Raw genomic sequence first — 115343 nt, 5'->3', positions numbered from 1 at the left:
CAACGAGTCGCGCGGGGTGAGGAAACCGCGGCCGTACGAACTTGTCACCACGTCGGAGTAGCGGTATTCGGTGCGGTGCGTGACCCGGTAGCGCTTGGTGTCGCGAGAGTCCGTCACACGCCCAAACCTACTGCGAAATCGCGGTCCGTTCCGATCGGGTTGCGCGACACGGAGGAATTGTGAACACTTGTTTACTGAACGCAGGAAGGAGTTCGTCGTGCAGGGACAAGAGATTCGATCGCTGGCCGACCTGGCCGGCGAGGGCACCCGGGTGCTGACCACGCTGGTCCGGGACGTGCATCGCGGAATCGCCAGTCGCATCTTCGGTTCGATCGGTCCAGCGGCCAAACCCGTGCAACTGGTGCACGACACCACCGCCAAGACCATCTACTGCGCGGTCGACGGCGCGGTCCGGCGATCCCTCTACGGCGCCGGCGCACTGGCCGCCGAAACGATCAGCAACGACGAGGACGAAACCGTCGAGTTACGGCCCCGGATCGCCGGCGCGCTGGCGGCGATCAACGGCATCTACGGCGACGAGATGACCAACCGGTCCAACGGCTTCGCCCTCACCATGCAGGTCCGCCGAAAGCGGCTACCGGTCGCGCTGACCGCGGAGTCCCTCGCGGAGGCGTTCCCCAAGGCCACCGGCCGGGTCGTCGTCTTCACCCACGGCTGGTGCATGACCGAACGGTCCTGGTGGCGCCCGCCACGCACTGGCGAACCGCTGCGCCCGTACGGCAAGCGGCTGCGCAAGGACCTCGGCTTCACACCGGTCTTCGTGCGCTACAACAGCGGCCACCACATCTCGCAGAACGGCCGGGACCTGGCCGACCTGCTGGACCGACTGCACGCGCTGTGGCCGGTGCCGGTGCAGGAAGTCGCCCTGGTGGGGCATTCGATGGGCGGCTTGGTGGCCCGCAGCGCCTGCCACTACGGGCTCGAACAGGAACAGGCCTGGACCGCCGGCGTACGGCACGTGGTCTGCCTCGGTTCCCCGCACCTGGGTGCCGACCTGGAGAAGGGTGTCAACGCGGCGTCCTGGGCACTGTCGCATCTGCCCGAAACACGCGGTCTGGCCACGTTTCTCAACACGCGCAGCGCCGGGGTGAAGGACTTGCGGTACGGCGCGCTGCTCGACGAGGACTGGCGGGATTGCGACCCTGACGAGTTCCTGCAGGATCGCTGCCGCGAGGTGCCGTTTCTGCCCGACGCGGTCTACCACTTCGTCTCCACCACGGCCGCGCCGCGGGCGCTCGGTCTGCTGATGGGCGACCACCTGGTGCGTCCGCGCAGCGCTTCGGGACGGGGTCGCGGCAGGCGGGTTCCGTTCGAGGCGGCGCACGGCCTGACGTTGACCGGCCTGAATCACTTCGACCTGCTCAACCATCCGCTGGTCTACGACAAACTGCTGGCGTGGCTCAGCCAGCCGCCGGCGTTGACGTCTGCGGGTTAGTTCGTCGATAACCGTTCCGTAGCGGGGCGGCCGCGCGCACAATCAAAGACGTGGCCACCTGGGACGACGTGGCCCGCATCGTCGGTGAGCTGCCGCTGACCACCGAGCAGGCACCGCACGACTGGCGGGTCGGCAAGAAGCTGATGGCGTGGGAGCGGCCGCTGCGTAAATCCGACGTCGAAGCGCTGACCCGCAGCGGTATCCGGCCGCCGTCCGGCGACCTGCTCGGCGTCCGGGTGCCCGACGAGGGCGTCAAGTTCGCGTTGATCGCCGACGAGCCGGAGGTGTACTTCACCACGCCGCATTTCGACGGCTACGCGGCGGTGCTGGTCCGGCTGGCCGAGATCGGGGTCGAGGAACTCCGCGAAGTGATCACCGAGGCTTGGCTGACGCAGGCGCCGAAGCATCTGGTCAAGGAGTTTCTCGCCCAGTCGCCGTGACGCCGGCCCCGGTCACGGACCGGGGACAGTCGACCACCGCTTGCAGGTCGTCGATGCAGGTTCCGACGATCGCAGCGAGCACCACCTCGGTCCGGGTTTGCGCAGCGGCTTTCAGGTCGTCGGCGTGCACACGGGCCGCGGCGGTGTGTTCGCAGGCCGTCGCGGCGTCGGAATCCGCGGCCGACGCCGCCTGCGCCAGCTCGCCGACCGCGGCGCGCAACGGCTCGGTCAGCCGCGGGTACAGCGGCGCCCGGACGGTCCGGGCCAGTTGCAGCACGGCGCTGGCCAACAACCCCAGCCGGGCCGCCTGCTGGTCGACGACGTCGACGGTCTTGCGCATGGACAGCCGCAGCGGTGCCCGGCGCACGATGAGGCGGGCGGTGCTGCGCGCCTCGGTCAGGGCGCCCATCTGGTTGTGCAGCAGGTCGACGCGGGCCAGCAGCCAGTCCGGCGCGACGTGTTCCGGATCGCTCAGCACCCGGGCGATCTCTTCGAAAGTTTCGTGCAGCGCGCTGAGTACTTCCGAGCGTGCGGTAGCCAGCACGGTGACCGGGTTGGCGGGGAACAGCAGGAAGCTGAACACGATGGCCAGACCGCCCCCGACCAGCGCGTCGAAGATGCGCTCGCCGACCATGCCCGCGGTGTGGGCGAAAGCCAGCACCAGGATGGCCGAGACGGCGGTCTGGTTGACGAACATCAGGCCCTGGGCGATGAACCCGGTGCCGACGAGGACCGCGAAGCACAACGCGATGAAGACCGCCACCCCGAACGCCAGCCCCGCGGTGCCCAACAGTTCCTGCACAACCGCGCCGAGCACGATTCCCAGGCTGACGCCGACGATCATCTGGGCGGCCCGCCGGGCGCGCAGCACGTTGGTCGCCGACATGCACACCGCGGCCGCGATCGGCGCGAAGAACGGCTGCGGATGGTGCAGCACGTCGTGGGTGAGATACCAGGCGAGTCCGGCGGCCACCGAGGTCTGGATGATCGGCCACAGCGCGATCCGCAGGCGCTGGACAGCGGCGGCCCCGACTCCGAAGGTCCGGGCAAGCAGCGATTCGGGCATCACGCTGACTTACCTCATTTGCGCTCGGCTACACCCGCCGCAGCTCGAACAGCGGAATCACCCGGCTGGTCTTGGCTTGATACTCGGCGAAACCGGGGGCCACGGCGGTGATCTGCGGGAAGATCTCGTCGCGCTCCTGCGGCGTCAACTCGCGCGCGGCCACCTCATACGCCTCGGTGCCGACCTCGACGTGGGCCGCCGGGTTGGCGCGCAGATTGTGCACCCAGGCCGGGTTGACGTCGGCACCGGCGAACGATCCGATGATGATGAGCTTGCCGTCGACGCGGAAGTAGGCCAGCGGCGACAGCCGTGGTTGGCCGGACTTGGCGCCGGTCGTGGTGAGCAGCAGGATGTCCGCGTCGGCGAACTGGCCGCCGACTTTGCCTTCGTTGGCGCGGAACTCGTCGGCGATGGCCTGGTTGAACGCCTTGATTGTCTCGGAGTCCGGGAACGTCATGCCCCGTCAACGGGCTTGGGCTTGAAGTCTATTCCCGATTCCTTGCGCTGTTGGGCGGTGATCGGTGCCGGCGCATCGGTCAGCGGGTCGACGCCGCCGCCGGTCTTGGGGAACGCGATGACCTCCCGGATGGACTCCACCCCGGACAGCAGCGCGTTGATCCGGTCCCAGCCGAACGCGATGCCGCCGTGCGGCGGAGCGCCGAAGGTGAACGCCTCCAACAGGAATCCGAACTTCTCCTCGGCTTCGGCCTTGCCCAGACCCATCACCGCGAACACCCGCTCCTGGATGTCGCGGCGGTGGATACGGATCGACCCGCCGCCGATCTCGTTGCCGTTGCAGACGATGTCGTAGGCGTCGGCCAGCACGCTGCCGGGGTCGGTGTCGGAAGTTCCCAAGACGTCCTGGAACTCGGGCTTGGGCGAGGTGAAGGCGTGGTGCACCGCCGTCCACGCTCCCGATCCGACAGCCACGTCACCGGCCTCGACGGCGTCGTCGGCGGGTTCGAACAGCGGCGGGTCGACGACCCAGACGAACGCCCAGGCGTCCGGGTCGATCAGCCCGAGCCGGCTGGCGATCTCGATCCGCGCCGCTCCCAGCAACGCGCGGGACGTCTTGACCGGGCCGGCGGAGAAGAAGATGCAGTCCCCCGGGCCGGCACCGACGTGCGCGGCCAGGCCGTCGCGTTCGGCGTCGGAGAGGTTCTTGGCGACCGGACCGGTCAGCGTGCCGTCGTCACCGACGAGCACGTAGGCCAGGCCGCGGTGCCCGCGCTGCTTGGCCCATTCCTGCCAACCGTCCAGCGTGCGGCGCGGCTGGGACGCCCCGCCCGGCATCACCACGGCGCCGACGTAGGGCGCCTGGAAGACGCGGAAGGTGGTGTCCGCGAAGAACTCTGCGCACTCCACGAGCTCGAGGCCGAACCGCAGGTCGGGCTTGTCGGAACCGAACCGGCGCATCGCGTCGGCGTAGGTCATCCGCGGGATGGGTCTGGGAATCTGGTAGCCGATCAGCGCCCACAGCGCGGTCAGGATCTCTTCGGAGATCGCGATCACGTCCTCGACGTCGACGAAGCTGAGTTCCATGTCGAGCTGAGTGAATTCGGGCTGCCGGTCGGCGCGGAAGTCCTCGTCCCGGTAGCAGCGCGCGATCTGGTAGTAGCGCTCCATCCCGGCCACCATGAGCAGCTGCTTGAACAGCTGCGGGCTCTGCGGCAGCGCGTAGAAGGTCCCGGGGCGCAGCCGGGCCGGCACCAGGAAGTCACGCGCGCCCTCCGGAGTGGACCGGGTGATCGTCGGCGTCTCGATCTCCACGAAATCGTGGCTCGCCAGCACCGAACGTGCCGCCGCATTCACCTTCGAGCGCAACCGAATTGCCGCAGCCGGGCCGTCGCGGCGCAGGTCCAGGTAGCGGTACTTCAGCCGCAGCTCCTCCCCCGCGGGCTCGTCGAGCTGGAACGGCAGCGCGGCGCTCTCGCCCAGCACGGTCAGCGACGTGGCGTTGACCTCGATGTCGCCGGTGGCGATCTCGGGGTTGGCGTTGCCCTCCGGGCGGACCTCGACCACGCCGGAGACCGCCACACAGAACTCCGCACGCAACCGGTGCGCCTGAGTCAGCACCTGCGGATCGCGGAACACCACCTGCGTCACCCCGGACGCGTCGCGCAAATCGATGAAGATGACGCCACCGTGGTCGCGCCGGCGGGCCACCCAGCCGGCCAACGTCACCTGCTGGCCGGCATCGCTTTCCCGAAGCGATCCGGCGGCGTGGCTGCGCAGCACAAAAACTCCTCTATCCAGGGCTGATTGACTGCCCAGTCTAAAGGGCCGGTTCTGTCGCGGTACTTTGCCTGTATCTCAACGAAAACCGCACTCGTGGGTCCCGGTGCCGTCGGTACGACCATCGCGGCGCTGCTGCACGCGGCCGGCCACCCGGTGTCGGTGTGCGGGCGCACACCACGGGACCACCTCGAACTGCGGCCCGACGGCGCGGACGCCATCGTGGTGCCCGGCCCGGTGTGCACCGATCCCGAATCGGTGACCGGCCCGGTGGACCTGTTGGTGCTGGCGGTGAAATCCACCCAGAATCAGGCCGCAGCCGGGTGGCTGGACCGGCTGTGCGGCGAGGACACGGTGGTCGCCGTGCTGCAGAACGGTGTCGAGCAGGTCGAGCAGGTGCAGCCGCTCTGCCCGGACTCGACCGTCGTTCCCGGCAGCGTCTGGTTTTCGGCGGAAACCCAGCCGCAGGGCTGGGTGCGGTTGCGGGGCCAGGCGGCGCTGGTGCTGCCGACCGGGACCGCCGCCGAGAATCTGGCCGAATTGCTGCGCGGAGCCGGCTGCCGGGTGGACTGCGACCCCGACTTCGACACGGTGAACTGGCGCAAGCTGCTGATCAACGCACTGGCCGGATTGATGGTCCTCACCGGGCGGCGCTCGGGCATGTTCCGGCGCGACGACGTCGCCGAACTGTCCCGGCGCTACGTCGCCGAATGCCTGGCCGTGGCCCGCGCCGAGGGCGCCCGGCTCGGGGACGACGTCGTCGAGCAGCTGGTGCGTTCGTTCCGGACGGTCCCCGAGGACATGGGCACCTCGATCCTGGCCGACCGCGAGCAGCGCCGGCCGCTGGAATGGGACCTGCGTAACGGCGTGATCGCGCGAAAGGCCCGCGCGCACGGTCTGGCCACCCCGATCAGCGATGTCATCGTGCCGCTGCTGGCGGCCGCGAGTGAGGGTCCCGGCTAGGGTCTGCAGTCATGCACCCGTGCGAACGCGTCGACCTGAGCTTCATCGACACCGCGCCGTACCGCTTCCGCAACAGCGTGGATCTGGCCATCACGCCCGAGCAGTTGTTCGAGGTTCTTGGTGACGCGCAATCCTGGCCACGCTGGGCGAAGGTGATCACCAAGGTCACCTGGACCAGCCCGGAGCCGCGCGGTGTCGGCACCACACGCGTCGTCGAGATGCGCGGCGGCATCGTCGGGAATGAAGAGTTCATCGCGTGGGAGCCGTTCACCCACATGGCTTTTCGTTTCAACGAGTGCTCGACCAAAGCGGTCGCCGCGTTCGCCGAAGACTACCGGGTGCAGGTCATTCCCGGTGGCTGCCGGCTGACCTGGACCATGGCCCAGCAACCGGCCCGCGGCGCGGGGCTGGGCATGCGGGTGTTCGGCCCGCTGTTGAACCTGAGCCTGCGCCGATTCCTGCGTAACCTGCGCACGTACACCGACACTCGGTTCGCTTCAGCGCAGCAGCGATAGGCTGGTCCGGCGCGGGTAGCCAAACTCAGACTCGGGGAGCGTGCGATGACCTTCAACGAAGGTATGCGGATCGACACCAGCGCCGCGTCGTCCTCGGGCGGCGGCGGTGGGGGGCGGATCGCCATCGGTGGTGGCATCGGCGGACTGCTGATCGTGGTGGTCGCGATGCTGCTCGGCGTCGACCCCGGCGGGGTGGTCAGCCAGCAGCCCGTCGACACCAGTGGCGACGTGGCGCCGGGCTTCGACTTGGCCAAATGCAAGACCGGCGCCGACGCCAACAGGTACGTGCAGTGTCGCGTGGTGGCCACCGGCAACTCACTGGACGCGGTGTGGAAACAGCTGATGCCCAACTACTCCCGGCCGAAGATGCGGTTGTTCAGCGGCACGGTGAGCACCGGATGTGGGGCGGCGAGCAGCGAGGTCGGGCCCTTCTACTGCCCGGTGGACAAGACGGCGTACTTCGACACCGACTTCTTCTCGGTTCTGGTCGACCGGTTCGGTTCCAGCGGTGGACCTTTCGCCGAAGAGTATGTGGTGGCGCACGAGTACGGTCACCACGTGCAGAACCTGCAGGGCACTTTGGGCCGGGCTCAGTCGGGTGCGCAGGGCGCCAAGGGCGGCGGCGTGCGCACCGAGTTGCAGGCCGACTGCTACGCCGGCGTCTGGGCGCATTACGCGTCGACCGTCAAGCAGGACAGCACCGGCCAACCGTATTTGAATCCGCTGAGCGACAAGGACATTCAGGACGCGCTGTCGGCAGCGGCCTCGGTGGGCGACGACCGCATCCAGGAGCAGGTGAACGGACGCGTCAACCCGGAGTCCTGGACGCACGGCTCCTCGGCCCAACGCCAGAAGTGGTTCACCGTCGGATATCAGACCGGTGAGCCGAACAAGTGCGACACCTTCGGCACCAACGACCTGGGCTAACGCGCGGCCAGCAACTCCCGCAACTCGGTGCGGCCCTGCTCGTCCAACGGCAACTGCGGGGCGCGCGGATCCCCGACCGGGAAATCGAGCAGCTCCAGACCGGCCTTGACGGTGGTGGGCAGGCCCCCGGCGACGATGAACTGCAGCAACGGCTTGAGGTCGTCGTAAAGAGCCTGCGCCTTGTCCAAATCGCCGCCGCGCACCGCCTCGTAGAGATCGATGCACGGTTGCGGGCGCAGATTCGGTGCGGCCGTGCACCATCCGGACGCACCCACCTTCAGCGCGTCGAGCACCAGCGGGTTGCTGCCGTTGTAATAGGGCAACCGCCCGCCGCTGAGTTCGGCGATACGGCGCATCCGGGACAGATCGCCGGTGGATTCCTTGACCATCGTGACGTTCTCGATGCTGTCGAACATGCCGACCAGCAGTTCGGGACTCATGTCGACCCCACTGGTGGCCGGGTTGTTGTACGCCATGATCGGGATCCCGATGGACGCGCCGATGCTGCGGTAGTGCTCGGTGACCTCGCGATCGCTGAGCTTCCAGTACGAGACCGGCAGGACCATCACCGCATCCGCGCCGGCCTGCTGCGCATACTCGGCGCGCCGAATCGTCTTGGCGGTGGTGACATCCGAGACGCCCACGATCACCGGCACCCGGCCGTCGACCGCGCTCATCGTGGTGTCGACGACGGTGTCGAACTCCGCCTCGTCGAGGTAGGCCAGTTCTCCGGTGCTGCCGAGCGGGGCGATCGCGTGGACCCCGGCGGACACCAGCCGGTCGACCAGTGCGGTGAGCCGATCGGTGTCAATTCCGTTGTGCGCGAACGGTGTCACCGGATAGGCGATGATGCCGTGGATCGTGGGCACGGACCTGCTCCTCTCAGTTGCTCAGCGCGTCCGGGTGGCGCGCCAGCGCGCGGCGCGCGTAGTAGGCGAAGTTCGCCCGGCTACGCGCTTGCGTCAGGGTCCAGTCGTGGGCTTCGCGGGCCAGATCGTCGGGCAGCGCCTTGACGGTGCCCGCGGCCATGGCGGCCAACTGCAGCTTGGCGGCGCGTTCGATCAGCACCGCCAGTGAACACGCTTCCTCGACGCTGGCGCCGGCCACCAGCTGCCCGTGATGGGCCAGCAGCGCCGCCTTCTTGTCGCCCAGCGCTGCAGTGATGATCTCGCCCTCTTCGTTGCCGACCGGCACACCCGGCCACTCGGCGAGGAAAGCGCAGTCGTCGTACAACGGCGTGGTGTCCATGTGCGAGACGATCAACGGCACTTCCAGCATCGACAACGCGGCCACGTGGAAGGGATGGGTGTGCACGATGCACTGCACGTCGGGGCGTGCACGATAGATCCAGCTGTGAAAACGGTTGGCGGGATTGGCCATTCCGGTGCCCTCGAGGACGTTGAGATCCTCGTCGACCAACAACAGGTTGTCTTCGGTGATCTCGTCGAACCCCAGACCCAACCGCTGGGTGAAATACGTTCCGGGCGTTTCGTCGCGTGCGGTGATCTGACCCGCCAGCCCGGAATCGTGGCCGGCGTCGAACAGAGCCCGGCAGGTAAGGGCGATCTTCTGCCGGGTGGTCAGCCGGGCCTCGAAGGATTCTGCGTCCAGTCGCTGCTGGGCCTGACGCATCAACTCGGATTTCGACTCCGTGAACGTGGACGCCATATGACACAATGTACTCGATAGGAAACTTTGTGTCATTAAGGGGTGACGGGTGACTGCACGACTGCGAGCCGTCCGCAGACAACGCGGCCTCACCCTGGAGCAAATGGCCGAACAGACCGGCCTGACCAAGAGTTACCTGTCCAAGATCGAGCGCGGCCACAGCACACCGTCGATCGCGGTGGCGCTGAGAGTCGCCCGGGCGCTCGAGGTCGACGTGGGCCGGCTCTTCTCCGACGAAGCGGCCGAGGAGAAGATCACCGTCGACCGCGCCGACCCGTACGCCGGCCGCTACCGCGCCCTGGCCCCGACGTTGCTCGGAAAGTCGATGTCGCCGTTCGTGGTTCGACCCGCCGGCACCGTCTCAGCCGATCCGCACCCCGAACACAGCGGTCAGGAGTTCGTCTTCGTGCACGCGGGGACCGTCGAACTGCGCTACGGCGACCAGACCATCACCCTCGAGACCGGCGACAGCGCCTACTTCGACGCCTCGGTCGGGCACAAACTACGGGACGTCGGCACCGCGCCGGCGCAAGTCGTCGTCGTCACCCACAACGACACCGTCTGAGCAGCTACCAGGGGCGTGTCGCGCACGTCACAGCCGTGGTGGCCTGCTGGGTGACCACCACCTGGCCGTCGACGGCGATCTGGCACTTGATCTCGGCGATGGCTCCCGAGCTGCAGTCCGGCCAGCGGCACGAGCCGCTGGCGGCGATGAACGCCCACTGGTTCGGGTTGGCCAACGTCGCGTTGTACACCAGTGCTTCCCCACCGCTGAACGTCGTCGGCACGGTGGTCAGGAACTGCGCCGAGTTGGCGTCGAAAGCCGCCTGGCTGGGCGGATCGCTGCTGATGTAGCGCAGGTTGCCGGTCAGGTTGCCGGTGGTGGTGATGGTGTAAGTCACCTGGTGTCCGGTCGGATCCGCGTGTGACACCGCGGGCGGAGTCGCCGCCACCACAGCCGCGCCGAGGAAGCCCGCTGCGACCGCGCTTGCCAGTTTTCGCACGTTCGTCATATCGGAAACGCTACCGGATTCGTTACCGGCGCTACGCGAGTCGAGCACCGTTAACCTGCGATTCGCTTGGCTTCGGTATGAAGCGGGCGTGAACGACATGAATCCGGGCATCAGCCGGCGCACCTTGCTGACGACGGGTGCGGCCTCGGCCATCGTGGGTGCCGGCGTCGCGGTGGGCGGGGCCGCGTTGCTGTCGGATTCACGCGGGCCCGGTGTCTGGTACCAGCCCGATCGCACCGGCGCGCCGCCGGTGGGCGGTCTGCATCTGCAGTTCGGCCGCAACGCCGGTACCGAGGTCGTGGTGTCGTGGCACACCTCCGACGCCGTGCGCAACCCGCGGGTGATGCTGGGCACACCGACCGGCGGTTTCGGCAGCGTCGTGGCCGCCGAGACGCGGACCTACCGGGATGGCAAATCCGGCACCGAGATTCGCGTCAATCACGCGCGGCTGTCCGGGCTGACGCCGGACACCGACTACGTGTACGCCGCGGTGCACGACGGCACCACGCCGGAGCTGGGCACCGTACGTACCGCGCCGTCCGGGCGAAAGCCGCTGCGTTTCACCAGTTTCGGCGACCAGTCGACCCCGCGACTGGACAAGTTGACCGACGGCAGGTATGTGAACGACCACATCGGGTCACCCGCGGCCGGCGACACCACCGTCGCGATCGAACGCCTGGCTCCGCTGTTCAACCTCGTCAACGGCGACCTGTGCTACGCGAACCTGGCCAGCGATCGCGTCCGCACCTGGTCGGACTGGTTCGAGAACAACACCCGCTCCGCGCGTTACCGACCGTGGATGCCGGCCGCGGGTAATCACGAGAACGAAAAGGGCAACGGCCCAATCGGTTACGGCGCCTTCCAGACGTTCTTCGCGGTGCCGGACTCCGGCGCCAGTGCCGAGCTACGCGGGCTGTGGTACTCGTTCACCGCCGGATCGGTGCGGGTCATCGTCTTGCAGAACGACGACGTGACCTATCAGGACGGCGGCAACTCCTATGTGCGCGGCTACTCCGGCGGTGAGCAAAGGCGTTGGCTGGAAAGCGAACTCGCCGCCGCGCGGCGCGATCCGGACATCGACTGGCTGGTGGTCTGCATGCATCAGACGGCGATATCCACCGCCGAGGCCAACGGTGCCGATCTGGGGATCAGGCAGGACTGGCTGCCGTTGTTCGACCAGCACCAGGTCGATCTGGTGTTGTGCGGCCACGAACACCACTACGAGCGTTCGCATCCGCTGCGCGGCTCGATGGGCACCGACACGCGGACCCCGATCCCCGTCGACCTGCGCACCGACGTCATCGACCCGACCCGGGGGACGGTGCACCTCGTGATCGGCGGGGGCGGCACCTCGAGACCGACCAACGGCAGGTTTTTTCCCGACCTCCGGTGCCGCGTGATCACCGGTGTCGGCGAGATCGACCCGGACAACGGACACAAAAAGCCGATCTACGTGATGGAAGACGCACCCTGGTCGGCGTTCCGGGACCGGCAGAATCCGTACGGCTTCGTGTCATTCGACGTCGATCCCGGGCCACCGGGCGGCAACACCTCGATCAAGGCGACGTACTACGCGGTCAACGGGCCCTACGGTGCGGTGACCGCGGTCGATCAGTTCACCCTGACCAAACCACGCCGCGGCTAACTCAGAACAGCGCCTGCTGCGCGGGTTCGGGCATCACCGCGACTTCGGCTGGTGGGGTCGACGGCCGGCTGTCGGCGCCCAGTTTGTACTTCGCCCGCAGCGGGCGGGCGCGGTCGCGGAGCATGTCCCGGTAGCTCTGGGGTAGATACGCGCTCCGGCGGTACAGCTCTTGGTAGACGCCGACCAGCCCGGGATGCGCGCGGGTCAGCCAGGCCATGAACCAGCCGCGGGTGGAACCCCGCAGGTGCAGGCCGAAGATCGTCACGCTGGTTGCTCCCGCGGCGGCGATCTGCCCGAGCAGGCTGTCGAGGTGCTCGACCGAGTCGGTCAGGTGCGGCAGTACGGGTGCCACCATGACGTGGCAGTCCAGGTTGGCCTCACGGATCGCGGTGATCAGCGCCAGCCGCGCCTGCGGCGTGGGGGTGCCCGGCTCGACGTCGCGGTGCAGCTGCGGGTCGCCGACCGCCAGAGACACTGCCACCGAAAGCGGAACCTGTTGTGCCGCTAGGGAAATGAGTGGAAGATCCCGGCGCAGCAAGGTGCCCTTGGTGAGGATCGACATGGGCGTCCCGGATCCGGCCAGCGCCGCGATGATGCCCGGCATCAGTGCGTAGCGGCCCTCGGCGCGCTGGTACGGGTCGGTGTTGGTGCCCAGCGCGACGGTGTGCCGACGCCACGACGGGCGGCGCAGTTCCCGGCGCAGCACCTCGACGACGTTGGTCTTGACCACGACCTGGGTGTCGAAGTCGGCGCCGGGATCGAAATCGAGGTACTCGTGGGTGGGGCGGGCGAAGCAATAGCGGCATGCGTGGGAGCAGCCGCGGTAGCCGTTGACGGTGTAGCTGAACGGCAGCGCCGCCGCGTTGGGCACCTTGTTCAGCGCCGACTTGCACAGCACCTCATGGAACGTCATGCCCTCGAACTGCGGGACCCGCACACTTCTGACCAGACCGACGCGCTGCAGCCCGGGCAGAGCACCGTCGTCAACCGGCTCCCCGTTGACAGCTACCGCCTGATCGGCCCAACGCATACTCCTATTCGAACAATAGTTCGATACGACGTCAAGTGCGGTGTCAAAGCAACCCGACGAGGGATCCCCCGGAGAAGTAGGGTCCGGCTCCGGGGGTGACGGATGAGTAGCCGGCGTCCACGATCGGCTTCAGCAGTGAGTTGAGGGTGCCGACGATCGGTTGCGGCACACCGAGTTGAGCGAGCGGGAGCAGCATCGGAAGCGTCGGCGCGGGCACCATATAGGTGGTGATCGTGCCGCCCGTCGACGTCGTCACGCTGGACAACTGCACCGCATCCGACAGCGGTACGAGCGAAACCGTGTTGTGTTGGTACGCCGTGCCGAACAGCGCGTTCACCACTGCCAGAAGATTCCACGGCCGGTCGGGCGGATTGCCGAATCCGTCGTACTGACCGAACACCACGCTGACGTCGTACTGGGTATTCGCCAAGCCCTGCACCGTGTAATCGACGAATGGCAGAGTCGCGCCGGTCGGAAGATAGGTGCGAAACAGTCCCAATTCGGGATTGGAGAACATGGTGAACTGCAACGCATGAGCCGGTGGTGCGCTCAAATTAGTTGCAAGATAGGCCAATTCGCGGTTCAGCACGATCGAGCCCAACGACAGCCCGGCAACCTGCACCGGCGAACCATTGGCGGCGGCTAGCGCGTCGAGGATCTGACCGTTGAGTGCCCACTGTCCGATGGCGACGGCCTCGTTGACGCCGGGAGCAAGCAGGTTGCCGCTCAGAATGCCCATGCTGGCGGGGTAATTGACCACCTGGGCGACGCTGCCGGGGAACCAGTTCCCGCCGATGGCGAAGTTCAGCAGGTCGTAGGCCTGCAGGAGGGAGGCCGACAGCGGGCCCGGTACCCCGCCGGCGAGTAGCGGCAGTCCGAGGTAAGGAAGGCGGAGGAGGAATTGCGGATTGTAGAGCGGTCCGGCACCGGGGATCGTCAACCGCACGCTCGCCGCCGCAGCGGCGTTGGCAGCTTCGGTGCCCAGATACGCAGACGCCGTCGCCGCGAGGTTGGCTACGAACCGCTGATGGAACTGAGCCGCGACGGCCTGAACCGCCTGGAATTCCCGGCCGAAGGACCCGAAGAGGGCAGCGATGCCGGTCGACACCTCGTCGGCCGCCGCGGCCGCCAGCGACGAAGTGGGCTGTGCGACTGCGGCGCTCACAGCGCCGAGGCCCGCCTCCATCGCGTCAAGCTCGGCTGCGGCGATCGTCAACAGCTCAGACGCCGCCACGACGTACGCCACCGGAGCCTCCTCGAGCCAACGAGGGGCTCGTACCCTCGAATAGCGGCTGTGAGCCTACCTGTCTGACGCGGTTGAAAATCGCGAAGTCGTGAAAATCGGGTTTCTCTCGCCCATGCGCGAAATGTATTCAAAGTGCTTGAGGCGTGGCGTCATTCGGGTTCGTCGTCGTCGGGTTTGAGTGGTTTTTCGGCGTGGTGCATGCAGTTGACGTAGGAGGCAAAGAACGGCTTGCTATTTCGCCAACCGCGAAATTACCTCGGCGACAACCGAATCGACTGCAATTGAAACCTGCTCGCCGGACTGCAGATCCTTGACGCCGATCGTCCCGGCGTCGATGTCACGGTCTCCGGCGACCAGCGCAAGCCGCGCTCCGGAGCGATCCGCGGCCCGCATCGCGCCCTTGAGTCCTCGGTCACCGTAGGCCAGGTAGACACGGGCACCGGCGGCACGCAACTCGCCGGCCAGGACGGCCAATCGCAGCTTGGCCGCGTCGCTCAACGGCACGCCGAACACGTCGCAGCGCGACGTCTCCCCCACGCTCTTGCCTTCCGCCTTCAACGCCAACAAAGTCCGGTCCACACCCAGCCCGAATCCGATGCCGGACAAGTCTTGTCCACCGAGTTGGCGCATCAGGCCGTCGTAGCGACCGCCGCCGCCGATGCCCGACTGCGCACCCAACCCGTCGTGCACGAACTCGAATGTGGTCTTGGTGTAGTAGTCCAGACCGCGCACCATCCGGGGGTTGATGACGTAGCGGACACCGAGGGCGTCCAGGTGCATCAGGACCGTGTCGAAGTGCTGCTTGGCAGCATCGGAGAGATGGTCGAGCAGCACCGGTGCATCGGCCGTCATCGCCTTGATCTCGGGACGCTTGTCGTCGAGCACGCGCAGTGGATTCACCGCTGCCCGGCGCCGGGTCTCCTCGTCGAGGTCGAGCCCAAAGAGGAACTCCTGCAACAATTCTCGATACTGTGGGCGGCAGCTGTCATCACCCAGGGAGGTGACCTCGAGGCGGAACCCGTCCAGCCCCAACGAGCGGAACCCGGCGTCGGCGACGGCGATCACCTCGGCGTCCAGCGCCGGATCGTCGACGCCGATCGCCTCGACACCGACCTGCTGCAGCTGCCGGTACCGGCCGGCCTGCGGCCGTTCGTAGCGGAAGAACGGGCCCGCATACGACAGCTTCACCGGCAGCGTGCCGCGGTCGAGCCCGTGCTCGATCACCGCGCGCACCACGCCGGCGGTGCCCTCGGGACGCAGCGTCACCGAGCGGTCGCCGCGGTCGGCGAAGGTATACATCTCCTTGGACACCACGTCGGTGGATTCGCCCACGCCGCGTGCGAACAACGCGGTGTCCTCGAAGATCGGCAACTCGATATGGCCGTAACCGGCCCGCCGGGCGGCTCCGAGCAACCCGTCGCGCACCGCCACGAACGCAGCCGAGTCCGGCGGGAAATAGTCGGGAACGCCCTTCGGGGCAGCGAAATCGCTCACGGGCTCAGACCTTCGAGGAACGGGTTGAAGCGACGTTCGGCGCCGATGGTCGTGGTGTTGCCATGCCCCGGAAGTACCACGGTCTGGTCGTCGAGGACCAGCAGTTTGTCGACGATCGAGCGCAGCAGGTCCCGGCCGCTGCCGCCGAACAGGTCGGTGCGGCCCACCGAGCGCTCGAACAACGTGTCTCCGGTGAACACCAGATCCTTGTCGGCAAGAACCCGGAAACACACCGAGCCCCGGGTGTGCCCAGGAGTGTGGTCGACGTTGACCGAGATGCCGCCGAGGTCGATCTTGTCTCCGTCCCGGTCCAGTTCGACGATCTGCTTGGGTTCGCGGAAGAACGCGCCGGCGAACAGCTGCGCGGCCCGCGGCCCGAGGCCGTGAATCGGATCCTTGAGCATGAACCGGTCCTCGGGATGAATGTAGGTGGGGCAACCGAAAGTGTCGGAGACCTTCTGCGCCGACCAGATGTGGTCGATGTGTCCGTGCGTGATCAACACCGCTGCCGGCGTCAGCCGGTTCTTGTCGAGGATGCGCCGCAGCTGGGCCATTGCCCGCTGGCCCGGGTCGACGATGACGGCGTCGGTTCCTGGCCGTTCGGCCAGCACATAGCAATTGCATTGCAGCAACCCGGCGGGAAATCCGGTGATCAACACCGTCCCAGTTTCCCATCCCCGGAGCCATGGAAAGATGGCGGCCGTGCCAACGAACCAACAGCGACGTGCCACAGCCAAGCGCAAACTCGAGCGGCAGATAGAAACCCGCGCCAAACGGGCCAAGCGACGCCGCATCGGGCTGATCTCCGCAGCCGCCGCCGCAGTAGTCGCCGTCGTCGTCGCCGTCGTCGTCGTCGTGTTCATGAAGGACGACCACAAGGGCACGCCGACGGCGTCCAGCACGCCGAGCAGTTCGGCACCCGCCTCACCATCGGCAGCCAATCTGCCGCCCGTGCAGCTCGGCAACGCCGTGCCGCTGCCTCAGTTCAAGGCGCCGCCCAACCTGGGTGCCAACTGCCAGTACCCTGCGACGCCGGAGAAGGCCGCCAAGGAGGTCAAACCGCCCCGCACCGGCAAGGTACCGACCGAACCCGCCCAGATCAGCGTCAGCATGTCGACCAACCAGGGCAATATCGGGCTGATGCTGGCCAACAACCAATCCCCCTGCACGGTAAACAGTTTCATCAGCCTCGCCACGCAGAATTTCTTCAAGGACACCAAGTGCCACCGGATGGTCGCTTCGCCGGCACTGTCGATCTTGCAGTGCGGCGACCCCACCGGTAGCGGTACGGGGGGTCCGGGGTATTCCTTCGCCAACGAGTTCCCCACCAACCAGTTCCCGCCGAACGACAAGAAGCTCCAGGAGCTCGCCATCTATCCGCGGGGCACGCTGGCCATGGCGCACTCTCAACAGCCCAACAGCAACGGAAGTCAGTTCTTCCTGGTCTTCCGCGACTCCGCGCTACCCCCGGATTACACGGTCTTCGGCACCATCCAGCCCGACGGGCTGGCGACCCTGGACAAGATCGCCGCGGGTGGTGTCGAAGGAGCCGGAGACATGACGCGGCCCGCCGTCGACGTCACCATCACCTCGCTGCTGCCGGACTAGCTGTAATGGCCAGGGAGGTTGTGAACGGCGTGGTGCGCGGAAGTAGGTAAGGACCTCCGGTATCGGTGTGGTTACCACACACACGCCGATCACCAGGAGGTCCTCGTGCCCCACGCTAATGCTTCGCTGACCCCGAAGGGGCGATTGAAACTCGCCAAATTGATCGTCGATGACGGTTGGCCGATCCGGCGGGCTGGCGAGCGGTTCCAGTGCTCGCCGGCCACGGCGAAGAAATGGGCCGATCGCTACCGCATCGGTGGCGCTGAGGCGATGTTCGACCGGCCCAGCCGCCCTCACCGCAGCCCCAACCAGCTGCCGGTACGTCGGGAGCGCCGGATCGTCAAGCTGCGCTTCACCCGCCGCTGGGGCGCTGATCGTATCGCCGCACACCTGCACGTGCCGCGTTCAACGGTGCAGGCAGTGCTCAAGCGCTACAAGATGCCTCTGCTGCGGCACCTGGATCAGGCCACTGGTCTGCCGGTACGCCGCCCGAAGCCCAACCGCTACGAGCACGCGGCGCCGGGCGATCTGGTGCATGTGGACATCAAAAAGCTCGGTCGCATCCCTGATGGCGGCGGACACCGCAAGCTCGGCCGGCAAGCCGGGCGCAAAAACTGCAGCGGGATGGGCTACGCCTACCTGCATCACGCGGTCGACGACCATAGCCGCCTGGCCTACTCCGAGGAACTCGGCGATGAACGCAAGGAGACCGCCGCGGCGTTCTGGCGCAACGCCAATACCTTCTTCGCCGAGCATGGCATTACCGTTCGACGCGTCCTGACCGACAACGGATCCTGCTACCGCTCAAAGTGTTTCGCCCAAGCGTTGGGTGACGACGTCGCGCATAAGAGAACCCGGCCGTATCGGCCGCAGACCAATGGCAAGGTGGAACGCTTCAATCGCACCCTGACCGCCGAGTGGGCCTACGCCCAGACCTACGGGTCCAACGCCGCGCGCTCAGCGACCTACCAAGACTGGCTGCATCACTACAATCACCACCGACCCCACACCGGCATCGGAGGCAAGCCCCCCATCGAGCGCCTACGCGTTCACAACCTGGCCGTCAAGAACAGCTAGGCCGCCGCCGCCGGTACCGCCGTTCTTGCCGTCACCACCGGCGCCGCCCTGAGACGTGCCGCTGGCTTCAGCGCCGGTCCCACCGGCAGCGATAGATGCACCACTGCCGTTGCCGCCGTGACCGCCGCCGTCGGCGTTGCCGCCGTTACCACCGGTGGACGTGCCGTGCGCCGTCCCGCCGGGACCGCCGGCGTCGCCGGTGACACCCACGACCTGCGTCGTCTTGCCGCTCTGAATGTCGGATTGGCCGCCTTTACCGCCGACGCTGTTGGCGCCGGTGGCATCGCCGCCGTTTCCGGCGGTGGAATGACCGTACGACAAGCCTTGCGGCCCGGCCTCGAGCTCGCCGAACGAACCGTTGCCGCCGTGACCGCCATTGGTGCCGGCTCCGCCGTTACCACCGGTGGCGAAGGCTTCGAGTCCGGGGCCACCGATCGTGCCGCCGGGACCTGCGGTTCCGGTGCCGTCGACGACGAGGAGGCCGGCGCCGCCGTCGCCGCCGATTCCGTTTGTTCCGGTGCCGCCGTCGCCGCCCAGGGCGCTGGCCCCGATGACACTGCCGCCGTTGACGGTGCCGGTACCCGGGTCGAAGTAGATAGCGCCCGCTCCCGCGGTTCCGCCGGTGCCTCCGGCGATACCCGCGCCACCCAGGCCGCCGGTGGCGCTGCTGCCGGAGACGGTGCCGCCACCGGACGCCGCGACGTACCCTGCGCCGCCGGTCTGGCCGGTGCCGCCGTTGGTGCCGCCGGCTCCGCCTTGTCCACCCTTGGCGACGGTGTTGTCGGACACGCTGCTGCCGGTGCCGTCCGCGAAGATGCTGGCGGTGCCTCCACCGCCCCCGTGTCCGCCGGCCGAGGTGCCCGTGCCGTCGCCGCCTCGGCCACCGAGCCCGCCGATAGCGGAGCTCTCGGTGATGGATCCACCATTTGTGGCGCTGACTTGGGCAGCTCCGCCGTCGCCGCCAGTGCCGCCGCTGATGCCGTTCCCGCCTTTGCCGCCGTCGCCACCGCCACCGCTCCGCACGAGGGTGTCGGAAACGCCTTCGCCGGTGACGTTGACCAGGGCGGAGTTCCCGCCATTACCCCCGGTGCCGCCCACGCCGTCGCCGCCCTCGCCACCGGCTCCGCCGTTACCGCCCTGCACGGTCATGTCGGTGGAGACGGTGCCATTGAGCGGCACGAGCCTGGCGATACCGCCGTTTCCGCCGTGGCCACCCACCGCACCGTTCGTGCCGTTGATGCCGCCGTCACCACCGTTACCCCCGATCGAGGTGCCGTTCACGATTGGAGTGCCTAGGGGGGTGGTGTCGGTGTTGGCCGTCGTCCATGCGTAGCCACCGTCGCCGCCGCTACCGCCGAGTCCCGCACCTCCCTTGCCGCCGGTCGCGTGGCCGTCCGCACTGCCGAACAAGCCGCCGATCTGGGCGTCCCCGCCAGTGCCACCTTGCGCACCACCGGCACTCGCGCCGCCGCCGGCTCCACCGGTGGCCGTGCCGGTGGCCTGACCGTCGGCTCCGCCGGAGAGCAGCACTCCATACCCACCGGTGCCACCGTGGCCGCCGTTGGTGGCGTCGCCGCCGTTGCCGCCGGTCGCGTCGCCGTGGGAGATGCCGCCGACGTTGCTGCCGTAGCCGGCTTGGACTTCACCGCCGCTGAAAGCGGGGTTGTAAGCGTTGCCGCCGACGCTGCCGACGCCGGTGCCGCTGCCGCCGTTGCCGCCGGTGCCGGTTCCGCTGGCGATGCCATAGGTACGGGCGTTGACGTCACCGAGGCCGCCGTAGCCGCCGATGCCTCCGTTTATGCCGTCGCCACCCTTACCGCCGTAACCAAAGCCGCTGGCGTGGGCGTTCACACCGTTGGCAACGATCGCACCCTGCCCACCGTCGCCACCGGTGCCGGTACCGACGGCGGCACCGCCCATGCCGCCCTTGGCCGTACCCCCGGCGGTGCTGCCCGTGCCGTTGGCAGCGATCGTCGCCGCGCCGCCGGTGCCACCGTGACCGCCGGCTGCCGTGGAGCTGCCGTCGCCGCCGTGTCCGCCCTCACCGCCGGTCGCGGTACCGCTGACCGTGCCGGAGTCAGTGGCCTGGACGAGCGCACCACCCCCACCACCACCACCGCCACCGCCGTAGCCGGGCCCGGTAGCAGTGCCGACAGCACCGGCTCCGCCGGCCCCACCGGTCTTCCCGACCGCGCCGGTACCGACGCTGGCGCCGGTCCCGCCGGCACCACCTGCGCCACCGTTGCCGTTTTCGCCGGTGCCGTGGCCATGGCCGCCCATTCCGCCGGTGCCACCGGTGCCGCCGGCCTGCGCCTGACCGATGTTGCTGAAGCTTTGGTTGCTGAACTGGCCCTGCCCGGCGCCCCCGCTACCACCGGCCCCGCCGGTGCCACCGCTGCCATTCGGGCCTCCTTCACCGCCGGTGCCGCCGTTACCACCGTGGCCCGCGGTGACTCCGCTACCACCGTCGGCGCCGGCGCCACCCTTCCCGCCGTCGCCGCCGTCGCCGAGTGCGCCGCCGGTACCACCGGTTCCGCCGTTACCACCGGTGCCGTTGCTCAACGGCGAGGCGAACGTGCCGAGCGCACCGTCGCCGCCCTTCCCACCGTCGCCGCCGCTGGTTGCCGCGGCACCCCCATGACCGGCCGCGCCCGGCGTTCCGGTGCCGGCCAATCCGCCGGTGCCGGCAGCGCCGCCGCTGCCGCCGGTGGCGTGCGGGGTGCCCGGATCGCCGCCGTGGCCACCGTGCCCGCCGTTGCCGTTGCTCAGCGGCGAGGCAAAAGTGCCGGTCGCGCCGGTGCCGCCGGTTCCGCCGAGGCCGGCATTTCCACCGTTACCCCCGTGTCCACCGTTGCCATTGGCGCCCGCAGAGCCGAACGCCCCACCGGCACCGCCGCCACCGCCGTTGCCGCCGTTGCCGGCGGCCCCGCCATTGCCGCCGTTGCCGGCGTCGCCGCCGACACCGGTACCCGTACCGGCGAAGCTGCCGGTTTCACCCGTGCCGCCGGTACCACCCGCGCCACCGTCGCCGCCGGCACCACCGGTCCCACCGGCCCCGCCGGAGGAGAAGAGTCCATGCGCTACACCGCCTGCGCCGCCATTCCCGCCCTGAGCGCCGGCGCCGCCATTACCCCCGATGGCACCGACGTTGTTGGTGGTGCCGATCGCGCCCGCTCCGCCGGCGCCGCCCATCCCGCCGGCTCCGCCGTTGCCCCACAGCCAACCACCGGCCCCACCGGTCCCGCCGCTGCCGCCGGCGGTGCCGTTAGCGCCGTTGGTGCCGGTCCATCCGGCTCCCCCGGTCCCGCCGGTGCCGCCAAATCCGAACAGGCCGGCGGATCCGCCAGCGCCGCCAGCGCCGCCGGGTGTGGTGGCTGTACCCGCCACACCGGAGCCACCATTACCTCCGTTACCCCAGAGCCAGCCGCCGTCGCCGCCGGCCTGTCCGGTCCCTGCCGCGCCGTTGACTCCGTCACCGATGAGCGCCCGCCCGGTAAGGAACTGGCTGGGGGCATTGATCACGCCGAGGATGTCCTGCTCCAGCGTTTGCAGCGGCGACGCCGCGGCGGCGTCGGCCGCCGCGTAGGCGAACCCACCGGAGTTCAAGGTCTGCACGAACTGGTTGTGGAACTGCGCGACCTGTGAGCTCAGCGCCTGGTATTCCTGGCCGAAGGTGCCGAACAGCGCCGAGATCGCCGCCGACACCTCGTCCTGAGCGGCCGCGGCGAGCTGGGTCGTGGAACCAGCAGCTGCCGCGTTCGCCGACGTGATCGCCGCTCCGATCCCGGTCAAGTCCACCGACGCGGCGGCCAATCCCTCAGGTACTGCGATCACATAAGAAGACATCTGCAACTCCCAACAGTTCGTGCTGACCAACTCGCCGCGGCCGGTGAAGACCATTCCGAAGACTACGCGCGATGTCCGTATTCATTGCCATTTTTCAACTGATTTTTTTGGCGCGGAATTCGGCCAGTAAACGCTCATGAATCATGATTTATGGAAGTACATATGTGCATATATACGAGTGTCAGTGTGCCCATAATGATGGCTGGAAATGCTGGCGCAATTATTTCTTGAAGCGGTGCGCTACAGCATTTGCTACAACGCCTCTGAACACGCTTATTCGGGCAGTTCCCAATTAGCTACATGACCGGAGTTCGCTTCGTCGGCCACGCGCGTTAATATGGATGAGCATATTCATCTGCCATAGCAGCCAGTCGGTTAAGGATTTTGTTACTGCGCACCGGGCCGGCGCGCCCGCTCGACCGGTTGAAGTGGTCAAGCGCGGGCCGAGGCAAGCCCGGCGGGAATTCGCTCACCGGCGCAAAATAAGCATTATCAGGGACCCGGCCTGATCGCAGCATCGCGTCGCCCGGGACACCTCGGTCCGGCAGCAGCAGCCGGCCTCGCGGCCGGCGAATTAACCCAGCTCGGTGTAGGTCTGCAAGAGGGCAGCGACTACCAACGCTTGCAGACTCGTCTGCTCATCAGCGGCCAACCGCTTCAGCGCGCGGTGCAGGTCGCGCGGCAAGTCGAGCGTGGTCCGGCTACCACCACTAGCGCCGCGGTGAACCATCGACGCCCGCGCCAAACCCACCGGATCCTGCAGTCCCGATTTGATGGCGACGCGAATCAGTTCACCCATGGTGGTCTCGCAGTCCAGTGCGCGCCGTTTAAGGGCGGTACGCATCGCTGGATGCAGGTGCAGCGTGGTGCGCATTGCCTCGTGCACCAGTGACGGCGTCGACGGCATCGCGCGTGCCGCAGCGTCATAGCCCTGGAACGCACTGGCCGCCCGCGCGGTCGCCGCGGCTCCGGTCGGCCGGCGGATCACCGCGGCGCGCACCACGTCCGCTACCGAAACTTTCTCGTTCATAACGTTGCGGCCTCCCCCTCGATCCATGCCGCCGCCCTCAGTTCGTCGAAGACGTTCTCATAGTCTCGCAGATGCGCCGGAATGGCCCGGCCGAACGCACGCTCGATCGTTATCAGGTGCCGCACACTGCTGCGCAGCACGGGCGCACTTGCCTCGATCAACGCCCGCGGCATCTCCGTCGCCTCGACTTTCCGCTTGTCCACCAGGGTCAGCAGAATCGTCGTGGCACGGTGCTGGGTGATGTCCAGCGTCGGCCACAGTCGGTCGATGTCCGCAGCGCGCACCCCGGTCGGGATGATCACCAGGTCGGCGACATCGATCGCCGCATCAATCGCCGCCGCCACTCCCGGTGGACTATCCACCAAGATCAGCTCGCCGGGCCCGCTGACCAACGCTCGCACGCCGGCCGCCGTCCCCAGGCTGACATCGAACGGCAACGGCGCCCCCAGATGAGCCGCCCGATCGGCCCATGACGACGCCGATCCTTGCGGGTCAGCGTCCACGACACGTACCGCAACCCCCCGTTGCACGGCCGTCGCGGCCAAGAACATCGCCGTCGTCGTCTTCCCGACACCGCCCTTGGTATGTACAAGTGACCAGATCACATCTCTCCGAAAACCTCACGCGTCACCTAGGTACTGCCCGAACACGGCAGATAAGGCCGACGTCTCATCTGAACCCGCCGATTGACTTACCCCGACGCGCAGGAATGCCGAGAGACCCCACGAGGGGGACGCTACGCGGTTGCCTATGAATTTTGTATGTCTTTCCACGATTCTTTTGTGGAAACCTGCAAGGTCTGCTCATGGGCTTCTCGACGCACAGCAGCAAACTCGGCGACAGAAGGACCCGCCGCGGCTCGAGCAGCCTGGCCCAGCGCCCGCGGGAATCGCCCCCGGACCGAGACGATCCCTCACATCCGCGGTAGCCTACCAGCCGCTACCTGCGGTGATGCGGTGCGAGTTGCCGGTCGGATGCGCTGCCCTGCTATTTACTTGCGGCGGTACATCAGCCCGTTCGTATGGGGCGGTGCTTTGCATGGGGCTGAGACGGCTCGCCGTTTTCCGCTAACGTCAATTTCCGGGATGCATTAAGCGAAGCGCTTGAACTGCAGCGTCAAATTGGGGGTGGTCTGGTGCCGGCGCGGGTGACCGTTACACCGGACGCCCGCGGGCCGGGACGCGACTGTGCGGCGTCGGATGTCGTACCCCCGACCTACAGTTGCCGCTGTGTTCTTCGCCGACGGCAACCTCGTCTACAGCGCATCGGATCTCGCGTCCGCCGCGCGGTGCGAGTATGCGCTGTTACGGGATCTCGACGCCCAGCTCGGTCGGTGTCCCGCGCCCGCTGTCGAGGACGACTTGCTGGCCCGCACGGCCGCGCTCGGCGAGCAGCATGAACACCGCCGGCTGGATCGGCTGCGCGCGCAGTTCGGCGACGAAATCGCCGTCATCGGTCGCCCCGCCTACACGTACGCCGGGCTGAGCGCTGCCGCCGAAGCCACCCGACGCGCCATCGCCGAGCGCGCTCCGGTGGTGTATCAGGCTGCCATGTTCGACGGCCGCTTCGTCGGTTTCGCCGACTTCCTGATTCGCGACGGTGAGCAGTACCGCGTCACCGACACCAAACTTGCCCGTTCCCCCAAAGTCACCGCGCTGCTACAACTGGCGGCTTACGCCGACGCACTCAGCGCGGCCGGGGTACCGGTCGCGGCCGAGGCTGAGCTGGAACTCGGCAACGGCACCGCGGTGTCCTACCGCGTCAGCGACCTGATCCCGGTTTATCGCGCCCAGCGCGCCCATCTACAACGTCTGCTCGACGATCACCACGCCGCCGGGCACGCGGTGCGCTGGGACGACGACAGCGTGCAGGGCTGTTTCCGCTGTGCGCTGTGCGTCGAGCAGTTGCGGGCATCCGACGACCTGCTGATGGTCGCCGGCATGCGGGTCAGCCAACGCGAAAAGCTGATCAGCGCCGGCATCACCACCATCGGCAAGCTGGCCAACAACAGTGACCCGGTGCGGGACCTGGCCGCACCGGCACTCGGCAAGCTGACGGCGCAAGCCAAACTGCAACTGCTGCAACGTGATACTGAAACACCGACGTATGAACTCGCCGACCCGCAGCCCCTGGCGCTGTTGCCCGAGCCCAATGCCGGCGACCTGTTCTTCGACTTCGAGGGCGATCCGCTGTGGACCGCCGACGGCCAGCAGTGGGGGCTGGAATATCTATTCGGCGTCCTGGAAGCCACGCCGGCAGGCCAGTTCCGTCCGCTGTGGGCACACAACCCGGTGGAGGAACGCCAGGCGCTCAAGGACTTCTTGGCAATGGTGGCCAAACGCCGCAAGCGCTATCCCGGCATGCACATCTATCACTACGCGGCGTATGAGAGGACCGCGCTACTGCGGCTGGCCGGGCGCTACGGCGTCGGGGAGGACGAGGTCGACGATCTGCTCCGCAATGGTGTGCTTGTTGACCTTTATCCGTTGGTGCGCAAGAGCATTCGGGTGGGCGCGGAGTCTCTCAGCCTCAAGGCGCTGGAGCCGCTGTACATGGGCAGTGAATTGCGGCGCGGCGAGGTCACCACCGCATCCGCCTCGATCACCGCCTACGCGCAGTACTGCGAGAAGTTGGCCGCAGGCCGCGCCGACGAAGCCGCCGCCGTGCTCAAGGAGATCGAGGAATACAACCACTACGACTGCCTGTCGACCCGCAAACTGCGCGACTGGCTGGTCATCCTGGCCTGGGAATCCGGTGTCACACCGATGGGCGTGCAACCGGTGCCCCAACGCGACGCCATCAAAAGCGACGATCAACTCGCAACGACACTGGCCAGGTTCACCGGCGACGCCGCGATCGCCGACCGCACCGCAGCACAGACGGCGGTGGCGCTGCTGTCCGCGGCGCGCGGCTATCACCAGCGCGAGGACAAGCCGTTCTGGTGGTCACACTTCGACCGGCTGAATTATCCGGTCGACGAATGGGCCGACGACACAGACGTTTTCGTGGTAGAAGACACTTCGCTCGTCGCCGACTGGCATACTCCGCCGCGCGCCCGAAAACCGCAGCGGCATCTCCAGTTGATCGGCGAACTGGCCCGCGGCGACCTCAAAGGCGATGTGTTCGCGCTCTACGAGCCACCCGCGCCGACCGGCATGGCCGCCGACCCGGACCGCCGGGGCGCCGCACCCGCCAAGATCGTCGACGTCGACGACCCAAGCCTGCCCACCAAGGTGACCATCCTGGAGCGAACAGGCAAGGACGGCAACACATTCGACCACCGGCCGTTCGCGCTCACGCCCGGCCCGCCGGTACAGACTACTGTGCTGCGCGAGTCCATCGCAGCGACCGCGCAGCTGATCGCCGACGGGCTGCCGCAACTGCCGCGCACCGCGTTGTCCGACGTGCTGCTGCGCAACCCGCCCCACACCCATGGCGGAGTTGCGCTGCCGCGCAGCACCGACGTCATCGCCGACATCACCACGGCGACACGCAACCTGGACTCGTCGTATCTGGCGGTGCACGGCCCGCCCGGAACGGGCAAGACCTACACCGCCGCCCGGGTGATCCAGCAGCTGGTGGTCGAACACGGTTGGCGCATCGGTGTCGTCGCCCAATCGCACGCGGCGGTGGAGAACGTGTTGGGCTGCACGATCGAGGCCGGTCTGGATCCGGCACTGGTCGCCAAGAGAGGTGGCGACCGCGCCGCAGCGCGCTGGCAGGATATCAACGCCAGCGAATACCCGTCCTTCATCGCCGGACACGCCGGCTGCGTGATCGGCGGCACCGCCTGGGATTTCGCCAACGCCAACCGGGTGCCGCCCGGCAGCCTGGATTTGTTGGTCATCGACGAGGCGGGACAGTTCTGCCTGGCCAACACCATTGCCGTAGCACCGGCGGCAACCAACCTGCTGCTGCTCGGCGATCCCCAGCAACTGCCGCAGGTCAGCCAGGGCACCCATCCCGAACCGGTGGACATCTCCGCGCTGGAATGGCTGGTCGACGGCCAGCGCACGCTGCCCGACGAGCGCGGCTACTTCTTGGACCTCTCCTACCGGATGCATCCCGACGTGTGCGCGGCCGTCTCGAAGTTGTCCTACGAGGGCCGTTTGCACTCCCACGCCGAGAGCACCACCGCGCGCCGGCTGGCCGGCTCCGAGCCCGGTTTGCGCGTGCTTCCCGTTGCACACCACGGCAATTCGACCGAGAGCGCCGAAGAGGCGGAAGCGATCGCTGTGGAGATTCAGGGCCTGCTGGACCGTATGTGGACCGACGAGAAAGGCCCCCGCCCGCTCGGCCCACGCGATGTGATGGTGCTGGCCCCGTACAACGCGCAGGTAGCACTGATCCGGCAGCGATTGGCCGGGGCCGGGCTCAACGACGTCCGGGTGGGCACCGTCGACAAATTTCAGGGTGGCCAGGCACCGGTGGTGTTCATCTCGATGACAGCTTCGTCGATCGAGGACGTACCGCGCGGAATCTCGTTTCTGCTCAACCGAAATCGGCTCAACGTGGCCATCAGCAGGGCGCAGTACGCGGCGGTGATCGTCCGCTCGGAGTCGCTGACCCAGTACCTGCCCGCGACACCGGCCGGGTTGCTGGAACTGGGCGCGTTCCTGGCGCTGACGGGGGGTGGTTGAGCGACTACGGCAATTCACGCGGCGACGCCGCAGGCGATTCGAGATGAGAACCGTTGCGGGAGAGTCCGTTCGACCCGTGACCGAAACCCACAACGGCCGCCGCCGGCGGTGTCGAATCGTGCGGATCGCGCGACCAGTCGTCGGGGGTCGGCGGGCGTCGACTCAGGGCGACCACCGGCTTGGTATCGGACTCGTCGGCGCAGAACGGCTCCCGACGGAGGATGTACTCGACGTACTCGTCGTCGTCCTCCTCCTCGTAGGCCTCGTCGTCGTCTCCAAGGGCGTAGCCGGCCAAGCTGTCGTGTTCAGGCGGACGCCCGCCGGGCCGGGCGGCTCCGGCCAGAAAGAGCGCGGCGATGATCCCGAACAATGCGACGAACGCCGGCAACAGCATCGACTGCGCCATCGCGGCCGAGAACGGCTCGCGCAGAAACACCGGCAGTTGCAGGTTGGTGTCGTCGGGTACCGCCCCGGATCCGCCGCCGGGCAATTCCGCGCCGATCCGCGCCGTCATGAACGCGGCCATGCCCGCACTGCCCAGCACCGCGGCCAGCTGCCGGGTGGCGTTGTACACACCCGAGCCGGCACCCGCCTGTTCCGGCGGCAGATTGCGGGTCGCGGTGGCGGCCAGCGGCGACCAGATGAAGGCCATCGAGGCGCCCAAAGTCAGGAACGCCAGCACCAATCGCCAGATCGGCGTGGCCGGGTCCAAGTCGAACGACAGCCACGTCAGAGAGATCGCCAGCACCGAAAACCCGAAACCCAGCATCGGCACCGGATGGGTCCGGTCGATGAACCTGCCGACGATGGGCGCCAGCACCCCGCTGGCGATCGCCATCGGTGCGAGCAGCAGCGCCGACCGCGTCGGCGACAACCCGCACACCGACTGCGCATAGAACGTCACCGGGAGCATCGTCGCGGTGACCGCGAACGAGATGATGGCCACCCCGATGTTGCACACGCTGAAGTCCCGGTCGCGGAAGATGTCCAGCGGCACCAGCGGTGCGCGGTGATAGACCGACTGCCAGTAGACGAACGCCGACATGAACCCGACGCCGGCGACCAGCACCGCCCAGATCCACGGCGCCCAGTGCGCCGATTGCCCCTCCTGCAGGCCGAAGACGAGCAAGAACATCCCGATCCCGGACAGCGCGACGCCGACGAGATCGAACCGGCGCGAATGCACCGGCAGCGCCGGCACCAGCCACGCTGCCAACGCCACGGCGACGATCCCGACGGGGACGTTGACGAAGAAGATCCACTGCCACCCGAGAGTGTCGACCAGCATGCCACCCGCCAACGGGCCGACCAGGCTGGCGACCCCGGCGGTGGCACCCCACATGCTCATCGCCGCCCCGCGACGGTGAGCCGGGAAGATCCGGGTGATCGTGGACAACGTCTGCGGGGTGAGCACCCCGGCCCCTACGCCCTGCACCACCCGAGCTGCGATCAGCATCGAAGCGGTGCCGGCCAGTCCGCACCACACCGACGCCGCGGTGAAGATCACCAGCCCCACCAAATAAAGGTTCTTCGGACCGAACCGGTCGCCGAGTCGCCCCGCGACCAGCAACACCACGGCGTACCCCAGTAGGTAAGCACTGGTCACCCAGATCACCGTGCCGTACCCGATGTGGAGCTGGGCCATGATCGTCGGGTTGGCCACGGCCACGATGGTCGAGTCCACCATGATCATGAAGAAGCCCAGGATCATCGCCCACAGCGCAGCCCACGGGTTTGCGGAGTAGTTGCCCCCGGCCACCCGGCCGGTCGCTGTGCTCATGCGCGCCTCGTCTCGAAGCCTCGGTTCAATCCAGCCCGCATTATTCCTCGCTGCGCAGTCCGTTCGCGACGCCAGGGGAGGTGTGAGGCGGCGGCGGCCGGGAACACGTTCGTCGAGTCAGAGCGTTTCCCAGTGGAGTCTGTGAAGGTTTTGCACCCGGCACGCTTTTGATGCATGGACGCTAGCCTGGGGAGACGCCCTTGGGAGAGAGAGGCACCATGTTCTTTCGACGCAAGAAGTCGACACCGGAGCAGGCCGGCGACAGCCCCGGCCGGCCGAAGCTGTCCTCGCGGGCTTTGGCGCAGGTCATCGAGCGCAGTTCGCACGTCCAGGGACCGGCAGCCGAGGCCTACGTGAGCCGCCTGCGGCACGCCTCCCCGGGCGCCGACCCCGCCGAGATCGTCGGCCGCCTCGAGAAGCGCTACATCTCGGTGGTGACGGCCAGCGGCGCGGCGATCGGCGCGACCGCGACCTTCCCCGGCATCGGCACCATTGCCGCGCTGTCCGCGGCCGCCGGCGAAACGGCGGTGTTTCTGGAGACCACCGCCCTGTTCGTGCTGGCGCTCGCCTCGGTGTACGGCATTCCGCTCGACGAACGCGAACGCCGTCGCGCCCTGATCCTGGCGGTTCTGGCCGGCGACAGCGGCACGGGTGCGGTCTCCGACCTGATCGGCCCGGGCCGGACCAAGGGTGGTTGGGTGTCGGAGAGCATGGCCTCGCTACCGCTGCCCGCGCTGTCGAAGTTCAACACCCGGATGCTCAAGTACGTGATGAAGCGCTTCGCCCTCAAACGCGGCGCGCTGATGTTCGGCAAGCTCATGCCCATCGGGATCGGCGCCATCATCGGTGCCATCGGCAACCGGGTGGTGAGCAAGAAGATCGTCGGTAACGCGCGATCGGCGTTCGGCCCGCCGCCGGGGCGTTGGCCGGTGACGCTGCACCTGCTGCCACCGGTTCGGGACGCCAGCTGATGGGCTGCCCCGGTCTCGCTGGCTAATCGCAGGCAAAGCGCTAGCCTTTATGGGTCACAAGAGGTCGGAAAGCCGGACCCGACCACCCAGGGTGTGAGGCGGCCGGCCAAGCCGGGACGCACAACGTCGCAGGCGTCGCGTTAAACGTCTGCAGGACAAAAGAATTGAGGCGAACAGCGGCCGTGGCCAATATAAGTTCACCATTCGGGCAAAACGAGTGGCTGGTCGAGGAGATGTACCGCAAGTTCCGCGACGACCCCTCCTCGGTCGATCCCAGCTGGCACGAATTCCTCGTCGACTACAACCCCGAGGCCACTCACGAGGACGCCGCTCAGAGCGACGCGGCGCCAGCCAGCCCTGCACCCGCGAAGGACAAACCCGCCGCGGAACCGAAGTCCGCGCCGCAAGCCGCTAAGCCCGCAGTGCAACCGGCCAAAAGCACCGCGGCGTCCGGCAACGGTGCGCCGGCCCCCAAGCCCGCGCCGGAAGCCAAGGCCCCCACCAAGGCCCCCACCAAGGCTGCCGCCCCCACCAAGGCCGCCGCGCCCCCGCCCGGCGAGGGTGACGAGGTGCAGGTGCTGCGCGGAGCCGCTGCTGCCGTCGTCAAGAACATGTCGGCGTCACTGGAGGTGCCGACGGCGACCAGCGTGCGGGCCATCCCGGCCAAGCTGCTCATCGACAACCGGATCGTCATCAACAACCAGCTCAAGCGCACCCGCGGCGGCAAGATCTCGTTCACCCACCTGCTGGGGTACGCGCTGGTGCAGGCGGTCAAGCAATTCCCGAACCTGAACCGTCACTATGCCGAGGTCGACGGCAAACCGAACGCCGTCACCCCAGCCCACACGAATCTGGGTCTGGCCATCGACCTGCAGGGCAAGGACGGCAAGCGCTCGCTGGTCGTGGCCGGCATCAAGGGCTGCGAGGAGTTGCGGTTCGCCGAGTTCGTCTCCGCCTACGAAGACATCGTGCGCCGCGCCCGCGACGGCAAGCTGACCGCCGAAGACTTTGCCGGAGTGACGATTTCGTTGACCAACCCGGGAACGATCGGCACCGTGCACTCGGTGCCGCGGCTGATGGCCGGCCAGGGTGCCATCATCGGTGTGGGTGCGATGGAGTATCCCGCCGAATTCCAGGGCGCCAGTCCCGAGCGCATCGCTGAACTGGGCATCGGCAAGCTGATCACCCTCACCTCGACCTACGACCACCGCATCATCCAGGGCGCGGAATCCGGTGACTTCCTGCGGACCATCCACGAGATGTTGCTCTCGGACGGCTTCTGGGACGAGATCTTCCGCGAACTGAGCATTCCGTACCTGCCGGTGCGGTGGAGCACGGACAACCCGGACTCGATCGTCGACAAGAACGCCCGCGTGATGAACCTGATCGCGGCGTACCGCAACCGCGGTCACCTGATGGCCGACATCGACCCGCTGCGCCTGGACAGCACCCGGTTCCGCAGCCACCCAGACCTGGAAGTGCTCACCCACGGGCTGACGCTGTGGGACCTCGACCGGGTGTTCAAGGTCAGCGGATTCGCCGGGGCCGAATACAAGAAACTGCGCGACGTGCTGGGCCTGTTGCGCGACGCGTACTGCCGCCACATCGGCGTGGAGTACACCCACATCCTCGACCCCGAGCAACTGCGCTGGCTGGAACAACGGGTTGAGACCAAGCACGTCAAACCGACTGTGGCGCAACAGAAATACATTCTGAGCCGGCTGAATGCCGCCGAGGCGTTCGAGACCTTCCTGCAGACCAAGTACGTCGGGCAGAAGCGGTTCTCGCTGGAGGGCGCCGAAAGCGTCATCCCGATGATGGACGCCGCGATCGACCAGTGCGCCGAGCACGGGCTGGACGAAGTGGTGATCGCGATGCCGCACCGCGGCCGGCTCAATGTGCTGGCCAATATCGTCGGCAAGCCGTACTCGCAGATCTTCAGCGAGTTCGAGGGCAACCTGAACCCGTCACAGGCACACGGTTCCGGCGACGTGAAATACCACCTGGGCGCGGCCGGGGTGTATTTCCAGATGTTCGGCGACAACGACATCAAGGTGTCGCTGACCGCCAACCCGTCGCACCTGGAAGCCGTCGACCCGGTGCTGGAAGGTCTGGTGCGGGCCAAGCAGGATCTGCTCGACCACGGCTCGTCGGACACCGACGAGGCGAAGGCGTTCTCGGTGGTGCCGCTGATGCTGCACGGCGACGCGGCGTTCGCCGGCCAGGGCGTGGTCGCCGAGACGCTGAACCTGGCGCACCTGCCCGGTTATCGCGTCGGCGGCACCATCCACATCATCGTCAACAATCAGATCGGCTTCACCACCGCGCCGGAGTACTCACGCTCCAGCGAATACTGCACCGACGTCGCGAAGATGATCGGCGCCCCGATCTTCCACGTCAACGGCGACGATCCCGAGGCGTGCGTGTGGGTGGCTCAGTTGGCCGTGGACTTCCGGCAGCGGTTCAAGAAAGACGTCATCATCGACATGCTGTGCTACCGCCGTCGCGGTCACAACGAGGGTGACGACCCGTCGATGACGAACCCCTACATGTACGACGTCGTGGACAACAAGCGCGGCGTCCGCAAGAGCTACACCGAAGCCCTGATCGGCCGCGGTGACATCTCGCTCAAAGAAGCCGAAGACGCCTTGCGGGACTATCAGGGCCAGCTGGAGCGGGTGTTCAACGAGGTCCGCGAACTGGAGAAACACGGCGCGCTGCCCAGCGAGTCGGTGGAAGCCGACCAGATGATCCCGGCCGGACTGGACACCTCGGTGGACAAATCACTGCTGGCCCGCATCGGCGACGCGTTCCTGGCGCTGCCCGAGGACTTCACCGCACATCCGCGGGTGCAACCGGTGCTGGAGAAGCGCCGGGAGATGGCCTACGAGGGCAAGATCGACTGGGCCTTCGGGGAGTTGCTCGCACTGGGATCGTTGGTGGCCGAGGGCAAGCTGGTCCGGTTCTCCGGGCAGGACACCCGCCGCGGCACCTTCTCACAACGGCATTCGGTGATCATCGACCGCAGTACCGGCGCAGAGTTCACCCCGCTGCAGCTGTTGGCCGTGAACAAGGACGGCGCGCCTACCGGCGGCAAATTCCTGGTCTACGACAGCCCGCTGTCGGAATATGCCGCGGTGGGCTTCGAATACGGCTACACGGTGGGCAATCCGGAGGCCGTGGTGCTGTGGGAAGCGCAGTTCGGCGACTTCGTCAACGGCGCGCAGTCCATCATCGACGAATTCATCAGCTCCGGCGAAGCCAAGTGGGGCCAGCTGTCTACCGTGGTGCTGCTGCTGCCGCACGGACACGAGGGGCAGGGTCCCGACCACACGTCGGGCCGCATCGAGCGCTTCCTGCAGCTGTGGGCCGAGGGTTCGATGACGATCGCGGTGCCGTCGACCCCGGCCAACTACTTCCACCTGCTGCGCCGGCACGCGATGGACGGCGTGATGCGCCCGCTGATCGTGTTCACGCCGAAGTCGATGCTGCGCAACAAGGCCGCGGTCAGCGACATCAGGGACTTCACCGAGATGAAGTTCCGCTCGGTGCTCGAGGAATCCACCTACGAGGACGGCGACGGTGACCGCAGCAAGGTCAGCCGGATCCTGCTGACCAGCGGCAAGCTCTATTACGAGCTGGCGGCCCGCAAAGCCAAGGACAAGCGCGACGACGTCGCGATCGTCCGCGTGGAGCAGCTCGCGCCGCTGCCCCGCCGTCGGCTCGAGGAGACGCTGGACCGCTACGAGAACGCCAAGCAGTACTTCTGGGTCCAGGAGGAACCCGCCAACCAGGGTGCGTGGCCGTCGCTGGGACTGACGCTGCCCGAGGTGCTGCCGGAGAAGCTCGGTGGGATCAAGCGGATCTCGCGGCGTGCCATGTCGGCGCCGTCGTCGGGTTCGTCGAAGGTGCATGCGGTGGAGCAGCAGGAGATCATCGACACCGCTTTTGCCTAGCGCGAACAGACGCAAAGGTCCCCAAAACCGGCCGGTTTTGGGGACCTTTGCGTCTGTTCGGCGGTGACGGGGGTAGCTCCCAAACTGCGAGCGACCGTGTCTGTACGACGACACACCGCGCTGGCTGGCATGTTGCGGACGCTCGTGAGCTAGCCGCTCACGCCGGAATTGCCGGTCGCGCCGTTGCCGCCGACGGCACCCGCGGTTGAACCGGAACCGCCCGCGCCTCCAGTGCCGCCGCCGCCGGCAGTGCCACCACCCCCCGGGCCACCCGGCGTCTTGATGCTGTCCAAGCCGCCGGTCGCGGTCCCGCCCTTCCCGCCATCACCACCGTCGCCGCCGCCGCCGCCAACACCGCCGGCGCCACCCGCGCCCGCGCTGCCGCTGGATCCGGCCTGGCCCAGGAAGCCGCCCTCGCCCGCCGCGCCGGCGGCACCACCGGCACCGCCCGCACCGCCCGTACCGCCGACGCCACCGCTGCCTCCGAGACCTCCGTTGCCGCCGAACGATCTCTCGCCGACCTGCGTCGCGATCGCTGAGCTGGTGCCGCCGTTGCCCGCCGATCCGCCGTCGCCGCCGAGACCGCCGGATCCGCCGAGACCACCCGTGCCCCCGGTGCCGGCGGCACCGCCGGCGCCGAACAGCAGCCCGCCGTGGCCGCCGGCCCCCCCGACACCTCCGTTGCCACCCGTTCCGCCGGTGCCCCCGACGCCGCCCACGCCCCCGATGCCGCCGGTTCCGCCGACGGCGGTGACAGCAATAAAGCTGGCCCTAGAGGTGGAGCTACCTCCGGCACCGCCGGTACCACCGTTCGCCGCTGTGCCGCCCGCGCCGCCGGTGCCGCCGGTGCCGCCGTGTCCGCCGGCCCCGCCGCTACCGAACAGCAGCCCGCCATTGCCCCCGACACCGCCGGCACCGCCAATCCCGCCGCTGCCTGCGGCACCAGCGTCGCTACCGAATCCGCCAACACCGCCGACGCCTCCGGTGCCACCACTGGTGTCCGCGCCGGGAACCGAGCCGGTGTACAGGAAATCTGGGGACCCGCCGGTCCCACCAGTGCCGCCGACCTGACCAAGAGTGCCATCGACGCCGGTGCCTCCGGTAAAGCCAACCTGAGTCGCGACCTGGCCGGTGGCGCCGGTGGCGGCCGTGCCGTTGTCCGGGGTGACGGCGGTGGTGCCGGCCAGACCGGTGCCGCCCTGCCCGCCGGCGCCCCCGCTGCCGAACAAGACGGCGTTCCCGCCGGCACCGCCGGCGCCGGGGTTGCCGTTGTTGACGCCAAGGGCTGCGGCCCCACCGAGGCCGCCGGCGCCGCCATTGCCGTACAGCACGCCGCCGGCACCGCCGTCGCCCCCGTTAGCCCCGGCTCCACCGCCACCACCGGTGCCACCGTTGCCGAAGAGCCCGGCGCTGCCGCCGTTACCCCCAACCACGCCGTCGGCCGTTTGCGTGAAACCGGCGCCGCCGTTGCCGGCCAGGATCCCGCCGGCACCGCCGTTGGGATTCGTCGCCGTTCCGTTGACCCCGTCGCCGATCAGGGGGCGCCCCAGCACCGCTTGGGTGGGCGCGTTGAGCAGGTCGAGCAGGGGTTGCAGCGGACCGGCGTTGGCGGCCTCGGCGCTGGCGTAAGCGCCCGCAGCGGCCTGTGCCGCGGTCACGAACTGGGCATGAAATGCTGCCGCCTGCGCGCTGAGCCGCTGGAAACTCTGGGCGTGCCCGCCGAACACCGCCGCGATCGCCGCCGATATCTCATCGGCAGCCGCCGGCAGCACCCCGGTGGTAGCGGCCGCGGCAACGGTATTCGCCGCCGTGATTCCCGAACCGATGCTCGCCAACTCCGTCGCGGCCGCCTCAAGCGCCGCGGGGACAGCAACGACAAACGACACGTCAACTCCCTAACCTTTGGTCATCGACGGAGGTCGAATCGGTACCAAGGGTACGGCTTGCGCGCCGCGCCAGTGCTGGCTTTGACCCAATAGCCAGGCCGCTGCCAGGCGGGACCGCCGGTACCGGCTAACCTCTATCGAGCCGTATCGAGGGAGGGTGTTCATGCAGGGGTTTGCCGGCAAGGTAGCCGTAGTGACCGGCGCGGGATCGGGCATCGGACAGGCGCTGGCCCTGGAGCTGGGCCGGTCCGGCGCCAGCCTGGCGATCTGCGACGTCAACGCCGAGGGCCTGGCCCAGACCGAGGAACAGCTCAAAGCGATCGGGGTGCAGGTCAAGGCCGACCGGCTCGACGTCACCGAACGGGAACGATTCCTGGAGTACGCCGACGAGGTCGCCGAGCACTTCGGCAAGGTGAATCAGATTTACAACAATGCCGGCATCGGCCACACCGGTGACGTCGAGGTCGAGCACTTCAAGGACATCGAACGCGTGATGGACGTCGACTTCTGGGGGGTGGTCAACGGCACCAAGGCGTTCCTTCCCCACCTGATCGCTTCCGGCGACGGCCACGTCATCAACATCTCGAGCATCTTCGGATTGTTCTCTGTCCCAGGGTATTCCGCGTACAACTCGGCCAAGTTCGCCGTGCGCGGCTACACCGAGGCGTTACGCCAGGAGATGCGTCTGCACGGCCACCCGGTGGGGGTTCTCGCGGTGCACCCGGGCGGGATCAAGACCGCGATCGCCCGTAACGCCACCGTGGGCGAAGGCCACGATCGCGACGACCTGGCCGAACTGTTCGACAAGCGGCTGGCCAACACCAGTCCGAAGCGAGCCGCCAAGATCATCCTCGACGCGGTGCGCAAGAACCGCGCGCGCGTGCTGGTCGGCCCCGACGCCAAGGTCTTGGACCTGATGGTGCGGGTGACCGGTTCGGGGTATCAGCGGATCACCGAGCTGTTCATCAGTAAGGTCATCCCGCCCAGACACTGAGACGACGTTCGAAACGTTGAAATGACTTGGGGGCGCGCCACATTGACGTCCACCAGTCGCTGAATATCCCCGCACAGATCCGGGTACGGTTCACCGGCGTGACCGGCAATCAGATCATGCCGCGGCGTGTTGAACCCATTCCCCGACCAGGACTCAACGCCCCAGCGGGTGCTCGGCCAGCCAGCCGTCGGCTACCACCTGGGGATCGGCGCCGTCGGCCACCTTGCGGCGCATCTCGACCAGCGCGGCGGTGTCCAGTACCCCGGCGGGTTCGTTGATCGCCAACAGCTGTCGGGTGCTCAGGCCGTTGCGGCGGTACAACGGCACCACGTTCTGCGCCTGAATCAAGGACTCCTTGCTGCTGTCGGCCAGCGCGACCAGATCCGACGGCAGGCCGGGGTCAGCCGTCCTGGCCCATGCCGTGATCACCTCGCCCGCCCGAAGCGCCGCGAAAAGCGTTGTGTCGTCGGGGAATTCGCGTGGCGGCGGCATCCGGCAGGAACCCACCGCGGGCGGCGCCTGCCGGCCCCGGACGATGCCCGCGGTCAAGCCGGCGCAATGCCCGGGCAACAGGGTCAGGTCGCTGCCGCCCCAGGCACCCGAGGTCGCCGGCGTGATCACCACCGTCGGTTTGTCTTCGGCGGCGGTGGCGTAGTCGCCCGCGGCCACACCCTCGGGCAGGGCGGAGTTCATCGCTTGGTAGACCTGCTTGTCGGACAGCGCCGAGGAGCCGGGCTGCAACGACTGTAATACCGTGCCGGTGTAGCCGGGAACCACGGTGAAGGCACCCGCATCCAGCTTCGCCATCGGGTTCTCCGCGGTTTCGGCGCGGGTGGGGAAACCGTAGGACCGCAACGCCGCGACGTAGACGGCAGCCAACAGGCGCGAGTCGGCATCGGGCTTGGATCCGACGACGAGTTCTGCCGGGTGCGTCGACGAGCCGGAGCAGCCGGTGACAACCGACATGAAGACCAGGATCAAGACCGGCAACAACGCGGCCGGCCTGCCGCGCCACACCGTCAGTCGGAGAAGTCCGCGGCCAGAGCCACCGCGCGGGCGACCGCCTCGCCGACGCCCCGGTCCAGCGGGCTGGGCACGATCCGGTCGACAGCGAGGTCTTCGCTGGCCACCGAGTAGATCGCCTCGGCCGCGGCCACCATCATCTTCTCGGTGATCCGGCGCGCCCCGACGTCGAGGGCGCCGCGGAATATCCCCGGGAAGGCCAGCACGTTGTTGATCTGGTTCGGGAAGTCGCTGCGGCCGGTCGCGACGATGGCGGCGTACTTGGCCGCGACGTCGGGATGGATCTCGGGGTCGGGGTTGGACAGCGCGAACACGATTCCGTTGGGCGCCATGGTGGCGATCAGAGCCTCGGGGACCACGCCGCCGGACACCCCGAGGAAGACGTCCGCGCCGTCGAGCGCCTCGACCAGCCCGCCGGTGCGGCCGCCGGGGTTGGTGCGGCGCGCCAGATCGGCTTTCACGCTGTTCAGGTCGTCGCGGGAGTGGTGCAGGATGCCGCGCGAGTCGAGCACCGTGATGTCCGAAACCCCCATGGCGAGAAGGAGATTGGTGCACGCGACACCGGCCGCCCCGGCGCCGGAGACCACCACCCGCACCGAGGACATGTCCCGCCCCAGCAGCTTGGTGGCACCCATCAGGGCCGCGAGCGCGACGACCGCCGTGCCGTGCTGGTCGTCGTGCATCACCGGACAATCGAGGGCTTCGATCACCCGTCGCTCGATCTCGAAACAGCGCGGCGCCGAGATGTCCTCGAGGTTGACCGCACCGAACGTCGGCCGCAACCGCACCAGGGTCTCGACGATGGCGTCGGGATCCTTGGTGTCCAGCACGATGGGGATCGCGTCGAGCCCACCGAACTCCTTGAACAGCGCGCACTTGCCTTCCATCACCGGCAACGACGCCGCCGGCCCGATGTCACCGAGGCCCAGCACGGCGCTGCCGTCGCTGACGACGGCGACCAGCCGGTTGGCCCACGTGTAGCGCGCGGCCAAGGTGCGATCCGCGGCGATCGCGCGACTGACCTGGGCGACGCCCGGGGTGTAGGCGAGCGACAGGGCACGCTGGGTGTCCAGCGGGGCCGTCAAACCCACCGACAGCTTGCCGCCTTCGTGTGCCTCGAAGATCTCTTCGTCCGTGACGACGACCTGGGGACTTGGCTCGGGAAGGCTTTTCACCATGTCAAGGGTTTCGGACACGGCTGCCAGGGTACTGCGCAGCCGCTGGCGACCCTAATCCGTGTCAGATCAGGCCGAGGTCTTTGACCGCGTTGCGCTCGTCAGCCAACTCACCGGTGGTCGCGTTGATCTTGCCCCGGGAGAATGCGTCGATCTCGAGACCCTGCACGATCTCCCAGTTGCCGTTCTTGGTGGTGACCGGGAACGACGAGATCAAGCCCTCGGGCACGTCATACGAGCCGTCGGAGTAGACCGCCATCGACACCCAGTCGCCCTCCGGGCTGCCCAGCAGCCAGTCCCGGGCGGCGTCGACGGTCGCCGAGGCCGCCGAGGCGGCCGAGGATGCGCCGCGCGCGTCGATGATGGCCGCACCGCGCTTGGCGACGGTGGGGATGAAGTCGTTCTCGATCCAGTCCTGGTCGTCGACGACCTCGGCCGCGTTCTTGCCGCCGATCTCGGCATGGAAGATGTCGGGGTACTGGGTGGCCGAGTGGTTGCCCCAGATGGTCACCTTCTTGATGTCGGTGACGGCCGCGCCGGTCTTCTTGGCCAGCTGGGAGATCGCCCGGTTGTGGTCCAGCCGGGTCAGCGCGGAGAACCGCTCCTTCGGGATGTCCGGGGCGTTGTTCAGCGCGATCAACGCGTTGGTGTTGGCCGGGTTGCCGGTCACGCCGATGCGGATGTCGTCGGCGGCGACCTCGTTGAGCGCCTTGCCCTGGGCGGTGAAGATGGCGCCGTTGGCCTCCAGCAGGTCACCGCGTTCCATGCCCTTGGAGCGCGGGCGGGCGCCGACCAGCAGGGCCAGGTTCACGCCGTCGAAGATCTTGTTGGCGTCGGCGCCGATTTCGACGCTGCTCAGCAGCGGGAACGCGCAGTCGTCGAGTTCCATGACGACGCCTTCGAGCGCCTTGAGCGCCGGCTCGATCTCCAGCAACCGCAGTTCGATGGGCCGGTCCGGGCCCAGCAGCGAGCCGCTGGCCAGACGGAACAACAGGCTGTAGCCGATCTGGCCGGCGGCACCGGTGACGGCGACCTTGAGAGGACTTGCGCTCACGTCGGTTCTGCTCCTTCTAGACGGGTTCGCGTCGAAACTATCGCACCGGAGCCGTCGCGAATCCGCCGGTCCGTTTTGTCGCGGTGAGACGCGTACGATAGACCACCGCCGGTCAGACCTGCCCAGCGATCGGAGGTTGACGTGTTTCCCGGATTCGACGCATTGCCCGAAGCACTCAGACCGGTCGCGCGCAACAAGCCGCAGCACGTTCATTCGGTCCCCGGTCCGACCGTCCCGACCCTGGTCGACTGCGGCGTCTACGTCGACGGACATCGGCTGCCGGGCAAGTGGGCACCTGCTGACGCGTTGGCCAAGGTGCGGGAGTTGAGACGGGCCGGCGACTCGGCTTACGTGTGGGTGGGGCTGCACGAACCCGACGAATCCCACATGCAGGAAGTGGCCGAGGTCTACGGGCTGCACCCGCTGGCCGTCGAGGATGCCGTGCACGCACATCAGCGGCCGAAGCTGGAACGCTACGACGAGACCCTGTTCCTGGTTCTCAAGACGATCAACTATGTGCCGCACGAGTCGGTGGCGCTGGCCCGCGAAATCGTCGAGACCGGCGAGATCATGATTTTCGTCGGGGAGGATTTCGTGGTCACCGTCCGCCACGGCGAACACGGCGGGCTGCACGAGGTCCGCAAGAAGATGGACGCCGACCCCGAACACCTGCGGCTAGGCCCGTACGCGGTGATGCACGCGATCGCCGACACCGTGGTGGACCACTACCTCGCCGTGACCAGCCTGATGGAAGACGACGTCGACGCCATCGAGGTGGTCGCTTTCGCGCCGGGACGCTCGATCGACGTCGAACCGATCTACCTGCTCAAGCGTGAGGTGGTGGAGATGCGCCGTTGCGTGGCCCCGCTGTCGGGTGCGTTCCAGCGGATGCAGACGGACAACAAGGACCTGATCTCCAAGGAGGTGCGGCGCTACTTGCGCGACGTCGCCGACCACCAGACCGAGGCCGCCGACCAGATAACCAGCTACGACGAGATGCTGAACTCGCTGGTGCAGGCCGCGCTGGCCCGGGCGGGCATGCAGCAGAACATGGACATGCGCAAGATCTCGGCGTGGGCCGGTATCGTCGCCGTGCCCACCATGGTCGCCGGCATCTACGGCATGAATTTCCATTTCATGCCGGAGCTGGATTCCAGGTGGGGTTATCCGTCGGTGGTCAGCGTCATGGTCGTGGTCTGCGTGTTCCTCTACTTCAACTTCCGCCGGCGCGGCTGGCTGTAGGCCAGCCCCGGTCACGCGCGATCGGGGTCCAGCACGTCGACGCCGTCGATGTCCCAGGTTTGTCGCATCGCCTCGGCACCCTTGAGCCGCACCCAGGCGGCCTCGATCGCAGTGATCGGCGTCGCGGAAAGAAATCGCACCGGGTCGCGCGGCGGATCCAGCGGCAGATCGGCAATATCGCTGTGCCCCAGAAGCACTGCGCTGAACGCCGTCCCTTTCCACAGTGACCTACCGAGGTCGATCAGCGCGTCGGCCACCAGAACAATGCCTTCCACTGCGGGTGTGGCCGCCACGACCGCCAGGCTGCGCGCCAGACCGACGGTAGTTCCCGGATCACGCAGGCGCAGCACCACTTCGGCGCGCGGACCGCGCTGCTGATCGGTGACGAATTCGGTCGGATCGGTCATCGGATGCCGCGAGCAGCCCAGTGTGACGAAATGCGTCAGCCCGGCGGTGCGGAACCGCAGCACCTCGATGGGTTCGCTGCCCAGAAAAGTCACGCTCGCGGAATCCGGCTTGGTGTCGGCGAAATGCGCACGCAGATGTGCGCGCACGGCTTCCAGCGTCATTCGGCACGCGGCAACGTGAGGTTGACACCGGAGTCGGCGTCGAACACGACGATCTTGGCGGTGTCGAATGCGAGCTGGACCGGTTGGCCTATCGCTGCCTTCGACTCGGTGGGAACCCTTGCCACGAACTGGTTTTCGTTCACCTCGGACTCGGCGGCCACCTCGTCCAGGCGTGCCGAGTGCACCTCGGGCCCCGCGGTGGTGAAGTACACGTACTTGTCCGAACCCAGCGACTCGACCAGATCGACCCCGACGTCGAAGACCAACGAACTGATCCGCTGGTAGCCGTCGATCAGGGCGGCGTCGACGATATGCTCGGGCCGCACCCCAACGATGACGTTCTCCGGTTTCGGGTGCGACGCGATCACGTCCTGCACGTCCGGGGTCAGCGTCACCTCCCCGAACGGCAGATTCAGCCCCAGGGTCGTCAGGGTGGCCGGGAAGAAGTTCATCGCCGGCGAGCCGATGAAACCGGCGACGAACAGATTCGCCGGTCGTTCGTAAAGCTCTGCGGGCGTGCCGATCTGCTGCGCGACGCCGTTGTGCATCACCACCACCCGGTCGCCGAGCGTCATCGCCTCCGTCTGGTCGTGGGTGACGTAGACAGTGGTGGTACCCAGCCGCTTCTGCAGCCGGGCGATCTCGCCGCGCATCTGCACCCGCAGCTTGGCGTCGAGGTTGGACAGCGGTTCGTCCATCAGAAAAGCCTTGGGCTGGCGCACGATTGCCCTGCCCATCGCAACCCGCTGCCGCTGACCACCCGACAACTGCGCAGGCCTGCGATCCAGCAGAGCGGTCAGGTCGAGGATCCGGGCGGTCTCCTCGACCTTCGCCGCGATGTCAGCCTTCTTCAGCTTGGCCAGCGTCAGCGGGAACGCGATGTTCTGACGCACCGTCATATGCGGATACAGCGCATAGGACTGGAAGACCATCGCGATATCGCGGTCCTTGGGCGCTTTCTCGTTGACCCGTTCACCGCCGATCCGCAGCTCGCCCGACGAGATGTTCTCGAGTCCGGCGATCATGTTCAGTGTCGTGGTCTTGCCACAGCCCGACGGTCCGACCAGGATCAGGAATTCGCCGTCGGCGATGGTGATGCTCAAGTCCTGCACGGCGGTGTGCCCGTCGGGGTAGCTCTTGTGAACGTGTTCCAGCACGATCTCGGCCATCGCGATAACTATCCCTTCACAGCCCCAGAGGTCAACCCGGCGACGATCTTTCGTTGGAAGACGAGCACGAACACGATGATCGGAACGGTGATCACGATAGCCCCTGCCGCGATCGACCCGGTCGGCTCCTCGAATTGCGAACTGCCGGTGAAGTTGGCGATCGCTACCGGAGCGGTGATCGCGGCTTTGGTGGCGGTCAACGACAGTGCCAGCAACAGGTCGTTCCAGGCGAAGATGAACACCAGGATTGCTGCGGTTACCAGGCCCGGCGCCGCCAACGGCGCGATGACCCGGATGAATGCCTGGGCCGGCGTTGCGCCGTCCATCTTGGCTGCTTTCTCCAAATCCCATGGGATTTCCCGGAAGAACGCCGAGAGCGTGTAGATGGCCAGCGGCAACGCGAAAGTGATGTACGGCAGAATCAGCCCCGGCCAGGTGTCGAACAATCCCACCGCGCGCTCGATGTCGAACAACGGCGTCACCAGCGAGATCGCCGGGAACATCGTGATCAGCAACGTCATCCCGATCAACAGCCGCTTGCCCGGAAAGTCCAGTCGTGCAATCGCATACGCCGCCATCGCCCCGAGCAACACCGCGATCGCGGTGGTGATCAACCCGATCCCGATCGAGTTGACCAGTGCCGAGCTGAACAGGTCACCGCGGAAGATCCCGCGGTAGTTGTCCAGCGTCACCGACGCCGGAATCAGCTTGCCGTCCTTGACATTCGACGACGGCTTGAGCGAGAGGCTGAAGATCCACAGTACCGGCAGCAACGCATACAACACCACGAGTGTGTCGACGATCCCCCAGAACGCCGCGCGGCGGGCGTCTACTACCCGTTCACCGGCCATCGGCGTCGCTTCCGGGCGCGGCCGCACCGAACAGCTTGACGAACACCAGCGCGATGATCCCCACGCACACAAAGATCAGCACGCTGATCGCCGAACCCATCCCCAGGTTGAACCCCTTGAACAGGTTGTCGTAACCCAGGATCGACACCGATCCGGTGTTGTTGTCGCCGGCGGTCAGCACGTAGATGTTGTCGAAGATGCGGAACGCGTCCAGCGTCCGGAACAGCAGGGCGACCACCACCGCGGGCTTGATGATCGGCAGGGTGACCTTCGTCAGACGCCGCCAGGCGCCGGCACCGTCGACCTCGGCCGCCCTCAACAGGTCTTCGGGGACCAACGCCAGCCCGGCCAGCAGCAGTAGCGCCATGAACGGCGTCGTCTTCCACACCTCGGCAAGCACCACGATGCCCAGCGACGGGATCTGCTGGGTCAGTGGGGCTTCGAAGGACGAGCCGTCGGGCAGCAGGTTCGCCAGATAGCCGGTGCCGGGAGTCCACGCGTAGTACCAGCTGTACGACGCGACCACGGTGACGATCCCGTACGGGATCAGCACCGCCGTGCGCACCAGCCCTTTGCCGAACACGGTCCGGTGCATCACCAGCGCCAACGACAGTCCGAGCACGAACTCGAAGAACACCGAGACCACCGTGATTCCGAGCGTCACCGTCAGCGCATTCCACCAGTACTGGTCGGTCAGCACGGTCCGGTAGTTGTCCAGCCCGACGAACGCGGTCTCCTCGGGCGAGGCGAGGTTGTTGCGCTGCAGACTCAGCCACATCGCGTAGCCGATCGGGTAGGCCGTGACGGCTAGCATCAGGGTCACCGCGGGGGCCACCAGCAGGTAGGCCAGCCGCCGCTCGCCGCCGAGTGTGGTCATGGCAGCAGGCCCTTGCCGTCGATGGCCTTCTGCACCTGCACGACCAGTTCGTCGGCCATACGGTCGGGATCGATCGCAGTGATGGGGCTCAGCGCCGCCGCCAGCCGGATGGAAACCGCCTGGTAGGCCGGTGTCGCCGGCCGCACCGCGGCATCGGTGAGTTGTTGGCGGATGACGCCGTACATCGGGTACTTGGCCTGGAACCGCGGGTCGGAGTACAGCGACGTCCGCACCGGCGGCAGGCCCCCGTCGATAGCGACGTACTTCTGGCTGGCCAGGTCGCGCAGGCACCGGACCGTTTCGAACGCTTCGGCGCGATGACGGGTGGTGCCGGCCACCGCGAGGTTCAGGCCGCCGATCGTGACCTTTGGCGGCCGTCCGGCCACGCCGGGATATCGCGCGAAATCGAACACCTCGCGGCTGGCCTCGTACGCGATGCGGAACTGTTCGTCGGTGGGGGCGAAGGTTCCGAGATCGGTGATGCTGCCGGCCAGCTCGGGAACGCGGTCGAGCCGCAGGAACGGCACACCGCCCTTGACCGCGTTCTCCAGCATCGAGGCCAGCACGTAGGGCCAGTTGACCTCGAGCGCGGCCTTCCCCTGCTCGACCGCCAACCTGGTGCTGCTCTCGTTGCTGCGGGTGATCGATGGGTCGGCGCCGGGCGCCGTCGCCACCGATTTCATGATCCGTAGCGCGGTCACGGTGGCCGCCCGGTGTTCAGGGGTGTCGGTGAGGGTGACGCGTTTGCCGTCGTCGGAGAGCACCTGACCGCCGGCGCTGACCAGCAGCGTGTTGAACCACACCACCAGTCCTTCGCCCTCGCTGCCCTGGCCCGCGATCCAGCTGGGCTTGCCCTCCGCGTGCAGCCGTGTCGCCTCGGCCACCATCCCCGCCCAGTCACGCGGCGGCTGTCGCACCAAATCCGGTCGGTACCAGAGCAATTGGGTGTTGGTGATCACCGGTGCGGCATAGAGTCGCCGGTTCCAGGTCGCCGTTCTCAGCGGGCCGGGCAGGGTATCGACGGTGGCGTCGGACTCGCTGAGGCCCGCGGGATCATCCGACAGCGGCAGCGCCCACCCCGCTTCGGCGAACTCCGCGGTCCACACCACGTCCAAACCCATCACGTCCAGGGTGTGGTCGTTGCCGGACAGGCGGCGAGCCAGCTGCAGGCGTTGCTCGTCGGGTGACCTGGCCAGGCTCACGTGCGCGATGCGGTACCGGCCGCCGGCTTGGACCGTGCAGCGCTGCGCCACCGCGGCGAACGTCGCCCCGTCGGTGGCCGGCGTGTAGAAGCTGATGACCACACCGGAACTTCGGCAACCGCAGGCCGAGACCACCGATGCCGCGATCAGTGCGGCCAGCGCGGTCGCCCCCCAACGCCGCAACAGCAAGGCTTTCGGACCCGGCGTCAGATCGCCAGACGCGCCAGCAGATCCCGCGCCTTCTCCGCGTTCTGCGGATCGCAGAGGACGTCGTACCGCCCGGCCACCAACTGCATGGTCGAACTGAAGTCCCTGGTTCCGCGCGCCATCGCATACGGCACCGCCGAGGTGATCAACCCGAAGAAGACACCGGCGACCAAACCGGTGAAAATTGCGCCGAGCGGCTGTGGACTGAAGGCGGCTAGCACCAGCCCGATGAACAGGCCCAGCCACGCACCGCTGAGCACGCCGCCGCCCAGCACCTTGCCCCAGGTCAAGCGACCGGTGACGCGTTCCACCTGCATCAGGTCGACGCCGACGATGGTCACCTGCTGGACCGGAAATTCCTGGTCGGACAGGTAATCCACGGCGCGCTGCGCCTCGGCGTAGGTGGGGTACGACCCGACCGGCCAGCCTTTGGGCGGTGTCGGCAAGGCGGGCACAGCGCGCCGACCCGCGGGCCCGCCGCCCGCCGCCGGGTCGGGCTGTCCGGGCTGGAATGGGCTAGTCATCGGTCCTCATACTTCCTCCTGCCCGCCATCTGCCCGACCATCGTTTCACGTCCCCGACCTCAGCACTATGCAGGCAGGTCGCCGGCACCCGTCCGGGACCCCGAAGTTCCTCGCATATCACCTGGCCAGCGCCGCGTTTTTCGGCGCATACCGAGGTAGAGTCGGTCACCATGACAGGTCCCCGTGACGACGGCGCGGCCTACGGGTCGGGTCCATTCGACCAGACCCAATGGGCGGTGCCGGGGTCGTCGCCACCACCGTCACCACCGCCTTCCAGCTACCCACCCCCCTACCCCGGCGGCTACTCTCCGCCGCCCCCGCCGCCCAGCTACGGCAGCGTGCCGTATTCCCCCGCTCCACCGCCACCCCCGCCACCTGCCTATCCGGCTGCGGGCTACCCGCAATATCCGGGTCCGGCCATGGGCGGCGACCCGTACTACGGCACCCCCAGCGGCACGAACGGCTTGGCGATCGCATCGCTCGCCACCTCGGTCGTCGGGCTACCCGCGATGCTGCTGTGTTACATCGGCGTGCTGCTGGATATCACGGGCGTCGTCTTGGGGATCGTCGCGCTCAACCAGATCAAGCAAACTCGCCAGGCGGGGCGCGGGATGGCCATCGCCGGCATCGCGGTCGGCGGCGCGACGTTGGCCCTGACCGCCGTCGGCGTCCTCATCTTCCTGGTCGCATCCAGCCGCTGATCGGACGTCCTCCCCGACCGGGGCGCGGGGCTTAGGACGACCTCGGGCAGCGTGATCACCGGTCGCGCTCCTACGCTCTGTCCTATGGGATCTGTCAACAGGGTGTACGTGGCGCGCCTGCCGCGGATGTTGGTGCTGGGTCCACTCGGGGAATCATTCGGGCGCGTACGCGACGTCGTCATCGGCATCAGCATCGTGCGTGCGCAGCCGCGGGTACTGGGACTGGTCGTCGACCTGGCGACCCGACGCAGCATATTCATCCCGATGCTGCGGGTGGCCGCGATCGAGCCCAACGCGGTGACGCTGAGCACCGGAAACGTGTCGCTGCGCCACTTCGAGCAGCGACCGGGCGAGGTGCTGGCCATGGGTCAGGTGCTCGACACTCAGGTCAGGGTCAACGACCCCGACCTGCCGGAGTTGGCCGGCCTGGACCTCGTGGTGGCCGACCTGGGCATCGAGCAGACCCGAACCCGGGACTGGGTGGTCAGTCGGGTTGCCGTTCGCACCCATCGCCGGCTGCGCCGGCGCGGGCCGGTGCACGTCGTGGACTGGCAGAACGTGCACGGTCTGACGCCGTCGGCCCTGGCGATGCCGGGCCAGGGGGTGGCACAGCTGCTGGACCACTTCGAGGGCCGCAAACCGGTCGACGTCGCCGACGCGATCCGCGGCCTGCCGTCCAAACGCCGCTACGAGGTGTTCAAAGCCCTCGACGACGAACGGTTGGCCGACATCCTGCAGGAACTGCCCGAACTCGACCAGGCCGAGGTGCTGTCCCAGCTGGGCACCGACCGGGCCGCCGACGTGCTGGAAGAGATGGATCCCGACGACGCCGCCGACCTGCTCGGGGTGCTGAATCCGACCGATGCCGAGGTCCTGCTGACCCGGATGGATCCCGACGACTCCGACCCGGTGCGACGGCTGCTCAAGCACTCCCCTGACACCGCCGGCGGGCTGATGACCTCCGATCCGGTGGTGCTCACCGCCGACACCTCGGTCGCCGAGGCGCTGGCCAGGATGCGCGACCCCGACCTGACTCCCGCCCTGGCCTCGATGGCCTTCGTGGCGCGGCCGCCGACGGCGACGCCGACGGGCCACTACGTGGGCTGCGTACACCTGCAGCGGCTGCTGCGTGAGGCACCCGCCGAACTGGTCGGCGGAATCGTCGACACCGACCTGCTCACTCTCACCCCGGAGACGCCGTTGGCCGCGGTAACCCGTTATTTCGCCGCCTACAACCTGGTGTGCGGACCGGTGGTCGACGACCAGAGTCATTTGCTGGGCGCGGTGACCGTCGACGACGTGCTGGACCATCTGCTGCCGCATGACTGGCGGGTGGACGTGCCCCAGCTCGATCCCGCCGGCCGGCCGGCGCGCACCGAGGGATCGTCGCTGTGAGCAAGTCCTCGGCCCCGCGCGGGCTGTACACCCCCCGCACGTCGCGCAGGTTCACGCCGCGGCTGGACCCCGAGGCCGTCGGGCAGATCACCGAGTCGATCGCGCGGTTCTTCGGCACCGGTCGCTACCTGCTGCTGCAGACGGTGTTCGTGCTGATCTGGATAGCGCTGAACTTGGGGGCCGTGCGCTGGCGATGGGACCCCTACCCGTTCATTCTGCTGAACCTGGCGTTCTCCACCCAGGCGGCCTACGCGGCGCCACTGATCCTGTTGGCCCAGAACCGTCAGGAGAACCGCGACCGGGTCGCACTCGAAGAAGATCGTCGCCGCGCGTCCCAAACCAAGGCCGACACCGAATACCTGGCCCGCGAACTGGCCGCGTTGCGCCTGGCCGTCGGTGAGGTGGCCACCCGCGACTACCTGCGCCATGAGCTGGAGAGTCTGCGCACGATGCTGGCGGATTTGCAGGTGCCGCCGGCCAATTCCGGGCCGCTACGCGTACCCGAGGGAACCGAGCGCCGGGCTAAGAAATCCAGCTGAGAAACAACTGAACCATTGCGCAACTCCCGTCACGAGAGTTATGTATGGTGATCTAGTTCACGAAGCTAACAAGCAGGTAACAAAGAGGTCAGTTTTCCCGGCGGCTCACAGAATTTGAGGACGGTCGAGGTGCGCGTAGGGGGACGCTGGGGAGTTGGCCCAGCCGTCGCGAAGGTGCGGCAGGGGGTTGTTCGCGTTACCAGGACGCCGGTGTTCGGCGTGGTGATGATCTCCCCGTTGATTTTCGCCGGCGCGGTCAGCGGCGCCGCGCCCTCCGGCCACGGCAAGATGCCGACCCGCGCGGCAATCGCGCCAGTTGCGGCGGTAGGCCCGGCACCGCACGTCGACCTGTCCGGTCCGACGGTCATCTCGGTGCAACGGGTGCCGACCAGCTTCCACGTCGCCGCCGCCACGATCTCCGCCCCGCCTCCGCCGACGGTCGTCAATTCGCCTGGCACGCTTGGTATTCCGATCATGGCGCTGTCGGCCTACCGCAACGCCGAGCAGAAGATGGCCGGCGCGGTCCCGGGCTGCGGGGTCAGCTGGAACCTGCTCGCGGGCATCGGGCGCATCGAGTCCATGCATGCGAACGGCGGCGCCACCGACGCCCGCGGCACCGCGACGAACCCCATCTACGGGCCGGCGCTGGACGGCACGCTGCCCGGCAACGAGGTCATCGTCCAGAGCAACCAGGGCAACCGGGTGCAGTACGCCCGGGCCATGGGGCCGATGCAGTTCCTGCCCGGCACCTGGGCGCGCTACGCCGTCGACGGCGACGGCGACGGCGTGCCCGACCCGCAGAACCTGTTCGATGCGACGCTGGCCGCCGCCCGCTACCTGTGCAGCGGCGGACTCAACCTACGCGACCCGTCGCAGGTGATGTCCGCGATCCTGCGCTACAACAACTCGATGTCCTACGCCCAGAACGTGCTGGGCTGGGCCGCCGCGTACGCCACCGGTGTGGTCCCGGTCGACCTGCCGCCGATCACCGGACCGCCACCACCGATCGGCGATGCGCACCTCGAGCACCCGGAAGGCCTCGGGCCGAACCTGCCGCTCAACGTCACCGGCCTGGGCGTAAACGACCCGCTGGGCCAGCACATGCCGCTGATCGATTTCGGGCAGCCGCAGGTCATCCCGCAGTACGCCAACCTGTACCAGCAGCCGCAGGCACCGATATGGCCGTGGTTGCCGCCCGCTCAGCAGCCGGCACCCGTACCGGCGGCCACGCCGGGATGCACGCTGATCTGCATCAACTCCCAGACACCCGAGGGTGTCCAGCCCGGCATGGCGCCGATACCCAACGGCGGCATCGTGCTTGCCCCGGCGGCTCCCCCGGCGGCTCCGCCGTTCCAGGACCCGTTCGCCCCGCCGACGGCCGCGCCGGCACTGCCGTTCGCTCCGGCGGCGCCTCCTGCCCCTGCTGCCCCGCCACCGGCCGCTCCTGCCCCCGCCGCACCGGCGCCCGCGGCACCGGCGCCCGCCGCACCCGCGCCCGCAGGCCCGGCTGCCCCGGCTCCGGCCAACGCGGCGCCGAGGCCCGCCAACGGCACCCCGTCACCCAAGCCGGCAGGTCCGCAGCAGCCCAGCCCGCCGGCCCCGGGTGAGCCGGCACTCGCACCGGTCAGCTGACCGTTCGATAGCAGGTGCTGCGCGCCGCCTACACTCGGCGGTGATGTCCGAAACCCGAGATGACACCGCTGATCTGACCGCCGCGATCCGTGCCGCCCTGGGCAAGGTGATCGACCCCGAACTGCGGCGCCCGATCACCGAGCTCGGCATGGTCAAGAGCATCGACGTCGAGCCCGACCGCAGTGTGCACGTCACGATCCTTTTGACCACAGCCAGCTGCCCGAAGAAGTCGGAGATCAGCGAGCGGGTGACCCAGGCCGTCGCCGACGTCCCGGGCACCGGCGCGGTACGGGTCAGCCTGGACGTGATGAACGATGAGCAGCGCACCGAGCTGCGCAAGCAGTTACGCGGCGACGCCGCCGAACCGGTCATCCCGTTCGCCCAGCCCAGCTCGCTGACCCGGGTATACGCCGTCGCGTCCGGCAAGGGCGGCGTCGGCAAATCCACCGTCACGGTCAACCTGGCCGCGGCGATGGCCGCCCGTGGTCTGTCCGTCGGCGTGCTCGACGCCGACATCCACGGCCACTCCATTCCCCGCATGATGGGCACCACGGACCGGCCCACCCAGGTGGAGTCGATGATTCTGCCGCCCATCGCCCACGAGGTGAAGGTCATCTCGATCGCGCAGTTCACCCAGGACAACACGCCGGTGGTGTGGCGCGGGCCGATGCTGCACCGGGCACTGCAGCAATTTCTGGCCGACGTGTACTGGGGTGACCTGGATGTGCTGCTGCTCGACCTGCCGCCGGGTACCGGTGACGTCGCGATCTCGTTGGCCCAGTTGCTGCCGAACGCCGAGATCCTGGTGGTGACCACGCCGCAGGCGGCCGCCGCCGAGGTCGCCGAACGGGCCGGCAGCATCGCGATACAAACCCGTCAGCGGATCGTCGGCGTGGTGGAGAACATGTCCGGACTGACGCTGCCGGACGGCAGCACGCTGCACGTCTTCGGTGAGGGCGGTGGCCGGCAGGTGGCCGAGCGGCTCTCGCGTGCGGTGGGGGCAGACGTGCCGCTGCTGGGTCAGATCCCGCTGGATCCCGCTCTGGTCGCCGCCGGGGATGCCGGTGTGCCCGCGGTGCTCGATGCGCCAGACTCCGCGGTGGGCAAGGAACTGGGCCGCATCGCCGACAGTCTGTCCTCGCGTCGGCGGGGGTTGGCCGGAATGTCGTTGGGACTGGACCCGACTCGTCGCTGACTGTCCCCGCGCGAGCAGACGCAAAAGCGCCCATTTCCTGCGGAAATAGGGCGCTTTTCCGTCTGCTCAGCGGGTTGGCTAGGTGGCGTCGGTGTCGAACGGGGTGTGTTCGGGTTTCGGCGATGCGGGTGCCTCCGGCGCGGGTGCCGGTTCCGGCGTGCTGACCGGCTTGTCGAAGTTGCCGGTGAATATCGAATCGTCGCCGTCGAGCAGGTGCTTGGTCAGCGCGGCCCGCGGCGTCATACCCCGCAACTTCTGCAGCTCCCCGAGTTGCCCACGCAGGTCGTCGAATTCGGGCCCGATGTCCTCGCGCAGCTGATTGGTCATGCCGCTCAGATAGTCGCGGGCCTGCCGCAGGGCGCCAGTGGTCCAGCGGATGGCGCCGGGCAGGCGCTCGGGTCCGAGTACGACCAGCCCGACCACCACGAGGACCAGCATCTCCCCCCAGCCGATGTTGGCGAACATCAGATTAGAAGGTGATGACCCGCAGCGCCCGGCTGCGCCGCGCTTGCGATCATCACGGTGGTCGGATGGTGATGACCCGCAGCGCCCGGCTGCGCCGCGCTTGCGATCATCACGGTCGGATGGTGATGACCCGCAGCGCCCGGCTGCGCCGCGCTTGCGATCATCACGAGCTCGTGTCGGGGTCTGGCTTGACGGTCAGGGTGACCGGACGACCCTCGCGGACCACCTCGATCTGCGCGTCCTGGCCGATGGTCAGCTGCCGCACCGCCACGACGGCCTCGTCGGAGTCGGCGACCTTACGCCCGCCGATCTTGACGATCACGTCGTTCTCCAGGATCCCGCCCTTCTGCGCGGGGCCGCCGGCCTTCACGTTGGCCACCTGTGCACCCGAGGCGATCGCGTTGCTCACCGAACGGGTGCTGATGCCCAACGTCGGGTGCACGATCTTGCCGTCCCGGATCAGCGTCTCGGCCACCAGTTTCATCTCGTTGACCGGGATGGCGAAGCCGAGTCCACTTGCGCTGTCGGACAACGACTTACCCGCGCTGTTGATGCCGATCACCTGGGAGTCCATGTCGATGAGCGGACCGCCGGAGTTGCCGTGGTTGATCGAGGCGTCGGTCTGGATGGCGTCCAGGACGGTGTCGGTGTCGGAACCCTCGCCCGACAGCGGCACCGGGCGGTGCAGCGCGCTGACGATGCCGTGGGTGACGGTACTGCGCAGTCCGAGCGGGGCGCCGGCCGCGATCACCTCGTCGCCGACCCGCACCTTGTTGGAGTCGCCGAGCCGGGCCACGCTCAGGTTGTTGACGTTGTCGACCTTCAGCACGGCCAGGTCGGTCTTGGGGTCGCGGCCAACCAGGCTGGCGGGAACTTCCTTGCCGTCGTTGAAGACCACGGTCATCTTGAACTGGCTGGGGTTGTTGGCGGCCTCAGAGATGACGTGGTTGTTGGTGACGATGTAGCCACGGCCGTCGATGACGACGCCGGAACCCTGCATCCCCTCCTGGTCGCTTTTCGCCTCGATAGTCACCACGGAGTCCGCGACGGCGGCCGCCACCTTGGTGAACCGCCCGGCCGGTTCTTCGGTGTTGCCTGCGGTCGACAACGTCACCTTCGAGGTGGTGAATGCCTCGACCACCTCGGCGGTCTTGCGACCGATCACCCCGCCGAGCGCGCCGATCACCAGCGCGACGAGTAGCAATATCGCCAGCGCCAGATAGGACACCTTGCCACCGAACAGCACGTCGCGAACGCCGAGTTTGCCGCTGTGCCGCAACTCGGCGTGGCTGACGACCGGGGGCAGTGCGGGAGTGCCCAGCGCTGCGGCGGCGCCAGGGTCACGCCACGGATCGTCGGGCTCGTCGGCCTGGTCGCCGTTCTTCTCCGCGGCCATCGCGGCGGCGTCGATGGGATGACGCTGCAGGGTTTCGGTGGCACCGTAGGGCCGACCGAACGCATCAGCCAACACCGGGTCGGCCGGTCGATCGTGCGGCCGAAACTCCGACTGTTCCCGGTACTTCTGCGGACGCACCCGATCGGCGACGAAAGATCCTTGCAGTCCGGTCGGGCGGGCGAACGTTTGACGGGAGGACGGGTCGACCGGTGGCCGGTAAATGGGGCGCGGCGCAAGCCGTTCGGTGTCCTGCCCCTTGCTGTTGCCTTCGTCGGAGGTCACGGTTCCTCTTCCAGATCCATTGCGGCGCCCGACACGGGCATCTCCGCGTCCACCCTAGTATCCACGGACCACGGCCCGTCGGCATGAACCGGCACAGCCAGCAACGAGCCGATACCGGCGCAGGCAAGCAAAGGTCAAGCTAGCGGCGCTTCCGCTGATCACGAACATCGCGGTCGGCGAAGGCTTCAGGGAATTGGGGCGCGTCTTCCCGCGGGCTGTGCGGGATCTCCGACAGCAACCCGAGCAGCGAACTGGGGGTGCGGATCGGGTGGGAGTCACGCAGCGCGGCGCGCGCGCGGCTGTGATCCTCGACTTCGGCCGCACACTCCGGGCACAGCGACAGGTGATGCGCGGCACGCAGGTGCGCGTTCATCCGCAACTCGCCGTCGACGAACGCCGCGATGGCCTCGATGGACAGATGCTCGGTGGACCCGAACCGACGCGGCGCGCCGATCGGGGCGTCACTCTGGGAAGCGAACTGAGCGGGCAGCCAGGAGAACGCGCGCCGAAACACATGCCCCCGGTCGGTCATCAGAAGATCCCTTCGCGCCTTTTCCAGCCATCCGTATCTCGAATGTAGCGCGAGGCGGTGCTCGATAACCATGTTCAGCCCTTAAAACCCCAGTATTTCCCGTCATTCGGCAACCGTGCGACGGCACGGCCTACCGTCGGAAACTCAGCTGGCCTTCGCCGTGCGGTCGTCGGCGTGCAACCCATGTCCGGGGTGGGCGGCCAGGTAGTCGCGCAGAGCCTGACGTCCCCGGTGGATCCGGCTGCGCACCGTGCCGAGCTTGACGCCCAACGTGGCGCCGATCTCCTCGTAGGACAGACCCTCGATGTCGCACAGCACCACTGCGGCACGGAACTCGGGCGGCAGCGAGTCCAGCGCCGCCTGCAGGTCCGGCCCCAGCCGGGAGTCGTGGTAGATCTGCTCGGGGTTCGGCTCGTCGGCGGGCACTCGGTCGTAGTCCTCGGGCAACGCTTCCATCCGGATGCGGGCGCGGCGCCGGACCATGTCCAGGAACAGGTTGGTGGTGATGCGGTGCAGCCAGCCTTCGAACGTGCCGGGTTGATAGTTCTGGACGGACCGGAAGACCCTGATGAACGTCTCCTGAGTCAGGTCCTCGGCGTCGTGCTGATTGCCGGTGAGCCGGTAGGCCAGTCGGTACACCCGGTCGGCGTGCTGGCGCACTAACTCGTCCCACGACGGCATGGCCGCCTTGTCCCCGGTCGCGTCGAAAACCGCTGTGCCGAGCAGCGCGTCGGACGGCTCGGCCCAGTCGTCGTAACTGACCTGCTGGGGGTGAGACATGGTGATCGTGCTCAAGGTGGTGGTGTTCACTTCCTCTTGGTTTTGCCTGGCTTGCAGGATTGGCCATTCTTCACTCGCCGAAACACGAATCTGCGATCCGGTATTCCCGTCGTTCTCACCGCACAGTGCTCCGCGTTGCATACCGATCACCGTCGCCTATCCGAGTGTGGGCGAGGTATGAGCAATCTGAGCTTTGGCTGAGAAACCATACCGTTACCAGCGTTTTCCAGCACTTATGGATGTCGCAGTGATGTTCCTCGCGCGGCGGCTCCCGGGCGTGTCCGCGCCGCACGCGCCGGGCGCGCCTGCCTTACCGCGCCGACGGTTCGGCATACTCTGCGGACATGTCCAGTTCCGACGACGCCGGCGGTGCCGCCACCCCCGGCCGGGCCGAGTTGCTGATGGCGCACGCCGAGAAGTCGATTTCTGAGGATGCGATTCTGGTCGGCGCGCGGGAGCGGGCCGCCGACAGCGGCGCCGGCGCGGTCACTCCCGCGGTAGGTGCGCTGCTCAGCCTGCTGGCCAAACTCAGCGGCGGCAAGGCGGTCGCCGAGGTCGGCACCGGGGTGGGCGTGAGCGGGCTGTGGTTGTTGTCGGGAATGGGCGACGACGGCGTGCTGACCACCATCGACATCGAGCCCGAATATGTGCGGCAGGCCAAGCAGGCGTTCGCCGAGGCTCAGGTCGGGCCGTCGCGCACCAGGCTGATCAGCGGACGGGCCCAGGAAGTGCTGACCCGGCTCGCCGACGACTCCTATGACCTGGTGTTCATTGACGGCGATCCGATCGACCAGCCCGAATACGTAGTGCAAGGTGTGCGGTTGCTGCGGTCGGGCGGGGTGATCGTCGTGCACCGGGCGGCACTCGGCGGTCGCGCCGGTGACCCCGAGGCGCGCGACGCCGAAGTGGTCGCGGTTCGCGAGGCGGCGCGGTTGATCGCCGAGGACGAACGGCTCACCCCGGCCTTGATACCGCTGGGCGACGGACTGCTGGCCGCGGTCCGCGACTGAGCGCCGGAAACGGTAACTGCGTCTGACTCTGATTTCAGACCCGTAGCGGGGTTAATGCGCGGCACGGTAAGGCGTTTTGGTTGTTTCACGACTTCGGTGTGAATCCTTGGCTTTGGTTGTGAAGCGACGGCTTTCGGGGTGAGCCCACGGCGGGAAATTCGGCCGAAATCCCGCCCAGACTTCCCGCGCAAAGCCCAGGCTGCACAGTCAAGGCCCAGACTTCACACTGGCTACACCAGGTGTCGCGCGGAAGCCCAGGTCCATCCGAACGCCTCTGCCGCTAGGCCACCGCCCCGAGCAGGGTCTCGGCGATCGCGAACGGGAAGTGCACGGTGGCCGTGGTTACCTCGCGGACCCCGTCGCGGACCGCGTTGACGATGGTGGCCGGGTCGCCGCTGAACAATGCCGTCCCGATGTCGTAACCCGCGTATTGCGGCGCGGTGATGAAGTTGCGCACGTCGACGAACAGCTGGGTCGGCAAGTTCGCCGGCCCGAGCGGCACCCCGTCGTAGCTCAGCATCGTCCAGCCGGTTTGTGGACTGCCCTGGATCACTACGACGCCGGTGTTCGGTAACGAATGTGTGAGCAGTAACAACGGGTTGGGGTTGTCGACCATCATCATCGTGCCTGCCTCGATGGTGAGTGCGCTGGAGTAGGCGACGACGGTGTTTCCCGGGGCTGCCAGTGCGGTGTTGTACATGGTCTGCACCGCGCTGTTGAAGCCGGCGGCAAAGTTCAACCCGGTGGGGGTAGTGGACAGCGGGGCCAGCATCGGGAAGGCAGGGAATCCGAGGGTCCACACCAACGGGCCGGCCAAGTAGAGCAGTCCCGCGGGAATCGGCCCCATGTCCTCAAGGAGACCGGCACCGATCTCGTTGAGCCCGGCTAGCTCGACCGCGGCCGGTTGTCCCACGTAGGCCGTCAGCGCCGCGGCGGTCTGCTGGGTCCGGAGCAGCTGTGATTCGAAGATCCCTGCAAAGGTGCCCTGACCGTTGAGCACGGCGGCGATATCGGCAGCCTGTTGCTGGCCCAACGCGGTGAGCGGGGGGCCTGGAATCGCTGTATCCAGCAGGTTTGTCACGTTGCTGATTGTTTGCCCGTGCCGGACGAACTCGATGGTGACGATCTCGCCAGTACCGGGGATATAGGTGGGCCCGCCGTGACCGACGAACAGGCCGCCGTAGCCGCGGGCGCCGGTGGCTCCGACCGTGGCACCGGCCCCGCCGACGCCGCCGTATCCGCCGTCGCCGAACAGGAGTGCCTGGCCACCAGCACCGCCGGCACCGCCGGTTATGGGATGTGCACCGCCGGCGCCACCGGGGCCGCCATTGCCCATCAACCATCCGCCGACGCCACCAGTCCCGCCCGCACCGCCGGCCCAGCCGGTACCGCCGATGCCGCCGTTGCCGATCAGCCCGGCAGCTCCACCGGTCCCGCCGGCAAGGGGCAACGCACCGCCGGTCGGGCTGTAGCCGGCGCCGCCGTCACCGAACAGCAATCCGCCGGCGCCGCCGGTCGGTGACGTCGCCGTTCCGGCTGCGCCGTTGCCGATCAGGTCGCGTCCGAACAACAGCTGGGTGGGCGCATTGATGATCGGGTCCACCGCCTGGCCCAACGGGCTGGCGATCCATGCTTGACCGGCCGTGTGAATCGGACGGTAGACAATTGCCTGAAACCCACCGGAAACGACCTCGTTCAGCGCCGCCAAGGGCGCCGCGGCCGCACCGCCGCCCAGCAGCACACTCTCCAGCTCGCGCAAGATGGCCGCCTCGGTAGCGCCGTAGGACGCGGCCGCCGCACCCAAGTTGCGGACGAACTCGCCGTGATAAGCCGCCGCCTGGGCGGCCGCCGCTTGGTATTCGTTGGCATGCGTGCCGAACAGCGCCGCCACTGCAGCGGACACTTCATCGGCCGCCGCCGCGGCCACGTTGGTCGTCGGGGCGAGCGCGGACAGATTTCCGGCCCCTACCGCCGTCCCGATTTGCGCGGCATCGGCCGTCGCCGTCTCGAAGATGTCCAGTGCCGCCACCACAAATGACATTTCGCTACTCCTCGTTGCGGTATTCGATGCGGTCATCTTGGCATCCATGACCGAGGCGCACGGCGGATTCGCGAAGAACGGCACCCTTGACACGGCGCTGAACACACGTTTAGTGTACTGAACATGCGTTCAGCCGACTTGACCGCAACCGCGCGGATCCGCGACGCGGCGATCACCCAGTTCGGTGAACACGGTTTCGGGGTCGGCCTGCGCGCCATCGCCGACGCGGCCGGGGTCAGCGCGGCTCTGGTCATCCATCACTTCGGCTCCAAGGAAGGTCTGCGCAAGGCCTGCGACGAATACGTCACCGAACAGATCCGCAGCGACAAATCCGAGGTCATCCAGTCCAACGACCCCGCCTCCTGGCTCGGGGCGATGGCCGAGATCGAGTCCTATGCCCCACTGATGGCATACCTGGTCCGCAGTATGCAGTCCGGGGGTGAGCTCGCGAACATGTTGTGGCAGCGAATGATTGACAACGTCGAGGACTACCTGCAGGAGGGTGTCCGGGCCGGCACCATCAAGCCGAGTCGGGACCCGCACGCGCGCGCAAGGTATCTGGGCATCATCGGCGGCGGTGGGTTCCTGCTCTATCTGCAGATGCACGAGACGCCGACGGATGTACGCGCGGTGTTGCGCGACTACGCCCGCGACATGGTGTTGCCCGCCCTCGAGCTCTATTCCGAGGGACTGCTCACCGATCGCACCATGTACGACGCATTCCTCGAAAATCAAGGAGGGTCCAATGACCACTGATTACCGGGCGCCCATCGATGTCTCCGGTCTGACAAAGAGATTCGGGTCCGTGCGCGCACTCGACGGACTCGACCTACGGGTCGAGGAAGGCGAAGTGCACGGTTTCCTCGGCCCCAACGGCGCCGGCAAGTCGACTACCATCCGCGTCCTGTTGGGGGTAGTCAAGGCCGACGGCGGCACTGTCCGACTGCTCGGCGGCGACCCGTGGGTCGACGCTGTCGAACTGCACCGTCAGATCGCCTATGTGCCAGGCGATGTCACGCTCTGGCCGACACTGACCGGAGGCGAGACCATCGACCTGCTGGCCCGGATGCGCGGTGGCATCGACCAAAAGATGCGCGCGGAATTGATCGAGCGCTTCGAATTCGATCCGCACAAGAAGGTGCGGACCTACTCCAAAGGCAATCGCCAGAAGGTCTCCTTGATCTCGGCGTTCTCGTCACGGGCCAGGCTGCTGCTGCTGGACGAACCCACCACCGGGCTGGACCCGTTGATGGAGAACGTCTTTCAGCAGTGCGTCGCCGAAGCGCGCGATCGCGGCGCGACGGTGCTGCTGTCCAGTCACATCCTGGCCGAGACCGAGGCGCTGTGCGAGCGGGTGACCATCATCCAAGCCGGCAGAACCGTGGAAAGCGGATCGCTGGAATCGATGCGGCACCTGAGCCGGACCTCTATCAAAGCCGAGATGATCGGCGACCCAGGCGATGTCACCCGGATCAAGGGCGTCGAGGACGTCAGCATCGAAGGCAACACGCTGCGTGCGCAGGTCGACAGCGAAAGCCTGGGCGAACTGATCCGGGTGCTCGGTGCCGCCGGAGTACGCAGCCTGGTCAGTCAGCCGCCCTCGCTGGAAGAACTGTTCCTGCGCCATTACAGCAGCAACGGTGCCCGGACGGAGGTGCCGGCGCAATGAGCACCGCCGTACTGCAGAATTTCGCCCTTGCGCCGCAACGCAGTTCGAACTTCACCGGCACACTGCAATTGCTGCGGCTCTACTTGCGCCGCGACCGGATTGTGTTGCCGCTGTGGGTGTTGCTGCTGTCAGTTCCGTTGGCCAGCGTGTACATCGGCAGCATCGAGAAGATCTATCCGACGGTGGCCGACCGGGCCGACCTCGCGGCATCGATCATGGCGAGCCCGGCCCAGCGCGCCCTCTACGGCCAGATCTACAACGACAGCCTCGGCGCGGTCGGCCTCTGGAAAGCCGGAGTGTTCCACGTGCTGATCGCGGTGGCCGTCATTCTCACCGTGATCCGTCACACCCGCGCCGACGAGGAAACCGGCCGGGCCGAACTGCTCGATTCGACCGCCGTGGCCCGTTACGCCGCCTTGACCGCCGCCCTGTTGTTGTCCTTCGGCGCCTCACTGGCCACCGGATTTGTCGGGGCGGCCGCACTGCTCACCACCGACGTCCCTGCGGGCGGGTCCGTGGCCTTCTGTGCCGCACTCGCCGGCTCCGGGCTGGTCTTCACCGCGGTTGCCGCAGTCGCTGCGCAACTCTCACCGAGCGCCCGGGTTGCCCGCGGTTGCGCCTTTGCAGTCCTCGGCACCGCATTCACACTGCGGGCCGTCGGGGACGCGGGTTGGGCTGGGCTGTCGTGGTTTTCGCCGCTGGGGTGGTCGTTGCAGGTGCGTCCCTATGCGGGCGATCACTGGTGGGTGCTGCTGCTGCACCTGGTGACGGCCACGGTGCTGACCGCCGTGGCGTACCGGTTGCTGGCCGGCCGCGACGTCGGCGCCGGCCTCGTCGCCGAACGTCCCGGCCCCGGCGTCGCGGGGAACACACTGAGCAATGTCTTCGGTCTGGCGTGGCGACTCGACCGCGGCTCCGTCGTGGTGTGGACGGTGGGGCTGGCGCTGTACGGGTTGCTGATCGGCAGTGTGACGCACGGTATCGGTGACGAGCTGGGTGGCGGCGCGGGTGCGCGCGAGATCGTCGTGCGGATGGGCGGTACCAGCGCACTCGAGCAGGCCTTCCTCGGCGTCGGATTCACCATGCTGGGCATGGTCGCGGCGGCATTCGCCGTCTCGCTGTCCCTGCGGTTACACCATGAGGAGGCCAGTCAGCGCGCCGAGACACTGCTGGCCGGTGCGGTGTCCCGGACCCGGTTGCTGGCCAGCCATCTGGTGTTGGCACTGGGCGGATCGGCATTCGCGATCCTGCTGTCCGGCCTGGCCGCGGGACTGGCCTACGGTTTGGCCGCCGGTGACGTCGGCGGCACGTTGCCCGCGGTCGTCGGGACGGCGGCCGTACAGGTGCCGGCGGTGTGGTTGCTGTCGGCGATCACCCTCGGATTGTTCGGGCTGGCACCGCGATTCACCTCCGCCGCGTGGGGCGTGCTGGTCGGGTTCATCGCGCTGTACCTGCTCGGGTCGTTGTCGGGGTTCTCGCAGTGGCTGCTCGACCTGGAGCCGTTCGGGCACACGCCACGCGTCGGCGGCGGGGATTTCACCGTGGTGCCGTTGTTGTGGTTGCTGGGCATCGACGCTGCATTGATTGCGTTGGGCGTCTTGGCCTTTCGGCGACGGGATGTGCGGTCGTGAAGACCGGCCTGCGGATCGCGCTGTCGTCTGGCTTCGGCCTGATCCTCTTGGGTGCCATGCTGTTCGTCCCGGCGGGCACGTTGAATTATTGGCAGGCATGGCTTTTCCTGGCGGTGTTCACCGTCGCGACGCTGGCCCCCACCATCTACCTGGCCCGCACCCACCCCGATGCCCTGCAGCGACGTATGCGTGCCGGACCGAGGGCCGAAACCAGAACCCTGCAGAAGTTCGTCATCGTCGCGGCGTTCGCCGCGCTGGCGGGGATGGTGGTGGTCAGCGCCCTGGACCACCGCTTCGACTGGTCGTCGATGCCGACGGCGCTCGCTTTGACCGGCGATGTACTGGTCGCAACCGGATTGGGCCTGGCCATGCTGGCGGTGGTGCAGAACAGCTACGCGGCGGCGACCGTCACGGTGGAGGCAGCCCAACCGGTGGTGTCCACCGGCCTGTACGGCATCGTGCGGCACCCGATGTACGTCGGGGACGTGATCCTGATGGCCGGTATCCCGCTGGCGCTGGGCTCCTACTGGGGGTTGCTGCTGGTCGTGCCCAGCACGGCTGTCCTCGTGCTGCGCATCCTCGACGAAGAACGCGCACTCGAAGACGAACTACCGGGATACCGCGACTACACCCGGCGAGTCCGTTATCGGCTGGTGCCACGCGTCTGGTAGCGCGCCTAGGGTAACGGGCGTGGCCCGCAACTGTGCACCGACTCTGGACCGGCCGTGGCGTCGTCCGGGCGCATTCCGTTACGCCGTGCAGCGCGTTCGCGGTCTCGTCAGACCGCCGCTCACGGTCACCGACCCTCCCCCGCACCTCGTCGTCGAGCGCGATGTCGAAGTGCCGACCCGCGACGGGACGCTCTTGCGGCTCAACGTCTTTCGTGAGGAAGACGGTACTGCGCGGCCCGTCATCCTCAGCATCCATCCGTACGGCAAGGACGATCTGCCGACCCGGCGGCGCAAGCGGTGGACGTTCTCGGCTCAATACCGCGTCCTGCGCCAACCCAAGCCGGTGCGTTTCTCCGCCCTGACGGGTTGGGAGGCTCCGGATCCGGTGTGGTGGACCGGGCACGGCTTCGTCGTGGTCAATGCCGACTGCCGCGGCTGCGGTCAGTCCGAGGGCACCGGAAATCTGCTGTCACGCCAGGAAGCCGAGGACACCTACGACGTCGTGCAGTGGTTGGCCGAGCAACCGTGGAGCGACGGCCGGGTGGTCATGCTCGGTGTCTCCTACCTGGCCATCACCCAGTTCGCGGTGGCCGCGTTGCAGCCACCGGCACTGCGTGCGATCTGTCCGTGGGAAGGCTTGACCGACGCCTACCGCGACCTGACGTTCCCGGGCGGCATCCGGGAATCGGGGTTCACCCGCATGTGGGCCCGCGGCCTGCGACGCCGCACCCGGCAGAGCTACGACCTGGAACAGATGCAAACCCAGCACCCGCTGCGCGACGAGTTCTGGCGTTCGGTGGCACCGGATTTGTCGGAGATCAAGGTCCCCATGCTGGTCTGCGGCAGCTTCTCGGACAACAATCTGCACAGCCGCGGCTCCATGCGGGCGTTCATCCACGGAGGGTCCGCTCACGCCCGCCTCTACACCCATCGCGGCGGCAAATGGGAGACGTTCTACTCCGACGACGCGTTGGCCGAGCAACTGGCGTTCTTTCGCGACGTGCTGAACGGCGCGCCCGCATCCCGCAGCGTCCGCCTCGAGGTGCGCGAGGACCGCGACACGGTGGCCGCGGTGCGCGAAGAGCACGAGTGGCCACTGGCCCGCACCGAATGGCGCCCGATGTATCTCGCCGGTGCCGGGCTCCTGGTGACTGAGCCGCCCCGGAAGGCCGGCAGCATCACGTTTGAAACGCATTCTCGCGCAGCATCATTCAGCTGGACCGTGGAGCAGGACATCGAGCTGGCCGGACCGATGGCGGCCCGGCTCTGGGTCCAGCTGGACGGTTGCGACGACGCGAATTTATTTGTCGGAGTTGAGAAGTGGCGCGACGGATGCTACGTCGGCTTCGAAGGGTCCTACGGCTACGGCCGCGACCGGGTGGCCACCGGATGGCAACGGGTCTCGTTGCGCGCCTTGGATCCCGAGCTGTCCCGTCCTTGGCAGCCGGTCCCGGCGTGCGACCGGGTGCAGCCGGTGCCTCCTGGCGAAGTGGTTTCGGTGGACGTGGCGCTGGGACCGTCGGCCACGCTGTTCCGCGCCGGCGAGCAACTGCGGTTGGTGGTGGCCGGACGCTGGCTGTCCCCGCGCAATCCGTTGACGGGCCAGTTCCCGGCGGCCTACCCGGACCCGCCGCGCGGCCTGGTGACGCTGCGCTGGGGTCCGCGCTACGACGCGCACCTGCTGGTCCCGGAAGTCCCCTCGTAGCGCGAGCAGACGCAGAATCGCACGTTCGGGTGCACTTTCATGCGATTCTGCGTCTGCTCGCGGCGGGAGGTGCCCCAGGTCGCCGGCGGGTTTCGTCAGATCCAAGTGCCCTTGCCGACGGCCACCACGCCGCCGGCACTGATCGCAAACCGTTCCCGGTCCTTCTCCAGGTCCACCCCGACCATCTCACCGGGGCCGACGACCACGTTCTTGTCCAGGATTGCGTGGCGCACCACCGCGCCACGGCCGACCCGCGCACCCGGCATGATCACGCTGCCCTCGACGATCGCGCCGTCGTCGACCACGACGTTGGACGACAACACCGAGTTGCGCACCGAGGCCGCCGAAATGATGCTGCCCGCGCCCACCACGGACTCCTGGGCCGAGCCGCCGTTGACGAACTTGGCCGGGGCCAGATTTTCCGTGGCGCCCAGGATCGGCCAGCGCCGGTTGTACAGGTTGAACACCGGATGCACCGACACCAGGTCCATGTGCGCGTCGTAGAACGCATCGAGCGTCCCGACATCACGCCAGTAGCCGCGGTCGCGGTCGGTGGCGCCCGGCACGTCGTTGTCGGCGAAGTCGTAAACCGCGGCCATCCCGTCGGCCACCAACCGCGGAATGATGTCGCCACCCATGTCATGGTCGGAGTGGTCGTCGTCGGCGTCGGCGCGGATCGCATCGATCAGCACCTTGGTGGTGAAGATGTAGTTGCCCATCGACACGAAGGTGGCGTCGGGGTCGTCGGGGGTGCCGGGCGGGTCCATCGGCTTCTCGACGAAGTTGCGGATTCGGCCCGATTCGTCGGCGTCGATGCAGCCGAACGCGCTCGCTTCGGCTCGCGGCACCCGGATGCCGGCTACGGTCGCGCCGGCACCACTGTCGACGTGGAAGCGCACCATCTGCTCGGGATCCATCCGGTACACGTGGTCGGCGCCGAAAACCACGATGTAGTCGGGATCTTCGTCGTAGATCAGGTTCAGTGACTGATAGATCGCGTCGGCCGAACCGGTGTACCAGCGCGGACCGAGGCGCTGCTGGGCCGGGACCGGGGTGATGTACTCGCCGGCCAAACCGGACAACCGCCAGTTCTGCGAGATATGGCGGTCCAGCGAGTGCGACTTGTATTGGGTGAGAACACAGATCCTCAGGTAGCGCGCGTTGACGAGGTTGGACAGCACGAAGTCGATCAGCCGGTATCCGCCGCCGAAGGGAACCGCGGGTTTGGCGCGGTCGGCGGTCAGGGGATAGAGCCGCTTGCCCTCACCACCGGCCAGCACAATGCCCAGCACTTGTGGCGATTCCCTCATGCGCTTCAACCTATCGGCACCTGTGGACCCCTGCCACCGATCCCCGCTTCGCCCGAGAAGCGTGAGGACCGGTGGGTCAAGGATATTCGGCCGGGTTGGCGAGCTTCTCGACAGCCCGACACCCGCCAGGCGGGCTGTCCGGTCGCCGAACTAGCGTGCGGGTATGCGGGTGGCAATGATGACTCGGGAATATCCTCCGGAGGTCTACGGCGGTGCCGGTGTACACGTCACCGAACTGGTCGCACAACTGCGCCGACTGTGTGCGGTCGACGTGCATTGCCAAGGCGCGCCGCGCCCCACCGCCGTCGCCCACCAGCCCGACCCGCGGCTGCGCAGCGCCAATGCGGCCTTGTCGACCTTGTCGTCGGACCTGGTGATGGCCAACGCCGCCAACGCGGCCACCGTCGTGCACTCGCACACCTGGTACACCGGCCTGGCCGGGCATTTGGCCAAGCTGCTCTACGACGTCCCGCACGTGCTGACCGCCCATTCCCTGGAGCCGATGCGGCCGTGGAAAGCCGAGCAGCTCGGCGGCGGCTATCAGGTTTCGACCTGGGTGGAGAACACCGCCGTCCTGGCCGCCGACGCCGTCATCGCCGTCAGCACCGGGATGCGTGACGACATTCTGCGCGTCTACCCCACGTTGGATCCGAATCTGGTGCACGTGATCCGCAACGGCATCGACACCGAGGTCTGGCATCCCGCCGGACCGGTGCGCACCGGGTCGGTGCTGGAAGAACACGGCGTCGACGTGAACCGGCCGATCGTGGCGTTCGTCGGGCGGATCACCCGGCAGAAGGGTGTGTCGCATCTGGTCGCGGCGGCGCACCAATTCAGCCCGGACGTGCAGCTGGTGTTGTGCGCCGGAGCTCCTGATACTCCGCAGATCGCCGAAGAGGTGCGCTCCGCGGTGGCCAGACTCGAACGCAACCGCACCGGGGTGTTCTGGATACGCGACATGCTGCACAAGACCAAGCTGCGTGAAATACTCTCAGCGGCAACGGTTTTCGTGTGCCCGTCAGTGTACGAGCCGTTGGGCATCGTGAACTTGGAGGCAATGGCCTGCGCGACGGCGGTCGTGGCTTCCGACGTCGGCGGGATCCCCGAGGTGGTCGCCGACGGCGTCACCGGTTCGTTGGTGCACTACGACGCCGAGTATCCCGAGGCCTTCGAGGCGCGGTTGGCCGAGGCGGTCAATGCCCTGATCGCTGACCCGGCGAAGGCCGAACAATACGGCCGCGCGGGACGTCAGCGCTGTATCGAAGAATTCTCCTGGACACACATCGCCGAGCAGACGCTGGACATCTACCGCAAGGTGTGTGAGTAGGGCAGGCTGAGGCGCGCCGGCCTCAGCTGGTGACGCCTTTGAGCTCGTCGCCCAGGGCGGCGGCTTCGTCCGGAGTGAGTTCGACCACCAGTCGGCCCCCACCTTCAAGTGGTACCCGCATTACGATGCCGCGCCCCTCCTTGGTTGCTTCTAGTGGACCGTCGCCGGTCCGGGGCTTCATCGCCGCCATCGAGTGCTCCCTCCAGATTCGATCTGGCCCGCACCCGCGGACCTGGTCGGCGCCGAGCATGCCCCGCCAGTGGATTTCCAGCCATACCCGACATTGAACTGCCAAATCACCAGTCTATTGTTCCCTATCCGGGTGACCAGGTGCACAAAGACCCACTCCTGATGCCAACTGAGGTCGTCAAACCGTAGCCGGCTGCACCCAGCACGTACGGATGTGATCGTCGACCATTCCGGTCGCCTGCATCAGTGAGTACGCGGTGGTGGGACCGACGAAGCGGAAACCGCGTCGCTTCAGCTCGCGCGCCATCGCCTTTGATTCCACGCTCACCGAAGGGATTTCAGACAGGTCGGCAAGGCGAGGCCGCGCAGGCGGCGCGAACGACCAGAGCAGATCGGACAGGTCCTGCGGGGACCCCAGCTCGACGGCGGCACGTGCGTTGGCGATCGTCGCCTCGATTTTGGCCCGGTTGCGCACGATGGACGTGTCGGCCAGCAGCCGTTGCACGTCGACGTCGGTGAAGCTGGAGATCTTCTCGACGTCGAACCCAGCGAAGGCGCGCCGGAAATCGTCGCGTTTGCGCAGGATGATCAGCCAGGACAGACCGCTCTGGAACGCTTCCAGACTCATCCGCTCGAACAGCGCCGTCCCGTCGGTGAGTTTCTGACCCCATTCGTAGTCGTGGTAGTCGCGGTAGAGCTGCGCGTCAGGTCCGGGGCGCACCTCGGCCCAGCCGCAGCGGACGCGACCGTCCTCGCTCATGTCGGACCGGAACGCTCGGACACGACGGGTTCGACGTCGGACGGCTCCGAGCCGCCGGACTGGACCTCCGTACCGGACGATTGCAGGGCAGCCACCTGTGCGCGCAGTATCTCGAGCTCCCGGCCCAGCCGGTCCAGCACCCAGTCCACTTCGCTGGTCTTGTACCCGCGCATGACCTGGGTGAACTTCACCGCCTCGACGTCAGCGGCGGTGACACCGTAGGCGGGCAGCACCGTCGCCGTCGTCGCCCGCGGCGGCGGCGGCAGCGGCTCACCGCGACCGAACAACAGGCTCGCCGCGCCGAACAGGACGACCGCGACCAGGATCAACACCACCAGGTACAGCAACACCAACGCCACGGGATCGATCTTGCCCTACGGCACTGACACGTCGGTTTCTAGCGCGGCCGGAGCACATCCATGGGTGGACGGTCGGCCAACGACACCGGCCAGGTGTGCTGGGTGTAACCGTCACCGGCCGGCGAGAACTGCGTCAGGCCGACCCCGGAATCGGGGACCCCGCACCGGGACAACAGCGTGGCGATCACCTGGCGACTCATCGCGCCCAGCTCCTCCAGCGGCCGGTTGCGGTGCGCCCGGACACCCAGGTTGACCTGCGCGATCGCATCCAGTCCCAGCCGGTCGAAGGTGTCGACCAGCAGACCGATCTCCACGCCGTAGCCCGGCGCGAACGGCAGCGACGTCAGCAGCTCCCGGCTGGCTGCGTACTCCCCGCCCAGCGGCTGCAGCACGCACCCCAGTTCAGGTCGCAGCGCGGCCAGCAGCGGGCGGGCCACGAGTTCGGTGACCCGGCCGCCCCCGGTGGCGTTGCCGTCGCTCAGCGGCCGCCGGTAGAAACCTTTGACCAGGTGGATGCCGTCGCCGGTCAGCAGCGGGCCGACCAGGTATGGCACGAACATGGGATGCGGGTTGAGCAGGTCGGAATCGATGAAGACGACGATGTCGCCGCTGGTGGCGGCCAGCGAACGCCACAACGCCTCGCCCTTGCCGGGCCGGGCCGGCAGTTCGGGCACGGCCTGCTCACGGCTGACGACGCGGGCGCCGGCCGCGATGGCCCGGATCTCGGTGTCGTCGGTCGAGCCCGAATCCAGCACGATCAGCTCGTCGACCAGCCCGTCTACCAGCGGGGAGATGCTGTCGATGACCGATCCGATGGTCTCTTCCTCGTTCAAGGCCGGCAGCACCACCGAGATCGTGCGCCCGGCCTTGGCGGCGACGAGCTCGCCGATCGTCCAGCGCGGACGATTCCAGCTGCGGTCGGCGAACCAGGTGTCCCCGGGTCGCGCCGCGAGCACGCCGTCAGCGGCGAGATCCAGCTCCGAGGCCGTCATCCCAGTCCTCTCACGGTGCGCGCCGGCGGGCGGGTGCCCTGGATCGAGGCGACCATCTCCAGCACCCGGCGGGTGGCCGCGACCTGGTGGACCCGGAACATGCGGGCTCCGGCGGCCGCCGCGAGCGCGGTAGCCGCCAGTGTCCCCTCGAGCCGTTCGGTCACGTCCACACCCAGAGTCTCCCCGACGAAGTCCTTGTTGCTCAACGCCATGAGCACGGGCCACCCGGTACCGACGAGTTCGGCCACGTGCCGCAGCAGGATCAGCCCGTGGAAGGTGTTCTTGCCGAAATCGTGGGTGGGGTCGATCAGTACCCGGTCGCGGGCCACTCCGACCGCAACTGCCCGCTCGGCGGCGGTCGTGACCTGGCGAATCACGTCGTCCACCACGCCGCGGGTAGTCGTACCGTAACTCACCCGGAATGGCCGTGTCCTGGGCGCCGCACCGCCGGTGTGCGAGCACACCAGGCCCGCGTTGAACTCGGCAGCGACCAGTTGGAGGCGTGGATCCACGCCTGCCCAGGTGTCGTTGATGATGTCCGCCCCGGCCGCGCAGGCGAGTTCTGCGACCTCGGAGCGCCAGGTGTCGACGCTGATCAGCTGGTCGGGGTAGGCGGTGCGCAGCCACTCGACGAACGGCACCAGCCGGGCGATCTCGGTGTCGGGGTCGACGGTTTCGCCGGGCCCGGCTTTGACCCCACCGACGTCGATGACGTCGGCGCCGTCGGCGATCGCGCGGTGCACGGCGTCTTGAGCGGCTTCATCGCTGAACGTCGCGCCGCGGTCGAAGAACGAGTCCGGGGTGCGGTTGATGATCGCCATGATCAGCGCGCGATCCGCCGCGACCGGGCGGCCGCAGAAGGTTGCCGGCACGACTCTATGGTGCCTGGTCGTGGTCACCGGCGTGCTTTCGGCATTGGGCGTGAACGAGGGCTTCGCCGGTGAAAGTACGGCGGGAAAATCGAATAAATCCCGCCCTGAGCTCACCGGCAACGCCGAGACTTCACAGTCAAACGCGGGCGCGCAAGCGACGGCCGTCAGCCCTGCGGCCGCTTACCCGCCGCGACCTCACCCGGATACTCGTCGTAGTACTCGACGTAGCCCTCCTTACGGCCGGCCAGCACGTAGAGCGGATCCTCGATATCGGAGCCGTAAGCCTGCTTTCGCAGCTCGACCTTGCGGCTCTTGAACGTCGTGGTGTGCTCCAGCGACTCCACCAGCCGCACGAACAGCGGCAGCGCGTAACCGGGCAAATTGTCGTACACCGCGCGCGCCAGGGACTGACCGTCGAATTCCTTGCCCTCGCGCAGCTTGACCGCCGCCATCCCGGCGCGCCCACCGGTGTCGGGCACCTCGACGCCGAACACGGTGCATTCTTCGACCTGAGAATCCGACGCCACCGCGGCCTCGACTTGGGTCGTCGCCACGTTCTCGCCCTTCCAGCGGAACGTGTCGCCCAACCGGTCGACGAACGCGGCGTGGAACAGGCCCTGCGGGCTCATCACGTCGCCGGTGTTGAAATACGTGTCGCCTTCTTTGAAGGCGTTGCGCACCAGCTTCTTCTCGGTGGCTTCCTTGTCGGTGTAACCGTCGAAGGGCTGCAGCCGGTTGACCGGGCTGAGCAACAGGCCCGGTTCGCCGGCGGGCACGCGCCGCACCCGTCCGTTGTCGTCGCGCACCGGCTCACCGGTGTCAGGGTCGTATTCGACGTAGGCCAGCGGCATCGGCGAGATACCGGTGCTGCGCGGCACGTTGAAGATGTTGATGAACGCGGTGGTGCCTTCGCTGGCGGCGTAGAACTCGCAGACCCGGGCGATGCCGAATCGTTTGGTGAATTCGTCCCAGATGTCCGGGCGCAGCCCGTTGCCGGCGATGACGCGGACCTTGTGCCTGCGGTCGGTCGGTTTGGCCGGCTGGTTGAGCAGGTAGCGGCACACTTCGCCGATGTAGATGAACGCGGTGGCATCGCTGGCGATCACCTCGTCCCAGAACCGTGAAGCCGAGAACGACTTGCCCAGCGCCAGCGTCGCACCGGAATTGATCACCGACGACAGCGCGACGGTCAGCGCATTGTTGTGGTACAGCGGCAGGCAGCTGTACATGGTGTCGGAGGCCTTCAACCGCAGCCCCAGCCCGCCGAATGCGCCGAGGGCTTTGAGCCACCGGTAGTGCGTCATCACGCTGGCCTTCGGATAGCCGGTGGTGCCGGAGGTGAAGATGTAGAACGCGGTGTCCCGGGCACGCACCGTCGACACCGAGTCCGGGTTGGTCGCCGGCGCGGTCGCGGCGAATTGCTCGACGTCTTCGATGGTCAGCACGTCCCCGGCCGACCCGCCGGCTTCGCTGACGGCGCTGACCAGGTCGGATTCGGCGACCAGCACCTTGGCATCCAGCAAACCCAAGCTGTGCCGCAGGACGTCCCCACGCTGGTGGTAGTTGAGCATGCCGGCGATCGCGCCGCACTTGACCGCCGCCAGCATCGTCAGCACGGTGTTGGGCGAGTTGCGCAGCATCACGCCCACCACGTCGCCGGGCCCGACGCCGCGGGCGGCCAACACGGCGGCGTAGCGGTTGGCGGCGGCGTTCGCCTCGTTGTACGTCAGTTGCTGGTCGCCGAACTTCAGAAAAACGCGGTCGGCGTAGCGGGCGGCGCGCTCCTGGAACACCGCGCCGATCGACGTCCTGGAACCGGGACGCGGCAGCAGGCCGGTCCTCACCGCACGCAGGATCGAGGGCGCGTCGGCCACCAGCCCGGGAATCCGTACCGCGAGATCGGTCAGTTTGACTCGTGTGTTCGTGCCACCGCCGTGATCGGCCACCTGATCCCTCGATTCCCTTGCAGACCCGCTGAGTACATACCGCCGGGCGGCCTGGACCGGTCAGGCCGGTGCGCAGGCGTCCAGCGCTTCGCCGACCTTATCGACCACCACCAGCCGGTCCACCGCGGCCTGGGAGACGTAGCCGCTGTCCAGCAATCCGAAGATCCACGTCCGCACGGCGTCGTAATGCCCCCACGGGTCCAGAATCACGATGGGCTTGTCGTGCACGCCGAGATACCCCTCGGTCCACGCGCTCAACAGTTCGTCGAGGGTGCCGACACCCCCCGGCAGTGCGATGAACGCATCGGCCCGCCCTTCCATGACCTGCTTCCGCTCGCTCAGCGTGTCGGTGACGATCAGTTCGTCGGCCTGACGGTCGGCCAGTTCACGGTCCAGCAGCATCGTGGGGATCACGCCGACGGTCCAGCCGCCGCCAGCCCGCGCGGCCGAGGCCACCGCCCCCATCGCCGACACGTGCCCACCGCCCCACACCAGCGTCCATCCGCGCGCGGCGATCGCGGAACCGAGCTCCGCGGCCAATTCCAGCAGTTCGGGGTGCGTCGGTGCGGCAGCGCAGTACACGGCCACCGCCAGCCGGCCGTCTGAGGGCATACCCGAAAGGTAGACCGCCCACCTTCCCCGGCACACGCCGGTGGGCCATAAAGTCGAACGGTGCCGATCCGCTGGAACGTCCCGCAACACACCGAGGCGTTGGAGCGGCTGCACGGCGCGCTGGAGGGTTCTGGTGGCGCGATCGTCCTCGGGCCCGACGGCGTCGGCAAGTCGACCCTGGCCCGGTTGGCCGCCGAGCGTTTCTGCAGCGAACATCCGGCAACCGTCACCCGCTGGGTCGTGGGCACCCCGACCGAGCGCGTGGTGCCGTTCGGTGCCTTCGGCCATCTGGTCGAGATCTCCGACATCGGCAAACCGGCGAAGCTGTTGCGGGCCGCCCGCGCGTCGCTGACCCGGGCCGCCCACGCCCACCAGGGCGATTTGCTGCTCGTCGTCGACGAGGCGCATGACCTGGACATCCTGTCGGCGACCCTGGTGTATCAGCTGGCCCGCACGGGTACGGCCCGGATGATCGTGACCTCGCGCGCCGACGCGGCGCCCGCCGCCGTCGCGGCGTTGTGGACGGACGAGCTGCTGGACCGCATCGACATCGAGCCCCCCGGTGGGGCCACGACGACGGCGGAGGTCGACGAGTTCCTCGCCGAGTTACCTGCATCCGCGCGCCTGGTGCTGGACTACCTGGCTTTGGTGGAGCCGTTGACGGTGGCCGATCTGACCGTGCTGGCAGGCGACGGTGCCGTCGCCCAGGCGGCAGAACTGGGCGCCGCAGAAACCCGGGTCCGCAACGACGACGAACCGGTCGTGTACACCGCGCACCCGATGTTCGGGGAACGCGCCCGGGTCGCGCTGAGCACCGCCGAACTGCGACGGCGGCGCACCGCGCTGGTCGAGTTGCTCTCCCAGCACTCCTGTGAGCACCCCAGCGACCGGTTGCGACTGGCGTCGCTGGCGCTGGACTGCGACGCGCTTCAGCCGGTCACCGAAGTCACCGCCGCCGCCCAACAGGCGCTGCGGCTGGGAGATCTGTTACTCGCCGAACGGTTGGCGCGGGCGGTGCTGGACCGGTCGGGCGGCCTGGATGCCCGCCTGGTGCTCGGTCAGGCGCTGGCCTGGCAGGGCCGCGGCCGGGAGGCCGGCCAGTTGTTGGCCGCGGTGAACCCCGCCGACCTGTCCGAGGCGGACTTGATCGCGTGGGCGGTGCCGCGGGCCGCCAACCAGTTCTGGATGCTCGGTGAGCCGGAGAAGGCGACGGCGTTCTTGCAGACGACCCGCAACCGGGTGACCGAGCCGGCGTCACAGAACGTGCTGGACGGGTTGAGCGCCACGTTCGCGATGAACTCGGGAAACCTGCACCGGGCCATCGCGGTGTCCACCGAAGTGCTCTCGGCACCGACTGCAGGGGACATGGCGGTGGCCTGGGCGGCCAGTTCGGCCGCGCTGTCCTCGGCCCGGATGGGCCGCTTCGGCGACGTCGCCGCGCTGGTCGAAAGAGCCACCGCCGCAGAACATCCCGGACTGTTGCGGTTCACCGCCGGTCTGGCGCAGATCACGTCGCTGCTGATGGCGGGCGAGACTGACCAGGCACAGACGCTGGCTCAGCAATTCACCGACTTCGCCGAACTGCAGCAACCCGGACGGGCCGTCGGGGAGGTGCTGCTGGCTTACGTGCTCAACGTCAAGGGCGAATTCGGCGCCGCCGCAGCGTTGTTGGAACCCGCAGCGGCCGTGCTGGAACGGTCCGGCTACTCCTGGGGTCCGCTGTCGCTGATGTTGTTGACCACCACCATCGCCCGCCAAGGCGACATCCCGGGATCGGCAAAGGCGTTGCGGCGCGCTGAAACCCGGCACGGAACCAAGTCGGCGGTGTTCGCCCCTGAGCTGGGTCAGGCTCGGGCGTGGACCCGGGCCACGGCACGAGACCCGATGGGTGCGACGTCAGCGGCGCGAGATGCTGCCCGCATGGCCGAACGCGCCGGGCAATCGGCGGTCGCGCTCTGCGCGTGGCACGACGCCATCCGGCTGGGCGATGTCCGGGCGGTGGAACCGGTGACCCGTTTGGCGGCCGAAATCAATTGCAAGGTAGGCGATCTCGTCGTCCGGCATGCCCGTGCGCTGGCCAGTCGGGACGCTGCCGCACTGCAAGAGGTGGCCGACGAATTCGGCTCGATCGGGATGGGCGCGGCGGCCGGGGATGCCGCGGCGCAGGCGCAGGGCTAGCGACTCAGATGGAGACGACCCGGATGAGGTCGTCGAGTCGGCTGAAATCATCGCCGTTCCGGGTGTAGAGGTCGAGACCGTTGGCGTGTGCTGTGGCCGCGATCAGGAGGTCAGCGAACCGGCTGCGCGGCTTGCGACCTCCGCCGGCCACAGCCGCGACCACAAGTCCGTAACTGCGTGCAGCGACTGCATCGAAGGGCAGCGGTTGGATAAGTGACTCCACTTCCTGAAGTCGGACCTGGCGTCGGGACGCTTCCATCGGATCGGAGGTCAACCGCGGACCGGCGGCCAGTTCGGCGACCGTAATCGCCGAGATCGCCACCTCGTCGGGCATTGCGGCCAGCACCGCGGGATCATGCCAGTCGACGACGACCGAGGTGTCAAGCAAGCCACGGGTCAACTCAAATTCCTTGGTCTACCGCGCGATCCAGGTCAACCCGGAACTGCCGATGGTCGATGCGCACCGCGCTATCCCGCAACGCCGCCACCTCGTCGCGGGAGACGAAGGTGCTTCGAGCGGCCTTGACGGGGCGAAGCTCGGCTACCGGTTCGCCATTTCGAGTCACAACGAAGGTCTCACCCGCCGCTACGGCCTCGATGACTTTGCCGTTCTCGTTACGCAGTTCGCGCTGCGGGATCGTCCGGACCACGCATCCGATTGTAGCAACTTGTGCTACAGCAGGCTACGCGCTGAGATAGCTGCGCAGCATCTCCACCGCCGCGGTGATGTTGGCGACCGGCACCCGCTCGTCCCGCTTGTGCGCCAGGTTGGGGTCACCGGGACCGTAATTGATCGCCGGAATGCCAAGCGCGGCAAAGCGTGACACGTCAGTCCAGCCGTATTTGGCCCGAACCTGTCCCCCGGCGGCCTCGACCAGAGACCTCGCCGCGGGGGCCGACAGGCCGGGCAGCGCACCGGCCGCGGAGTCGGTCAGCGTGATCTGCACGTCGAGCCCGTCGAGCACCTCGTGGACATGGGCGAGAGCGGTCTGCGGCGACCGGTCGGGGGCGAAGCGGAAGTTGACCGTCACCGAGGCGCTGTCGGGAATCACGTTCCCGGCGATGCCGCCCTCGACGCGCACCGCCGACAACCCCTCCCGGTACACGCAGCCGTCGATGTCGACGCTGCGCGGCTGATACGCCGCGAGTCGCTGCATGACCCCGCCGAGCTTGTGAATTGCGTTGTCGCCCAACCACGATCGTGCCGAGTGCGCCCGCGTTCCGGTGGCGCTGACGACGACCCGCAACGTGCCCTGGCACCCCGCCTCGATGAAGCCGGCGGTGGGCTCACCCAGGACTGCGACGTCCGCGATGAGCCAGTCCGGCAACTCGCGCTCGATACGGCCCAAACCGTTTGCCGCCGAGTCGATCTCCTCACAGTCGTACATCACCAGCGTCAAGTCGTGCGCCGGGTCGGCGACGGTGGCAGCCAGGTGCAGGAAGACCGCGTCACCGGACTTCATGTCCGCGGTTCCGCAGCCGTGCAACTCAGCGCCGTCCAGCCGGCTGGGCAGGTTGTCGGCGACCGGCACGGTGTCCAGATGCCCCGCGAGCAGCACCCGCGACGGCCGGTTCAGCGCTGTGCGGGCCAGCACCGCGTTGCCGTTGCGGACGATCTCGAAGCCGGTCGTCTGGGCGCGCAGCGCCGCCTCGACCTCGTCGGCGATGCGCGCCTCGTCGCGCGACTCACTGGGGATGTCGACCAGCGCTGCGGTCAGCTCAACGGGATCACCCTTCAGGTCCAACACTCACCAAGTATGCCGAGCAGACGCAAAGTCCCCTTATTCGGGACGAAAAAGGGGACTTTTGCGTCTGCTCGCGGGGGGAAAGTAACCTTGCCGCCGTGACTGGAGCAGCAGGTATCGGCCTGGCGACACTGGCCTCCGACGGATCTGTCCTCGATGCCTGGTTTCCTGAACCGGAACTGACGGAGTCGGACACCAGCGCCACAACGCGATTGGCCCTGTCGGATCTTCCCGCCGTGCTGGGAGCGTTGGTCGGCCGTGACGACGACCGCCAGACCGAGACCATCGCGATCCGCACGGTCATCGGCTCCCTCGACGAACAGGCCGGCGACGCCTACGACGCCTACCTGCGATTGCATCTGCTCTCCCACCGCCTGGTGGCGCCGCACGGGCTCAACGCAGGCGGCTTGTTCGGGGTATTGACCAACGTGGTCTGGACCAACCGCGGACCGTGCGCCATCGAGGGCTTCGAGGCGGTTCGGGCGCGGCTGCGCCGACATGGACCGGTTACGGTGTACGGCATCGACAAATTCCCGCGGATGGTCGACTACGTGGTGCCGTCCGGCGTGCGTATCGCCGACGCCGACCGGGTCCGATTGGGCGCGCACCTGGCGGCGGGCACCACGGTCATGCACGAGGGCTTCGTCAACTACAACGCCGGCACGCTGGGCGCGTCGATGGTGGAAGGTCGCATTTCGGCGGGCGTGGTCGTCGGCGACGGCTCCGACGTCGGCGGCGGCGCCTCGATCATGGGCACGCTGTCCGGAGGCGGGACCGAGGTCATCTCGATCGGCAAACGCTGCCTGCTGGGCGCCAACGCGGGGCTGGGCATCTCATTGGGCGACGACTGTGTCGTCGAGGCCGGCCTGTACGTCACCGCGGGCACCAAGCTCACCGGACCCGACGGCGCGACGCTGAAGGCCAGCGAACTCTCCGGCGGCAACAACCTGTTGTTCCGGCGCAATTCGCTCAGTGGCGCGGTCGAGGTGGTGCCGCGCGGCGGCCAGGGCATTGCGCTCAACGAGGACCTGCACGCCAACTAGCGCAGCCGGGTGCCGCGCGTTTCGGGCAGTCGGTAGACGCACGCCAGGCTGATCACCACCAGGATCACCAGCATCAACGCGATACCGGCGGCCCCATGAGCGGCCAACAGCCAGCCGGCGATCAGCGGCGGAACCGCGCCGCCGGCGATGCCGGCCAGGTTGATGGACAGCGCGGTCGCGGTGTAGCGGTAGCGGGTGGCGAACAGTTCGGGGACGAACGCAGCGACCGGGCCGAAGCAGCTCGCGGAGACGGCGTACATGCCCAGGATGGCGACCGCGAACAGCACGGGGTCGCGGGAGTCGATCAGCGGCATCACCGACAACGCCCACGGCAGCGCCGCGGCCCAGCTGACCAACAGCACGCGCCGCCGCCCGAACCGGTCGCACAACCCCGCCGTCAGCGCGGCGAACACCAGGCAGGTGAGCCCGCCCAACACCCCGACGACCAGGATCAGGTTGCGCGAATAGCCGAGCTGAGTGTGGGCGTAGCCGGGCAGATACGCGCTCGCCAGATACGTGAACGCGAAGCAGCCGAGCACGCTGCCGCCGGCCAGGACCACCTCCCGGCGCTGCAGTCGCAGCACTTCGGCCAGCGGCGCGGCAGCTTTGGTCTGCTGACCGGCGAAGACGGGTGTCTCCTTGATGTTGAGCCGCACGTACAGCGCGATGACGATCAGCACCGCGCTGAGCAGGAAGGGAATGCGCCATCCCCATTGCATGAAGGCATGGCTGCCTTCACCGATGGTCGCGTTGACGCCCAGGAACGTCAGGCTGGTCAGCACCAGCGCGATACCGCCGCCGAGCGCGGTGAACATCCCGTAGAACCCTCGTCGGCCGACAGGCGCCGATTCGGCGCTCAGCAGGGCCGATCCGGCCCATTCGCCGCCGACGGCGAAACCCTGCATGATCCGCAGCACGATCAGGATCAGCGGGGCCGCGGCGCCGACGGTTGCCGTGCTGGGCACCAAACCCACGGTCACGGTGGACAGCGCCATGATCAGCAGGGTGGCGACCAGGGTGCGCTTACGGCCCAACCGGTCACCGAGATGCCCGAAGACGGCGGCGCCCAGCGGCCGGGACAGGAACGCGGTGGCGAAGGTCCCCATCGAGGCGACGGTGGCCATCGTCGGTCCTAGGTGCGGGTAGAACACGGTGGGAAAGACCAGCGCGGCCGCGGTGCCGTAGATGAAGAAGTCGTAGTACTCGACGGCCGATCCGACCAGGCAGGCCAGGGCCACCCGCCGCATCGGCGTGACCTTGGGAGCAATCGTGCTGACAGACACCTTGAAAACGGTAGGCGACGGCACGCGGCTGTTTCCCTGGAAAATGCTGGTAACTCGCTGGCAGTGCATGTACAGCCAGGAACTCAGCCTTCGGCCAGCAACTGCTTCTTGAGCACCTTGCCGAGCGCATTGCGGGGCAGCGACTCCACCATCCGCACCTCGCGCGGCCGCTTGTGCACCGAAAGTTGCTCAGCGACAAACTGAATCAACTCATCGGGGCTGGCCGATCCCACCACGTACGCCACGATCCGCTGACCCAGATCTTCGTCGGGCGGCCCGACCACCGCGGCCTCGTCGACGCCGGGATGTGCGAGCAGTACCGTCTCGATCTCGCCGGCGCCGATCCGGTACCCGCCGGACTTGATCAGGTCGACGGACTCGCGGCCCACGATGCGGTGCATTCCGCCTTCGTCGACGACGGCGACGTCGCCGGTTCGGTACCACCCGTCGTCGGTGAATGCCTCGGCGGTGGCCTCGGGTCGGTTCAGATATCCGTCGAACAGCGTCAGACCCCGAACTTGAAGCTTGCCAACGGTTTCCGCGTCATGCGGCACCGGGGCACCGTGGTCGTCGACCATCCGGGTCTGTACCCCGGCCAGCGGCAGACCCACCCAACCCGGGCGGCGCTCGCCGTCGGCCCGGGTGGACACGGTGATCAACGACTCCGAGGCGCCGTAGCGTTCGATGGGCCGGTGCCCGGTCAGTTCCTCGAGCCGTTCGAACACCGGCACCGGAAGTGCGGCACTCCCGGACACCAGCAGCCGCGCCGGTCGCAGCGCCTGCGCGGCACTCTGGTCGGCCACCACCCGCGACCACACCGTCGGCACCCCGAAGTAGAGCGTGCCACCGGCGCCCGCGTAGCCGGCCGGTGTGGGTTTCCCGGTGTGCACGAACCGATTTCCCACCCGCAGCGACCCCAGCAGGCCGAGCACCAAGCCGTGGATGTGGTAGAGCGGCAGCCCATGCACCAGCACGTCGTCGGGCGTCCACTGCCACGCTTCGGCCAGCGCGTCGAGGTCCGCGGCGATCGCCCGGCGGCTCACCTGCACACCCTTGGGCAGACCCGTCGTCCCCGAGGTGTAGACGATCATCGCCAGCGCATCCGGCGTCGGCTCGGCGTAACGGTGCCAGGAGCGAGCGTGCAACCGCACCGGAATGTGTTGCAGCCCATCGGGATCCTCGGGCTGCGGCCCCAGCCACGCCTGGGCGCCGGAATCGGTGAGCATGTGCCGGCGTTCGGCGACGCCGACGTCGGCGGGTACCGGCACGACCGGCACGCCGGCGATCAGGCACCCGACGATCGCCAGCACCGTCGATGCCGTCGGGGTGGCCAGCACCGCGATCCGGTGGGCGCCGGCCACCCGCTCGGCCACCGACGTCGCGGCACCCACCAGGTCGCTGCGGCTCAGCCGGAACCCGTCGATGCTGACCGCGTCCGGCACGTCGCGGGCGGTGGCTACCGCGGGATTCAGCGACGTCAGCAGCACGTCAGGCCCGCTCGTCCCAGATCTTGAGCAGGGTCTCCAGGATCTCCTCGCCGCGTCCCAGCCCGGCGAGGTGGCTTTCCTCCGGCAGGTGGTACAGCTCGGCGTCGGGAAGCCGGGAGACGACGTGCTCGCCGTGCGCAAACGGGATGATGTGGTCGTGGTCGCCGTGCCACCAGCGCACCGGGACCGTCACGTCCTCGAGCCGGAAGCCCCAGTCGCGGGCGAACAGAATGACGTCGTTGAACGGCGCGGCCAGCTGTTTGCGGCTGCCGTTGAGCAGGTCGTCGAGGAACATCGCTTTGAACTCGGGCCGGGTCAGCAGATGCCGGTCGGCTTCCGGTGACAACAGCGCATAGATGTCGAGCGCGCTGGATGCGACCGGCCGGATCGACTGGATCAGCATGCTGGCACCGATCCGCAACGGGTTGCCGCCGAACTTCAGCAGTGGCGCCACCCGCAGGCCCAGGTTCATGGCTCCGCCACTGATCGCGTCGGGTCCCTGGGTCGGGGCCACGCCACCCAGTACGCCGACGGCCACCACCCGGTCGGACAGCCCGGCCGCGCAGGCCAACGTGTAGGGACCTCCGCCGGACAGGCCCACGACCGCCATCTTGTCGATGCCCAGGGTGTCGGCGATGACGCGCAGGTCGTCGGCGAAGGCCGCGATGGTTTCGTACCGGTGCGGAGTCGACGAGCCGATGCCGGGGCGGTCCACGCCGATCAGGCGGATGTCGTGCAGGTCGGCGTAGACGCGGGCCTCGGTGGGGATCTGCCTGCGTGCGCCGGGCGTGCCGTGCAGCCAGAAGACCGCGCGACCCTGCGGCGCGCCGAATTCGGCGAAGCCGAGTTGGCGGTTCTCGCCGACGGCGATGTTTCCTTCGAGCTTGGGTCGGGCGATCGCGACAGGCATGCGCAGCAGCCTATCAGCGCAGTTCAGGCGACCTTTTCCGGCTTCACCTCGGTACGGTCACCACCGGCTCGCTTCGCCAGGTACATCGCCGAGTCCGCGCGGTCGATGAGGCGGTGCACGACGTTGTGCACCGTGCTCGAGGAGCAGGTGCCGGTGGCGATACCGATGCTCACGGTGAATTGCGGCGCCGCCGCGTTGCCGGCCAGCGCCGCATGGATCCTGCGGGCCACCCCGTGCCCCGCCTCGCTCTCGCCCCGCAGCACGATCACGAACTCCTCGCCACCGATCCGCGCCGCCGCCGTGTCGAACGGTGCCTCGGCGAGGGCGGCACGCATGCATTCGGCGAGGGTGGTGAGCACCCGGTCACCGGCTTCGTGACCGTGGGTGTCGTTGATCGCCTTGAACTGGTCGATGTCGATGGTGAGGGCCGTCAGCGGCGCTGTGGTGTCGCCCGCCAGACCGTCCAGACTGTCCTCCAGGCCGCGCCGGTTGTTGAGCCGGGTCAACGGATCATGCAGGGCCTCAACGGCTCCCGTCCGCAACGTCAGCAGATAAGCCTGCATCACGACCGGGAACCCCAGCACGATCGGCACCACGATCAATACGTTGATGGTGACGACATTCGCCGGAAACAGGTGCTGCCGCAGCGATTCCAGGTAGCACCAGGTAATCGATGCCGCGGAGAACAACAGGTGCAGCGTCAGAGCACGCGGCCCGTGCAGGGCCACGATGTAGAAGCCGTTGATCGCCAACACCGTCAGGCCGGGCATCGCCAGGAAGGTCTGGCCGACGTTAATGACGGTCCCGAGAACACAGAGGTTGGACACCAGGATGAACAGAGCCGAGATCCGCTCGGACGGAAAGGGTCCGAATGTCCAGCCGATGCCGGAGACCACCGCTACCCCGACGATCAGGTAACTGACTTCGGGCACTTTCAGATTCGGGTAGACCACCGTCAGGATGCTGATGCCGGCATAAACAACATCAGGATTCCCATGAACGCCTGATGCAGTCGGAGGAACCCGCGATTGCGGAGTTGCTGCACGGTCCAGTCGAAACCGGACGGCTGATTCCACCAGCCGACCACGAAGTTCCTGAACGCACTCAGCACCGGCCGGAAGCCCTTTCGTCCAGAGCAGTCTAGAACGGTTCGGCCTTGAGTTTTAGGCGTTCAGTAGGCGTTCGCCGATGACCCGTTGCTCGCGCAGCGTGGCGATCTCGTCGTCGGACAGCCCCAAGCCGCGCAGCAGTTCGTCGTTGTGCTGGCCGAGCGTCGGCGGCGCGCTGCGGTGGTGCCGCTCGGGTCCGGGGGCGATGCGAAACGGCCAGCCGGGGAAGCGGCGCAGCCCGGTGACCGGGTGCTCGAAATCCTCGTAGAAATCCCGCGCGTCCAGTTGGGCGAAGTCGTACATCCGGTCGCCGGTGGCCACGCGCTCAGCCGCAACCCCTTGTCCCTGAAGGGTTTCGACGACGGCATCGGCGGGCAGGGTGCGGGTCCAGCCGGTGACGAGTTCGTCGAACGTGTCGTGGTCGAGCGTTCCGTCGTCGGGCAGCGACACCGCCACCCAGGCCTCGTCCTTCGTCGGATAGACGCCCTGCAGGCAGCCGCGCCGGCGGTTGCCTTCGCGCGGGCGCACCACACCGTTCATCGAGTACTCGATCACCGGTTCGGCGGTCACACAGGCGGCGACCTCGATCTGAGCGATCTCGACCAACTGGCCTTCGCCGGTGCGGCGGCGGTGTTCGAGCGCGGCCAGCAACGCCACTCCGGCGTGCATCCCGACGATGGGATCGGCCGGGCCCTGCAGGTTGCACGGCGGCCCCTCGGCGTATCCGGTCACCGCGGTCATCCCCGACGTCTGCTCGATATTCAGCGCCCAGCCCACGTAGTCGCGCCAGGGCCCGTCCAGTCCGAAGCCGGGCATCCGAACCGCGATCACGTCGGGTTTCAGCTTCACCAGCGAGTCGTAGTCCAGACCGAACTGTTCGACCACGCGCGGGGAGAAGTTCTCCACGACGACGTCGGCCTGCGCGGCCAGCCGGTGGGCGATGTCGCGTCCGGCCGCCGAACCGAGGTCGAGCGTGAGGTCCTTCTTGTTGAGGTTGGTGGCCTGCCACAGCGCGCTGCGCTCGTACCAGTCGTCGCCCTCGAACGGGTAGGCGCCGGAGTAGCGGTGCCCGTCGGGGCGCTGGATGGATTCGACCTTGACGATGTCGGCGCCAAACGCGCCCAGGTAGCAGGTCAGATACGCCCCCGCCCAGAACGTGCTCAGGTCCAGCACCCGCAGTCCGGCAAACGGCAATGCGCCTGTGGGCGCCGTCGGCGGCGCGGGTGCCGACGTGCTCGCGCCCATCCGGAAGGGTGCGCCGGGTCGCCGAAATCCGTTGCCCTGCACGAAGAAACCGCGCTTGGCGTACTGCGGCGAATCCAGCACGGTGGCGCCGTCGTTGACCGGAGCGGCCGGGATCCGCATCGCCTGGCTGAGTTCGACGAGCTCGGCGACGGTTTGGGCGGCCAGCAGCGGCTCGGCCTTGGCGAAGAACTCGGCGCGCTCCGGGCCGCCCATCATGATGGCGATCTGGTGCTCACCGAACTCGGGCAGGCCCAGCATCGCGCACACGTCCAGCCAGTGCTGTCCGGTCAGGCAGTTGATGCCCACCCAACCGTCGGCGGCGCGCACCACACCCAGCATCGGCGCCGCGCGGATATTCGGCGGCAGGCCAAGGCTTTTCATCCGCTCGGCCATCAGCATCGGATACGGCAGCGTCGACAGAAGCGACTCGAACTCCGAGACGTCGACGTGTCTGACCGCTCCGGAAGCTAGCCGCAGGGCCGTCAGCGCACCCAGCGCCCCGTAGACGCCGGCCACGTACTCCGAGATCCGGGCACCGGCCTGTACCGGCGGTCGCTGCGGGTCCCGGTGGCTGATCCAGCCCGACACCGCTTGCATGGTCAGCGCCGACGCCGCGCGGTCCCACCACGGCCCGCAGTGACCGAAGTGAGAAATGCTGAGCCGCACCAGATTTGGATTGAGCTGCGTCAGCCCATCGAGTCCGTATTTCCGCAGCGTCCCGGGCGGTAGATTCTCGGCCAGGACGTGGCTCCCCGCGATCAGCTCACGCGCGGTTTCGAGATCGGCCGTCTCGCTAAAATCCAGTGTGATGCAACGCTTTCCGTCATTGAGGTACTCGAACAGGCCACTGCGTTCGGGATCGGGGGCCGCACCCGGAAAAGGCCCCCAGCTGCGCAGCGGATCCCCTGCCGGGGGCTCGATTTTGACGACGTCGGCGCCCAGGTCGACCAACAGCTTGGTGGCGTAGGGGCCGGAGATCTCAGTAGCGATTTCGACGACGTGCAGCCCCGCAAGGGGTCCCGTCACGCGGGAACTCCGATGGCCATCGGCTCCATGTACTGGTGCACCCCGCCGACGCCGCCACCCTCGCGGCCCAGACCGCTGAGTTTGAAGCCGCCGAACGGCGCGGCCCCGGCACCGCAGCCGTTGACCGCAACCTGCCCGGTCCGGATGCGGCGGGCGACGCCGACGGCGCGATCCACGTCGCCGCTCCAGACCGCCCCGGACAGGCCGTAACGCGAGTTGTTCGCGATCGCGACCGCGTCGTCGTCGTCGCGGTAGCGGACCACGCTCAGCACCGGCCCGAACACTTCCTCTTGTGCGATAACCGAATTGGGCTGCACGTCGGTCAGGATCGTCGGCTCGAAGTAGAACCCCACGTCCAGGCCGGCCGGGCGTCCGCCGCCGGCCACCAACGTGGCTCCCTCGTCCAGTGCGCCGGCGACATGGTTCGCCACCCGCTCGCGCTGAGCGGCGCTGATCAACGGACCCATCTGCACGCCCGGGTCGGTCGGGTCGCCCACCTTCACCGCACGGGCCATCGACACCAACCGGTCGACGACGTCGTCGTGCAGTGAATCCGGCAGCAGCAGCCTGCTTTGCAGGATGCAGGCCTGCCCGGCGTGCAGCGAGCAACAGTCGAACAGCATCTGCTGCAACATCTCGTCAGTGACGTCGGTGTCGTCGAGGATGACGCACGCCGACTTGCCCCCGAGTTCCAGCAGGATCCGTTTGAGGGTGTCGCCCGCGGCGGACATCACCTGCCGCCCGACCACCGAGCTGCCGGTGAAGCTGACCATGTCGATCCGGGGGTCGGTGGTGAGCAGTTTGGCCGCCTCCACACCCGACGGGGTGACGACATTGACCACACCGGGCGGGATGTCGGTGTGCTCTTCGATCAGCCGCGCCAGGGCCAGCCCGGCCAGTGGCGTGAGTGGCGACGGCTTGAGGACGACGGTGTCACCGGCCGCCAGCGCGTGGTTGAGCTTCATCACGTTGAGGCAATGCGGGAAGTTCCACGGCGTCAGGATCGACACCACACCCAGCGGTTCGTGCCGCAGCAAAGTGGTTCCGGCCCCGATACCGGTCACGGCTTCGTCGGCCAACTGAGTGGCCAGCTGGGCGGCGTGCATGGACATGAACGCCGCACCGTCGACCTGCATCAACCGCTCGTTCTCGATGCAGCCCCATTCCTGCTGGGACAGCGCGAAGAAGTCGTCGGCGTGTTTGAGTAGGGCCTCGCCGAGCTGATTGAGGCACGTCGCGCGTACCTCGGGCGTGCTGGTGCCCCAGGGGCCCTCGTCGAATGCCCGGCGCGCGGCACCGATCGCCTCGGCGACCTGGCTGACGCTGGCGTCCGGGGCGCTGGCGATGGTCTGCTCGGTGGCCGGCGAGATGTCGTCGTAGCGACCGTCCTCGGGTTCCACCCAGCGTCCGTCGATGTAGAGCTGGTAGGTGTCAACGAGCGCCGGTACCGCAGCCATCTGCTTCCTCACCCCAGGTCGGTCATCTTTCCCCCTGGTGTACACCCGTCCGACTCGGGCGTCAATCATGGAATGGGCGGATTTTGCGCATTTTCCGGTGTGTTGGATGCGTATTGACAGCGCAGCCGCCCGCGGAGTAGACACATTGCACAAGACACTCTGGCTCAATGTGTCGGATCGGAGGGACGCCAGCCGTGCGTACCGACTTCCCCTTGCACTCCCCTGACTTCTATGCCGGTGACCCGTACCCGGCTTACCGGGAGCTGCGCGCGACGTCGCCGGTGCACTGGAACGACGAGACCAAGTTCTGGGCGTTGCTCAAATACGAGGACATCCGCTTCGTGTCCAGCAATCCGGCCCTGTTCACCTCGACCAAAGGCATCTCGATACCCGACCCGGAGATGCCCAATCCGGTGCAGGAAGGCAATTTGATCTTCACCGACCCGCCGCGGCACCGGCAGATGCGCAAGCTGATCAATGCCGGGTTCACCCGCCGCCGGGTTGCGGTCCTCGAGCCCAAGATCCGCGAGATTGTGCGCGGCATCCTCGATCAGGTTGAGCCGGGATCGGTGCGCGAGTTCGCCGAAGAGATCGCGGCCCCGCTGCCGACCCGGATGATCGCCGAGTTGATCGGCGCGCCGGCCGAGGACTGGGAGCAGTTCCGGGCCTGGTCGGATGCGGCCACCGGAACCGCCGACCCCGAGATCGAACTCGACGCATTCGTGGCCATCGGCCAGTTGTTCGAGTACTTCCAGAAGCTGATCGCGGCGCGCCGCACCGACCCACGCGACGACCTGCTCTCGGTGCTGGCCCAGGCCGAGATCGACGAACACCGGCTCACCGACGAAGACCTGCTGAACTTCGCGTTCCTGCTCCTGGTGGCCGGTAACGAGACCACCCGCAATCTGATCGCGCTGGGCACCCTGGCCTTGATCAACCACCCCGACCAATGCCGGCTGCTGGTCGAGGATCCCACGCTGATCCCCGTCGCGGTCGAGGAGATGCTGCGCTGGAACAGCCCGGTCGTCAGCATGTCTCGGGTTGCGACCGCCGACACCGAGATCCGCGGCCAGCGGATTCTCGAGGGCCAAGTGGTGACGATGCTCTACGGGTCTGCCAACCGCGACGAGGACGTATTCGGCAGTGACTCCGAGGAATTCAAGGTGACGCGGCACCCCAATCCTCACATCGCTTTCGGCTGCGGCGAACATTCCTGCATCGGTGCGCAATTGGCGCGACTGGAGGCGACCGTGTTGTTCGACGAGTTGTTGCGCCGCTTCCCGCGACTCGAACTTGTCGGTGGCGTCGACCGGATGAAGGCCACGATGGTTCCCGGGGTGAAGCGCATGCCGGTCCGGTTGGGAGCCTGAGCGATGGAACTGGAATACACCCCGCAGCAACAACAGCTGCGTGCGGAGATGCGCGCCACGTTGCAACAGGTGATGACCCCCGAACGTGTCGCGGCGATCGGCAAGAACATCGAAGGCGGCCCCGCTGTCCGCGAGTGCGTACGTGCGCTGGCCGCCGCCGACCTGCTCGGCGTGGGATGGCCGAAAGAATATGGCGGGCAGGGTTTCTCGGCGATCGAGCAGTTCATCTTCGCCGAAGAAGCGCGACGGGCCGGCGCGCCGATCCCGTTGGTGACGCTCAATACCGTGGGCCCGACGCTGATGCAGCGCGGCAGCGAGGAGCAGAAGCAGAAGTTTCTGCCGGCCATCCTGGACGGCAGCGTCGAGTTCGCCATCGGCTACTCCGAGCCCGGTGCCGGTAGCGACCTGGCCTCGGTGCGCACCACGGCGGTGCGCGACGGGGACGAGTACGTGATCAACGGCCAGAAGATGTTCACCAGCGGCGCCGCCTACGCCGACTACATCTGGCTCGCTGCCCGCACCGACCCGAACGTCAAGAAACACAAAGGCATTTCGATCCTGATCGTGCCGACGTCGTCAGCGGGGTTCTCCTGGCAGCCGCTGCACACCATGCCGGGCATCTCGACCTTCTACACGTTCTACGACAATGTGCGGGTGCCGGTGAGCGCACTGGTGGGCGAGGAGAACCAGGGTTGGCAGCTGATCACCACCCAGCTGAATTTCGAGCGCGCCGCCCTGGGCAATCTGGGTGCGCTGGAGCCGCTGTTCGAAAAGACGCTGGCCTGGGCCGAATCCACCGAGCTCGACGGTGCCCGGGTGATCGACCAGCCGTGGGTGCAGCTCGCGCTGGCCAGGGTCGAAGCACAGGTCGCCGCATACAAATTGGTGAATTTGCGGGTGAACGCCGCGATGACCAAAGGCGTACTCAACATGGGAGAAGCCTCTGCCGCCAAGGTCTTCGGCACCGAGCTCACCCAGCAGGTCGCCCGCCAGCTGCTCGAGGTCCTCGACGGCAACGGGGTGCGCCGTGGTGCCGACGCTCCGCTTCGTGGCGCCCTGGAAACGGCGTACCGGCAGGCCGTCATCAACACGTTCGGTGGCGGCGCCAACGAGATCCAGCGTGACATCATCGCCATGGCCGGGTTGGGCATGCCGCGGGCACCACGTGACCTTCGCGCCACAACAGAAAAGGCAGGTTAAATGACGGACGCAGAACTTCTGGCCAAGCTGCGCGGGCTGGTCGACAGACCGACCGGGGGCAGCGGAAAGCCTTCGGTGGCACCGGATCCGGTCAACCAGCCGATGATCCGGCACTGGGCGTATGCCATGGACGACCTGAACCCGGTGTACATCGATCCCGATTTCGCGGCGACGTCCCGCTTCGGCGGTATCGTCTCACCGCCGGTGATGCTGCAGACCTGGACGATGCCGTCGCCGAAGCTGGAAGGGATCGGCGACCGCGGCGGTGCGCCCATCGAGATCAAGAGCAATCCGACGGCGTTTCTCGACGAGGCCGGGTACAGCAGCACCGTAGCCACCAACTCCGAATTCGAGATCGAACGGTATCCGCGACTGGGCGATCAGATCAGCTCGACAACGGTCTACGAGTCGGTGTCGGACGAGAAGAAGACCGCGCTGGGCACCGGATTCTTCCTGACCTGGCTGACCACCTACACCAACCAGGACGGGGAAGTGTTGGGGCGGCAGCGATTCCGGGTGCTGCGATTCAGGCCGGAGCGCTGATGGCGACCCGGATGGCGCCGGCGATCAGTCCGGACACCGAGTTCTTCTGGAACGGTCTGCGGGACCACAAGCTGCTGATCCAGCGTTGCGCAGGCTGCGGCGTGCTGCGGCACCCGCCCCGGCCGATGTGCCCGCAGTGCCGCTCGCTGGACTGGGAGACCGTCGAGGCGTCCGGACGGGGCACCGTCTACAGCTACGTGCTGCCGCATCAGCCGCGCGTCCCGTTCTTCGACTACCCCTACATCGTGGCGCTGGTCGAACTCGAGGAGGGGGTGCGGCTGGTGTCGAACCTCACCGATGTGGACCCGTCCGACGTGACGGTCGGGATGCCGGTCGAAATCTACTTCGAGGCCTTCGAAGGCGTGTCCAGGAAGGCTCAGGAAGACCTTGTGCTGCACCAGTTCCGGCCGAGCGGATAGAACATGGACTTCACCTTCACCGAGGAACAGGAAACCATCTCGAAGCTGGCCCGCGAGATCTTCGAGCGCCGGGCCACACCGGAGCGGTTGACCGAACTGGAGGCGGGCGAGGCCCGCTACGACGAGGCGCTGTGGAAAGAACTCGCTGCCGTCGACCTGTTGGGAACCGCACTGCCGGAAGCGTACGGCGGCAACGGCGGTGGCTTCGTGGAACTCGGTGTGCTGCTGGCCGAGGTCGGGTGGAGCGTGGCGCCGGTGCCGGCCTACGCGACGCTGGTGCTGGGGGCCGATCCGATTGCCCGACACGGCACCGAAGAACAACAGCAGCGCCTGCTACCCGAAGTCGTTGCCGGCAACCGCATCCTGAGTGCGGGGCTGGCCGAACCGGGCCGATCCGACCCGACTCGCCCGGCCACGACCGCGCGCCGCGACGGTGCGAGCTGGCGCCTGGACGGTGCCAAGGAACTGGTTCCGGCAGGCCAACTCGCCGACACAGTGCTGATCCCGGCCACCATCGACGACGGGGACGTCGGCCTGTTCCTGCTGGCCACCGAAGACCCAGGCGTCGAGGTCCGGCCGGTGTCGACCACCGACCGCGAACCCCACGCCGACGTGTTCCTGGATGGCGCAACGGTTTCCGGCGGCGACCGCCTCGAAGGCGCCTCGGTCGAGTCGCTGTACACCCGGGCGCTGGCCGCGCTGTGCGCCATCCAGCTCGGTGTCGCCGATCGCGCGCTGCACATCGCCGCCGAATACACCACCGGGCGTGAACAATTCGGCCGGCCCATCGGCAGTTTCCAGGCGGTCCAACAGCGGATGGCCGACGCCTTCATCGACGTCGAGGCGATCCGCTGGACCACCTGGCACGCGGCGTGGCTGATCGCGAATGAGCAGCCGGCCGACCGGGCGGCGCGCATTGCGAAGTTCTGGGCCGCCGAAGCCGGCGCGCGGGTGACCGCAACCGCTCAGCACGTCCACGGTGGCATCGGGATCGACACCACCTATCCTTTGCACCGCTACTTCCTGTGGGCCAAGCACAACGAGCTCACCCTCGGCCCGGCTTCCCAACAGCTCGCGCGCCTGGGCTCGATATACTCGGAAGGACTGTAGATGACGACCACCGCCAGTCGCACGACCACGTTGAAGTGGGCCGACATCGAGGTCGGCGACGACGTCACCGCCCTCGAAATCCCCATTGACACAACGAAGATCGTCGCTGGGGCGATCGCGTCGCGTGACTTCATGCCGGTGCACCACGACCGCGACTACGCCAAGAAGCAGGGCTCCCCGGACCTGTTCATGAACATCCTGACCACCAACGGGTACTGCGTCCGGTTCCTCACCGACTGGGCCGGACCCGAGGCGATGGTCAAGAATCTCGCGATTCGGCTTGGGGTGCCGTGTTTTCCGGGCTCCACGCTGAGCTTCGCCGGTACCGTCTCCGCCAAGAACGCTGGTACGGACGGCGAGAACTTCGTCGAGGTGACCTTCCGGGGTTCCAACAACCTCGGCGACCACGTCTCGGGCACTGCCGTGCTCAGCCTGCTCGACGGGGCGGGCGCATGAGCGCTTTGCCGGGACGTTGTGCCATAGCCGGCATCGGCCAGACCGAGTTCTCCAAGGAGTCGGGCCGCAGTGAACTCCAATTGGCTTGCGAGGCAGTCAGTGCCGCGATCGACGACGCCGGCCTGGCACCCAGTGACGTCGACGGCATGGTCACCTTCACCATGGACTCCAGCGACGAGATCGACATCGCCCGCAACGTCGGCATCGGCGACCTGAGCTTCTTTTCCCGCGTGCATCACGGCGGCGGCGCGGCGGCCGGCACCGTCGTGCATGCCGCGATGGCGGTCGCGACCGGCGTCGCCGATGTGGTGGTGTGCTGGCGGGCGTTCAACGAGCGATCCGGGTTCCGGTTCGGCGGCAGTGGACGTACCAGCGCCGAAACTCCCTTGTTCATGGCGCATTACGCACCCTTCGGACTGATCACACCGGCCGCCTGGGTGGCGCTCCACGCCCAGCGGTACATGTCGACCTACGGGGTCACCAACGAGGATTTCAGCCGGATCGCCGTCGTCGACCGCGCGCACGCCGCCCGCAACCCCGACGCCTGGTTCTACGAGCGTCCGATCACGTTGGAAGACCACCAGAACTCGCGCTGGATCGTCGAACCGGTGCTGCGCCTGCTGGACTGCTGTCAGGAGAGCGACGGCGGTGTCGCGCTGGTGGTGACCAGCGCCGAACGGGCCCGCGATCTGCGCCAGCCGCCGGCGATCATCACGGCGGCTGCCCAGGGCGCCGCCGCCGACGGCGAGATGATGACCAGCTACTACCGCCAGGACATCACCGGGTTGCCGGAGATGGGCGTCGTCGCCGACCGGCTGTGGCGCGATTCGGGCCTGAAACCGCAAGACATCCAAACCGCCTTCATCTACGACCATTTCACGCCGTTCGTGTTCACCCAACTCGAGGAACTCGGCTTCTGCGGACGCGGCGAGGCCAAGGATTTCGCCACCGTCGAGCGATTGTCGCTGGGCGGTGAATTCCCGATCAACACCAACGGCGGCCTGCTCGGCGAGGCCTATATTCACGGCATGAACGGGATCACCGAAGGCGTTCGGCAGGTGCGGGGCACTTCCTACAACCAGGTCGAAAACGTCGAGCATGTGCTGGTCACCTCGGGTACCGGGGTGCCCACCAGCGGGCTCATTCTCGCCCGGGACGGGTAGGCCCGATGACCCAGGCCCAAGCGACCGATACGCGGGAACTCATCCTCGATTCCGCGTATGCGTGTTTCCGTAAACACGGGCTGCTGAAGACGACGATCGTCGACATCGCCCGGGAGGCGGGCATATCGCGCAGCACGATCTACGAATACTTCTCCGACAAAGGGGCCATCCTGGAGGCCTGCGCGGAGCACGCTTCCGAGCAGTTCTACCGGGAAATGACCAGAGCGATGAACCCCGGCTCCTCGCTCGAGGAAAAACTCGCTAACGCAGCGGTTTTCGTCACCCAGGCGCGCCGGGCGATCGCCTCCGAGGAGTACTTCGACGAAGACGCGATCAGCCTGCTCCTCACCAAGGACGCCGCGGTGCTGTTGCGTGAATGCGTCGACTTCTTCGCTCCCTACTTGTCTGCGGCGAAGATCACCGGCGAGGTGCGCAAGGACCTCGACGTGGAGTCGGCCGGCGAATGGTTCGCGCGGATCCTGTTCTCGTTGTTCAGCACCGCCTCGCCAATACGCGATATGGACGATCCCGACGTTGTCGCCGAGTTCGTCAGCGCACACGTGGTGCGCGGCTTTGCCGACGACCGCGCGCGGCCCGCCCGCAGCATTCGGCCTCGTTGAACACGCTCGGGTGTGAAGCCACGGCTTTCAATGTGAAGCCACGGCTTTGATTGTGAAGCCACGGCTTTGATTGTGAAGCCACGGCTTTCGATGTGAAGCCTGGGCGGTCAGATCGCGATTTCGCCGCCCTGAGTTCACTCTCAACGCCGCACGCTCACTCTCAACGCCACACGCTCACTCTCAACACCGCACCTCTCAACGCCGCACCTTCACTCGCAACGCCCTAGCCTCACGATCGATGCGTCAACCCTGGCAGGAAGAACCCAAATCGGCGCCCATGTGCGGATACACGTGCTCGATGGCCGGGACGAACGTCTCCTTGATGGTGCGCGCCGACGTCCAGCGCATCAGGTTCAGCGCCGACCCGGCCTTGTCGTTGGTCCCGGATCCGCGTGAACCACCGAACGGCTGGCGTCCGACTACCGCCCCGGTCGGCTTGTCGTTGACGTAGAAGTTGCCCGCCGCGAACCGCAGCCGCCGCGAAGCGGTCAGCACCGCCTCACGGTCGTCGGCGATAACCGCGCCTGTCAACGCATACCGGGATCCGGTGTCGATGACGTCGAGGATCCGCTCGTACTGGCTGTCCGGGTAGACGTGCAGCGACAGCAGCGGCCCGAAATACTCGGTCGCGAATGCCTCGTCGGTCGGGTCGTCGGACAGCAGCACGGTGGGCCGCACGAAATACCCTTCACTGTCGTCGTATTCGCCGCCGACCGCGACAGTGACACCGGTGGCACCCTTCGCCCGTTCGATGGCGTCGACGTTCTTGACGAACGCGCGACGGTCGATCAGCGCGCCGCCGAAGTTGGACAGCTCGGTGACGTCGCCGTAGGTCAATTCGGCAACCGCACCAAGGAACTCGTCACCCATCCGCTGCCACACCGAGTGGGCGACGAAAGCCCGCGAGGCAGCCGAGCACTTCTGGCCCTGGTAGTCGAACGCACCGCGAATCAGGGCCGTACGCAACACATCTGGCCGCGCGGAGGCATGCGCAAGCACGAAGTCCTTGCCGCCGGTCTCCCCCACCAACCTCGGATAGCTGTGGTAGCGGCCGATATTGGCCCCAACCTGGCGCCACAGGTGTTGGAAGGTAGCCGTCGACCCGGTGAAGTGGATGCCGGCCAGCCGCGGGTCGTCCAGCGCGACGTCGGACACCGCCAGACCGTCGCCGGTGACCAGGTTGATCACCCCGGCCGGCAACCCGGCGGCCTCCAGCAGTCGCATGGTCAGATACGCCGACAGCGTCTGCGTGATCGACGGCTTCCACACCACGGTGTTGCCCATCAGCGCCGGCGCGGTCGGCAGGTTCGCGGCGATCGAGGTGAAGTTGAACGGCGTAATCGCATAGACGAAACCGTCGAGCGGGCGGTAGTCGCTGCGGTTCCACTCCCCCGGACCACTGATCGGTTGCTGCGCCAGGATCTGTCGCGCGAACGCGACGTTGAACCGCCAGAAATCGACCTGCTCACAGGGTGCATCGATCTCGGCCTGGTACACCGACTTGGACTGGCCGAGCATCGTGGCCGCGGCGATCTTTTCCCGCCACGGCCCGGCCAGCAGGTCGGCGGCCCGCAGGAAGATCGCCGCACGTTCGTCGAACGGCATCGCCGCCCAGGAGTCCTTCGCGGTCATCGCCGCTTCGACCGCGGCGGCGGCGTCGGCGTGGGTGGCGTTGGACAGCGTGCCCAGTCTGGCGGCGTGCCGGTGCGGCTGGACGACGTCGATCGTCTCGCCCTCGCCCATCCGGTGCCGGCCCGCGATGACATGCGGCAGCTCGACCGGGTTACCGGCCAGCGCAGCCAGTTCGGTGCGCAGCCGGGTGCGCTCGGGTGAGTTCGGCGCGTAGTCGTGCACCGGCTCGTTGGCCGGCATCGGTACCTGGGTGATGGCGTCCATGCAGGTCAGGATCCGCGCCGCAGCGCCTCGATCGGTTGGCTGATCAGCCAACAACTGCTGCTGTTGCTAGTAGCATCGGACAACATGCGGTCCGGCGTCGGACTCGGCCATTTGCTGCTGGCCCTGGACGCGACCATGGTGCGCCTGGTCGCCGCGCCGCGGGGCCTGGACCTTCCGGTGGCCAGCGCGGCATTGATCGATACCGACGACGTGCGACTGGGTCTGGCCGCCGCAGCCGGCTCGGCCGACGCCTTCTTCCTGCTCGGTGTCGGCGACGACGACGCGGTGCGCTGGATCGCCGCACCCGCCCACGCGCCCGTGGCGGTCTTCGTCAAGGAACCGTCGGCGCCGGTGGTGGCGGCGGCAGTGCGGGCCGGTGCCGCGGTCGTGGCCGTCGAGCCGCGGGCCCGGTGGGAGCGGATCTACCAGCTGGTCAACCGCGTGTTGGCGCACGGCCCTTCCGATCAGCAGCAGGATTCCGGCTCCGACCTGTTCGGGCTGGCGCAGTCCCTGGCCGACCGCATTCACGGGATGGTCAGCATCGAAGACGCCCAGTCGCACGTGCTGGCCTATTCGGCCTCCAACGACGAAGCCGACGAGTTGCGCCGGCTGTCGATCCTGGGCCGCGCCGGCCCGCCCGAGCATCTGCAGTGGATCGGTCGAGCGGGCATCTTCGACGCGCTGCGGAAGGGAAACGACGTGGTGCGGGTGGCCGAGCGCCCGAACTTGGGTCTGCGGCCACGCCTGGCCACCGGCATCCACGAAAACGGTGTGTTCACCGGCACCATCTGGGTGCAGCAGGGGTCACAGTCGCTGGCCGAGGACGCCGAGGAGATGCTGCGCGGGGCCGCGGTCCTGGCCGCCCGGATCATGTCGCGCTTGGCGGCCCGCCCGTCCACCCACACCTTGCGGGTGCAGCAGCTACTCGGCCTGACCGACGGCGGCGCGGTGACCGACATCGCCGTCGAACTCGGCCTGCCGGTAGCGGGCGACGGCGTGCTGATCGGCTGGGACACCCTCGCGCCCGGCGACCGCCAGACGCGCCTCGCCGACGTCTTGGCACTGAGCGCCAACGCTTTTCGGCACGATGCGCAGCTCGCATCCAACGGGTCCCGGGTCTACGTCCTGCTACCGCAGCTCGGCGCAGCCCGGTCGATCCCGTCCTGGGTGCGCGGCACCATCGCCGCGCTACGCACCGAAATCGGCGTCGAATTGCGCGCGGCCATCGCCGCGCCGGTCCCAGGTCTGGCCGCGGTATCGGAAGCCCGCATCGAGGTGGACCGGGTACTCGACAGCGCCGAGCGCCACCCCGGCACCATCGGCCGGGTCACCTCGCTGGCCGAAGCGCGCACCACGGTGCTGCTCGACGAGATCGTCACCCTGATCGGCGCCGACGAACGACTCGTCGATCCCCGGATCCGCACCCTGCGCAACCGGGATCCGATGCTGGCCGAGACGCTACGCGTCTACCTGGACTGTTTCGGCGACGTCGCCGCCGCGGCGCTGCGCCTGCAGGTGCACCCGAACACGGTTCGATACCGGGTGCGCCGAATCGAGAAGGTGCTGTCGACCTCGCTGAGTGATCCCGAGGCGCGCCTGTTGTTTTCGCTGGGTTTACGGGCAACCGAGCCGTCGGCCTGAGGTTTTCCCAGACAGCGGCGCTGTTCGGGCAATAGTTATTCTCAGGCTGAGCGTAACTGCAAGAGTTGCAGCGGTTTTGCCTGCGGTTAGGCTTCGGTTCGTGGCCGATCATCCGTCGTCATATCTGGTGCTGGCATCCCAGCGCAGCGGGAGCACGCTGCTGGTCGAATCGCTGCGTGCGACCGGCGTGGCCGGCGAGCCGCAGGAGTTCTTCCAGTACCTGCCCTCCACCAGTCAGTCCCCACAGCCGCGGCAGTGGTTCGCCGACGTGGACGACGAGTCGATCCTGAGCCTGCTGGACCCGCTCGACGAAGGAAAGCCCGACCTCGCACCGGCGGAGATCTGGCGCGACTACATCCGCACCGTCGGCCGCACGCCGAACGGGGTGTGGGGCGGCAAGCTGATGTGGAATCAGACGCCGCTGTTGCTGGACCGCGCGGCCGGCCTGCCCGACCGCTCGGGCGACGGTCTGTTGTCCGCGATCCGTGACGTCGTCGGCGAGGACCCGTTGCTCATCCACATCCACCGGCCCGACGTCATCTCGCAGGCGGTGTCGTTCTGGCGCGCGGTGCAGACCCGGGTGTGGCGCGGACGGCCCGACCCGGTCCGCGATGCGCGCGCCACCTACCATGCCGGCGCGATCGCGCACGTGGTCAAGATGCTGCGGGCGCAGGAGGAAGGCTGGCAGAACTGGTTTGCCGAAGAAAACGTCAAACCGATCGAGATTTCCTATCCGGTGTTGTGGCGCAACCTGACTCAGGTCGTCGGCCACATCCTCGAAGAGCTGGGTCTGGACCCGCGACTGGCGCCCGAACCGGTGCTCCAGCGTCAGGCCGACCAGCGTTCCGACGAGTGGGTGGACCGCTATCGGACCGATGCCGAAAGAGAGGGGCTCCCCACATGAGCGCTCCGACAGACACGTTGCACGTCGACGAGCTGAGGCTGCTGGAAGCCGAAGCGGTGCACATCATCCGCGAAGTCGTCGCCGAACTGGAGCGGCCGGTGCTGCTGTTCTCCGCCGGCAAGGACTCGATCGTGCTGCTTCGGTTGGCGGAGAAGGCATTTCGCCCGTTGCCGCTGCCGTTCCCGGTGATGCACGTCGACACCGGACACAACTTCCCCGAGGTGATCGAGTTCCGCGACAAGCGGGTCACCGGCGAGGGGCACAAGCTGATCGTCGCGTCGGTCCAGGAGTCGATCGACAAAGGCCGGGTGCCCGACCCGGGCCCGTCGGCTTCGCGCAACCGCGCCCAGACCCGCACCCTGCTCGACGCCCTCGAGGAGGGCGGCTTCGACGCGGCCTTCGGCGGCGCGCGACGCGACGAGGAACGCGCGCGGGCCAAGGAACGGATCCTCAGTTTCCGTGACGAGTTCGGTCAGTGGGACCCGCGTGCCCAGCGCCCGGAACCGTGGTCGCTCTACAACGGCCGGATCAAGAAGGGCGAGCAGGTCCGGGTGTTCCCGTTGAGCAACTGGACCGAGCTCGACGTCTGGCGCTACATCGAATTGGAAGAGCTGGAGATTCCGTCGATCTACTACGCGCACGAGCGTGAGGTGTTCGAACGGGACGGCATCCTGCTGGCGGTGTCGGAATACGCCAGCCCGCAGGACGGGGAGAAAGCCGCCAAGGAATGGGTGCGCTACCGCACCGTCGGGGACCTGACCATCACCGGCGCGGTGCGTTCGCAGGCCACCGACATCACCGGCGTCATCCGTGAGATCTCGGCCGCGACGGTGTCCGAGCGCGGTGAGACCCGCGCCGACGACCGCACGTCAGCCGCTGCGATGGAAGACCGCAAGCGAGAAGGGTATTTCTGATGACTGTCGCCGACAAGGCCGAGAAAGTCGTACACCCCAAGGGAATAACGCGTCAGCTGCTGCGGATCACCACCGCAGGATCGGTGGACGACGGCAAGAGCACCCTGATCGGCCGGCTGCTGCACGACACGGACAGCCTGCCGCTGGACCATCTGGAAGCCGTCACCGACGAGGAGGGCGTGGCCGATCTGGCGGCGCTGTCCGACGGCCTGCGCGCCGAACGCGAACAGGGCATCACCATCGACGTCGCGTACCGGTTCTTTTCCACCGAGACGCGCAGCTACATCCTGGCCGATACACCGGGTCACGAGCGTTACACCCGCAACATGTTCACCGGCGCCTCCAATGCGCACGTGGCGGTGCTGCTGGTCGACGCGCGCGAAGGAGTGCTGCGGCAGACGCGCAGGCATGCCCGGATCGCAAAGCTGTTGGGCATCAAGCACTTTGTGGCCGCCGTCAACAAGATCGACTTGATCGACTTCGACCAGGGCAAGTTCTCCGACGTCGAAGAACAACTGGGCCAGGTGGCGGCGCGGCTGGGCGAAGTCGACATCAAGGTGATCCCGCTCGCGGCCAAGCACGGCGACAACGTGGTGCACCGCTCCGACCGGACGCCGTGGTACGACGGCCCCACGCTGCTGGACTATCTGGAAGGCGTGGAACTGGCCGCCCCGCAGGCCGAGGCGTCCCGGCTGCGGCTGCCGGTGCAGTGGGTCTCGCGCCCGACCGACCAGCAGCGCCGCCGTTACACCGGCCGACTGGCGGCCGGCACGCTGAGCGTCGGAGATCCGGTGATCTCGCTGCCCGCCGGCACCAAGTCGACGGTGACCGCTCTGGACACCCTCGATGACGACCGAAACACCGCTGTCGCACCGCTTTCGGTGTCCATCGAGTTGGAGGACGACATCGACGTCGGTCGCGGCGACGTCCTGGTCAGCGGGGCCGAGGATGCGGTTCCGCCGGTGCTGGCCCGGGAATTGGACGCCAATGTGTGCTGGTTCATCGACAACCCGCTGCGCGCCGGCGATCGGCTGGCGTTGAAACAGACGACCAAGACCGTGCGGACCACCGTGCAGGAGCTGCACTCGCGGCTGGACCCGGAGACCCTGGACGAGATCGACCAGCCGGTCGAGTTGACGCTCAACGACATCGGCACCGTGACGTTGCGCACCAGCTCGGTCGTCATCGCCGATCCCTATACCGGCAACCGGGACAGCGGCGCGTTCATCCTGATCGACGAGACCACCAACGACACCGTCGGCGCCGGCACCATCATCGAGGCGCGGGAAGTCAAGCCGGGTGCCAGTCAGCGCACCGACATCCGTTGGCACCCTTCGGCGTTGGACCGCAAGCACCGCTGGAAGGCGACGGGCCAACCGGGTGCGACGATCTGGTTCACCGGCCTGCCGGCCTCGGGCAAGTCCACCGTCGCGGTGGCCGTGGAACGCGCACTCGTCGAATCCGGTCGCGTCGCCTACCTGCTCGACGGGGACAACCTGCGACACGGGCTGTCCGACGACCTGGGCTTCTCCCCCGGCGACCGCACCGAAAACATCAGGCGGGTAGGGCATTTGACGCGCCTGTTGGCCGACGCGGGCGTGGTCGCGTTGGCCTCGCTGGTATCGCCGTTGAAGTCTGACCGCGAGACCGCACGCGCGCTCAACGACGCCGCCAAACTCCCGTTCATCGAGGTGCACATCTCCACCTCGCTGGAGGAATGTGAGCGCCGCGACCCCAAGGGTCTGTACGCGCGGGCACGCAAGGGCGAACTGAAGGGGCTGACCGGTGTGGACGCCCCGTACGAGCCGCCGGAGGAAGCCGACCTGGTGCTCGACACCACCGACGCGGACATCGACGATCTCGCCGCCAAAGTGATCAGCCTGCTCGACGAGCGCAGTCCGCGTAAGTAACGGCAGATCACCCGAACCGGTTGGCGCCCACTGGTTGTCGCGGTCATCGGACTGGTCGTCGTCGCGTCGGTGTCGCTGGGGCTCGTCCTGTTCACCTCCCGCGTTTTTGCACCGGGGCGTGGCCGGCTGAGCTGATCGGCATAAACGGACCAACAGTTGGGTAGACACCCGGAAGCTCGATCCTTGCGCGCCGCCTGCGAGCTGACGGGAGACGACCATGAAACGCTGCATCGTCGCAGGATTGACCGCCCTGTTGCTGGCCGCGGTGCCGGTAGCCGTGGCGGCGCCGGCCGCCGCTGGCTGTGTGTACGGCGGAGGCGTCATCAGCAAGTGCGACGGACCCGTTCAGCCGGACGGCACCTGGCAACGATGCGTGGGAGTTGCCCAGCTGGTTCCGCACGGCGCCAGTTCCTACCTGACGCCCGTCAAGAACTGCGACGTGCTGGGTCCGGATCGGACCCCCGCGGATCCCGCGCTCGCCGACCCGCCCGCGCACATCGACTGACGGCGGGGGACGCTGGCGCGTCGAGGGCTCTTATGCCAGCGTGAGCGCATGACAATTCCCGGCCGAGCCGATCAAGCGCTACCCATGCCCACGTCACGCAAGGTCCTCTGCGTCGTCTACGGTGCCATCGCGGTAGCCGCACTCGTCGCGACCTGGAGTCAGAATCTCGCGTATTTCGACCGGCCCGCGCGCTTTCTGCACGACTTCACCCTGGACGCCAAAGTCACAGCGGCGTCCCGATCGTTGACGGCCGACCTGTTGCTGCTCGCCCTGGCGGTCATCATCCTGATGGTGATCGAGGCCAGAAAGCTCGACATCAGATTCGTGTGGCTTTACGTCGTCGCCGGATTCGCCGTCGCGATCAGCGTTTCGTTTCCGTTGTTTCTCATCGCCCGCGAATTTCGTTTGGGCACAACAGATTCCCCGCGTCTGCACACGACGGACACCGTCCTGCTCACGGCTTTCGCCGTTCTCGCGGCGGCGCAGACCATCTGGGTGGCCATAGTGTGACGGGTCCTGGCGCTCAAGACATGGGCGTGTGCGGTCCGGGTCGTCTATCCCGCGCGTAGGTTCTCCACCCGAGACGGGGCATATACCTCGGCCAGGAACTGCTCGACCGCCACCGCGGTGTGCGCCGCGCGGGTCGACCCGAAGATGTCGAAAGCATGCTGCGCGCAGGGCAATTCGGCGTAGACGACCGGTTGGCGGCTGACCTCGCGGAGCCGCGCGGTGAAACTTCGGGCCTGCTCCACCGGAATCAACGAGTCGTTGACGCCGTGCAGCACGAAGAACGGTGGCGCGTCTTCGGACACGTGGGTGATGGGCGAAGCCAGCCGGAACGGCTCGACGATGTCGGCCCGACCGAGCTTGAACACGCGCTTGGCCATCATTGCGTGCATCATCGGATGCACCGCGTCGTCGCGGGTGAAGTCGTAGAACCCGTAGAACGGCACGGCAGCCTGCACCCGGGTGTCGGCGTCTTCGAAGTCGGGCTGGAACAGCGGATAGTTCGGGGTGAGCGCGGCGAGCGAAGACAGGTGCCCGCCGGCCGAGCCGCCGGTGATCGCGATCCAGTTCGGGTCGCCGCCGTATTCGGCGATGTGCTCTTTGGTCCACGCGATGGCCCGTTTGACGTCGACGATCTGGTCCGGCCAGGTCGAGCGCGGGCTGAGCCGGTAGTTCACCGACACACAGACCCAGCCCAGCTCTGCCAGGTGGCTCATCAACGGATGTGCTTGTCCGCGTTTGTTTCCCACCATCCAGGCGCCGCCGTGCACCTGCAACAGCACCGGCGCCCGCCCGTCGCGGTCGAGATCGGGGCGGCGCCAGATGTCGAGATGGTTGCGCGAACCGAACTCCCCGTAGCTGATGTCACTGTCGTGGGCGTAGTCGCGCCAGATGCGCAGCATGCGTGCCGGGCCCGGCTTCTTCGCCGTCGCACCATCGGGCGCCGGACGCTTCCACAGGTCGGCCCCGTCGGTGCGGCGGTCGGGACCCAGCCCTTCGTCCAGCGCCGCCGTCAGCGTCTCCTGGGCGGTGTGCCCGGCACGACGCAGCCCCAGCAGGGCCAGCCAGGATGCGCAGGCCAACCCCCAACTCAGCAGACTTATCCGCGGCGACCGCCGAGGAGTTACCGCGGCCAGCGCGGCGACATGCGCGGCCAGCCCATACAACGGCAGCTCCGAAGCGAACAGTCCGTAGCCGAACGCGTAACCCGCGCCATAACCGCGCTTGCTGAACGGGCGATAACCGTTGGCCGCGAACACCACCCCGGCCAGCGCCACCAGGATCGCCGCTATCCGCTTCATCGTCTTCCCTCCCGTCGCTGGTTGACCAATCTATCCGGTCGCTCCGGCCGAACCTCGGCCAAGCGCCCACTCCCTTCCCGCCGAGCAGACGCAAAATCCCCCTATCACCCCGTGATTTGGGGGATTTTGCGTCTGCTCGCCATAGCAAGCTAACCCAGGCGGTGGGCCGCGGCGGCAATCCGCTCGTCGGTGGCGGTCAGGGCGACGCGCACGTGCTGCGCGCCCGCGGGACCGTAGAAATCACCGGGAGCCACCAGGATGCCGCGTTGCGCCAGCCAGGAAACGGTCTCGTGGCAGCCCTGACCGCGGCTCGCCCACAGGTAGAGGCCGGCCTCGGAGTGATCGACGGTGAAGCCCGCCGAGCGCAGCGCCGCCAGCAAGACCGCGCGGCGCTGCGCGTAGCGCTCCCGCTGCACCTTCTCGTGGTCGTCGTCGTCCAGCGCGGCGACCATCGCGGCCTGCACCGCGGTCGGCACGATCATCCCGGCGTGCTTGCGCACCGCCAGCAACTCGGCGACCACACCCGCGTCCCCGGCGACGAAGCCCGCCCGGTAGCCGGCCAGCGACGAACTCTTCGACAACGAGTGCACGGCCAGCAACCCGGTGTGGTCGCCCTCGCAGACCGACTGGTGGAGCACCGACAGGGGTGCCGACCCGTTCTCCAGGTCCCACGCCAGCCCGAGGTAGCACTCGTCGGACGCCACCAGCACCCCGCGCTCACGCGCCCACCCGACCACCTTGCGCAGGTGTTCGACCCCGAGTACCCGGCCGGTGGGGTTGCTCGGCGAGTTCAGGTAGATCAGCGCCGGGGTCTGCGGTCCCAGCTGAGTCAGTGAGTCCGCGCGCATCACCTGGGCCCCGGCCAGCCGCGCACCCACGTCGTAGGTGGGGTAGGCGAGTTCCGGCACCACGACCACGTCGCCGGCACCGAGCCCCAGTAGTGTCGGCAACCAGGCGATGAGTTCTTTGGTGCCGATCACCGGCAGCACCGCGGATTCCGCCAAGCCGGTGACGCCGTAGCGACGGGCCAGTGCGGACACCGCGGAGTCCCGCAACCTGCGGGTGCCCGCGGTGGCGGGGTAGCCGGGTGCCGCTCCGGCGGCCGTCAACGCCTCCTGGATCAGCGGCGCGACCGGATCGACGGGGGTGCCGACCGACAGGTCGACGATGCCGTCGGGATGGGCCGCCGCGGTCGCCTTCGCCTCGGCCAGGGTGTCCCACGGAAACTCTGGCAAGGACGCCGACACCGGTTGCCGGCGGCGCAGCAGCGGATTCAGTCCTCGCCCTGGGGCGGCAGGTCCTTGACCGCTTGCGGGTCGTTTTCGGTCAGCCCGACCTTGGCCGCCCCGCCCGGGGAGCCCAGCTCGGCGAAGAAGTCCGCATTGATCTGCGTGTACTGGCTCCACTGCTCGGGCACGTCATCTTCGTAGTAGATGGCCTCGACCGGGCAGACCGGCTCGCAGGCGCCGCAGTCCACGCACTCGTCGGGGTGGATGTACAGCATCCGAGCGCCCTCGTAGATGCAGTCGACGGGGCATTCCTCGATGCACGCCTTGTCCTTGATGTCGGTGCAGGGCTGGGCAATCACGTACGTCACGGACGTCTCCTCAACGTGTCCTCCATGAACAAGTGGGCTGTCGGCTGCACGGCCTGGGGGCGTCCAAGCCGCGAACCGGTACTGCTTTGGTTACTGATACTAGACGTTGCACATACAGGCCGACCAAATGGCACGCCCGTAAATATGTCCAGTCATGGTGCACCTCGCGGCATAACCGGGTGCAACCACCCCTATGCTGCGCGGATGGCGCTTCCCCACGCTGGTCTCGTCTCCCGCAGCGCCACCCATGCCGGACGCTGCGGACGATGGAGAACGACGGCTGGGCGGAACTCGCACGCTGGATCGCCGAGCCGCTCGACCCGACCGCCCGGCCGAGGTGATGCGTTGAGCCACAACGGTCCTCGTGAGATCGCCGCCCAGATGCGCGGCGCCGAGGAGAACCGGTGAACTACCCGAACCTGTTGTCTCCGTTGGATCTCGGCTGCACCACGTTACGCAACCGGGTGGTCATGGGGTCGATGCACACCGGGCTGGAAGACCGCGCCGGCAACATCGATCGACTGGCCGGCTACTTCGCCGAACGCGCCCGCGGCGGCGTCGGGCTCATCGTCACCGGTGGGTACGCGCCCAACCGCACCGGTTGGCTGCTGCCGTTCGCCTCGGATCTGACGACCTCGCGGCAGGCACGACGGCATCGTCGCGTCACCCGCGCGGTGCACGACGAGGGCGGCAGGATCCTGCTGCAGATCCTGCATGCCGGACGCTATGCCTACCACCCGCTTTCGGTCAGTGCATCGTCGATCAAGGCGCCCATCAACCCATTTCGGCCGCGCAGACTGAGCGGTCGTGGTGTCGAATCGACCATCGCCGATTTCGTGCGGTGCGCTCGGTTGGCGCGTGACGGTGGCTACGACGGCGTCGAAATCATGGGCAGCGAAGGCTATCTGGTCAACCAGTTCCTGGCGCCACGCACCAACAAGCGCACCGATTCCTGGGGCGGCTCCGCGATCAACCGCCGCCGATTTCCGGTCGAGATCGTGCGCCGCACCCGGGCCGCCGTCGGACCCGATTTCGTCATCTCCTACCGCATGTCGCTCGCCGACTACGTCGAGGAAGGCCAGAGTTGGGACGAAATCCTCGCGCTGGCAACCGAAGTCGAAGCCGCCGGCGCCACCGTCATCAACTCCGGGTTCGGCTGGCACGAGGCGCGAGTACCCACGATCGTGACCTCGGTCCCCAACAGCGCGTTCGTCGCCATCAGCAGCGCGTTGGCCGGACACGTCGGCATCCCCGTGATCGCGTCCAACCGGATCAACATGCCGCAAGCCGCCGAACAGATCCTTACCGACACCGGAGTGCAACTGGTCTCGATGGCCCGACCCCTGCTGGCGGACCCGGAGTGGGTGCACAAAGCCGCAGCCGGCCACGCCGACGAGATCAACACGTGCATCGCCTGCAATCAAGCGTGTCTGGACCACGCATTCGCCCGTAAGACGGTGTCGTGCCTGCTCAACCCGCGCGCCGGACACGAGACGAAGCTGGTGCTGGCGCCGGCCCGGCACACCCGGGACGTGGCCGTCGTCGGCGCCGGCCCCGCCGGATTGGCCGCGGCGGTCAGCGCCGCACAGCGCGGACACCGGGTCACGTTGTTCGACGCGAACGACTTCATCGGCGGCCAGTTCGACCTGGCTCGCCGCATTCCCGGCAAGGAGGAGTTCGGCGAGACCATCCGGTACTTCTCGACCATGCTGGCGAAGTTCGGCGTCGACGTTCGGCTGGGCGCCCGGGTGGGCGCCCACGACCTGGCCGACTACGACGTCGTCGTACTGGCCACCGGCGTATCGCCACGCGTCCCGGACGTCCCCGGTATCGACCATCCCAAGGTGCTGACCTACGCCGAGGCCATCACCGGCGCCAAGCCGGTCGGCAAGACGGTGGCCGTCATCGGCGCCGGCGGCGTCGGCTTCGACGTCGCCGAACTCCTGGTGACCGAGCAGTCGCCGACGTTGAACGTCAAGGAGTGGAAGGCCGAATGGGGAATCGTCGACTCGCACGAGGGTCCCGCGGACCTGCGGGGAGCCCTGGTCCCCGCTTTGCCTACCCCGGCGGCCCGAGTGGTCTACCTGCTGCAGCGCAGCAAGGGCCCGCAGGGACGGAGACTGGGTAAGACCAGCGGCTGGGTCCATCGAGCTTCGTTGCAGGCCAAAGGCGTGCACCAGCTGTCCGGGGTGAACTACGAGCGGGTCAGCGACGCCGGCCTGCACATCAGCTTCGGCCCGGACCGGCGGCGTCGCCAGATACTCGCGGTGGACAGCGTCGTGGTGTGCGCCGGTCAGGATTCGGTGCGCGATCTCCAGGACGAGCTACGCCGGACGGGGGTCGATCCCTACGTCATCGGCGGGGCGGCCGTTGCCGCCGAATTGGACGCCAAACGCGCGATCAGACAGGGCACCGAGCTCGCGGCCAGGCTGTGAAAAACCTTTGAAGGTAGCCCGTTGGGCGGCGGTCCGAGGCCGTTCGCCCTGCGCGAAACTGCCGCTCATACCCGCTCTGACCTGCGAAAAGTTACATCTGGCGGGGATCTGGCGATAACAATTCTGATGGGAGCATGCCCAGGGAGCCTGGTAGCCTTTAACGCAGACGGCAACCGCTGGGCAGATGTCGTCGCCGTCTTGTCGACGGTGCAATAAGTTGGGGAAGGTGTCCAAAATGTTGTCGTTTACCAAAGTAGCCGTGGTGGCTGGGGGCTTGGCAGTGTCGCTGGGCTTGGGGACCGGTGTCGCCTCCGCCGACCCGCTGGATGCGGCCGTTAACTCGACCTGCAACTACGGGCAGGTCATGGCCGCGCTCAACGCGCAGGACCCGGCGGCAGCCGCGCAGCTCACCGCCTCGCCGGTGGCGACCGGTTGGCTGAACTCCTTCATCGCCTCACCGCCGGCAAAGCGCCGGCAGATGGCGGCGCAGTTGCAGGCCATGCCGGGCGCCGCGCAGTATGTGGGGCTCGTCGAGTCCGTTGCAGTTTCCTGTAACAACTACTGAGTCCTGACCCGCAAGCGCAACGCCGTGATCCTCCGGGATCGGGTGCGTTGCGCTTGCGGCGTTTATGCCGCCAGTGATGCGTAGGTGGTGGTCCGCTGACGCGCGGGCCGTCCGATGCCCTCGGCGATAGCGACCAGCTCAGCAACGGTCTTCGCCGACCCGTGCTCTGAGCCGGCCATCCGCGAGATGGTTTCCTCCATCAGCGTGCCGCCCAGGTCGTTGGCGCCGCCGTTGAGCATCGCCTGGGTGCGTTCGACGCCGAGCTTCACCCAACTGGTCTGGATGTGGGAGATGCGGCCGTGCAGCATGATCCGCGCCAGGGCGTGCACCGCGCGGTTGTCCCGGTGGGTCGGTCCGGGGCGCGCCGCGCCGGCCAGGTACAGCGGCGAGTTCTGGTGCACGAACGGCAACGGCACGAACTCGGTGAAGCCGCCGGTGCGGTCCTGAATGCCCCGCAGCACGTTGAGGTGCCCGATCCAGTGCCTGGGGTTGTCGACGTGGCCGTACATCATCGTCGACGACGACCGTAGGCCCACCTCGTGCGCGGTGGTGACGATCTCGACCCACAGCGACGTCGGCAACTTGCCTTTGGTGAGCACCCAGCGGACCTCGTCGTCCAGGATTTCCGCGGCCGTGCCCGGGATGGTGTCCAGACCGGCCTCGCGCAGACTGGTCAGCCAGTCCCGGATGCTCAGCCCGCTCTTGGTGACTCCGTTGGCGATCTCCATCGGCGAGAACGCGTGCACGTGCATCGAGGGCACCCGGGCCTTGACCGCCCGCACCAGGTCCGCGTAACCGGTCACCGGCAATTCGGGGTCGATGCCGCCCTGCATGCAGATCTCGGTGGCCCCGGCGACGTGGGCCTCCCACGCGCGGTCGGCCACCTCCTGCGCCGACAGCGAGTACGCGTCGGCGTCGCCCTTGCGTTGCGCGAAGGCACAGAACCGGCATCCGGTGTAGCAGATGTTGGTGAAATTGATGTTGCGGTTGACCACGAACGTCACGTCGTCGCCCACCACCTCGCGGCGCAACGAATCAGCCAGCGCGGCAACGGCTTCCAGCGCCGGACCCTCGGCGGTGGCCAAGGCCAGATACTCGTCGTCGGTGCAGCCGCCCGGATCCCGTTCCGCCGCGCGCAACGCGGCGAGCACGTCGGTGTCTAGGCGCTCTGGCGCTGTGGCGCCCTGAGCCGCGAGCTCATGCACCCGCGACCGGATGGATTCCCAGTCGCCGAAAGCACTTTCGAGGTCGCTGCGGGCCTCGGTGTTGCGGCCCTCGGAGTCGATCGCGGCGCCCAGGTCCACCCGGCCCGAGGAGGCCACCTCGTCGGGCTCCTGCCACGGCATGCCCACCGGGTTGACGTCGCGCGCGAAGCCGGTCACCGGGTCGGCAAGTGCCGCAACATGTCCCCGCACCCGCGGATCGATCCACGCCGCTCCGGCCTGCACAAATTTGGGCTGCGCGGTCAGCCGCTGCACCAGGTCGTAGCCGGCCTGAGCGGTGACGGCGGCCAGGTCATCCAGTGCGGGCCAGGGACGTTCGGGGTTGACGTGATCGGGAGTCAGCGGCGAAACCCCACCCCAGTCGTCGACACCGGCGGCCACCAAGGCCAGGCATTCCTCGCGCGACACCAGGTTCGGCGGCGCCTGGATGCGCATACCCGGACCCAGCACCAAGCGCGCCACCGCCACGGTGGCCAGGTAGTCGTCGATGCCGGCGTCGGGCACGGCGGCCATCGCGGTGCGTTCCTTGGCCCGGAAGTTCTGCACGATCACCTCTTGGACGTGACCGAACTCTTTGTGCGACTTGCGAATCGCGTGCAACGTGTCCGCCCGCTCGGCCAGCGTCTCGCCAATACCCACCAGCAGACCGGTGGTAAACGGGATCGACAGCCGGCCGGCGTCGGTCAGGGCGCGTAGCCGTACCGCGGGGTCTTTGTCCGGGCTGCCGTAGTGCGCAAGGCCTTTGGTCTCGAACAGCCGTCGCGACGTCGTCTCCAGCATCATGCCCATCGACGGCGCCACCGGCTTGAGCCTCGACATCTCCGACCACGTCATCACGCCCGGGTTCAGGTGCGGCAACAGGCCGGTCTCCTCCAACACCCGGATGGCCATCGCTCGCACGTAGGACAACGTGGAGTCGTAGCCGCGTTCCTCGAGCCACTGGCCCGCCTCGGCCCAGCGGTCTTCGGGACGGTCGCCGAGGGTGAACAACGCTTCCTTGCAGCCGAGTTCGGCCCCGCGGCGGGCCACGTCGACGATCTCGTCGGGCTCCATGTAGAGGCTCATGCCCTGGGCGCGCAGCCGGCCCGGGACGGCGACGAACGTGCAGTAGTGGCAGTTGTCCCGGCACAGGTGGGTGACCGGGATGAACACCTTGCGCGAGTAGCTGATCGGCAGCCGGCCACTCGGGCCGAGCCGTCCGGCCGACCGCAGACCGGCATCGCGCACCCGGGCCGCGCTGGCGCACAGGTCGGCGAGATCGTCGCCACGCGCGGTCATCGCGACCGCCGCTTCGTCGAGGTTCAGCGCGACGCCGTCCCGGGCCCGCCGCAACACGCGGCGCAACGCCGAGGGGCTGGCTTTGGGCGGTACGGCGGGGTTGGGCAGAGCCGTGGGCTCCGGCGGTTGCGGCGTCAAGGGCACGTTGGTGTAACTTCCCCGCGCGGCCGTTTCATCCACGTCACCCATACGTCCTGTTCTGCGGGAAACCTGGGCATCCCTGGCGCCATACGCGCAACAGTAGCGGCAGGCCGGCCAGCGCTCGCGACTGACCGGGACGCGCGATTCGGCGGATTCTCGGCCGAGTGGGACAATGGTGGCCGATTACCGCGATACGATCTGTATCTGGCCGCCGCGCGGAAGTAGCCGCGACGGTGGCCGCTGGTATCACGTAAGGGTGAGTGAGATGTCGTTCTTGCATGCAGCGCCGGAGGCGCTGAAGGCTGCGGCGTCCAATATCGCCGGCATCGGCACGGAGATCAGTTCGGCCAACGCGGCAGCCGCTGCGCCCACCACTAGCGTTGTCGCCGCGGCCGCCGACCAGGTGTCCGCCCAGGTCGCCGCGCTGTTCTCCAGTCACGCCCGCGGTTACCAGCAGCTCAGTTCCGAGGTGTCGGCGTTCCACGAAAAGGTCGTGCAGGCCCTGGGAGCGAGCGCCAACGCCTACACCAACGCCGAGTCCAGTGCGGCGCGGACCCTGATGAGCGCGGTCAACGCGCCGGCCGAACAACTGGTCGGCAAATCGGCCATCCCGACCTCGGCTGCCGGCCTGGCCGGTGAGGTGCGTAGCGCTTTGTCCGGTATCCAGAGTCCGGGCATCGGCAATCTGTTCGGGGCACTGAAGCTTGCACCGACCGGCGGGATCAGCGGCCTCGCGGCCACCAGCGGCCTGTTGGGCCCGGCCGCGGCGGCACCGGCAGCGATCCTCCCGGTGTCGTGGGCGACCGCGATCGAGAACGCCTACATCGCTTTCGAGCCGTATGTCGAATACGGCTTCAACCTGGCCGCCTATCTAGCCGGCTGGTTGCCGTGGGTCGGCATCCTGGGGCCGCAGATCAACTTCTTCTACTACCTGTTCGAACCGATGGTGCAGAGCGGCCTGTTCAACACACTCGACTTTTTAAGCGGGACAGTCAGTTTCGCGCAGGGTTTGAACAACTTCTGGTCTGCCACCTCGGCGTCGATCAGCCAGTTCATCAACACCGAAATTGACTGGTTCTTCAGCTTCTTTCCGCCGCTGCCGCCGTTCCCGCCGCGGCTCTGAGCCTTTCTCAGCCCTGCCGGTGCCGGCGCCACAACACCCATGCCGGCGGCGCCACCCCGAGCACGATGAGCAGCAGCGCCCCGTAGGCCATCAAGCCCGCACCGCCCAGGACGACGTCACCGCCCGGACCTCCCAAACTCAGCACCGCCACCGTCAGCAACCAGGTCCACAGCGGCAGCGCGGCGAATCGCGGCGACGTGGTCCATCGTCCGGCGGCCCACACCAGGGCGGCGTTGAGCAGTCCGCTGAGCAGCGCGCTCACCGGGAACGGAATCGAGCCGATATAGGAGGGCAGCAGCAGCGCACCGATGAGGGCGGACAACACACCGTCGACGGCCAGCAACGCCAATACAACAAATCTGATAGCTGGATCCGTCGCGCCGCTCTCTTCGACCGAGGCGGCGCGTGGTTTGGTGTCGGTCAGGTCGGGACGCTGTCGAGCTGGGAGACGATCGATCCCAGTATCCACTGGAAGCTGTCGAGGCGGTCCTGCCAGTGTTGCAGGTTAGGGTCCAGGTCGGGGTCCATGTGAATGCCTTCCTAGTCCTGTCTCGGTCCTGTCTCGGTCGTGTCATGGAGCCTGTCGAGGCTGTAGAGGCTCCTTTTCGAAGCCTACGTGCCCGCGCCGTCGAATCCCAGACCGGCAAGCAGATCGGTTTCCCAGCCCCGTTCGTCGCGGTCGCCCGCCTCGCCGGCGACGAGGACATAGTGCTCGTTCGCCAGGATGGGCAGGGCCAGATTGTTGGACAGCGCGCAGGCCCTTCCGGTAGGGCCGACGACCACCTGAGTGGCGTGCGCAGCCAGCGCCGCGGTCTTGGCGGCCCGCGCGTCGGCGTCGGCCTCGATGACGGCCGTGATGGCGTCGTCTGGGTAACCGAACGGGATGTCCGCCGGCGGCAGCACCCAGTCGGGGCGCAGATCGTCCGGGACCAGGCCGCGTATCTCCGCGGCCACGGCGTCACGGCCCAGGACGGTCCAGTAGAACTTCGGCGCCGGCCACGGCTCCCCCGCGCTCGGATAGTCCTGGTCGCCGGCTGCGGCCACCGCGGCCGTGCAGACCGCGTGGGCTCGCACATGGTCGGGATGTCCGTACCCGCCGTCAGGGTCGTAGGTGACGACGACGTGCGGGCGTAGCTCGCGCATCAGCGCCACCAGCGCGCCGACCGCCTCGTGCTCGTCGGCGTCAACGAAGCGGGAGACGGAAGCGGACCCGGTGCGCGGCTCGGTGCCGGCCATGCCGGAATCGCGCCAGTGCCCGGCGCCGCCGAGATAGATCGGTTCGTCGATGCCCAACGCGGCCAGAGCCCGACGGAGTTCGCCGATGCGGTAGCCGCCGAGTTGGTCGGCCCGATCGGCGGCGAGCTGAGCCCAGCGGTCGCCGATTATCTCGCCTTCCTCGCCGAGGGTGCAGGTGACGACATGGACCTGCGCGCCGCGCGCGGTGTAGTGCGCGATGGTGGCGCCGTTGCTCAAGCTTTCGTCGTCGGGATGCGCATGCACGAACAGCAGCCGCGGCTTGGACATGGACGCACACTACCCGGCGGCCGGGCCGCGATCGGAAAATCCACCTTCGGTGACCGATAGGAACGCCGACGCCTACTATCGTCGGATGGCGCAGCTGACCCGACCCATCGGCCGGAGTCGCCGGCGCGGCGAAGTGCTCGAACGTGCGCTGTACGCGGCGACGGTGGCCGAACTGGCCGCGGTCGGGTACGGACGGCTGACGATGGAGGGCATCGCCGCGCGCGCCCACACCGGGAAGGCAGCGCTGTACCGGCGCTGGACCAGCAAGCACGACCTGGTGCAGGCCGCCCTGATTCACACCCTGCCGCCGCTGCCCGAGCCACGGCCGGGCCGATCAGCGCGGGAGAATCTGCTGACGGTGTTCACCGCGCATCGCGACGTGTTGGCCGGCAAGACCGACTTTCCCGGCCTGGAGATCATCAGCCAACTGATACACGAGCCCGAGCTGCGCACGATCTTCACCGACGCCGTGGTGGCGCCGCGGATGAAGATCGTGGAGTCGATCCTGCAAACCGCGGTCGCCGACGGCGAACTCGATCCCGCGACGCAGACGCCGCTCAGCGCGCGAGTGGGACCGGCGTTGATCTACCAGCACTTCATGCTGACCGCCGCACCGCCGACCCGGCGCGATCTGGTACTGATCGTCGACACCGTGATACCGCCGAAACCTCCGGTGCCGCAGGCTGATTAAGTAGCGAACGGTTCGGTGAACAGACCGATCAGGTTGGCGCCGGCCGCCAGGCCCTGATCGAAAGCCCCGACCACGCCGCCGATCTGGCCGCCGTTGAAGGATTGAGCCCCGGTGCCTTGCAGCAAGCTCGAGGTGAAATTGGACGGTACCGGCGCGCCGAAGAACAGGTCCACGGCCTGCTCCCCGGTACCCACCAGCAGGTTGCCTACGTTGAAGCCGCGGTTGAGAACCCCGTTGAGCGCGCTGTCGGTGCCGAAAAACGCCCGCTCAAAGGCGATTTCGTTGGCGACCAGCGCCTGGTTGAAGGTCATTTGATTGGCGACCAGGTTGGAGTTGAAACCGATCTGCATCTGCTCCAATTGCGCGAACGGGATCGCCGGGACACCGGTGGTTCCGGCGCTTGGCACCAGACCTAACACATTGGCCGGGACGGTCAAGCCCTGGTAGAAGGCACCGGCGAGGCCGCCGACCTGACCGCCGTTGAAGGGTTGAGCTCCGGAACCGAGCAACAGGCTGGAAGTGAAGTTCGCCGGTGTCGGCGCGCCGAAGAACAAGTTGACCGCCTGCTCGCCGGTGCCCACCAACAGGTTGCCGACATTGAAGCTGCGGTTGATGACCCCGTTGAGGGCGCTGTCGGTGCCGAAAAACGCCCGCTCGAAAGCGATCTCATTGGACACCAGCGCCTGGTTGAACGCCAGCTCGTTGGCTACCAGGTTCGAGTTGAAAGCGAGCTGGGACTGCTCCACCATCTGGAGCGGGCCCGCGGCGGCCGCCTGCAACGGGGCGACGTTCGCAGCCTCGGCGGCGGCGTAGGCGTTGGCGCCGCCACGCAGGGCTTGCACGAATTGCTCATGGAACTGCGAAGCATGCGCGCTGAGTTGCTGGAAAGCCTGACCGTGCGCGCCGAACAACGATGCGATGGCCGCCGATATCTCGTCGGCGCCGGCCGGCAACACCGCCGTCGTCGCTTCCGCTATCGAACTGCTCGCGGTGCCGATCGCGGAATTGATGCCCGCCAGATCCGTGGCTGCCGCCGCCACGAACTCCGGCACCGTCGTCAAATAGGACATCGCGGACCTCCCCACCCGTGCCACGCACGGCCCTCCCCGGCCGGTCGTGTAGCTGTGTCAACGATCAGTGATGCTAGCGACGCAGGCGGCGCCAGATGGCGTCTTTCTCCAAAATGAACTAGACAAACCGATCTGGATTCGTTTCGTGGATACCCGGTCAGGGGAGGGGCTGATCGACCTCGACGTCCACGCCCGCGTCGACGCTGACATCGAAGAGCCCGTTGAACGCGGTTTGGAAGGGCGTCAGCACGGAACTGATCAGGGAGGCGTCGAACAGGAACTTCTGCACCGTGGCGCCCAGCAGGCCGCCGGCGGTGAACCCACCGAACACATCGGTCGGAGCGCTGACCAGCAAGGTTCCGGT

Annotated in this window: 102 protein-coding genes and 1 pseudogene (2 of these 103 only partly in view); 47 read left to right on the top strand and 56 right to left on the bottom strand. The window is 67.6% G+C overall.

Features of this window, described 5'->3' with window-relative positions; genetic code table 11:
- Positions 1 to 117: the start of a transglutaminase family protein gene (locus tag AC5Y46_RS00775; protein ID WP_499944458.1), read on the bottom strand. The gene continues 807 nt to the left of window position 1, outside the view; only the first 117 of its 924 coding nucleotides appear in the window; it begins with the start codon at positions 115 to 117; its stop codon lies beyond the left edge, outside the window.
- A gap of 100 nt (positions 118 to 217) precedes the next feature.
- On the opposite strand from AC5Y46_RS00775, the gene AC5Y46_RS00770 reads away from it, so the two are divergent.
- A complete protein-coding gene (locus AC5Y46_RS00770) occupies positions 218 to 1456 on the top strand; it encodes an esterase/lipase family protein (protein WP_499944457.1) in 1239 nt (412 codons plus the stop codon).
- A gap of 50 nt (positions 1457 to 1506) precedes the next feature.
- A complete protein-coding gene (locus AC5Y46_RS00765) occupies positions 1507 to 1896 on the top strand; it encodes an MmcQ/YjbR family DNA-binding protein (RefSeq protein ID WP_499944456.1) in 390 nt (129 codons plus the stop codon).
- Here the strand turns inward: AC5Y46_RS00765 and AC5Y46_RS00760 are convergent.
- The 3 genes from AC5Y46_RS00760 to aspS are packed head-to-tail and all read right to left on the bottom strand — an operon-like array spanning position 1868 to position 5218.
- Positions 1868 to 2962, bottom strand: coding sequence for an FUSC family protein (locus AC5Y46_RS00760; protein WP_499944455.1), 1095 nt, complete (start codon positions 2960 to 2962; stop codon positions 1868 to 1870). The genes AC5Y46_RS00765 and AC5Y46_RS00760 overlap by 29 nt on opposite strands.
- Positions 2963 to 2990: 28 nt before the next feature.
- Positions 2991 to 3419, bottom strand: a complete 429-nt coding sequence (locus tag AC5Y46_RS00755; RefSeq protein WP_499944454.1) for a nitroreductase family deazaflavin-dependent oxidoreductase — start codon at positions 3417 to 3419, stop codon at positions 2991 to 2993.
- Complete coding sequence (aspS, locus tag AC5Y46_RS00750) at positions 3416 to 5218, bottom strand: aspartate--tRNA ligase (RefSeq protein WP_499944594.1); 1803 nt, start codon at positions 5216 to 5218, stop codon at positions 3416 to 3418. The genes AC5Y46_RS00755 and aspS overlap by 4 nt, the downstream gene beginning before the upstream one ends.
- Positions 5219 to 5272: 54 nt before the next feature.
- On the opposite strand from aspS, the gene AC5Y46_RS00745 reads away from it, so the two are divergent.
- The 3 genes from AC5Y46_RS00745 to ypfJ are packed head-to-tail and all read left to right on the top strand — an operon-like array spanning position 5273 to position 7602.
- A complete protein-coding gene (locus AC5Y46_RS00745; protein ID WP_499944593.1) occupies positions 5273 to 6160 on the top strand; it encodes an oxidoreductase in 888 nt (295 codons plus the stop codon).
- A gap of 11 nt (positions 6161 to 6171) precedes the next feature.
- Positions 6172 to 6675: an SRPBCC family protein gene (locus AC5Y46_RS00740; protein WP_499944453.1), complete on the top strand. Its 504-nt coding sequence runs from the start codon at positions 6172 to 6174 to the stop codon at positions 6673 to 6675.
- A 45-nt stretch (positions 6676 to 6720) separates the two neighbouring features.
- Positions 6721 to 7602 (top strand): KPN_02809 family neutral zinc metallopeptidase, encoded by an 882-nt coding sequence (gene ypfJ, locus AC5Y46_RS00735; protein WP_499944452.1) that lies wholly within the window; start codon positions 6721 to 6723, stop codon positions 7600 to 7602.
- Here the strand turns inward: ypfJ and AC5Y46_RS00730 are convergent.
- Positions 7599 to 8471, bottom strand: coding sequence for a dihydrodipicolinate synthase family protein (locus AC5Y46_RS00730; RefSeq protein ID WP_499944451.1), 873 nt, complete (start codon positions 8469 to 8471; stop codon positions 7599 to 7601). The two genes, ypfJ and AC5Y46_RS00730, sit on opposite strands and share 4 nt — an antisense overlap.
- A gap of 13 nt (positions 8472 to 8484) precedes the next feature.
- Complete coding sequence (locus AC5Y46_RS00725; protein WP_499944450.1) at positions 8485 to 9270, bottom strand: aldolase; 786 nt, start codon at positions 9268 to 9270, stop codon at positions 8485 to 8487.
- A 49-nt stretch (positions 9271 to 9319) separates the two neighbouring features.
- Between AC5Y46_RS00725 and AC5Y46_RS00720 the strand changes: the two genes are divergently transcribed.
- On the top strand, positions 9320 to 9835 hold the full coding sequence (locus AC5Y46_RS00720; protein ID WP_499944449.1) for a helix-turn-helix domain-containing protein: 516 nt from the start codon (positions 9320 to 9322) through the stop codon (positions 9833 to 9835).
- A gap of 4 nt (positions 9836 to 9839) precedes the next feature.
- Here the strand turns inward: AC5Y46_RS00720 and AC5Y46_RS00715 are convergent, their stop codons facing one another.
- Positions 9840 to 10283, bottom strand: a complete 444-nt coding sequence (locus AC5Y46_RS00715) for an Rv2576c family protein (protein WP_499944448.1) — start codon at positions 10281 to 10283, stop codon at positions 9840 to 9842.
- Between the two features lie 97 nt (positions 10284 to 10380).
- Between AC5Y46_RS00715 and AC5Y46_RS00710 the strand changes: the two genes are divergently transcribed.
- Positions 10381 to 11928, top strand: coding sequence for a purple acid phosphatase family protein (locus tag AC5Y46_RS00710; protein WP_499944592.1), 1548 nt, complete (start codon positions 10381 to 10383; stop codon positions 11926 to 11928).
- 1 nt (position 11929) lies between these two features.
- On the opposite strand, the gene AC5Y46_RS00705 is transcribed toward AC5Y46_RS00710, so the two are convergent.
- The 4 genes from AC5Y46_RS00705 to AC5Y46_RS00690 all read right to left on the bottom strand — a co-directional run bounded on the left by AC5Y46_RS00705 (position 11930) and on the right by AC5Y46_RS00690 (position 16357).
- Entirely contained in the window at positions 11930 to 12958 is a 1029-nt protein-coding gene (locus AC5Y46_RS00705; protein ID WP_499944447.1) for an Rv2578c family radical SAM protein, read from the bottom strand.
- Between the two features lie 43 nt (positions 12959 to 13001).
- Positions 13002 to 14204 (bottom strand): PE-PPE domain-containing protein, encoded by a 1203-nt coding sequence (locus AC5Y46_RS00700; RefSeq protein ID WP_499944446.1) that lies wholly within the window; start codon positions 14202 to 14204, stop codon positions 13002 to 13004.
- Between the two features lie 231 nt (positions 14205 to 14435).
- Complete coding sequence (hisS, locus tag AC5Y46_RS00695; protein ID WP_499944445.1) at positions 14436 to 15698, bottom strand: histidine--tRNA ligase; 1263 nt, start codon at positions 15696 to 15698, stop codon at positions 14436 to 14438.
- The gene (locus AC5Y46_RS00690) at positions 15695 to 16357 is read right to left on the bottom strand and encodes an MBL fold metallo-hydrolase (protein ID WP_499944444.1); all 663 of its coding nucleotides are present in this window, start codon (positions 16355 to 16357) and stop codon (positions 15695 to 15697) included. Before AC5Y46_RS00690 ends, hisS begins: the two co-directional genes overlap by 4 nt.
- A 43-nt stretch (positions 16358 to 16400) precedes the next feature.
- Between AC5Y46_RS00690 and AC5Y46_RS00685 the strand changes: the two genes are divergently transcribed.
- Positions 16401 to 17306: a peptidylprolyl isomerase gene (locus tag AC5Y46_RS00685; protein ID WP_499944443.1), complete on the top strand. Its 906-nt coding sequence runs from the start codon at positions 16401 to 16403 to the stop codon at positions 17304 to 17306.
- 105 nt (positions 17307 to 17411) lie between these two features.
- Entirely contained in the window at positions 17412 to 18383 is a 972-nt protein-coding gene (locus AC5Y46_RS00680) for an IS481 family transposase (protein WP_499989791.1), read from the top strand.
- On the opposite strand, the gene AC5Y46_RS00675 is transcribed toward AC5Y46_RS00680, so the two are convergent.
- The 3 genes from AC5Y46_RS00675 to AC5Y46_RS00665 all read right to left on the bottom strand — a co-directional run bounded on the left by AC5Y46_RS00675 (position 18348) and on the right by AC5Y46_RS00665 (position 23864).
- On the bottom strand, positions 18348 to 22229 hold the full coding sequence (locus AC5Y46_RS00675) for a PE family protein (protein ID WP_499989790.1): 3882 nt from the start codon (positions 22227 to 22229) through the stop codon (positions 18348 to 18350). The genes AC5Y46_RS00680 and AC5Y46_RS00675 overlap by 36 nt on opposite strands.
- 574 nt (positions 22230 to 22803) lie before the next feature.
- Positions 22804 to 23259: a hypothetical protein gene (locus tag AC5Y46_RS00670; protein WP_499989789.1), complete on the bottom strand. Its 456-nt coding sequence runs from the start codon at positions 23257 to 23259 to the stop codon at positions 22804 to 22806.
- Positions 23256 to 23864, bottom strand: a complete 609-nt coding sequence (locus tag AC5Y46_RS00665) for a ParA family protein (protein WP_499989788.1) — start codon at positions 23862 to 23864, stop codon at positions 23256 to 23258. Before AC5Y46_RS00665 ends, AC5Y46_RS00670 begins: the two co-directional genes overlap by 4 nt.
- Positions 23865 to 24488: 624 nt before the next feature.
- Between AC5Y46_RS00665 and AC5Y46_RS00660 the strand changes: the two genes are divergently transcribed.
- Positions 24489 to 27899 (top strand): TM0106 family RecB-like putative nuclease, encoded by a 3411-nt coding sequence (locus AC5Y46_RS00660; protein WP_499989787.1) that lies wholly within the window; start codon positions 24489 to 24491, stop codon positions 27897 to 27899.
- A 4-nt stretch (positions 27900 to 27903) separates the two neighbouring features.
- Here AC5Y46_RS00660 and AC5Y46_RS00655 read toward each other — a convergent pair whose 3' ends face one another.
- Positions 27904 to 29679, bottom strand: coding sequence for an MFS transporter (locus tag AC5Y46_RS00655; RefSeq protein WP_499989786.1), 1776 nt, complete (start codon positions 29677 to 29679; stop codon positions 27904 to 27906).
- Positions 29680 to 29897: 218 nt separating this feature from the next.
- On the opposite strand from AC5Y46_RS00655, the gene AC5Y46_RS00650 reads away from it, so the two are divergent.
- Entirely contained in the window at positions 29898 to 30650 is a 753-nt protein-coding gene (locus AC5Y46_RS00650) for a hypothetical protein (RefSeq protein WP_499941178.1), read from the top strand.
- Between the two features lie 182 nt (positions 30651 to 30832).
- Positions 30833 to 34606 (top strand): multifunctional oxoglutarate decarboxylase/oxoglutarate dehydrogenase thiamine pyrophosphate-binding subunit/dihydrolipoyllysine-residue succinyltransferase subunit, encoded by a 3774-nt coding sequence (locus AC5Y46_RS00645; RefSeq protein WP_499989785.1) that lies wholly within the window; start codon positions 30833 to 30835, stop codon positions 34604 to 34606.
- A 149-nt stretch (positions 34607 to 34755) separates the two neighbouring features.
- Here the strand turns inward: AC5Y46_RS00645 and AC5Y46_RS00640 are convergent, their stop codons facing one another.
- Positions 34756 to 36492: a PE family protein gene (locus tag AC5Y46_RS00640; protein WP_499989784.1), complete on the bottom strand. Its 1737-nt coding sequence runs from the start codon at positions 36490 to 36492 to the stop codon at positions 34756 to 34758.
- A 163-nt stretch (positions 36493 to 36655) separates the two neighbouring features.
- Between AC5Y46_RS00640 and AC5Y46_RS00635 the strand changes: the two genes are divergently transcribed.
- A complete protein-coding gene (locus tag AC5Y46_RS00635; RefSeq protein WP_499989783.1) occupies positions 36656 to 37486 on the top strand; it encodes an SDR family NAD(P)-dependent oxidoreductase in 831 nt (276 codons plus the stop codon).
- A gap of 153 nt (positions 37487 to 37639) precedes the next feature.
- On the opposite strand, the gene AC5Y46_RS00630 is transcribed toward AC5Y46_RS00635, so the two are convergent.
- The 3 genes from AC5Y46_RS00630 to AC5Y46_RS00620 all read right to left on the bottom strand — a co-directional run bounded on the left by AC5Y46_RS00630 (position 37640) and on the right by AC5Y46_RS00620 (position 40738).
- A complete protein-coding gene (locus tag AC5Y46_RS00630; RefSeq protein WP_499989782.1) occupies positions 37640 to 38452 on the bottom strand; it encodes a glycine betaine ABC transporter substrate-binding protein in 813 nt (270 codons plus the stop codon).
- 53 nt (positions 38453 to 38505) lie between these two features.
- The gene (locus AC5Y46_RS00625; RefSeq protein WP_499989970.1) at positions 38506 to 39687 is read right to left on the bottom strand and encodes an NAD(P)-dependent malic enzyme; all 1182 of its coding nucleotides are present in this window, start codon (positions 39685 to 39687) and stop codon (positions 38506 to 38508) included.
- A 61-nt stretch (positions 39688 to 39748) separates the two neighbouring features.
- Positions 39749 to 40738, bottom strand: coding sequence for a malate dehydrogenase (locus AC5Y46_RS00620; protein ID WP_499941187.1), 990 nt, complete (start codon positions 40736 to 40738; stop codon positions 39749 to 39751).
- A 141-nt stretch (positions 40739 to 40879) separates the two neighbouring features.
- Here AC5Y46_RS00620 and corA point away from each other — a divergent pair, with 141 nt between their 5' ends.
- Positions 40880 to 41980: a magnesium/cobalt transporter CorA gene (gene corA / locus AC5Y46_RS00615; RefSeq protein ID WP_499989781.1), complete on the top strand. Its 1101-nt coding sequence runs from the start codon at positions 40880 to 40882 to the stop codon at positions 41978 to 41980.
- An 11-nt stretch (positions 41981 to 41991) separates the two neighbouring features.
- Here the strand turns inward: corA and AC5Y46_RS00610 are convergent, their stop codons facing one another.
- Genes AC5Y46_RS00610 through AC5Y46_RS00585 form a run of 6 tightly spaced genes read right to left on the bottom strand, consistent with a single transcriptional unit; the run spans position 41992 to position 47379 of the window.
- The gene (locus tag AC5Y46_RS00610) at positions 41992 to 42549 is read right to left on the bottom strand and encodes a suppressor of fused domain protein (RefSeq protein ID WP_499989780.1); all 558 of its coding nucleotides are present in this window, start codon (positions 42547 to 42549) and stop codon (positions 41992 to 41994) included.
- Positions 42546 to 43718 carry an ABC transporter ATP-binding protein gene (locus AC5Y46_RS00605; protein ID WP_499989779.1) on the bottom strand — a complete coding sequence of 391 codons (1173 nt, stop codon included), beginning with the start codon at positions 43716 to 43718 and terminating at the stop codon, positions 42546 to 42548. The genes AC5Y46_RS00610 and AC5Y46_RS00605 overlap by 4 nt, the downstream gene beginning before the upstream one ends.
- Positions 43719 to 43726: 8 nt before the next feature.
- The gene (locus tag AC5Y46_RS00600) at positions 43727 to 44569 is read right to left on the bottom strand and encodes a carbohydrate ABC transporter permease (RefSeq protein ID WP_499989778.1); all 843 of its coding nucleotides are present in this window, start codon (positions 44567 to 44569) and stop codon (positions 43727 to 43729) included.
- Positions 44559 to 45446: a carbohydrate ABC transporter permease gene (locus AC5Y46_RS00595; RefSeq protein ID WP_499989777.1), complete on the bottom strand. Its 888-nt coding sequence runs from the start codon at positions 45444 to 45446 to the stop codon at positions 44559 to 44561. The genes AC5Y46_RS00600 and AC5Y46_RS00595 overlap by 11 nt, the downstream gene beginning before the upstream one ends.
- Positions 45443 to 46837, bottom strand: a complete 1395-nt coding sequence (locus tag AC5Y46_RS00590) for an extracellular solute-binding protein (protein ID WP_499989776.1) — start codon at positions 46835 to 46837, stop codon at positions 45443 to 45445. The genes AC5Y46_RS00595 and AC5Y46_RS00590 overlap by 4 nt, the downstream gene beginning before the upstream one ends.
- 17 nt (positions 46838 to 46854) lie before the next feature.
- The gene (locus AC5Y46_RS00585) at positions 46855 to 47379 is read right to left on the bottom strand and encodes a YflT domain-containing protein (protein ID WP_499941201.1); all 525 of its coding nucleotides are present in this window, start codon (positions 47377 to 47379) and stop codon (positions 46855 to 46857) included.
- Positions 47380 to 47549: 170 nt separating this feature from the next.
- On the opposite strand from AC5Y46_RS00585, the gene AC5Y46_RS00580 reads away from it, so the two are divergent.
- The 5 genes from AC5Y46_RS00580 to AC5Y46_RS00560 all read left to right on the top strand — a co-directional run bounded on the left by AC5Y46_RS00580 (position 47550) and on the right by AC5Y46_RS00560 (position 52841).
- A complete protein-coding gene (locus AC5Y46_RS00580; protein WP_499941203.1) occupies positions 47550 to 48080 on the top strand; it encodes a DUF4190 domain-containing protein in 531 nt (176 codons plus the stop codon).
- An 84-nt stretch (positions 48081 to 48164) separates the two neighbouring features.
- Positions 48165 to 49475 (top strand): magnesium transporter MgtE N-terminal domain-containing protein, encoded by a 1311-nt coding sequence (locus AC5Y46_RS00575; RefSeq protein ID WP_499941204.1) that lies wholly within the window; start codon positions 48165 to 48167, stop codon positions 49473 to 49475.
- Positions 49472 to 50014 carry a DUF1003 domain-containing protein gene (locus tag AC5Y46_RS00570; RefSeq protein WP_499941206.1) on the top strand — a complete coding sequence of 181 codons (543 nt, stop codon included), beginning with the start codon at positions 49472 to 49474 and terminating at the stop codon, positions 50012 to 50014. Before AC5Y46_RS00575 ends, AC5Y46_RS00570 begins: the two co-directional genes overlap by 4 nt.
- Positions 50015 to 50143: 129 nt before the next feature.
- Entirely contained in the window at positions 50144 to 51646 is a 1503-nt protein-coding gene (locus tag AC5Y46_RS00565; protein ID WP_499941208.1) for a lytic transglycosylase domain-containing protein, read from the top strand.
- 43 nt (positions 51647 to 51689) lie between these two features.
- Positions 51690 to 52841, top strand: coding sequence for an Mrp/NBP35 family ATP-binding protein (locus AC5Y46_RS00560; protein ID WP_499941210.1), 1152 nt, complete (start codon positions 51690 to 51692; stop codon positions 52839 to 52841).
- A gap of 78 nt (positions 52842 to 52919) precedes the next feature.
- Here AC5Y46_RS00560 and tatB read toward each other — a convergent pair whose 3' ends face one another.
- From tatB to sigE, 4 genes are all read right to left on the bottom strand, one after another.
- On the bottom strand, positions 52920 to 53306 hold the full coding sequence (tatB, locus tag AC5Y46_RS00555; protein WP_499941212.1) for a Sec-independent protein translocase protein TatB: 387 nt from the start codon (positions 53304 to 53306) through the stop codon (positions 52920 to 52922).
- A 163-nt stretch (positions 53307 to 53469) separates the two neighbouring features.
- Positions 53470 to 54984 carry a serine protease HtrA gene (htrA, locus tag AC5Y46_RS00550; RefSeq protein ID WP_499989775.1) on the bottom strand — a complete coding sequence of 505 codons (1515 nt, stop codon included), beginning with the start codon at positions 54982 to 54984 and terminating at the stop codon, positions 53470 to 53472.
- 139 nt (positions 54985 to 55123) lie between these two features.
- A complete protein-coding gene (rseA, locus tag AC5Y46_RS00545; protein WP_499941218.1) occupies positions 55124 to 55516 on the bottom strand; it encodes an anti-sigma E factor RseA in 393 nt (130 codons plus the stop codon).
- A gap of 144 nt (positions 55517 to 55660) precedes the next feature.
- Positions 55661 to 56437, bottom strand: a complete 777-nt coding sequence (gene sigE / locus AC5Y46_RS00540) for an RNA polymerase sigma factor SigE (protein ID WP_499941220.1) — start codon at positions 56435 to 56437, stop codon at positions 55661 to 55663.
- Between the two features lie 203 nt (positions 56438 to 56640).
- On the opposite strand from sigE, the gene AC5Y46_RS00535 reads away from it, so the two are divergent.
- Entirely contained in the window at positions 56641 to 57306 is a 666-nt protein-coding gene (locus AC5Y46_RS00535) for an O-methyltransferase (RefSeq protein WP_499989774.1), read from the top strand.
- A gap of 280 nt (positions 57307 to 57586) precedes the next feature.
- Here the strand turns inward: AC5Y46_RS00535 and AC5Y46_RS00530 are convergent, their stop codons facing one another.
- A complete protein-coding gene (locus AC5Y46_RS00530) occupies positions 57587 to 59347 on the bottom strand; it encodes a PE domain-containing protein (protein WP_499989773.1) in 1761 nt (586 codons plus the stop codon).
- 123 nt (positions 59348 to 59470) lie between these two features.
- Here AC5Y46_RS00530 and AC5Y46_RS00525 point away from each other — a divergent pair, with 123 nt between their 5' ends.
- Genes AC5Y46_RS00525 through AC5Y46_RS00505 form a run of 5 tightly spaced genes read left to right on the top strand, consistent with a single transcriptional unit; the run spans position 59471 to position 65023 of the window.
- On the top strand, positions 59471 to 60103 hold the full coding sequence (locus AC5Y46_RS00525) for a TetR/AcrR family transcriptional regulator (RefSeq protein WP_499989772.1): 633 nt from the start codon (positions 59471 to 59473) through the stop codon (positions 60101 to 60103).
- Positions 60093 to 61016 carry an ABC transporter ATP-binding protein gene (locus AC5Y46_RS00520; protein ID WP_499989771.1) on the top strand — a complete coding sequence of 308 codons (924 nt, stop codon included), beginning with the start codon at positions 60093 to 60095 and terminating at the stop codon, positions 61014 to 61016. Before AC5Y46_RS00525 ends, AC5Y46_RS00520 begins: the two co-directional genes overlap by 11 nt.
- Positions 61013 to 62647, top strand: coding sequence for an ABC transporter permease (locus AC5Y46_RS00515; protein WP_499989770.1), 1635 nt, complete (start codon positions 61013 to 61015; stop codon positions 62645 to 62647). Before AC5Y46_RS00520 ends, AC5Y46_RS00515 begins: the two co-directional genes overlap by 4 nt.
- Positions 62644 to 63318: a methyltransferase family protein gene (locus tag AC5Y46_RS00510; RefSeq protein ID WP_499941229.1), complete on the top strand. Its 675-nt coding sequence runs from the start codon at positions 62644 to 62646 to the stop codon at positions 63316 to 63318. Before AC5Y46_RS00515 ends, AC5Y46_RS00510 begins: the two co-directional genes overlap by 4 nt.
- A gap of 19 nt (positions 63319 to 63337) precedes the next feature.
- Positions 63338 to 65023 (top strand): CocE/NonD family hydrolase, encoded by a 1686-nt coding sequence (locus tag AC5Y46_RS00505; RefSeq protein ID WP_499941231.1) that lies wholly within the window; start codon positions 63338 to 63340, stop codon positions 65021 to 65023.
- A 95-nt stretch (positions 65024 to 65118) separates the two neighbouring features.
- Here AC5Y46_RS00505 and glgC read toward each other — a convergent pair whose 3' ends face one another.
- A complete protein-coding gene (glgC, locus tag AC5Y46_RS00500; RefSeq protein WP_499941233.1) occupies positions 65119 to 66333 on the bottom strand; it encodes a glucose-1-phosphate adenylyltransferase in 1215 nt (404 codons plus the stop codon).
- Between the two features lie 163 nt (positions 66334 to 66496).
- On the opposite strand from glgC, the gene glgA reads away from it, so the two are divergent.
- The gene (glgA, locus tag AC5Y46_RS00495) at positions 66497 to 67660 is read left to right on the top strand and encodes a glycogen synthase (RefSeq protein WP_499941235.1); all 1164 of its coding nucleotides are present in this window, start codon (positions 66497 to 66499) and stop codon (positions 67658 to 67660) included.
- Positions 67661 to 67682: 22 nt separating this feature from the next.
- On the opposite strand, the gene AC5Y46_RS00490 is transcribed toward glgA, so the two are convergent.
- The 7 genes from AC5Y46_RS00490 to log all read right to left on the bottom strand — a co-directional run bounded on the left by AC5Y46_RS00490 (position 67683) and on the right by log (position 73390).
- Positions 67683 to 67850, bottom strand: a complete 168-nt coding sequence (locus AC5Y46_RS00490) for a DUF3117 domain-containing protein (protein ID WP_003406247.1) — start codon at positions 67848 to 67850, stop codon at positions 67683 to 67685.
- 177 nt (positions 67851 to 68027) lie between these two features.
- Positions 68028 to 68609 carry a DNA-3-methyladenine glycosylase I gene (locus tag AC5Y46_RS00485; protein ID WP_499941237.1) on the bottom strand — a complete coding sequence of 194 codons (582 nt, stop codon included), beginning with the start codon at positions 68607 to 68609 and terminating at the stop codon, positions 68028 to 68030.
- Positions 68606 to 68968 carry a DivIVA domain-containing protein gene (locus AC5Y46_RS00480; RefSeq protein WP_499989769.1) on the bottom strand — a complete coding sequence of 121 codons (363 nt, stop codon included), beginning with the start codon at positions 68966 to 68968 and terminating at the stop codon, positions 68606 to 68608. The genes AC5Y46_RS00485 and AC5Y46_RS00480 overlap by 4 nt, the downstream gene beginning before the upstream one ends.
- Before the next feature lie 38 nt (positions 68969 to 69006).
- Positions 69007 to 69960: a glucosyl-3-phosphoglycerate synthase gene (locus AC5Y46_RS00475; RefSeq protein WP_499989768.1), complete on the bottom strand. Its 954-nt coding sequence runs from the start codon at positions 69958 to 69960 to the stop codon at positions 69007 to 69009.
- Positions 69957 to 70781: a dihydropteroate synthase gene (folP, locus tag AC5Y46_RS00470; protein WP_499989969.1), complete on the bottom strand. Its 825-nt coding sequence runs from the start codon at positions 70779 to 70781 to the stop codon at positions 69957 to 69959. Before folP ends, AC5Y46_RS00475 begins: the two co-directional genes overlap by 4 nt.
- Before the next feature lie 215 nt (positions 70782 to 70996).
- Positions 70997 to 72778, bottom strand: a complete 1782-nt coding sequence (gene fadD6 / locus AC5Y46_RS00465; protein ID WP_499941241.1) for a long-chain-acyl-CoA synthetase FadD6 — start codon at positions 72776 to 72778, stop codon at positions 70997 to 70999.
- Between the two features lie 60 nt (positions 72779 to 72838).
- A complete protein-coding gene (log, locus tag AC5Y46_RS00460) occupies positions 72839 to 73390 on the bottom strand; it encodes a cytokinin riboside 5'-monophosphate phosphoribohydrolase (protein ID WP_499941243.1) in 552 nt (183 codons plus the stop codon).
- 60 nt (positions 73391 to 73450) lie between these two features.
- On the opposite strand from log, the gene AC5Y46_RS00455 reads away from it, so the two are divergent.
- Positions 73451 to 75568 (top strand): AAA family ATPase, encoded by a 2118-nt coding sequence (locus AC5Y46_RS00455; RefSeq protein WP_499941244.1) that lies wholly within the window; start codon positions 73451 to 73453, stop codon positions 75566 to 75568.
- Between the two features lie 4 nt (positions 75569 to 75572).
- On the opposite strand, the gene AC5Y46_RS00450 is transcribed toward AC5Y46_RS00455, so the two are convergent.
- From AC5Y46_RS00450 to dapE, 3 genes are read right to left on the bottom strand one after another with little or no spacing between them, the layout of a single operon-like run.
- Positions 75573 to 75968 carry a type II toxin-antitoxin system VapC family toxin gene (locus AC5Y46_RS00450; RefSeq protein WP_499941246.1) on the bottom strand — a complete coding sequence of 132 codons (396 nt, stop codon included), beginning with the start codon at positions 75966 to 75968 and terminating at the stop codon, positions 75573 to 75575.
- Between the two features lies 1 nt (position 75969).
- The gene (locus tag AC5Y46_RS00445) at positions 75970 to 76218 is read right to left on the bottom strand and encodes a type II toxin-antitoxin system Phd/YefM family antitoxin (protein ID WP_499941248.1); all 249 of its coding nucleotides are present in this window, start codon (positions 76216 to 76218) and stop codon (positions 75970 to 75972) included.
- 33 nt (positions 76219 to 76251) lie between these two features.
- A complete protein-coding gene (gene dapE, locus AC5Y46_RS00440; RefSeq protein ID WP_499941250.1) occupies positions 76252 to 77316 on the bottom strand; it encodes a succinyl-diaminopimelate desuccinylase in 1065 nt (354 codons plus the stop codon).
- A gap of 95 nt (positions 77317 to 77411) precedes the next feature.
- On the opposite strand from dapE, the gene dapD reads away from it, so the two are divergent.
- The gene (gene dapD, locus AC5Y46_RS00435) at positions 77412 to 78356 is read left to right on the top strand and encodes a 2,3,4,5-tetrahydropyridine-2,6-dicarboxylate N-succinyltransferase (RefSeq protein WP_499941252.1); all 945 of its coding nucleotides are present in this window, start codon (positions 77412 to 77414) and stop codon (positions 78354 to 78356) included.
- Here the strand turns inward: dapD and AC5Y46_RS00430 are convergent.
- The 6 genes from AC5Y46_RS00430 to AC5Y46_RS00405 form a co-directional block, all read right to left on the bottom strand.
- Positions 78353 to 79603: an MFS transporter gene (locus AC5Y46_RS00430; RefSeq protein ID WP_499941418.1), complete on the bottom strand. Its 1251-nt coding sequence runs from the start codon at positions 79601 to 79603 to the stop codon at positions 78353 to 78355. The two genes, dapD and AC5Y46_RS00430, sit on opposite strands and share 4 nt — an antisense overlap.
- A gap of 119 nt (positions 79604 to 79722) precedes the next feature.
- Positions 79723 to 81126: an acyl-CoA synthetase gene (locus AC5Y46_RS00425; protein ID WP_499941254.1), complete on the bottom strand. Its 1404-nt coding sequence runs from the start codon at positions 81124 to 81126 to the stop codon at positions 79723 to 79725.
- A 1-nt stretch (position 81127) separates the two neighbouring features.
- On the bottom strand, positions 81128 to 82036 hold the full coding sequence (locus AC5Y46_RS00420; protein WP_499941255.1) for an alpha/beta fold hydrolase: 909 nt from the start codon (positions 82034 to 82036) through the stop codon (positions 81128 to 81130).
- Between the two features lie 23 nt (positions 82037 to 82059).
- Positions 82060 to 82989 (bottom strand): GGDEF domain-containing protein, encoded by a 930-nt coding sequence (locus AC5Y46_RS00415; RefSeq protein WP_499941257.1) that lies wholly within the window; start codon positions 82987 to 82989, stop codon positions 82060 to 82062.
- Positions 82990 to 83199: 210 nt separating this feature from the next.
- Positions 83200 to 85416, bottom strand: a complete 2217-nt coding sequence (locus AC5Y46_RS00410; protein WP_499989767.1) for a CaiB/BaiF CoA transferase family protein — start codon at positions 85414 to 85416, stop codon at positions 83200 to 83202.
- On the bottom strand, positions 85413 to 86873 hold the full coding sequence (locus tag AC5Y46_RS00405) for an aldehyde dehydrogenase family protein (protein WP_499989766.1): 1461 nt from the start codon (positions 86871 to 86873) through the stop codon (positions 85413 to 85415). Before AC5Y46_RS00405 ends, AC5Y46_RS00410 begins: the two co-directional genes overlap by 4 nt.
- A gap of 167 nt (positions 86874 to 87040) precedes the next feature.
- Here AC5Y46_RS00405 and AC5Y46_RS00400 point away from each other — a divergent pair, with 167 nt between their 5' ends.
- The 8 genes from AC5Y46_RS00400 to AC5Y46_RS00365 are packed head-to-tail and all read left to right on the top strand — an operon-like array spanning position 87041 to position 93754.
- Positions 87041 to 88243, top strand: coding sequence for a cytochrome P450 (locus AC5Y46_RS00400; RefSeq protein WP_499989765.1), 1203 nt, complete (start codon positions 87041 to 87043; stop codon positions 88241 to 88243).
- Between the two features lie 3 nt (positions 88244 to 88246).
- Positions 88247 to 89443 (top strand): acyl-CoA dehydrogenase family protein, encoded by a 1197-nt coding sequence (locus AC5Y46_RS00395; RefSeq protein ID WP_499941264.1) that lies wholly within the window; start codon positions 88247 to 88249, stop codon positions 89441 to 89443.
- Positions 89444 to 89986: an FAS1-like dehydratase domain-containing protein gene (locus tag AC5Y46_RS00390; RefSeq protein ID WP_499941266.1), complete on the top strand. Its 543-nt coding sequence runs from the start codon at positions 89444 to 89446 to the stop codon at positions 89984 to 89986.
- Positions 89986 to 90405, top strand: a complete 420-nt coding sequence (locus AC5Y46_RS00385) for a Zn-ribbon domain-containing OB-fold protein (protein WP_499941268.1) — start codon at positions 89986 to 89988, stop codon at positions 90403 to 90405. Before AC5Y46_RS00390 ends, AC5Y46_RS00385 begins: the two co-directional genes overlap by 1 nt.
- Before the next feature lie 3 nt (positions 90406 to 90408).
- Positions 90409 to 91515 (top strand): acyl-CoA dehydrogenase family protein, encoded by a 1107-nt coding sequence (locus tag AC5Y46_RS00380; protein ID WP_499941269.1) that lies wholly within the window; start codon positions 90409 to 90411, stop codon positions 91513 to 91515.
- Positions 91516 to 91971 carry a MaoC family dehydratase gene (locus tag AC5Y46_RS00375; protein WP_499941271.1) on the top strand — a complete coding sequence of 152 codons (456 nt, stop codon included), beginning with the start codon at positions 91516 to 91518 and terminating at the stop codon, positions 91969 to 91971.
- On the top strand, positions 91968 to 93134 hold the full coding sequence (locus AC5Y46_RS00370) for a lipid-transfer protein (RefSeq protein WP_499941273.1): 1167 nt from the start codon (positions 91968 to 91970) through the stop codon (positions 93132 to 93134). The genes AC5Y46_RS00375 and AC5Y46_RS00370 overlap by 4 nt, the downstream gene beginning before the upstream one ends.
- Positions 93135 to 93139: 5 nt before the next feature.
- A complete protein-coding gene (locus AC5Y46_RS00365; RefSeq protein WP_499941275.1) occupies positions 93140 to 93754 on the top strand; it encodes a TetR/AcrR family transcriptional regulator in 615 nt (204 codons plus the stop codon).
- A gap of 243 nt (positions 93755 to 93997) precedes the next feature.
- On the opposite strand, the gene pruA is transcribed toward AC5Y46_RS00365, so the two are convergent.
- Complete coding sequence (gene pruA / locus AC5Y46_RS00360) at positions 93998 to 95650, bottom strand: L-glutamate gamma-semialdehyde dehydrogenase (RefSeq protein WP_499989968.1); 1653 nt, start codon at positions 95648 to 95650, stop codon at positions 93998 to 94000.
- Positions 95651 to 95734: 84 nt separating this feature from the next.
- Here pruA and AC5Y46_RS00355 point away from each other — a divergent pair, with 84 nt between their 5' ends.
- From AC5Y46_RS00355 to AC5Y46_RS00325, 7 genes and pseudogenes are all read left to right on the top strand, one after another.
- A complete protein-coding gene (locus tag AC5Y46_RS00355) occupies positions 95735 to 97291 on the top strand; it encodes a PucR family transcriptional regulator (RefSeq protein WP_499989764.1) in 1557 nt (518 codons plus the stop codon).
- Positions 97292 to 97391: 100 nt separating this feature from the next.
- On the top strand, positions 97392 to 98195 hold the full coding sequence (gene stf0, locus AC5Y46_RS00350) for a trehalose 2-sulfotransferase (protein ID WP_499941281.1): 804 nt from the start codon (positions 97392 to 97394) through the stop codon (positions 98193 to 98195).
- Positions 98192 to 99109: a sulfate adenylyltransferase subunit CysD gene (cysD, locus tag AC5Y46_RS00345; protein WP_499989763.1), complete on the top strand. Its 918-nt coding sequence runs from the start codon at positions 98192 to 98194 to the stop codon at positions 99107 to 99109. The genes stf0 and cysD overlap by 4 nt, the downstream gene beginning before the upstream one ends.
- A complete protein-coding gene (gene cysC, locus AC5Y46_RS00340) occupies positions 99109 to 101019 on the top strand; it encodes an adenylyl-sulfate kinase (protein WP_499941285.1) in 1911 nt (636 codons plus the stop codon). The genes cysD and cysC overlap by 1 nt, the downstream gene beginning before the upstream one ends.
- Positions 101020 to 101154: pseudogene (locus tag AC5Y46_RS00335) on the top strand (putative sulfate exporter family transporter); the annotation flags it as partial. It lies immediately after the preceding gene.
- 82 nt (positions 101155 to 101236) lie between these two features.
- Positions 101237 to 101524 carry a CDGP domain-containing protein gene (locus AC5Y46_RS00330; protein WP_499989762.1) on the top strand — a complete coding sequence of 96 codons (288 nt, stop codon included), beginning with the start codon at positions 101237 to 101239 and terminating at the stop codon, positions 101522 to 101524.
- Between the two features lie 48 nt (positions 101525 to 101572).
- Positions 101573 to 102034 (top strand): DUF2834 domain-containing protein, encoded by a 462-nt coding sequence (locus tag AC5Y46_RS00325; protein WP_499989761.1) that lies wholly within the window; start codon positions 101573 to 101575, stop codon positions 102032 to 102034.
- Positions 102035 to 102078: 44 nt separating this feature from the next.
- On the opposite strand, the gene AC5Y46_RS00320 is transcribed toward AC5Y46_RS00325, so the two are convergent.
- From AC5Y46_RS00320 to fdxA, 3 genes are all read right to left on the bottom strand, one after another.
- On the bottom strand, positions 102079 to 103332 hold the full coding sequence (locus AC5Y46_RS00320; RefSeq protein WP_499941291.1) for an alpha/beta hydrolase fold domain-containing protein: 1254 nt from the start codon (positions 103330 to 103332) through the stop codon (positions 102079 to 102081).
- A gap of 149 nt (positions 103333 to 103481) precedes the next feature.
- The gene (dapC, locus tag AC5Y46_RS00315; protein ID WP_499941293.1) at positions 103482 to 104579 is read right to left on the bottom strand and encodes a succinyldiaminopimelate transaminase; all 1098 of its coding nucleotides are present in this window, start codon (positions 104577 to 104579) and stop codon (positions 103482 to 103484) included.
- Positions 104580 to 104605: 26 nt separating this feature from the next.
- On the bottom strand, positions 104606 to 104929 hold the full coding sequence (gene fdxA, locus AC5Y46_RS00310; protein ID WP_499941294.1) for a ferredoxin: 324 nt from the start codon (positions 104927 to 104929) through the stop codon (positions 104606 to 104608).
- Positions 104930 to 105333: 404 nt separating this feature from the next.
- Here fdxA and AC5Y46_RS00305 point away from each other — a divergent pair, with 404 nt between their 5' ends.
- Positions 105334 to 107364: an FAD-dependent oxidoreductase gene (locus AC5Y46_RS00305; RefSeq protein WP_499941296.1), complete on the top strand. Its 2031-nt coding sequence runs from the start codon at positions 105334 to 105336 to the stop codon at positions 107362 to 107364.
- Positions 107365 to 107599: 235 nt separating this feature from the next.
- Positions 107600 to 107929 (top strand): hemophore-related protein, encoded by a 330-nt coding sequence (locus AC5Y46_RS00300; protein ID WP_499941422.1) that lies wholly within the window; start codon positions 107600 to 107602, stop codon positions 107927 to 107929.
- A 62-nt stretch (positions 107930 to 107991) separates the two neighbouring features.
- Here AC5Y46_RS00300 and AC5Y46_RS00295 read toward each other — a convergent pair whose 3' ends face one another.
- A complete protein-coding gene (locus AC5Y46_RS00295) occupies positions 107992 to 110619 on the bottom strand; it encodes a bifunctional FO biosynthesis protein CofGH (protein ID WP_499941298.1) in 2628 nt (875 codons plus the stop codon).
- 217 nt (positions 110620 to 110836) lie between these two features.
- On the opposite strand from AC5Y46_RS00295, the gene AC5Y46_RS00290 reads away from it, so the two are divergent.
- The gene (locus tag AC5Y46_RS00290) at positions 110837 to 111694 is read left to right on the top strand and encodes a PE family protein (RefSeq protein WP_499989760.1); all 858 of its coding nucleotides are present in this window, start codon (positions 110837 to 110839) and stop codon (positions 111692 to 111694) included.
- 7 nt (positions 111695 to 111701) lie between these two features.
- Here AC5Y46_RS00290 and AC5Y46_RS00285 read toward each other — a convergent pair whose 3' ends face one another.
- Together AC5Y46_RS00285 and mshB are read right to left on the bottom strand one after the other, a co-directional pair.
- Positions 111702 to 112163: a hypothetical protein gene (locus AC5Y46_RS00285; protein ID WP_499941302.1), complete on the bottom strand. Its 462-nt coding sequence runs from the start codon at positions 112161 to 112163 to the stop codon at positions 111702 to 111704.
- A 143-nt stretch (positions 112164 to 112306) separates the two neighbouring features.
- A complete protein-coding gene (mshB, locus tag AC5Y46_RS00280; protein ID WP_499989759.1) occupies positions 112307 to 113218 on the bottom strand; it encodes an N-acetyl-1-D-myo-inositol-2-amino-2-deoxy-alpha-D-glucopyranoside deacetylase in 912 nt (303 codons plus the stop codon).
- A gap of 85 nt (positions 113219 to 113303) precedes the next feature.
- On the opposite strand from mshB, the gene AC5Y46_RS00275 reads away from it, so the two are divergent.
- Complete coding sequence (locus AC5Y46_RS00275; protein WP_499989758.1) at positions 113304 to 113909, top strand: TetR/AcrR family transcriptional regulator; 606 nt, start codon at positions 113304 to 113306, stop codon at positions 113907 to 113909.
- Here the strand turns inward: AC5Y46_RS00275 and AC5Y46_RS00270 are convergent.
- Together AC5Y46_RS00270 and AC5Y46_RS00265 are read right to left on the bottom strand one after the other, a co-directional pair.
- Positions 113906 to 114979, bottom strand: a complete 1074-nt coding sequence (locus tag AC5Y46_RS00270; RefSeq protein ID WP_499989757.1) for a PE family protein — start codon at positions 114977 to 114979, stop codon at positions 113906 to 113908. The genes AC5Y46_RS00275 and AC5Y46_RS00270 overlap by 4 nt on opposite strands.
- A gap of 157 nt (positions 114980 to 115136) precedes the next feature.
- A protein-coding gene (locus AC5Y46_RS00265) for a PE family protein (RefSeq protein WP_499989756.1) crosses the window boundary here: on the bottom strand, positions 115137 to 115343 show its end. It continues 1920 nt past the right edge of the window; 207 of the gene's 2127 nt are visible here — the last part of the coding sequence; its start codon lies beyond the right edge, outside the window; its stop codon occupies positions 115137 to 115139.

The organism is Mycobacterium sp. NGS59, from assembly GCF_059812345.1.
This window is presented reverse-complemented; position numbering and strand designations above follow the sequence as displayed.

Excerpts from the sequence above, each read along its gene's own strand:
- AC5Y46_RS00760 (WP_499944455.1), bottom strand. The coding sequence starts at position 2,962 with ATGCCCGAATCGCTGCTTGCCCGGACCTTCGGAGTCGGGGCCGCCGCT.
- AC5Y46_RS00755 (WP_499944454.1), bottom strand. The coding sequence starts at position 3,419 with ATGACGTTCCCGGACTCCGAGACAATCAAGGCGTTCAACCAGGCCATC.
- AC5Y46_RS00740 (WP_499944453.1), top strand. The coding sequence starts at position 6,172 with ATGCACCCGTGCGAACGCGTCGACCTGAGCTTCATCGACACCGCGCCG.
- ypfJ (WP_499944452.1), top strand. The coding sequence starts at position 6,721 with ATGACCTTCAACGAAGGTATGCGGATCGACACCAGCGCCGCGTCGTCC.
- AC5Y46_RS00725 (WP_499944450.1), bottom strand. The coding sequence starts at position 9,270 with ATGGCGTCCACGTTCACGGAGTCGAAATCCGAGTTGATGCGTCAGGCC.
- AC5Y46_RS00715 (WP_499944448.1), bottom strand. The coding sequence starts at position 10,283 with ATGACGAACGTGCGAAAACTGGCAAGCGCGGTCGCAGCGGGCTTCCTC.
- AC5Y46_RS00710 (WP_499944592.1), top strand. The coding sequence starts at position 10,381 with ATGAATCCGGGCATCAGCCGGCGCACCTTGCTGACGACGGGTGCGGCC.
- AC5Y46_RS00705 (WP_499944447.1), bottom strand. The coding sequence starts at position 12,958 with ATGCGTTGGGCCGATCAGGCGGTAGCTGTCAACGGGGAGCCGGTTGAC.
- AC5Y46_RS00675 (WP_499989790.1), bottom strand. The coding sequence starts at position 22,229 with ATGTCTTCTTATGTGATCGCAGTACCTGAGGGATTGGCCGCCGCGTCG.
- AC5Y46_RS00670 (WP_499989789.1), bottom strand. The coding sequence starts at position 23,259 with ATGAACGAGAAAGTTTCGGTAGCGGACGTGGTGCGCGCCGCGGTGATC.
- AC5Y46_RS00655 (WP_499989786.1), bottom strand. The coding sequence starts at position 29,679 with ATGAGCACAGCGACCGGCCGGGTGGCCGGGGGCAACTACTCCGCAAAC.
- AC5Y46_RS00650 (WP_499941178.1), top strand. The coding sequence starts at position 29,898 with ATGTTCTTTCGACGCAAGAAGTCGACACCGGAGCAGGCCGGCGACAGC.
- AC5Y46_RS00635 (WP_499989783.1), top strand. The coding sequence starts at position 36,656 with ATGCAGGGGTTTGCCGGCAAGGTAGCCGTAGTGACCGGCGCGGGATCG.
- AC5Y46_RS00630 (WP_499989782.1), bottom strand. The coding sequence starts at position 38,452 with ATGTCGGTTGTCACCGGCTGCTCCGGCTCGTCGACGCACCCGGCAGAA.
- AC5Y46_RS00625 (WP_499989970.1), bottom strand. The coding sequence starts at position 39,687 with ATGGTGAAAAGCCTTCCCGAGCCAAGTCCCCAGGTCGTCGTCACGGAC.
- AC5Y46_RS00610 (WP_499989780.1), bottom strand. The coding sequence starts at position 42,549 with ATGACGCTGGAAGCCGTGCGCGCACATCTGCGTGCGCATTTCGCCGAC.
- AC5Y46_RS00605 (WP_499989779.1), bottom strand. The coding sequence starts at position 43,718 with ATGGCCGAGATCGTGCTGGAACACGTTCACAAGAGCTACCCCGACGGG.
- AC5Y46_RS00600 (WP_499989778.1), bottom strand. The coding sequence starts at position 44,569 with ATGGCCGGTGAACGGGTAGTAGACGCCCGCCGCGCGGCGTTCTGGGGG.
- AC5Y46_RS00595 (WP_499989777.1), bottom strand. The coding sequence starts at position 45,446 with ATGACCACACTCGGCGGCGAGCGGCGGCTGGCCTACCTGCTGGTGGCC.
- AC5Y46_RS00585 (WP_499941201.1), bottom strand. The coding sequence starts at position 47,379 with ATGACTAGCCCATTCCAGCCCGGACAGCCCGACCCGGCGGCGGGCGGC.
- AC5Y46_RS00580 (WP_499941203.1), top strand. The coding sequence starts at position 47,550 with ATGACAGGTCCCCGTGACGACGGCGCGGCCTACGGGTCGGGTCCATTC.
- AC5Y46_RS00575 (WP_499941204.1), top strand. The coding sequence starts at position 48,165 with ATGGGATCTGTCAACAGGGTGTACGTGGCGCGCCTGCCGCGGATGTTG.
- AC5Y46_RS00560 (WP_499941210.1), top strand. The coding sequence starts at position 51,690 with ATGTCCGAAACCCGAGATGACACCGCTGATCTGACCGCCGCGATCCGT.
- tatB (WP_499941212.1), bottom strand. The coding sequence starts at position 53,306 with ATGTTCGCCAACATCGGCTGGGGGGAGATGCTGGTCCTCGTGGTGGTC.
- rseA (WP_499941218.1), bottom strand. The coding sequence starts at position 55,516 with ATGACCGACCGGGGGCATGTGTTTCGGCGCGCGTTCTCCTGGCTGCCC.
- sigE (WP_499941220.1), bottom strand. The coding sequence starts at position 56,437 with ATGCAACGCGGAGCACTGTGCGGTGAGAACGACGGGAATACCGGATCG.
- AC5Y46_RS00535 (WP_499989774.1), top strand. The coding sequence starts at position 56,641 with ATGTCCAGTTCCGACGACGCCGGCGGTGCCGCCACCCCCGGCCGGGCC.
- AC5Y46_RS00530 (WP_499989773.1), bottom strand. The coding sequence starts at position 59,347 with ATGTCATTTGTGGTGGCGGCACTGGACATCTTCGAGACGGCGACGGCC.
- AC5Y46_RS00525 (WP_499989772.1), top strand. The coding sequence starts at position 59,471 with ATGCGTTCAGCCGACTTGACCGCAACCGCGCGGATCCGCGACGCGGCG.
- AC5Y46_RS00520 (WP_499989771.1), top strand. The coding sequence starts at position 60,093 with ATGACCACTGATTACCGGGCGCCCATCGATGTCTCCGGTCTGACAAAG.
- AC5Y46_RS00515 (WP_499989770.1), top strand. The coding sequence starts at position 61,013 with ATGAGCACCGCCGTACTGCAGAATTTCGCCCTTGCGCCGCAACGCAGT.
- glgC (WP_499941233.1), bottom strand. The coding sequence starts at position 66,333 with ATGAGGGAATCGCCACAAGTGCTGGGCATTGTGCTGGCCGGTGGTGAG.
- glgA (WP_499941235.1), top strand. The coding sequence starts at position 66,497 with ATGCGGGTGGCAATGATGACTCGGGAATATCCTCCGGAGGTCTACGGC.
- AC5Y46_RS00490 (WP_003406247.1), bottom strand. The coding sequence starts at position 67,850 with ATGGCGGCGATGAAGCCCCGGACCGGCGACGGTCCACTAGAAGCAACC.
- AC5Y46_RS00485 (WP_499941237.1), bottom strand. The coding sequence starts at position 68,609 with ATGAGCGAGGACGGTCGCGTCCGCTGCGGCTGGGCCGAGGTGCGCCCC.
- AC5Y46_RS00475 (WP_499989768.1), bottom strand. The coding sequence starts at position 69,960 with ATGACGGCCTCGGAGCTGGATCTCGCCGCTGACGGCGTGCTCGCGGCG.
- folP (WP_499989969.1), bottom strand. The coding sequence starts at position 70,781 with ATGGCGATCATCAACCGCACCCCGGACTCGTTCTTCGACCGCGGCGCG.
- log (WP_499941243.1), bottom strand. The coding sequence starts at position 73,390 with ATGCCCTCAGACGGCCGGCTGGCGGTGGCCGTGTACTGCGCTGCCGCA.
- AC5Y46_RS00430 (WP_499941418.1), bottom strand. The coding sequence starts at position 79,603 with ATGCGGCGGGTGGCCCTGGCCTGCCTGGTCGGATCGGCCGTCGAGTAC.
- AC5Y46_RS00420 (WP_499941255.1), bottom strand. The coding sequence starts at position 82,036 with ATGCCTGTCGCGATCGCCCGACCCAAGCTCGAAGGAAACATCGCCGTC.
- AC5Y46_RS00405 (WP_499989766.1), bottom strand. The coding sequence starts at position 86,873 with ATGGCTGCGGTACCGGCGCTCGTTGACACCTACCAGCTCTACATCGAC.
- AC5Y46_RS00400 (WP_499989765.1), top strand. The coding sequence starts at position 87,041 with ATGTGTCGGATCGGAGGGACGCCAGCCGTGCGTACCGACTTCCCCTTG.
- AC5Y46_RS00395 (WP_499941264.1), top strand. The coding sequence starts at position 88,247 with ATGGAACTGGAATACACCCCGCAGCAACAACAGCTGCGTGCGGAGATG.
- AC5Y46_RS00390 (WP_499941266.1), top strand. The coding sequence starts at position 89,444 with ATGACGGACGCAGAACTTCTGGCCAAGCTGCGCGGGCTGGTCGACAGA.
- AC5Y46_RS00385 (WP_499941268.1), top strand. The coding sequence starts at position 89,986 with ATGGCGACCCGGATGGCGCCGGCGATCAGTCCGGACACCGAGTTCTTC.
- AC5Y46_RS00380 (WP_499941269.1), top strand. The coding sequence starts at position 90,409 with ATGGACTTCACCTTCACCGAGGAACAGGAAACCATCTCGAAGCTGGCC.
- AC5Y46_RS00375 (WP_499941271.1), top strand. The coding sequence starts at position 91,516 with ATGACGACCACCGCCAGTCGCACGACCACGTTGAAGTGGGCCGACATC.
- AC5Y46_RS00370 (WP_499941273.1), top strand. The coding sequence starts at position 91,968 with ATGAGCGCTTTGCCGGGACGTTGTGCCATAGCCGGCATCGGCCAGACC.
- AC5Y46_RS00365 (WP_499941275.1), top strand. The coding sequence starts at position 93,140 with ATGACCCAGGCCCAAGCGACCGATACGCGGGAACTCATCCTCGATTCC.
- pruA (WP_499989968.1), bottom strand. The coding sequence starts at position 95,650 with ATGGACGCCATCACCCAGGTACCGATGCCGGCCAACGAGCCGGTGCAC.
- AC5Y46_RS00355 (WP_499989764.1), top strand. The coding sequence starts at position 95,735 with ATGCGGTCCGGCGTCGGACTCGGCCATTTGCTGCTGGCCCTGGACGCG.
- cysD (WP_499989763.1), top strand. The coding sequence starts at position 98,192 with ATGAGCGCTCCGACAGACACGTTGCACGTCGACGAGCTGAGGCTGCTG.
- cysC (WP_499941285.1), top strand. The coding sequence starts at position 99,109 with ATGACTGTCGCCGACAAGGCCGAGAAAGTCGTACACCCCAAGGGAATA.
- AC5Y46_RS00330 (WP_499989762.1), top strand. The coding sequence starts at position 101,237 with ATGAAACGCTGCATCGTCGCAGGATTGACCGCCCTGTTGCTGGCCGCG.
- AC5Y46_RS00325 (WP_499989761.1), top strand. The coding sequence starts at position 101,573 with ATGACAATTCCCGGCCGAGCCGATCAAGCGCTACCCATGCCCACGTCA.
- AC5Y46_RS00320 (WP_499941291.1), bottom strand. The coding sequence starts at position 103,332 with ATGAAGCGGATAGCGGCGATCCTGGTGGCGCTGGCCGGGGTGGTGTTC.
- AC5Y46_RS00300 (WP_499941422.1), top strand. The coding sequence starts at position 107,600 with ATGTTGTCGTTTACCAAAGTAGCCGTGGTGGCTGGGGGCTTGGCAGTG.
- AC5Y46_RS00295 (WP_499941298.1), bottom strand. The coding sequence starts at position 110,619 with ATGGGTGACGTGGATGAAACGGCCGCGCGGGGAAGTTACACCAACGTG.
- AC5Y46_RS00290 (WP_499989760.1), top strand. The coding sequence starts at position 110,837 with ATGTCGTTCTTGCATGCAGCGCCGGAGGCGCTGAAGGCTGCGGCGTCC.
- mshB (WP_499989759.1), bottom strand. The coding sequence starts at position 113,218 with ATGTCCAAGCCGCGGCTGCTGTTCGTGCATGCGCATCCCGACGACGAA.
- AC5Y46_RS00275 (WP_499989758.1), top strand. The coding sequence starts at position 113,304 with ATGGCGCAGCTGACCCGACCCATCGGCCGGAGTCGCCGGCGCGGCGAA.
- AC5Y46_RS00270 (WP_499989757.1), bottom strand. The coding sequence starts at position 114,979 with ATGTCCTATTTGACGACGGTGCCGGAGTTCGTGGCGGCGGCAGCCACG.